Here is a 113,784-nt window from a genome sequence, read left to right on the forward strand (position 1 = left end):
GTTTGCCGAATATTCCGGTCAACAAGGATGGAATGTCTGCTGTAAAATTGCGAGTCGGATAGCTGACGGTAATCAGACCGCGTGTTTCTCCGTTTTCTAGTGTCTCTAGTGGCGTCGCGCTCACGGCTTCACCAAGATACGGGGCTAACTCAGCTTGTTTGGCAAGCGGCAGGTCCGTCCAGGAACCGACAGTCATGCCGACAGCAATGGCTTGCGCTTTCTTGTTCAAGTCTTTTGCTTGTGTGAGATAGGTGACGAGGATACGTTGTTCACTCATGCTACGTCTAATCCTCCTTGTATAAATTAAAAAAGCCTCCCCATTGAGGCGGGGAGGCGGTTGTCGACTATGAAAGCGTCTCGTCTCCTCTCATCTCTCGGGTCAGTAGCCGAGACAAGCCAAAGATGCTCGATCTCGACTCTTATCCGTTGGAATTAGCACCGTTTCGCTATCCAAGGTACGCATCATCAGCGTACGATTTATGGTATAGCGCCGGTTGCCGGGCATCATAGGGCCAGTCCCTCAGCCAGCTCGCGATAAGAGTTATTCGTTTCCCCCATGATATGACGTTCATTGTCAGGAGTCAATCCTTGTTTTTGCAGAGAATGTGCAGCAGGTTATCAGAAAAATGAGACGAAGGTGAAACTTTTTGGCAATTCCTTCGTGGTAAGGGATGAAGGGGTGTGAACGGCTTGGGAAAGTAGGTCTGGAGGATGTGTACCAGCTGCATGTAAACGATATTTACCGCTATCTTTTCCGGCTGACACGAGATGAGAGGCTGGCAGAGGATCTGACACAGGAAACCTTTTGTCGCGCCTTCACTTCCTTGGACGACTACCGTGGGGAAAAAGTACGGCCCTGGCTGTTCAAGGTGGCCTATCACGCTTTCGTGGACGGTTATCGCAAGAAGACGAAACAACAGTTTGCGTTTGTGGCAGCCCTGCCAGAACGACGTGATCATTCGGCGGTTGATCCGGCAGAGCATGTCGTGAACAAGGAGCTGTGGGAAGCGGCCCATGACTATTTGGAGAGACTTCCGGAAAAGCAAAGACAGGTCATTTTGTTGTCTGCCATGCAGTTTTCCTACGCGGAAATGGCAGAGGTACTCGGGACCGAGCTGGCAGATGTCAAACGTTCCTTGTTTCGGGGACGACAAAAGATGCGGCAGTTGTGGAGGGAGGAAAGCTGGGATGAACAAGGATGAGAATAATCGCGAGCAAAGGCTGCTTGCTTATTTGCGGGGGGAAATGGCGGTAGAAGATTCGAAACAATTCGAAGAGGAAATAGCCGCTGACGAGGAATACGCACAGCGGTTGGAGAGGCTTTTGCTGGGGGAAGAAACGGGAGAGGATAACGCGAAAACAAAACAGCCTGAAACGCTGTCGGCTGAAAAACAGCGCGCCATTGTTCGCCGGGGGAAATGGAAAAATCGGTTGTCCAACGCTGGATTCACCATAGGGCTTCCCTTTTTGGCCGGAGTTGTATTGCTGATTCTGAATGGCTGGGTTGGGTCACTGATGCATGAAGATCTGTTCCGCGTTGCGAAGTCGATGGTCAATTTTACGCAGCCAGGTGTCAGTGTAGGCGGGAGTGGCTCGCAGGTGGGATTGCTATACGGCAATATCAGCATGGAGTTGCGTGAGAGGGTTGGAGCGGAAGAAAAGAACGCTGGCCGCTTTGAAAGCACAAATGTGCTGTGGAACGTAAACGCTGGGCCGAAATGGCCGAATGGGGTCAGGGAACAGAAGCTGTATTTCCGTTATCCAACAGAGGGGGCAATGGAGAATACGGACTTTCGCACTTCACCTGCCTGGACAACGATGGAGAAGCTGCCCGAGGGAACGGTTTCGCAGCTTGCGATTTCCTTCGATCACTTCCTGACGTACGAGGAGTACTATGAACTGGTTTCCCGCCATGTTGCCTCTTCGGGACAAGATACGGTTTGGTTTGCAGTAGACACAGGGGTCGAGACCAAAGAGAGTGAAGAGGGACAGTTGATGGTAGGTCCCGGAAAAGTATGGGGTTTTGCAGAAAGGGAGCTGAATTATGGTGGACCTATTCTTGTAAACGGGGAAGGGGATAGGCGGATGGCGACTTATCTGAACGAAATGAAGTACTTGTCCGAGCAAGAAGGTTTGACTCGCGATATCGGCAGATTCTTGTTATTTCGTAGCGATCCGCAAATTACAGAACGATACAACTACATGCAGCAAAACGGAGTTCGTATCTACGGCGCTGTCCTAACCGGACCTACGAAAGAACTGTTAAAGCTCAAGGCCGAAAAGTCGATAACAGCAGCGCTTCTAGGCAAGGTAGACTGGTGGAATTGGGAGCAGCCTGCGGCATCGGGAGCACATTATACTTACTAGTAACAAGGTGCGAATTTTTGCACAAAAGGGTGTTGACATCGTGGAAGCGTTGGTTGTATGATTCAAACTAAATCAAAAACCGAATACGTTTTGGATACCTTATCCAGAGAAGGTGGAGGGACTGGCCCGATGATACCCGGCAACCGACATGACGCCATTCAGACGCGAGTAGCGAATGATTGACAGGCGACATGCACGGTGCTAATTCCTGCAGAAACAAAAGTAGTCTGGAAGATAAGGGGGACATCAACACGGTTCTTACACGTGACGACAGCGACCTCTTTTCTTCGGGAAAAGAGGTCTTTTTTTTGCTCCAGGTACTCAAACAAAACAAGTAGAGATAGAGGAAAAATACGCAGAGGGGAGTTTTGGAATCATGGCATATCGCGCATTGACTGAACAGGAAGCAGTGGAGTACGTAAAAGGAATACCGGGTCTTTTTAGTGAAGGAGCAGAGCTGACCAGCCGCGAAATCGGGGATGGCAACCTTAATCTGGTTTTTGACATTCAGGAGCCAGCATCCGGTAAGAGCGTCATTGTCAAGCAAGCACTGCCTTTTGCCCGTGTCGTGGGAGAATCTTGGCCGCTTACAATTGATCGGGCTCGCATCGAGAGCGAGGCACTCCGCCTTCAGCACAAATACGTTCCAGACTTAGTGCCGCAGGTGTATCATTTCGACGGGGAGCTTGCGTTGACTGTCATGGAAAACGTCGGGGACCACATCATCATTCGCAAAGGTCTGATCGAAGGAAAGCGGTACCCGCTATTCGCGAAGCAAATTGGTCGTTTTCTCGCGCAAACCTTGTTCTTCACATCCGATCTGGGCGCGCATCCGTACGATAAAAAAGCGCTAGTCGGAACATTCATAAATCCAGAATTATGCAAAATCACAGAAGACCTCGTCTTTACCGATCCATATGAAAATGCGCCTACCAACGACTTCAACCCGTTGATTCGCCGGGAAGTCGAGGCGATCTGGAACAACAGGCCGCTGAAGCTGGAAATCGCCAAGCTGAAATACGATTTCCTTACGCGCTCGGAAGCGCTGCTGCATGGTGACCTGCATACTGGAAGTATTTTCATCACGGAAAACAGCTTGAAAGCAATCGATCCAGAGTTCGCTTTCTACGGCCCAATCGGTTTTGACATCGGGGCGGTCATTGCCAATCTATTGCTCAACTACGCAGGACAGCACGGTTTGCAAAAAGATCAAGGAGAACGGGAAGCGTACCGCGAATACTTACTGGAAACGGTCGAGGATGTCTGGAATGAATTCGTTTCGCAATTCGTTCAGCTCTGGCACAAGCACGCCAAAGAGCGCAGCGCCCATGTCGAAGGACTGTGGCAAAGCTACGTGAAGCGCGTGATTCAGGATACAGCAGGCTATGCCGGATGCAAAATCTTGCGCCGTGTCATCGGCTTGGCAGGCGTAGCGGACCTGAATGCCATTGAAGACGACCAGACTCGCGCAGAAGCAGAGCGTCTGGCTCTCTCGATTGGAGAAGCGCTGATTCTCGGTCGCGGCGGCATAGACGAATCGACAGATATCACGGACATCGTACGCACTGTGACCGAACGTTACTATCAGGAGGCTACAACAGTATGACAACCAGCACTCAATTGGCACCTGTTAAATGGGAGAATGATGCATTGGTCTTGCTTGACCAGACGCGTCTGCCCGTAGAAACGATCTATTTGAACTTGACTACCTCCGAGCAAGTATGGGGTTCTATCCGTCGCTTGGAAGTGCGTGGCGCACCGGCGATTGGCATGGCAGCAGCTTACGGGCTCTACCTAGGTATTCGTGGCAGTGAAGCGAGTAACTACGACGAGTTTTGGCAGGAACTGAACCAGCAGGCAGATTACCTGGGCTCTTCCCGTCCGACAGCCGTGAATCTGTTCTGGGCGTTGGATCGCATCAAAGCTCGTGTTGAAAAAGAAAGCGGAGCTTCGATTGCCGAGTTGAAGGCGGCAGTGCTCGATGAAGCACTGGCGATTCAAAAGGAAGACGCTGAGGTATGCCGGACCATCGGAGAGCATTTGCTCACTCTGTTGCATGACGGTATGGGAATTCTCACGCACTGTAATCCAGGGGCATTGGCTACAGCAGCGTACGGTACGGCTACCGCTCCATTTTATTTGGCAAAGGAACGCGGTTGGAATCTGAAGGTGTACGCAGACGAAACCCGTCCTGTCCTGCAAGGCGCTCGTCTTACTGCATTCGAATTGCAGCAAGCAGGGATTGATGTGACGCTGATCTGCGACAACATGGCGGCGATGGTTATGTCGCAAGGGAAAGTAGAGGCTGTCATCGTGGGTACAGACCGCGTAGCAGCGAATGGCGATGTCGCCAACAAAATCGGTACGTATGGGGTAGCGGTATTGGCAAAAGCTCACGGCATTCCTTTTTACGTGGCAGCTCCCTTGTCCTCTGTCGATCTGGAGACACCGACAGGCGCAGATATTCCGATTGAAGAGCGTCCAGCCGAGGAAATTACCCATGGCTTGGGCAAACAGGTAGCTCCAGACGATATCAAGGTGTACAATCCTGCGTTCGATGTAACGCCGGCGAAGTACATTACAGCGATCGTCACGGAGACAGGCATTTTCAAGCCGGAAGAGATCGGCAATAGCAAAAAATAAAAGAATGGTTTATAAGCGTTCGCCCTGTTGTTGCTGGCGGACGCTTTTTGCTCATTTTGGCGTTTTCCAGTAAAATATCCAAAAAAGGGGAGATACGTATGCAACCGATTCAACGGATAGCAATCAATGAAGATACGTACTTGAAACAATTAGAATTAGCCGATGCTGAGGAGTTATTTTTGCTTACGGATTCGAACCGGGAGAATCTTATGGAATGGCTGCCGTGGCTGAATTATACGAAGAAGGAAGAGGATTCGCGCCAATTCATCCAAGCGACGATCCATCAGTACAATGATAATCGCGGCATCAACTACGGTATTTGGTACCAAGGACGTCTGGCTGGTACAGTCGGCGTACATACGGTGGATTGGATCAACAAAAAGACGTCCATTGGCTATTGGCTGGGTGCGCAATTTCAGGGTAAGGGCCTAATGACGGAAGCAGTGGCGACCTACTTGGACGTATTGATCTTCGGGTCATGGGATTTGGAAAAAGTAACGATTCAGGCTGCTACGGAAAACTACAAGAGCAGATCGATTCCGGAACGATTAGGGTTTCAACTGGAGGGGATACTACGCCGGAATGAATTCCTTTACGATCATTACGTGGATCATGCCACTTACAGCTTGCTAAAAGAGGAATGGCTTGACTGGAAAACCGATAAAAAATAGTAGATTGAACTGTATGCTTCGATTGACAATGAAAATTCTGTAAATTACGATGGTGAAGACAGATCAAGAGGGCTGCGTGTGATTCGCAAGCCCTTTTTTAGTCGTGCTGTTAGGTTTAAATAAATAGAGGTGATTTACATGCAGACACTTCGGCAATTATCTTGGTTTTTTCGTGCCTATTGGAAACGGTACGTCATTGGAATCTCTGTGCTGTTTATCATCGATGTCCTCATGCTTTGGCCGCCGAAATTAATTGGGGACACGGTGGATTCGATTCGTAACAGTTCCCTGACGGACGCTGACTTGACGCAAACAGTGGTCATCTTGCTCGTTTTGGGTATTAGCTTGTATGGATTGAGGTTTCTCTGGCGGTACTTGTTAAATGGGGGAGCCTTGATACTGGAGAGGACGTTGCGTGAGCGACTGTTTGCCCATTTGACTAGAATGACCCCGTCGTTTTTTCATCGCAAACGCAGTGGGGATCTGATGGCCGTCGCTACCAACGACATTCCTGCTATTGAACAAACTGCTAGTACAGGGGTGCTTACGCTTGTCGATGCGCTGTTCATGACCTTGTTAACGCTGGGCGTCATGGTGACCGCGATTGATTGGAAGCTGACGCTGGCTGCGCTGATCCCGATGCCGTTTTTGGCTTGGTCAACGGCGTACTATGGAAAGTTGCTGCATGAGCGTTTTTACTTGGCGCAGGAAGCCTTTGGAGAGATGAATGATCATGTCCAACAATCTGTGTCAGGCGTTCGGGTATTGAGAGCATTTGTTCAGGAAAAGGCCGATATCGAGGCATATCGCCAAGTCAGTGAAAAAACGTTGGAGAGAAATGTGAGCGTTTCGCGGATAGACGCCCTGTTCGAGCCGACGATCGCGATTATTATTGGCTTCAGCTTTTTGATCGGGCTCGGCTATGGGACGTATTTGGTGTTCACTAGCGCTATCTCCTTAGGGGATTTGGTTGCGTTCAATTTATACTTGGGACTTTTAATTTGGCCGATGTTCGCCTTTGGTTGGCTGGTCAATGTATTGCAACGCGGTGGTGCTTCTCACAAGCGTTTTACAGAGCTAATGGTGGAGCAGCCAGATGTGACGGAGGCAGCGGATCCGGTCACGAGCCAAATCGCCAATACCGTAGAAGCACGCCATTTTTCCTTTGCGTATCCGGGCACTGACAAGCCGGCACTCACCGATATCTCGTTTCGTTTGGGTGAAGGAGAGACGCTTGGGATTGTCGGAAGGACGGGAAGCGGCAAGTCGACGTTGTGCCGTGCTTTATTGCATCAATATCAGATGAAGGAACAAGTCCTCTTTATCGGGGGCATCCCGATCGAAGGACTTGCTTTCGATGCGCTACGGGAAAAAATCGGCTATGTGCCTCAGGAGCATTTGCTGTTCTCACGGACGATTGCAGAAAATGTTACATTCGGGAAACCACAAGCGACGACCGAGGACGTGATGCATGCGTTGGAGCTTGCGGAGATGAAGAGAGATCTGGAGCAATTCAGAGATGGATTGCAAACCATGGTTGGAGAGAAGGGCGTCACCCTCTCGGGGGGACAAAAACAGCGCATTTCCATTGCACGCGCACTTTTGATGGATGCGGGTATCCTGATTCTCGACGATTCTTTATCGGCTGTGGACGCGCGGACAGAGGAGAGCATCCTTCGTCATCTGAGGCAGGAGCGCGCGGATAAAACGACGATTATTACCGCTCATCGTCTGTCTGCCGTCCAGCATGCACAACTGATTCTCGTGCTGGATGAAGGGCAGATCGTCGAGCGGGGGACACATGACGAGCTGATGCAACACAACGGCTGGTATGCAGAGCAGTACCGTCGTCAGCAAATGGAACAGGATGTGGCTGGTTGAGAGAGGGGGAAAGCGTTTCATGAGCAAAGAAAATGTATGGGGGCGTTTGACCGAGTACGCCAGACCATTTCAGAAGCAAATATTAGGCGCGCTGTTCCTGCTCTTGCTGGGGACGAGTGCAGAGTTGGCGGGTCCTTTTTTAGCCAAGGTCATGATTGATAATCACATCCTGGCGATCCAGAAGCCTTGGTATCAACTGGACGAAGTGCCACCACAAGCAGCGGGGCAAGTCGCCTCGCTGAACAGTACGAACTATATTCGTGAAGATGTTGCAGCAAAGACGGGTCTTGCTTTGGACAGTATCAATCAAAAAGAAGTAACCGTGCTGACAGAAGGCACGACCTATTACTTGGTTTCCGGCAAGGTGAATCCAAACACGCAGAAGCAGTTCACCCCGATTGCGCCAGAAAACGGCAGGGAACGCTTCGAGGTAACAACTAAGGATCAATCAGGTCAAAAGACGACCTCCACAGGCATTCGGCTGACGGCAGAGGAAGTCAAGGCGATGTATCAAGGGGATGTCCTGCCCATTGTCTGGCTGTCTGTAGGTTATGGAGCACTGATCTTGCTCTCAGCTGGTTTCAACTACGTGCAGATTTTGTGGCTGCAAAAGATCGCTCAGCGCATCATTCAGCAAATGCGGATGAAGCTGTTTATCCATTTGCAAAAGCTCCCGGTTGCCTTTTTTGACAAAACGCCAGTAGGTGCGCTCGTCTCCCGTGTGAGCAATGATACAGAAGCCATCCGTGAGCTGTATGTAAGTGTGCTCGCCACATTTGTACAGAACGCTCTTTATTTGATTGGAATCTTGATCGCGCTCTACATCTTGCAGCCTGAGCTCGCCCTCTTCTGCTTTTTGACGGTGCCAGTGCTCGTACTGTTAGTCTACGTGTATCAAAAGTACAGCTCTCGCTACTATGCGGTGATTCGCGCGAAGCTCGGTGATATGAACACAACGATTAATGAAATGATCCAGAACATGACGATCGTGCAAGTTTTTCGTCGGGAGAAGGGCGTACAAAAGGAGTTTGCTGATGTAAACGAAGTCTACTTCAAGGTGCGGATGAAAGAGATCAATCTGGAATCCTTGCTTTTGCGCCCAGCGGTAGACTTGATCTGGAAAGTTTCCTTGACCCTGATCGTCTGGTATTACGGCTCGACTTCCTTCCACAGCGCGATTTCCTTCGGTGCGCTTTTTGCTTTTGTCGATTACATGGGGCGTTTTTTCGAACCGATCAACATGATCATGAATCGGTTGTCACAAATGCAGCAGGCGACCATTTCGGCGGGGCGTGTCTTCGAAATTATGGATGAGACCACGGAGAAGAAAGAAACGGGTGCACAAATCGAGCGCCCGCGTGGTGAGGTTGTTTTTGAGAACGTATCTTTTGCTTATCAAGGTGACGATTACGTCTTGAAAAACGTCTCCTTTACGGCGCAGCCTGGTCAGACGATTGCATTGGTAGGACACACCGGATCGGGAAAAAGCTCTTTGATGAATTTGCTGCTCGGGTTCTATCCGGTGACGAAAGGTAGCATTTTGATCGACAGGAAAGATATGAGAGAAATTGATACGCACTCATTGCGTAGTCATGTTGGACTCGTTTTGCAGGACCCGTTCTTGTTTACAGGAAGTATTGGATTCAATATTCGTATGTACAATGATACGATTACGGATGAAGAAGTGAAGCGGGCTGCAAAAGCTGTACGTGCTGATGAATTCATTTCCAAGCTGCCGGGTGAGTATGACGAGCCAGTCGTCGAGCGAGGCATGACGCTATCCGCAGGCCAACGCCAACTGATCTCTTTTGCTCGGGCATTGGCTGCTGATCCCGCGATGCTGATCTTGGATGAAGCAACGGCAAGCATTGACAGTGAAACAGAGCTAGCTATTCAGGAAGCGTTGCATGTACTATCAAAAGGTAGGACGACATTCATCATTGCACATCGATTGTCGACGATTCAGCACGCCGACCAAATTCTTGTTTTGTCCCGTGGGGAAATCATGGAGCGAGGTACACATGATGAACTCATGGCGCAAAATGGTCTTTATCAAAAAATGTATCAGCTTCAACAGGGGAGTGCTTCCGTAGAGAGTGCTTAGTAGGGAGCTAGGAAGGAGAAACAACACCATGTCACAGTCACGTTACACCTTTTGGGTGTTGATTTTGGTTGTTGGCATTGCGGGGTTAAGCCAAGGCTTGACGATCCCGATGCTGACGGTTTTATTGGAAAAACAAGGTGTTTCATCCGTGATGAACGGACTCAACGCCGCTGCCTTGTATATTGGGATGGTCATGGTCAATCCATTTTTGGAAATCCCACTGCGGCGCATTGGATACCGAGCCACAATATTATGGGGGCTGCTGTTGGTGACGATCGCAACAGCGCTCATCCCGATGTTCAGCCATTTGGCGGTCTGGTTCGTATTACGTTTACTGATGGGTGTGGGCGATAGCGGTTTACATTACGCCAGCCAAATGTGGGTGACTAAGATCGCAGCTCCCGAGAATCGTGGACGCGATCTTTCCATTTACGGGCTGGCATATGGTGTGGGCTTTAGTATTGGTCCATTAGGCTTAAGCGTGCTGCATTTGGGGATTTGGGTACCTTTTGGCGGCTTGCTCGTTCTGTATCTGATTGCCTTTTTATTATTATCCCGAATCAAAAATGAGTTCCCTGCACAAATCGAACAAACGGAAAAGAAGCAAAACAAGTATGCATTTGTTTTGCGACTTGCCTGGCTGGCGCTGATTCCTTCGTTTTTGTTCGGATTCATGGAGACGTCACTCAATGGCAGTTTTCCCGTTTATGCCTTGCGTACCGGCTTGTCCGTTGAATGGGTTTCCTTGATCCTTCCGTCGTTTGTCGTGGGAAGTATTATCTTGCAGATGCCGCTGGGGGCATTGAGTGACCGTATAGGACGCAAGCAGGTCATGCTCGTGTGTGCCCTTGTAGGGGGATTGGCCTTCTTCCTGTTCCCGTTTGCAGGTGAAAACGTATGGCTGATGATGCTGCTGTTGGCCATTGCAGGAGCGGCAGTCGGTTCCTTTTACTCGCTGGGATTGGCTTTTTCGGCAGATATTTTACCAGCATCGATGGTTCCTACCGCAGGAATTATTGCGGGTGTCAATTTTGGTGTCGCCAGTATTTTGGCTCCGAATGTGAATGGCCTGCTGATGGACGTGTGGGAGCCATGGACGATCTTTTGGCTGATGGGATCGCTGCTCATTGTTTTCGCAGCAGCTTGTCTGTTTTTCAAACAAAAAGCAACCCAAGAACAGACATATTCGATGCCGTTGCAAAAACAGGGGTAAAAACAATGATGGATAAGCTTCGCCAAGCTTTTGGCGAGGCTTTTATTTTTTTGCCCAAAAAAGCATAAACGGGCATCAAGGAGGGAAGCGTATGAATAGTAAGTAGAACAGCATGATTGGAAGGGGTTACCCAATGCTGACACCGTGCATTTTCAGAAGAGGCATTGCCTGGATTTTATTTTTCGTGCTCAGTCTGGTAATCATCCCGTTTTTCTCGGATGACGGCCAGACTCCGACACCGTCTGCACCTGCGCCTGCAACTACAAATGTAACGTCGCAGCCATAGCAACTGACAAAGAGGCTACAAAAAAAGACCGGTTGATCTGAAAAAGGTACAGTCACTCACAAAAGATGAGGAGACTGTACCTTTTTCTTTAGAAAAAATGCGATTGATTCGATTCGGATGAATAAATATTAATTTCTTACCTCAGATTTTATCCAATACCGGATAGTCTCATCAAAGTGAAAGTACCCAAACATCTTTCATTATGGTTCAATTGGAGTAAACTTAGGCACTTTCTTTTTGTATTCTTCAGCAGCATCAAACGAAAGCAAGCTAACATTTTCGGGTGCTTTTGTTCGAGATAAATGAATGCCGTGCAGACAAGAATTACACCAGATATCTAAAAATCCTGCTCTGGATTTTAAATCTCCGACATATTGATAATCAATTTCTAATTGATGGCAATTAGGGCATTCAATTTCAGGAACTTCTTGGTCAATCTCAGCGATGATAGTGGTTAGCTTAATCCAATCCTTAAATTGTGAGTTACTCAATTGCTATCTCCTCTTTCGTTTATAATACTCCCACCATGAGTCTTCTGAACCATATGCCCCTTTTTCAAACTCAAGTAACATTTCATGGTCTTGGGGCTTCCCGAAAGTTTTTGTTTGGTAAATATGAATTCTCTCGTGTCCTAATGTTTTAACTAAATTTTCCTTATTGCTAAAAGCATCAGGGTATAATATTATCCTGTTTCCTTTTGGGTCAGCCCACCCATACAAGTCCTTACCAACTAATTCAGCGTCTCGATTTATTTCTATTTTAATTCCTTTTAATCCAATACCTGCATCTTCTGCAACTTTTTCAACGTGCCTTAATTGCATGGGTTCAGACAGGTCTTTGAATTCTCCAGTGTTTGAGGTTCGGCGGTATAAATTTTGTTGAATATTACGCTGTACTTTCTTTCCTTTCCTTGCCGCATCGATTAAATCCTTTATGTTTTTACTTCTCCCCAAGGTAAGTGCTTGCAAGGCAAGTCCACCGATTGCAATTCCATCTGCGATATTGATAGTATCATCCCGCAACGTATCGATGTCCTCTTGCATTGGCTCGATATAGCCTTCCCCTACAAATACTCCAACACCCTTGGGCAAATCCTCTGCCGCCTTTTGCAAACCTTTCGGCAAATAATTTGCGGCTTTCTCCAAAGCGCTTGGCAGCTCAATTGTCGCCTTTTGCATCGCAGCAGGAACGTCTCCCAACTTGGAGATTCCTTTCACGAAGTTATCCCACATTGTTGGCTTTTCCTGTGGCTTCTCGCAAGCAGGTCCTTGTCCAAAACTGGGTTCTGAGGGCATGCTTTGTGCCAGCGACTGAACTCCTATCGTCACACCACTCAAATCCTGCCCATCATCTTCAATCTTGATCAGTCCACAATGGAAGCACATATTGGTTGATTTGTTCAGCAATGCCGGATAGTCTCCGACCACTTTGTCCGCTTTGCCATCGATCCATGGCATTGTCGTCAGAGGTGTGCACGGCATAGGTGTAAGTACACCATTGTTGGCTGCTGTGGCAGAAGCGACTACGGGATTTTTTAAGCTACTGCATTTTCCGAAAGGCATGATGTTTACATTGGGAACAAAATCCATGATGTTCATTTGCGGCTTTCCTTTTACAAAAACACCATGACTGAACGGCATTTTTAACCGACTTACCTTACTGCCGTTGCTACATGATAGAATGGCACCAACAACCACGTAACTCTTGCGCTCCGCATTCGACTTCTGGACGGTGATATCTTCAATATTGGGCATGCAGTCTCCTCCTCTCAGGCAGATTCCTATACAGATGGAAGATGCGTGTGTTGAAAGATGAATGACTGATATCCAATCTATATAAATAAAGGGAATAATGTCCATACATTGAGATATCGGATGTGAAGTGGTCACGAACAATAGATGGAAAGTCTTGAATGTACTATGTATCGATAGGTACTTGGATATAATTTCTGGATGGAACATACAAAAGACGACCCTATCCCCAAAATGTGAGAACAGGGTCGTCTTTTGAATCAGTTACGCAAAACTTAGCGAGTAACAAAATTTTGCGTGAAATACGGTCGGCCGTCTTTCATAACGATACCGACACCGAGTTGCTTGAATTTTGGACTGAGCAAGTTTTGACGATGGCCTGCGGAGTTCATCCAGCTCATGTGGGCTTCGATCCCGTCTAGCTGTCCGTAGGCAATATTTTCACCAGCTGAGCTGTAACGAATGCCGGCTTGCTTCAAACGATCAAACGGACTTCCCGTAGATGGGGAGGTATGGTTGAAAAAGTTATTCTGGCCCATGTCTTGGCTGTGTGCTCTGGCTACTGCTGCAACTTGTTCATCCCAAGTGATAACAGGCAGCTTGGCACGTTGCCTTGCCACGTTGAGCAAGTCCAAATTTTGTTTCTCGTATGCGAGCGTTGCCTGCTTCATCTGTGCGTCTGTCAGTTTCGGCAGTTCCGGTAATTTCGAATAGGAAATGGGATACATTAAGCCAATCGCAATGGTGGCAAAATGCTCAGGAGTAGAAATGCGCACTCCTGCGACCTTATTTCCACCCAGCTGATCGATAGAGAAGGTAATTGCCTGATTGTTTTGGATATAGGTCGGATGAGTAAGGTTATTTTTTTGGATACGCAGACTTGGGATGATCGTCAGCGTGTCTTGCGGTGAACCCCAGCTATTTTGTAGGTCTTTTGTCGTAGAGCCAATCGTGATGCCATTTAGATTCAGTTTGGCTCCATTGGTAAACAATGTCACGACTTTACCGTTTTGCATACCGACTTGAATATAGTTGTTCAAATCTTGATTGTAAATCCACCATTCCACGCCCGTATGACTAGGATCAATGCGGGCAGGCTTGCCTACTGTTTGTTCTACCTGTGCTGTGCTCATTCCTAGCTGAAGGTTATAGACGTTATTCGTTTTAATGGCTGCTGCTTGAGGGACAGCAGATGCAGCTGAAACAGGAAGGACAGGGGCAACGTGGCCGAGCAGAGCCAGCGAAAGGCTCAGGGCGAGGATGCTGGTTACTTTCTGTTTACGCATGTATCTTCCTCCTCGGTTGGGATAGGATCTGCCTTGTTGGTAATGGTATCGGCAGGAAGCGGCTACAAAAATAGGGACCAACGATGCAAAAATAAAACCCCCGCTATAAAGCGGAGGTTATGGTCGACGATCCCGGATGACGTACGTTTTTGCGATCAGATCATGCCAGCCTTGCTTACGTGGGTGCCATGCAACCCATAGATAGCCCAGACCGAATACGAGGGAAGCGACGAATTTGCCGATGACTTCTCGTAATAATACCTGTCCGCCTGACAGATTGCCTCGCGCCTGTCTGGCACTGATGACACGGATGCCTGTGATCAGCTTTCCCAAGGTTTGTCCGGTCCACCAGGTCAGCAAGATCATATAGAGGAGATCAAACAACGCCTCTACCAAATCGATGAAGTGAAAAGAGGCGTAAGGAACGGAAAAAACGCGCCGTAACGGATTGAAAACGAGGTAGCTAATCCCGATCAAGAACATCGAATCAAGGAGCGATGCTACGACACGAATCCAGAAGCCTGCATACGAATGCTGTGGATAGGCTTCTGGATAGGGCTCATGGGATACAGGATCATGCGTTTTTCCATCGTCGGGAAGCTGGTTCATGAGAAGCCACTCCTTTCCTTTTTAACAGGCTAGGGCATGAACTGATACAGTAGACGAGGTGAACTTTGGCGGTCCCATATTCGATTGAGACCAAGCGGATCAGGATTCGACCAGTACTGCTTCATACTGAATAACAGCTTGCTGATGGAGAGCTGGTCTGCATAGCGTATGACCATGGCTTCATTTTCTCCAGACAAAGAGAGAGCGTAACGTGTCGCTTCCTCCAAATCACCGAATTCATCGATTAGCCCCAGGCGTTTTGCTTGCTCACCGGAATAGACACGGCCGTCAGCGATTTCCAGCACGCGTTGACGGGAGAGGTTGCGGCCTTTGACGATGACGTCGACGAAATTGTTGTAGCTTTCGTTGACGAGTGTTTGGAAAATGTGCCGTTCTGGGTCCGTCAGTGGCCGGGATGGACTGCCGATGTCCTTGAAGCGCCCGCTTTTGATCGCGTATTGATGCAAACCCAGCTTGTTCGCAGCTTCACTATAGTTAAACAGGTTGAAAATCACGCCGAGACTGCCGGTCAGTGTGTTGGGATTGGCAAAAATCGCATCGCCTGTTGTGGCCAAGTAATAGCCGCCTGAGGCTGCTGTGGAACCCATGCTGACGACAATGGGAAGATTGCGAACCTGCTTGAGCCGTAGCAAGCGTCTGTGTAATTCATCGGTAGCGACGACCTCTCCACCTGGACTATCAATACGAAGGACCACGGCTTTCACCAGCTCATCCTCTTCAATTCGGCGTAGCTGTTCAGTCAATAGCTCCGTCATCGAAGGCAGCCCAGCGCTATTTTGTTGCCCCGAAATAACGCCGTTCACAAACAGCTGCACAATTTTGCTGTTGCCATAGCCCGATACCACATTTTCTTCCCAAGCAAACCCAGGATGGTCGACGAGATCTGTATAAGTCCCGTAAATACCCTCCACCAAAAGCCCTAAGAGAAAAACGACCAGTACGATTACGAGCGCGACCCATTTTTTTCGATGCATGAAAACCACCTCACACTTAGCATGAGCCGTCGAGGGCAGAGTTACGCATGAGACGAGCACTGGAAAAAATGGGATTGATGTGATCGTTTACGAGGATGACAACCAAAGGCTGAACAGTAAATTCATGCAATCTTTTGACTATTGCGGTAAAATGAAATCACAAGAACGACAAGCTTGTTTTATCGTAATAGGGGGACAGACAAATGATTATACAGGTGTCGGATTTGACGAAGAACTACGGCGATCTGAAAGTGTTGAAGGGCATTACGACTCAGGTAGCAGAAAAGGAAGTAGTCTGTGTCATTGGTCCGTCCGGCTCGGGCAAGAGCACGTTTTTACGTTGCTTGAATCAGCTGGAGGAAATGAGCAGCGGAAAGATTGTCATCAACGGACATGATTTGTCAGACCCCAAGACCGATATGAATAAAGTCAGAGAAGAGGTCGGGATGGTCTTTCAGCGCTTTAATCTCTTTCCGCATAAAACGGTGCTGGAAAACGTCATGCTGGCTCCTGTAAAAGTGAAGAAAATATCCCAGGAAGAAGCCCGCAAGCAAGGCTTGTCTCTCTTGCAGAAAGTAGGGCTCCAGGATAAGGCTGATGTGTATCCCGAGCGGCTGTCAGGCGGGCAGATGCAACGAGTGGCAATCGCAAGGGCGCTCGCCATGAATCCAAAGGTCATGCTGTTTGATGAGCCGACATCCGCCCTAGACCCGGAGCTGGTGGGAGAGGTGCTTGCCGTCATCAAAAATTTGGCCAAAGAAGGCATGACAATGGTGATCGTGACGCACGAAATGAATTTTGCCAAGGAAGTGGGCGACCGAATCATTTTTATGGATCAAGGTATCATCATGGCAGAAGGTCATCCCAGTGAGGTTTTTGGCAATAACGTTAACGATCGCTTGCGTTCGTTCTTGGGCAAGGTATTGGCGTAAAAAAGAAGGGCACCAGTTGCTTCGTTTCGCTTCAGGAAAACGAGGCACTGGTGCCGTATTATTTTGCTGCATCCAACAATTGACTGACCGTGACAAATCGATAGCCCTGCGAACGCAAATCCGTAATGAGCTCCCGGAGTGCAGCGACTGTTTGCCGTTGGTTTAGACCCCCATCATGAAACAGGATGATATCCCCGGAGGAGACATTGCTCTTGACGCTTTTGGCAATGACGTTAGCTGTGCGTGCCAAAGACCAATCACGAGGATCAATCGACCAGTGAATGATGTCGTAGCCACTGGATTGAACCGCATTCATGACGTCATGTGTCAGGATGCCGTAGGGTGGACGGTAGTATTGCGCCAAAATGCCGGTCGTCTTCAAAATGGAGCGTTCTGCATGCTTGATTTCTTCGTACACTTCATGCTCGGTCAGCTTGTTCAGATCAAAATGGTGGTAGCCGTGGTTGCCGATTTCATGCCCAGCCTTGTAAATCCACTGCATGACCTTTGGGTGCTTGTCCACTTGGGAGCCAAGGACAAAAAACGTAGCGCGAACGTTGTACTGATGCAGCACCTCAAGAATTTTGGGCGTATAGATAGCATCCGGCCCATCATCAAAAGTGAGAGCGACGACCTTTTTCTCTGTGTCGATTCTGTGGATCGGCTCATACGAAGGCAGTGTTTGCTGGGCAAAAGCAGGTAGGGTGCCATAGCCAAGAAGGCAGGCGAAAAGCAAGGCGTATCGTATGCATTTGCGCATGAACAATCGCCTCCTTCTTCTGGGATGTGATTAGGTTCACCTCCTGCTAGGGAAAACATGCTACCAAAAGAAAACAGCGGTCAGAGTAGGTGGCGGTTATGTTAAAATGGAAGAACCGTACATAGGAGAGGAGAGAGTTTGGTGGAACTCCGCGGTATTTTGCAAGGACTAACACACGAGTACCATGGAGGGGACAAGCCGGTAGACTACTATTTGAATATCGGTGAAGATCGCCTTCCGCTTAATGAATGGCTGGGCAGTGAATTGACGATTTCGTTTTTAGGCGAAAAAAATTGCATTGCCTGTGGCCGCAAAACAAACAAGACGTTTAACAGCGGGTATTGCTATCCCTGTTTTACCAAACTGCCGGAAAATGACTTGTGCATCGTCAAGCCGCATGAATGTCATTTTGACTTGGGGACTTGCCGGGACGAGAGCTTCGGCGAGAGATATTGCATGATTCCTCATTTTGTCTATCTGGCAGTGTCGAGTGATATAAAGGTAGGATTGACTCGCAAGCATAATGAATTGAGACGTTGGGTGGATCAAGGGGCAATTCGCGCGATTCCGATTGCGGAGCTACCCACTCGTCGGATGGCTGGGGAGCTTGAATTCCACTTGAGTCAGTTTTTGCCAGACAAGACCAACTGGCGCAAAATGCTTAAGGGAGATGTGAAGGAAATCGACTTGCTCGCCATGCGTGACGAAGTGTACGGTCATTTTCCTGAACAGTTTAAAGCATTCCAATATCGTGAGGACGAATGGGTAGATATTGCTTATCCGATCTTGGAGTCGCTGGATAAGATTAATTCCAAAACGCTCGATAAAGAAGAACAGCTCGGCGGGCGATTGATTGGTGTGAAAGCACAGTATTTGATTTTTGAAAATGGTGTATTCCAGACGAGAAAGCACGCTGGCTATCAAGTTGAGATCAAAGCAAAACCATCTGCATAATGACGTGCAAACTCCTCACACTAGGAAAAGTGAAGGAGGATGGGCAGATGGATGAGCACATTGAGTACACCATGCCGTTAACCGGGACACTGGCTGAGGCTGTGGAAGACCAGAATGCCAAGCAACTAGGGGTGCCCTTCTCGCCGCTTTCGCAAATGTGGCAGGTAAATCCTGACCAGTCGAATGAAGAAGATGATGCAAAGAGCGAGCGCACCGAATAACGGATTCCAGATGAGAAGCAAACGTATGACGACAGCCAGAAGAGAGGGACGGCTGTCGTTTTTGTCAGAAACGAAAAAGCGAGGAAATGATTATGACGATGAAAGCCTACCTATACAACAAATGCGATACATGCCGCAAAGCGAAAAAATGGCTCACGGATCAAAATATTGGCTTCGAAGAAATTCCGATTGTGGATGCACCGCCGTCCAAAGAAGAGCTGCGCCAAATTTGGCAGACAAGTGGACTCGATTTACACAAGTTTTTCAATGTGAGCGGTGTTCATTACCGCGAGCTGGGCTTGAAGGACAAGCTTCCTACGATGTCAGAGGATGAAATGCTTGAGCTGTTGGCTTCCAATGGCAAACTGATCAAACGGCCTCTTATCGCAAGCGATCAAACCGTAACCCTTGGTTTCAAAGTAGAAGAGCTGGAGAAGGCTTGGGGAGGGAAGGCATGATGCGCCAACCTTCCAAAAGACTGAACCATCTTTCCGCCGATATTTTTTCAGAGATGGAGGCTCGAAAAAGGGAGGTTGCCAAAACAAGAACGGTATACGACTTGAGCATCGGCAGCCCTGATCAGCAGCCTGACGAGAGGCTACTGCAAACGTTAATCCATGCCATTCAGCAACCAACTGCTTTTCGCTATCCGTTGAGCGATGGAACGGCGGCCTTCCGAGAAGAGGTCGCCCGCTGGTATCAATATCGTTTTGGGGTGGAGCTAGTGCCAGATGGGGAGGTTCATTCCTTGATGGGGTCCCAGGATGGTTTGGCTCACTTTGCTTTGGCATGGACTGATCCTGGAGATATCGTCCTCGTACCTGATCCTGGGTATCCGATCTACGAAGGCAGCGTTCATTTAGCGGGAGCGGTACCTTACCGGATGCCTCTGCGGGCAGAAAATGAATTTTTGCCAAAGCTGTCAGACATTCCAGAGGAGATAGCGGCTCGTGCAACGTTTATGATTCTGAACTATCCGAATAATCCGGTTTCCGCGGTTGCTACCCTTGCCTTTTTTGAAGAGGTTGTGGCTTTTGCCAAGCGTTTTGACATTATCGTGGTTCATGATTTGGCTTATTCGGAGATGGTGTTTGACGGCTACCAAGCGCCGAGCTTTTTGCAAGTGCCAGGAGCGAAGGAAGTGGGAATTGAATGTAATTCGTTTTCCAAGAGCTTTAATATGGCAGGATGCCGGATCGCTTACGTTGTAGGGAATGCAGACATCATCAAGCCGCTTGCGATTGTAAAATCCAATATCGATTACGGTGTCTTTTTGCCTGTACAGCAAATGGCCATTGAGGCTTTGCGAGAGGATCGGGAATCGGGTGGAAAAAACACAGTCGCGCCCGTTTACCAAGAACGGCGTGATGTGCTGCTGGGGGCATTGGCAAAGGCAGGATGGAGCATTCCATCTCCAAAGGCGACCATGTTCGTCTGGGCAGCTGTACCGAACGGCTGGACGTCACGAGAGTTCGCCTTCGCTTTACTGGAGAAAGCCGGGGTCGTGGTCGTTCCGGGAAGTGCCTTCGGCGAAGAAGGAGAAGGGTATATACGAATTGCTCTCGTCCAACCTCCAGAGATCCTGTTAGAGGCTGTGGCTGCCATCGATCAATCCGGGATTCTTCGTACGAAAACAAGTGTGTAGCAGTTGAAGTCAAAAAAGAGGGGATGAGCTTTCATGCGTTTGCGCGAAGAAATGCCTGACTTTTCTGGGATTACGGAGTGGATCAACGGGCAAGTAACCAAAGCTGATTTGGTTGGAAGTCCTGTCTTGGTACATATCTGGTCCGTCAGTTGCTACATGTGCAAGGAATCGATGCCAAGCATAAACGAATGGCGAGATCAATACGCTGCTAACGGTTTGAAGGTCATTGGAATTCATATGCCTCATTCGGAAAAAGATACAGACATCGAGATGATCAAGAAGGCGATTGCAGAACAACATTTGACACACCCTATTGCAATCGATAATGATAGAAAGACAGTCGATGCATTCCAGAATGAATACGTCCCCGCTTTTTATTTGTTTGACGAGGCTCTTCAGTTACGTCACTTTCAGGCAGGAGAGAAGGGTCTCCAACTGGTAAAAAAACGCTTGTTCAGAATTTTGGGGATCGAAGAGGAATCCTAGAATGTTCGTCTAATTAAGTATGTGTAATGGATTGTACCCGATAGGAGGATATGTAAACGATGGAATTCCCGAAAAATCTACGTTACAGTGAAGAGCATGAGTGGGTGCGAGTAGAAGGAAACAAGGCGTACATCGGAATCACTTCTTTTGCTCAAGCAGAGCTGGGTGACATCGTGTTTGTCGAGTTGCCTGAGGTAGGCTCGACAATCCAACAGGATGAGCCGTTTGGCAGCGTGGAATCGGTAAAAACCGTTTCTGAACTGTACGCTCCTGTAACTGGTAAAGTAGTAGAAGTAAATGGCGAACTGGAAGACGCACCTGAACTGGTTAACTCTTCGCCATACGAGCAAGCATGGATGATCGTCGTCGAATTGTCTGATACAGCTGAGTTGGACAAGCTGATGGATGCAGACAAATACGAAGCGATGGTAAAAGAATAGGAAACAAAAAAAGCCGGGGCGTTTGTGCTCCGGCTTTTCTTTATTTATGGACGGACTACTCCAACTTGAATGTTCGTACTGCATCATTGAGCTCTTCTGCCATTTTAGCTAGCATCGTTGCAGCCGAAGAGATTTCCTCCATCGAAGCGGTTTGTTCTTCCGCTGCTGCCGCAACCGTTTGAGAGTTGCCGGCTGATTGTTCTGCGATTTGTGTAATATGCGTAATAGCGGATACAATCGTCTGCATTTGCTGACTGATCTTGCTCATTTCTGTTGTCACTTCATTCATGCGGACGAGCAGCCCCGACGTGGAGCCAGTAATTTGCTCAAATGCATTTCCTGTTGAGCGAACGAGAGTCATGCCTTCTCCCAAAATAGAAGAGCCATGATTCATTGCCGCGATCGCTGAGCCTGTATCCTGCTGAATCACCGTGACGATGTGACTGACCTGCTCGGCGGCAGAGCTGGATTGTTCGGCCAGCTTGCGCACCTCGTCCGCTACAACGGCAAAGCCTCGTCCTTGTTCTCCGGCCCGAGCTGCTTCGATAGCGGCGTTCAGAGCGAGCAGGTTGGTTTGATTGGCGATCGTCGTGATGAGAGAGATCATTTCTCCAATCTCTTGGGAGCGTTGGCCTAGTGTATTGACAATCGTAGAGGTCTTGGCCATCTGGCTATGGATCACATCCATGTGCTCGACCGTTTTGGCTGCCATCTGATTGCCATCTGTGGCTTGGCGGTTCGCTTCTTGTGTAGAGAGGTTGACATCCTCAATGCCTTTTTCCATCGCTTCGATGTGTACGGCAATCTCGTTGATGACTTCATAGCCTTGAACAGTCGCATCCACTTGCTGCTCAGTACCGTAGGCAATTTCTTGAACGGATTGAGCGATCTGCTCTGTTGCTTTGCTCGTCTGTTCCGCACTTGCCATCAATTGCTCAGACGTAGCAGCAACCTGTTGAGCGTTAAAGCTGACTTGACCCAGCGTTTCGCACAAGGTTGCCGTCATGGAGTTGAAGCGATTTGCCATAACCCCCATCTCATCGGCTGTCTGAATATCCATGGAAGCGGTAAAATCGCCATTGGAGAGTGCATGCGCCAGCAGGTTGGCGCGATCGATTTGTTTGGTCAAGTATTTGCTGAAGTAATAAATGACAGCAACCATGATCAACAGACCGATCAGACTCACCATACAAAGCTCAAAGAACAATTCATAGAGCGGATCGGCAATTTCTTTTTCTGGCATGACGAGAGCGATTGTCCAGTTTGTATCTCCGAGCTCTTGAAAATAAACACGATTGATTCCGTTTTCATCGTTAAACGTCTTCATTCCTGACTTCTCTTCTAGAAGAGAAGGACCTATTGCTGCCAAGGAAGCATTATCGTCAGATTGAACGGAATGATTCATCAGCTTGTCTGCTTGAGGATGAGCGAGATATCTCCCTTTTTGATCCACCAAAAAGGCCCAGCCTGTTTCGCCTACTTTTGTACTGGAGACGAGCTTTTCCACGTCAGTGAGTGTAATATCGTCTGTGGCTATACCCAGAAGCTTTTTATCCGGCGTGTAAAAAGGAGCGACTACCGTCACCATGGAGACCTTGGAAACCTCGTCAAAGTACGGCTCGGAATAATCGGTTTCCTTCTTGGTCGAGATACCGACCTTGTACCAGTCTTGATTTGGATAGTTATAGGAGTCGCTGCTGTACTCATCTGTAATGTTCACCTTGCCGTCAGTCTTTGCCCCGTAAGTAGCAACGAGTTTCTTGTTCGGGTCAAAAGCGTAAGGTTCCATGAAAATTCCCATTCCGACCGTCGTATCATTAATGAGAACAGTTTTGGAGAGCAGGGAATTTAACTGCTCTAGCGAATTTGTAACAGGACCCATTTCAATAAAGCGAGCCATACTCAGCGTTACTTTGCTATGGGCTTCCAGTTGCTTTTCCACATTACTGCCGACCATATCTAGTTGAAAATTCATTTTGTCCTCAATTTCCCGATTCAATTGGTCGACAGAGAACCAGAAACCGATGCCCACGACGAGCAAAAGAGTCAAGATAATGACGGGAAGGGTAATGGTCAGTGTTCGAGCACGAAGACTTTTGAAACGAAACATGGAACCGCTCTCCTTTTGAATTTTTGCTAAAATGATTATTATTCCTTATTATCGGATAGATTAAGACTATCTTTTATGATGGATTTAGGCAAATGAGGGGAAATATTCATACTAGTCAGAAAATGTTGCAAGAATCTAAGCAAATCGAGTAAAATGGATAAACCAAATCTTACTTCGATTCATTTATTGGTAGCATTTGCGGGTGGAGTGTTAGTGGGTATATAGGCTACAATGCGGATACAGACAAAGTTTCGACCAAAAAACGGACATGGACGTTTCATTTGGCGAATAGGGAGGGAGACCATATGAGTTTTTGTTGTGGTGCTGGAATGGTAGGTTCCGTTGGCTCAGTCCGTCATTATAAAACGCTTGTACACAATGTCCCGATCATGTTTTGTCCTGTATGTGACAGAATTGAGGTTCATCCCGGTATTGAGGGAGAATACGAAATTTTAGTAGAATATGCTCAGGGAGATCAGGCTCCAGAAGTGGATTTTGCTGACTTTGTGAGTGTTGACAATACATCCGAGTTGTTTGAGAATTGTACCATGACGGATGAAGCTGCCAGCTTCGCCGAAGTATTAAAGCAGCAGATCGATATTTCACTTGATCTGCTCGGGATCGCCAAGGAGTTACAGGATGACGATTGGCGGGAAGCATTGATGATTCGTTTAAGACGGTTAAGCGAGCGATTGAAGCAGTACAATAAAAGAAAAGCTAATGTCGCACAAGAGCGCATGACCTGAGTTGACGTGGGAGGCAGTGTGAATGTTTCATTTGAAAGCCGTTCACCACATCGCATTGAATTGTAGTGATGTTGTGAAGGTAGCTCGTTTTTTTAAGGACATTTTGGAAGTCCCTATCCCGGAAGAGAATATGACGGAAGGAGCACCTGTCTACTTTCAAATTGGCACATACACACGGATCGGTCTTCATCCTCATGGCGGGGAAGCTGGGAAAGGCGGCGTAGGGCAGGTCGATCATCTCGCCTTCTCTGTGCAAAGCCGAGCTGAGCTGGACTATCTGGTCGATAAGCTGGAGGCAGAGAATATTTGCTATCGTGGCCCAATTACACAGCCTACTAGCTATAATTTGTATTTTGAGACACCCGATGGTCACCACCTTGAGGTGCGACTCGATAAAGACGAGTTCGATGAGTAGTGTTTCCGAAAAGCATCTGCGTAAAGCGGATGCTTTTTTGTTTTTTGTTGTGGATGATCTTCTTTACGGTTTAGAAGGTACCGATGAACCAACAAAGCTGCTGAGAAGAAAAAGCACAGGACTCGCAGACCTTGACAAAGCCTCCCCAGTCGGAACTTAAAAAAGAGGACCACGCTTGTCGAACACTTCTTCCTTGAGAAACGTCCGCCCGTAGGGTGGGCTTTGGCTCGACGGTCCCCTTTTTTAAGTGGAGACGACCAGTGAATCCCCTTGTGGGCGTGTCAGAGTCGAAGAGAACTGTGCTTTTTCTTCTCCTCCACTATGCTGACTCAAAAGCCTTCTCTAAAGGTCTTTCTTACAATGTCGAGAAAAAGATGGCTCCCCTGACAACAGCCGACAGTGACTCTCATACCTCGCCAAAGGATTCGACCTGACAGGCCACGAACCCAATTGGGAAGAGAGGGGTGGCATGTAGATGATCGGAATGGGCAGACTGCTTTTTGAACTGGGCGAGCGACTGCAAGGAAAAGCACACTTGCGATTCATAACAGCAGGATGGGAGCGCAAGATCGGAATTGTAGTAGATGATATACCGTCACAATGGCAACTGACGATAGCAAAAGGCGTTGCATCCTGGGATGTATGGACAGAAGAGCAGCCTGCCGATCTGATTATCAAGGGAGAGGAGAAACAAATGCAGATGCTGTTTGGCGGCGATGAGCTCGTCTATGTTCTAGCCAAAGAAAAGGTGCAAATAGCAGGGCCATTGCGCGACCAATTGAAGCTCGATGCCATTTTGCGACTGACCTGTCGGTGAACGGTCCATTGGGCATTGTGATATAATAGGAAGAAACGGTTTTGGAGGAGGCGCTTTGATGTCTACTGTTATGTCGTTGCAACAGACGGTTGCCGCACGTAAAGATGCTATTGCCGAAACATTCCGTCATCTGCATGAGAATCCGGAGATAAGCTGGAAGGAAGTAGAAACAACTCGTTATTTGGCAGAGCGCATGCGTGCCTTGGGACTGCGTGTTACGACTTTTGACGATTGTACAGGATTAGTAGCAGAATGGGGCGAAGGAAAGCCAGTTGTTGGCTTGCGCACAGACATCGATGCACTTTGGCAAGAAGTCAACGGTGAATGGCGCGCGAATCATTCCTGCGGTCATGACGCCCATATGACATTGATCGTGGAAACGGTAGAAGCATTGGTTGCCGCTGGATATCAACCGCCGGGAACGTTAAAAATCTTGTTCCAACCAGCCGAAGAAAAAGGAACGGGAGCATTGAAGTTGGTGGAGAAGGGTGTCGTCGATGACATCGATTATTTGTACGGTGTTCACCTAAGACCGATTCAGGAGATGGCAAATGGAACGGCGGGACCCGCTATCTACAACGGAGCAGCCATGTTTCTCTACGGGGAAATCACAGGAGTCGCTGCGCACGGAGCGAGACCGCATCTCGGGATCAATGCGATTGAAGTAGCGGGAGCGATTATTTCTGGACTCGGACATATACATATCAATCCGATGGTGCCAGCCACCGTCAAAATGACCATGCTGCAAGCCGGGGGAGAGAGCTACAACATTATCCCGGATAAGGCGCGTTTTGCTCTCGATCTGCGAGCGCAGACGAATCAGGCGATGGATGACCTGGTGAATCGAGTTCGCCAAATGATCGACGGAGTTGCGGAGTCTTTTCAGGCACGCATAGAGGTAGAGGCCGGGTCGCGCATGGTAGCGGCAGAGGTCGATGATCAAGCGAAGGCATTTATGGAGCAGGCGATCGTAGATGTGCTCGGTCAAGAGAATTTGAGAGCGGCGCCTGTCAGTCCGGGAGCGGAGGATTTCCACTACTATACGGTGGAGCGCCCTCATATCAAGGCGACGATGCTGGCTCTTGGATGTGATTTGGTACCAGGGCTGCATCATCCACTGATGCATTTTGAACGCTCTGCGTTGGAAAAAGGTGTGGCGATTTTGTGTCAAACAGTCGTAAAAACGTTTGAAAATACGTAAATCTTTATGCCTTGTGAGAGCAACACTAAGAGAGTAAACTCTTGGTGTTGCTCTTTTTGTGAGGAAAATGTCTCTGTGTACTTCCCGACTAGTCGATAGACTGATTGGTTTGTGGACAAAATACTGCTGTTGGGGAATAATACGCATGAGGAGGGTTATTCACACATTCTCCATAAGAGATTATAAAATTATGTAGCTTATTTAGCTAAATGTGATATACTAATTACAAATCGAGCGACAATTAGAAAGTCACAATAAATGGTACACATTTTGGGAAGGAGATCGTTCACACATGGAAACCAATACGGTTCAAAAGCTTACTGACATTCTTGGAGCTACGAAAGTGTATCATAACTTGCCTGTAGCTAATCTTGTTGAGATGGCAGTGAAGCGTGGCGAAGGGATTTTGACCGACAAGGGGGCGCTCAATGCGCTAACAGGGAAGTTTACCGGCCGTTCGCCAAAGGACAAATTTGTGGTGGACGAAGCTTCCGTACACGATAAAATCAACTGGGGTCCGGTTAACCAACCAATCAGTATTGAAAAATTCCAAGCACTTCAACAAGACGTGCTCCAATACTTACAATCAAAAGATGAACTGTTTGTTTTCGATGGCTTTGCGGGTGCAGATACAACCTATCGCCTGCCAATCCGCGTAGTGAACGAATTCGCTTGGCACAACCTGTTTGCACGTCAGTTGTTCATCCGTCCGTCCGATGAAGAACTGGCTGCGCACGAATCAGAATTCACGGTTATCTATGCGCCTAATTTCAAGGCCAATCCTGCGGTACACGGTACGAACTCCGAGACTTTCATCGTATTGAGCTTTGAGCAAAAGACAGTGTTGATCGGTGGCACTGAGTATGCTGGCGAAATGAAAAAGTCGATCTTCAGCGTAATGAACATGCTGCTTCCAGAGCGCAACGTACTCTCGATGCACTGCTCTGCAAACGTAGGTAAAGACGGTGACGTTGCCCTGTTCTTCGGTTTGTCCGGTACAGGAAAAACAACGCTGTCTGCTGATCCAGACCGCTTCTTGATCGGTGACGATGAGCACGGCTGGTCTGACAATGGTGTGTTCAATATCGAAGGCGGATGCTATGCAAAATGCGTCAAGCTGTCTGAAGAAGGCGAACCGCAAATCTGGAAAGCAATCCAGTTCGGTACCGTACTTGAAAACGTAGATGTAAACGAAGCGACTCGTGTAGCAGACTACGATAGCATCAAATATACAGAGAATACACGAGCTGCGTACCCAGTGGAAGCAATTCCGGGTGCTGTAATTCCAGGCGTGGGCGGGCAACCAAATGTCATCGTCTTTTTGACTGCCGATTCGTTCGGTGTATTGCCTCCAATCTCCAAGCTGAATAAAGAGCAAGCCATGTATCACTTCCTGTCTGGCTACACCAGCAAAATGGCAGGTACAGAGCGTGGTGTAACTGCTCCGCAAACAGAGTTTTCTACTTGCTTCGGTTCTCCATTCTTGCCATTGCATCCGGTAGTATATGCAGAAATGCTCGGTAAGAAGATTGACGAGCGCAAGGTTCAAGTATACCTGGTGAACACTGGTTGGACTGGTGGCCCAGTAGGTGTTGGGCAACGTATGAAGCTGTCCTACACGCGTGCGATGGTAACAGCAGCATTGAACGGTGAGCTGGAAAAAGTAGACTATGTAGCTGACGAGATTTTCGGGGTACAAGTACCGACTTCTTGCCCGAACGTTCCTGCTGAAGTTCTGCAACCACGCAATACATGGGCAAACAAGGAAGATTACGACAAGCAAGCGGCTGATCTGGCTGCACGCTTCATTGAGAACTTCGAGAAGAAATTCCCGAATGCAGCAGATATTGCGAATGCGGGTCCAAAAGTAAAATAATCGAACAGGAAAGAAACGGGTAGACGATAAGGTCTATCCGTTTTTTCTTCGTGAAAACGTAAAAAAACCGTCAGCCTGTGACCGACGGTTTTTAGCTCATCAGTTACTTGCTACCATCGAATACTTTCGAGGTATTGACTGGGACAACTTTTCCATTTGACTGACGGAAAAGAGTCAGGTAAGCTTCCCAAGGGAGCCCTTCAATAGTGTGATAGCGATACATAACGAGAAACTCCTGATCACTCATTCCTGTCAGATTGACATAACCTTTGGAAACGACCTCTTTCTCTGGACCGCAAAAGTACAAGCTGCCTTTTACATCGGAAGGGTCACAAGGAAGCGGCAAGGTGTCTTTTGCCTGCTGGACAATTGCTTCTGGAATGCTACTGCCACCGGTGCTTCCGCCAGCGCCTGAAAAACGGACAGCAGGAGTTTTATTGTCCCATTCCTGCTTAATGCCGAGTGCATTGGCAACAGTCGCTACAGGTGCATAAACGTTTCCATTATATATGAATGGTTCTGCTTTCGTTTTGACGACCTGGTCATTGACTATCAATTTAATGTTGGAGAAACGAGCAGATATTTTCTCTGTGCCCGTTTTTGCGAAGACTGTGGTGCCACCTACGAGTAGTAAGACAGTAGCGAGTCCAATTGCGAGTTTCTTGTTACTCTCTTTCAAAATGCTCCATCCCTTTCAAGATATCCAGTGGTGTTTTTTACAAAAAGTACCTGGAGTTTAGACGGAAATGTATGTCCAAAAGTCACAAAGGGAAAAATGCTGCGGAGGCAACAATATTTAGGAAGGATTCATGCGCAAAAACAGACTTTCTAAATATAATGATATAAAAAATACAGATATGTTTCATTCCTTGATTTATAATTATTCTTATTATAAGATAGTTATTGAGAATGGATTGAGAATTTACCAACTCACTTTTGACGTGTATGGAGGGAATTCAGATGACAGCAGTACCGCATTTGCAAATAAAAAACCTTCGCGCCAAGATCGAGGACAAAGAGATCCTCAAAGGCCTGAATTTGGAGATCAAGGGCGGCGAAGTGCACGCGATCATGGGACCAAATGGTACCGGTAAATCGACATTGGCATCCACATTGATGGGTCACCCAAAATATGAGGTAACCGATGGCGAAGTGCTAATCAATGACGAAGACTTGTTGGAAATGGCAGTAGACGAGCGCGCACGTGCAGGTCTGTTCCTGGCGATGCAATACCCGTCCGAAATCAGCGGTGTAACCAACTCTGACTTCCTGCGTTCTGCGATCAACGCGCGCCGTGGCGAAGGAAACGAAATCTCCCTGATGAAATTCATCCGTGAGATGGACAAAAAGATGAACACGCTGGAAATGGATGAGTCTTTCTCCCACCGTTACCTGAACGAAGGTTTCTCCGGTGGTGAGAAAAAGCGTAACGAGATTCTGCAAATGATGCTCTTGGAGCCAGCTATCTGTATTTTGGATGAAATCGACTCCGGTTTGGACATCGACGCATTGAAAATCGTTGCAGCTGGTGTAAACGAAATGCGCTCCGCAGACCGCGGATTCTTGATTATTACGCACTACCAGCGTTTGCTGAACTATGTAAAGCCTGACTTCGTACACGTCATGATGCAAGGTCGTATCGTGAAGTCCGGTGGTCCTGAGCTGGCTGAACGCCTGGAGGCAGAAGGCTACGACTGGATCAAGGAAGAGCTCGGCATCGAGGACGAAACCGTAAACGCCAACGTGTAGGATGAAGGAGGCAGCAGTGAAATGAGTGTGGATGTACAGCTACGCTTCGATTCCGAGGCGATCACCCAGTACTCCAAAGCTAATCAGGAGCCTGCCTGGTTCCTGGAAAAGCGCCTCGCTGGACTGAAGGCGGCGGGAGAGCTGGCGCTCCCTGCCTTGGAGAAAACGAAAATTGATAAATGGAATACCGTTGATTTCGATCCGTTCAAAACCACTGCGAAGGTGGCAGCGGCGAATGAACTCAGCGATTTGGTAAAAGCACAAATCGATGTCGACAGCGTGAAAAACCTGTTGGTACAAAAAAATGCTTCTACCGTTTTTCAAGCAGTATCCGATGAGTTGAAGGCACAAGGCGTGATCTTCACGACTTTTGCTGATGCTCTGCAATCACATGGCGATCTCGTGCAAAAATATTTGCTGAACGTTATCGCACTTGATGAGCACAAGCTGACTGCGCTGCATACTGCAGTAGTGAATGGTGGCGTATTCCTCTACGTTCCGAAAAACGTGGAAGTAGATGTTCCCCTGCAAGCAGTGTATGAAATTGCAGGCGACAATGCTCTGTTGGCTCCACATGTTTTGATCGTGGCAGAAGCGAACAGCAAAGTAACCTACGTGGATACATATGTATCTGGCGAAGGCAAAAGCATGGTTGCGAACAGCGTTGTTGAAGTATATGTAGGCGCGGGCGCATCTGTGCAAGTAGCTTCTGTACGTTCTCTGTCTGTAGACGTTCACGACTACAGCTTCCGTCGTGCAACCGTTGATCGCGATGGAAAAATGGAATGGATTTTGGGTGAGATGAATGATGGCAATACCGTTGCCAACAACACCACCATCCTCAAGGGAACTGCTTCGATCGCAGAGACCAAATCCATTTCTGTAGGTACTGGTTCCCAACGTCAAAACCTCACTTCCCAAGTTCAGCATATCGGCACGCACACGGAGTCTGACATGGTGAGCAAGGCTGTTATGACGGATGAAGCAGTGAGTATCCTAAACGGTATCACGAAAATCGAAAAAGGCGCTGAAAAGGCAAACGGCGTACAGGCGGAAAACATCCTGATGCTGAGCGATAAATCTCGCGGTGATGCCAACCCGATCCTGTTGATCGACGAGGATGACGTTAAAGCGGGTCACGCAGCTTCGGTAGGACGTTTTAGTGAAGAGTCTATCTTCTACTTGATGTCTCGTGGTATTTCCCGTCAAGGCGCAGAACGTCTGATCATTCTCGGCTTCCTGGAGCCAGTTGTCGCTGAGATTCCAGTAGAAGAAGTGAAAAACAGACTCCGTCAGGCGCTTGAAAGGAAGTTAGGCTAATGAACGCCAAGGAGCTTCGGAAATATTTTCCCATCCTACACCAAGAAGTAAACGGACATCCGCTCGTTTATTTGGATAATGGTGCAACCTCTCAAAAACCGATTCAGGTTATCGAGGCGATGGATAAATACTACAGGGAGTATAACTCCAATGTGCACCGTGGCGTGCACACCTTGGGTAACATAGCGACAGATGGGTACGAGGGCGCGCGTGAAAAAGTTCGCGCCTTCATCAACGCTCGTGAAGCCGCGGAAATCGTCTTTACACGTGGTACAACATCTGCTTGTAATACGGTAGCTTATGGCTATGCTCGCAAGTACCTGGGGCCTGGAGATGAAATCGTGACCACTTTGGTGGAGCATCACGCCAATTTCATTCCATGGCAGCAGGCAGCCAAGGCGACCGGAGCGACTTTCAAGTTCATTCCGCTGGCAGAGGACGGTACCGTTACTCTGGAGGCAGTCAAGGAAACAATTACGGACAATACCAAACTCGTTGCGATTCACCATGTTTCCAATGTATTGGGGGATACTACCCCAATCAAGGAAATTGCCCAAATCGCTCATCAGCATGGCGCACTTTTGTTTGTTGATGGAGCGCAGGGTGCTCCACACAAGAAAATCGACGTCCAGGATTTGGATTGCGATTTTTATACGTTTTCAGCGCACAAGATGGCAGGCCCGACAGGCGTAGGTGTTCTGTACGGCAAGCGTGAGGTGCTGGAGCGTGTGGAGCCGATGGAGTTCGGCGGAGAAATGATCGACTATGTGGATATGTACGATTCCACGTGGAAGGAGCTTCCTTGGAAATTTGAAGGAGGAACGCCGATCATCGCAGGAGCTATCGGATTGGGAGCAGCGATTGACTTTTTGGAAGAGATCGGAATGGACAATATCGAGCGCCATGAAAAACATCTCGTCAAGTACGCGATGGAACAAATGCGCGAGATAGAAGGATTGAAGATTTACGGCCCACAGCAGGACCGCAGCTGTTTAATTACATTCAACCTGGATACTGTACATCCGCATGACCTGGCGACGGTGCTGGACAGTTACGGAATCGCAGTTCGTGCCGGTCATCACTGCGCACAACCGCTGATGCGTTGGCTGAATGTGACGGCTACCGCTCGGGCAAGCTTCTACCTGTACAACACAGAAGAAGAAGTAGATGTGCTGATCGCGGGCTTGAAGAAGACGAAGGAGTATTTCGGCAATGTCTTCTCTTGATGATTTATACCGCCGCGTCATTATGGATCACTACCAGAAACCGCGTAACCGCGGCAAGCTGGAAGAATCCGACGGACTCATTGTGAATTTGAATAACCCGACCTGTGGCGACAGCATCTCGCTCTCCTTGAAAGTGGAGGACGGCAAGGTGGTGGACGCGAAGTTCCTTGGCGAAGGCTGTTCGATCAGCATGTCGTCTGCATCCATGATGACAGATGCTGTTAAAGGCAAGCCAGTAGCAGAAGCACTGGAGCTGTCGCAAAAATTCTCCGATATGATGCAAGGCAAAGAAATCGATGACTCGATTGATCTTGGTGATATCGAAGCCCTGTCTGGCGTAGCCAAGTTCCCAGCGCGAATCAAGTGCGCGACATTGGCTTGGAAAGCATTGGAGCAAGGTGTCAAACAGGCGGAGCAAGAATAGTGATGGGTAAGGGACATGAACACGAAGGAGTGAGCAACGATGGCTGTTAAAGGCCCAGAAATACAGGAGTATCAGTACGGCTTCCACGATAAGGACGTTTCTGTATTCCGTACCAAAAAGGGTTTGACCCGCGAGATCGTCGAAGAAATTTCGAAGATCAAGGATGAGCCAGCATGGATGCTGGAATTCCGTCTAAAAGCATTGGACATCTTCAACAGCATGCCGATGCCAAAATGGGGCGGCGATCTGGATGACCTCGATTTTGACAGCATCACCTACTATGTAAAGCCTTCTGAAAAGCAAGGCCGTAGCTGGGATGAGGTGCCAGAAGAAATCAAGGCAACCTTTGACAAGCTGGGTATTCCAGAAGCAGAGCAAAAGTTCCTCGCAGGTGTATCTGCTCAGTATGAATCTGAGGTTGTATACCACAACATGCAGGAAGACCTGGAAAAACTGGGCGTTCTCTTCTGCGACATGGATTCCGCAGTAAAACTGCACCCAGAAATCGTAAAAGAATACTTCGCGACAGTGATTCCTCCAGCAGACAACAAGTTTTCTGCATTGAACTCGGCAGTATGGTCCGGTGGTTCCTTCATTTACGTACCAAAAGGCGTAAAAGTAGAAACTCCACTGCAAGCCTACTTCCGTATTAACTCGGAGAACATGGGTCAATTCGAGCGTACGCTGATCATCGCCGATGAAGATTCCTTCGTTCACTATGTAGAGGGCTGTACAGCTCCAATCTACAGCACGGATTCCTTGCACTCCGCTGTCGTAGAAATCATTGTAAAAGAACGCGCTCGTTGCCGTTACACCACGATCCAAAACTGGTCCAACAACGTATACAACCTCGTTACTAAACGTGCGGTTGCTTACGCGGATGCGAACATGGAATGGATCGATGGAAACATCGGTTCCAAGCTGACTATGAAATACCCAGCTGTTATCATGAAAGGACCTCGCGCAAAAGGTACCGTTCTTTCCATTGCAGTAGCAGGAAAAGGACAACACCAAGACGCAGGTGCGAAAATGATTCACCTGGCGCCAGATTGCACATCGACGATCATTTCCAAGTCGATTTCCCGTGATGGCGGAAAAGTAACCTACCGTGGTCTGTCCCAGTTTGGACGCAAGTCGGAAGGCTCCAAGTCCAATATCAAGTGCGATACGCTGATTCTGGATAAACTGTCCACGTCCGACACGATCCCGTACAACGAGATCATGAACGACAGCATCACGCTTGAGCACGAAGCGACTGTATCCAAGGTATCCGAGGATCAACTCTTCTACCTGATGAGCCGCGGTTTGTCAGAAGCAGAAGCGACTGAGATGATCGTAATGGGCTTCATCGAGCCATTCACAAAAGAATTGCCGATGGAGTATGCGGTAGAGATGAATCGTCTCATTAAGTTTGAGATGGAAGGCTCTATTGGATAATCGTTTCGATAACGTGAAAATACGTGTCTGATTCGTTCAGACACGTATTTTTTATATGCCCATGCTTTATTAGGGGAAACGCATAAGCCCTCTGGCGGTAGTTCGCCGGAGGGCTGTTTTTACGAGGCCATACTGAATTTCCATAATATGATCATAAATACCGCCATCGGAATGACCCAAAGTAAAGGAATGGCGTTGAGTGCGTAACTCGTTTTGAATTTCAACTTGTGATAGTAGTACCAACTGCCCATCGCTGAGGCAAGCAGTACAAACGGATACGATAGGATCGTATAGAACACCTCCGGCGCTCCAGTATCATATTCATCTTCAGGTAGAAGCACAATGGTAAAAAAAACAGAAATTACCCAAGCCAATAAGAAAATGGCATATACGCTTTGACTAATAGAAAGGACGAGACAAGCTGTCTTGTTTTTCATAAGTGCTTGATTCCTCCCAAAAAGTGGAATTTCAAATAACAAGACGAAAGGAGATGGAGAAAGGTAACAATAAACTAATCGTAAAGCCAAAGAGTGAAATTTATCTTAAATTTGAAACTTTTTACATTTTTGTGCGTCTAAAGTTTTAGATTGTTTGCGAGATGGCTAGACGTTTCTTTTCTAGCTTTCTCGTGACAATAACAAAGAGCCGATTTCCAGATAGGGCATTGACGGGCACTACCGGAAACCGACTCTTCACGCGCTCTTTCCTTTGCGACTACAAAGCAAACAGCTAGATTTTATTATAGTAGAGGATCAAGCTAGGTAGCAAACGATAGAGTAGCTCACGTAAAAGGGGGGAGTTTTTTTAGAGGCAGTATCCATCTCAAATGACGCTTAGGAGGTATAACGATGTCAACAATACTGATTCAAGGCGCGCATATTTTATCGATGGATTCTCAAATTAGAGAAATTAAAAATGGAGATATTTTGATTAAGAACAACATCATCAAGCAGGTCGGAAAGAACATCGAGCTGACGGAAGATATGGAGGTGATTGACTGTTCCGGGTACATTGTAATGCCGGGCTTCGTGGATACACACCGCCACGTCTATCAGCATTTGTTCAGTCAAGCCTTTACGAACTGGTCGCTGACGGACTACTTTACGCGGTTTCTTGGGGATATCGGACAACGCCTTCGCCCGCAGGACATCTATGTAGGGAGTTATATCGGCTATTTGGAGGCGATTCATTCTGGCGTTACAACCGTACTGCACTGGGCGAATTCGACCAATAGCTATGGGCATGGCCTTGAAATTTTGAGAGCGGATTCAGAAATCGGAATGCGTACCATAGTGGCTATTGCAGATTCAGTGGTAGCCCATGATGAAGATGCGAACTTTAAAAATATGCTGCGGTTGCGGGAGACAAACAGCAACCCGTTGACTCAGATTGCACTTGGTGCGCTCAGCAACGATGTGGAACGATTAAAGCGCAGTATAAAAGAAGCACATGAGCTAAATGTGTTCGCTACCGTCCATGTGGGAGGGGTGCCTGGTGAAGATGGGCTCATCGCTCATTTGCACGAGGAGGGTCTTCCTCTCGATTTCATTAACTTTGCTCACTGCAACCAACTGTCCGAAAAGGACTATGAGCTTTTTGTGAAAGAAAATATGTCTGTCTCCATTACACCGGAGATTGAAATGCTGATGGGACATGGATACCCGCCATTTTATCAGATCCTGAGTAAGGGAGGCAGGCCGTCGATCGGTGTGGACACAACCTCCGTGGTTGGGGCGGATATCATTACACAATTGCGGGTAGCTTTGGCGTACACCCACAGCGTGCATAATGAACTAGTCAACATCAAGGGTGAAGAACCAAGTCTGGGCGTCTTCAATGCCAAGAGTGTGCTGGAAATAGGCACGATTGACGGAGCCCGTGCGTTGAGGATGGAAGATGAAATCGGCAGCCTGACACCAGGCAAGAAGGCGGATCTCATCATGATTGACACCAGGAGGCACCAAACAGCGCCACTCTACGATCCTTACCATTATGTATTGATGAATGTGAATGCTGGTAATATCGCACATGTCATGATCGACGGTAGATGGATGAAGAAGAACGGCAGGGTTGTTCATGATCCTGTTGATATTGACTTATTGAATGACAGCACACGCTTTATGAGAGAGGAATTGGAGAGATATCAAGGTGTGCGAGTCTGATAGAGAGTTGTCGTAATACGTGCCTGCAGTGACTGGTCACTCTTTGGTGATGAAGTCGCTCAGGCACGTTTCTTATTAACTTTAGTTAGACGATCAACTTATAGACATTCTGCTATAATTATTGAATTGTCCTAATTATATGATGGTAGGAAAAAATTAAAGTAGGAGGGAGAATCGATGGTTTCATTCTGTAAAAAAGTGATGATGGTCGTTCTGGGACTGATGATGGTATTTGGCAGCTTGTCAGGCCATGCCCTGTTCGCAGGAAGCACAGCGTATGCTGCAAGTACAGATAATTGGTCACAAGTAAACAACGCGGGAATAGAAGGTGCGCAATATGCGACCCTCTTGAACGCAAATGAAACTCTCTATATCGTCTATGCGGATTCTAACAAAGGCGGAAAGGCTACCGTGAAGAAATACAACGGAGCTGACTGGGAGTCGGTTGGGGACGAAGGTTTTTCCGAAAGTCAAATTCGATATCCGTCTTTAGCTGTTTCTAACGGAGAACCTTATGTAGCATATATACATAATGAGAGTGTCGTGGTGAAGAAATATGAAGGAGGTAGCTGGAAAACAGTAGGGACAGAGACCGATGCATCGAATGAAGTCCTTCCATCCTTGATTAGCATAAGCGGGAAAATATATTTGGCATATGCACGTAAAGTCAATGTAGGGATGGTAAGCGTTAATGCAACGGTTAAAGAATTTCAAGGAAACGACTGGAAACTGGTATTGAACGCTTCCAATTCGGGAAAGGCCATAGCGAATATTACGTTAGCGAATCAAAACGGAAAACTCCACGTAGCGAATGTATGGCCGAATTTTACTCAAGTATTGAGTTTAAATGGGACTGATGGTTCTAATCCATGGTGGAATTTCGAGGAGGATTATTCGATTTCATCACGTAACCCGATAGCTTTTGCTGCTAGTGATTACAATGATTCTACTTATATGGCAATAGTGGATCAGAATGATAAGTCCATCGTGGTGTACCGTGACACACCGGGTAAGAAGAGCTCATCCTTAAGCAGTCCTGGTACATCTGTAAATAATGAAGGGACACATGCATTGTCCATGGCTGTCAAAGAAGATATTCCTTATGTAGCGTATATAGACAGCAATAGCGGAAAAGCAACAGTGAAGAAGTATATTGGCCAATGGGAGACAGTAGGCAGCGAGGCTTTTACTACATCAGGTGTGAATGGTGTTTCTTTAACGATCGTAGGTGGTATTCCCTATGCAGTGGCAACTGATTCTTCAGGGGATTCCACCGTATACAAAATGGTATCTACACCTCCTCCTGTACTTTCCACAACTGCAACGAGTAGTGATGTAGCCAATGCGATCGACATCACTTTCGCAGATGATCTGACATGGCGTCAAAACATTACGGCTGTCAAAGATGAAACGAACAAGGAGCTTACTTACACTGCTTCTCCAGGGAAAATTACGATTCAGGCCAATGAGCTGACAGCTGTCGGGCATACGATCACGGTAAGCGCTACTGGTTATGTAGATACATCTGTAACAATAGTATCCAATAACGTTGATTTGAGCAGCATCAGCTTGAATTCGGGGCCATTGAATGAAACATTTGATTCGGCGAAGACGGACTACACGCAAAATGTTGGTCAAAGCGTTACAAACTTGACTGTTACACCGACTGCTGCTGATTCAAAGTCAACGATAACGGTCAACGGAAGTCCTGTCAGGAGCGGACAAGCAAGCGATGCAATTTCTCTACAGATTGGAAGCAATCCCATTACCATTATCGTAACAGCGCAGACAGGTGCAACGAAGACGTACAACATTCAAGTGAATAAGATTTTGGTGTCGACGAACGCCAATTTAAGCGGTTTAACTGTGAGTAGCGGTTCTTTAAACGAAGCGTTTGATCCAGATACCACAAGCTACACGCATGATGTTGGGAGTGGCACTACTAGTTTGAAAGTAACCCCGACAACGGCTGACTCAAAGTCAACGGTCACAGTGAACGGTACTGCCGTAGCGAGTGGACAAGAAAGTGCTGAGATTTCACTGACTGCAGGAAGCAACATGATTACCATTATAGTGACAGCAGAAGATAGTACAACGAAGACGTACACGATTGAAGTCCAAAGACAATCTGTTACGCCGCCACCGCCATCTTACTATCCAGTAACAGACGTGAGTCTCGACCAAGAGGAGTTGTACTTAACGGAAGGCGGAGAAACGGCTGAATTGCGTGCAACCATTACACCTGCGTATGCATCGAATCAGAGCGTGAAGTGGAGCAGCAGTGATCCAGAAGTAGCATCTGTCGACGACAAAGGTGTAGTTACTCCTCTTGCTGGCGGGAAAGCAACGATTACTGTGACGACCGTTGACCAAGGCAAGACGGCGACGATTCCAGTAAAAGTTGCCCGTGAAGGGGAAAAGAGATTGGTCGGACTGAGCGTATCGGATAAAAACATCCTGTTGAAGCCAGGAAAATCCTCTTCTATCAAGCTGTATGCGATTTACGCCGACGGTACGAAAGAGGACATTACCAAAAACAAAGAAGTCCGATATGAAACGAGCGAAGAAGAAGTAGCGCTTGCCACAAAAGGTGTAATCAAAGCTGGCAAAAACAAAGGGGAAGCAACGATTACGATTTCGTATCAAGACGAAGAAATCACCATTCCTGTCGTGGTCTCGGATGTATATGTAAGCAGACTAAAACTCATCCCAAGTAGTTTGAGCTTGGACGTAGATGAAGAGGAGCAGCTAACACTTGCCGCTACGTTATCCAACCGGAAAACGGAGGATGTCACGGAACAGGCAATTTGGGATAGCAGTGAGCCAGAGGTGGCAACGGTCAATGAGAAGGGAGAAATCATCGGGATTGCCCCGGGTGTGACCGTCATTTCAGCCCAATATGCCGGAAAAACATCCAAGCTGACAGTCTATGTGGGGGGTGCTGAGCTGATCAGTCAACTATACATCAGTAATCGATCTGTCACGATTTCTGAGGGTGAAGAGGAAGAGATCACAGCAACCGTCTACTACCAGGATCGATCGAAAAAAGACATAACAGACGAAGCGATATGGTCCAGTGAAGACGAGGAGATTGCCACAGTAGAAAATGGCGTCATTACAGGACATGCAAAAGGAACAACGAAGCTCAAGGTGAAGTACCAAGGTAAAAGCATGACAGTTTTCGTGAAAGTCACGAAATAAACAAAAACAAGGCCCTCGGAAAAACCGGGGGCTTTTTTGTGCGTGTTGAAACATGTACATTCGCTCCACACAATGATAAAATGTTCGTATATACAAGATAATGCTGTCCAACATCAACGAAGTATGCCTACGAATCCGGGCATGCTTTTTTCGGGCGAGCACGAACCATTTCACAAAGATGCAATTGCTCTTCTATGAGCAGGCAGCCGTAGAGGTTTTCATACTTTTTGGAGCGGGGTTGCACATATGATAGTGGTAAAGCAATTAATGGATCATTGCCACCGCTTTTTTGGGAGTCAAGGCGAGCTGTATCAATCCGAGGATGCGGATATCCTGATTGCCGTCTATCCGGCTACGCGCAAGCGAGGGTGGTGGACGTATGCCACGCTTGAGTTGCACAAGATGGTGGCAACGGAGTACCTCGTCTATTCCTATCAGTTTGAGCAGAGAATGATTACGCATTTGGCAAGAGTAGCGGCCCAGGTGATTCGTCAGTGGGAGAGTCAAACTATCCGTATGGAGTCTGGGAGCATCTTTTCGCTCGGGGATACAATCGTGGAAAAATCGGTTTTAAATCATATGGTACTGACCCCTGCCTATTATGAAGAGGCTGGACTTGAATATTATACAAACGGCAAGGACGTAATCAGGTTCATGATGCTTCATGCAATCGCGGATTCTGAAGCAAAGTTTTTGGAACAATATGGACTTATGGCATTACAGGAATGGTTAGCACACTCCGGTGTCGATTCCCTGAATGTTACGCGTACGCCTGCCATCTGAGAAGGGAGCGAGCGAAATGTCAGCGATTCGCTTGAGAGTCACCGTAGTAGTGGAACACGAAGGGAAAGTCCTCCTCATCCGTGAACAGACACAACGAGGCATCTTTTACAACCTGCCAGGGGGAATCGTAGAATATTTAGAAGCGATTCCAGATGCGGCGAAAAGAGAAGTGATGGAAGAGACCGGACTCCTCGTGGAAATGGAGCGATTGATCTGGATAGACGATCGGATCGATCAGGAAGGAAACGGCAAGCATACAGTCGGAGTGGGAGTTCTGGCGAAGCTCGTCGGTGAAGAGACAAACCCTACACCAGGTGGTATCGTCGATGAAGAAATCGAATGGGCTGGCTGGGTCACGCTAGAAGAGTGGAAACAACTGCCGAACGACCACAAAACACGCCCGGATCAAGTCAAGAAAGTATTATCCGATCCCACTTATCAACCGATGTACTTGGGAAATATGTTGAGCCAAGCAGAATAAATACAAGAGACACCGCCCTTTTCCTAGTGAAGAGGAGCGGTGTTTTTTTACTTACGCTTTTTGCTGAACGGAAGCTTTTCTTCCTTTTGCGACAGCCAACACGACAATGACAGCTGAGAGAACAGCACCGAGTGTCAATGGCTCGGACAGGAGCAGCCAGGCTGCGATGATCGATAAAAAGGGTTGAAGGTATTGAATTTGACTGACCTTGGAGACGCCGCCGATTGCCAGGCCGTGATACCAGGCGAAAAAACCGAGAAACATACTGATTACGCTAATATAGCCAAAACCGATCCAGACAGGCCAAGTGGCTTGTTTTAATTCAGTGAGCAAAGGACCCGCCAGCGGAACGACGAGAAAAGGAAAGGCGAAGATCAATGACCAACTGATGACCTGCCAACCACCCATTGTCTTGGAGAGCTCACCACCAACTGCGTATCCGATCGCCGCACTGATGACCGCCCCGAGCAAGGCGAGACCCGCCCATTGGAGGGCACCAAAGCCAGAACTGATCGCGTAGGCGATAATCGTTACACAAGCGATCGCACTAGAAATCCAATACTTTCGGGTGGGGCGCTCTCCTGAAAAAAATATCGCTGCGCCTGCCGTAGCCAATGGCAATAGGGCAATGATGACTGCGCCGTGGGTAGCAGGCACTCTCTCCATTGCCCACGACGAGAAAAACGGGAAGCCCGCTACTACGCCAGCAGATACGAGCAACAGTTTCTTGGTCTCTTGCCAGGTAGGAAACGGTACGCGTTTGATTAGGAGCACCAAAGCAGCCAGTACTGCTGCGATCAACGCTCGTCCCAACCCTGCCGAGAGGGGAGTGAGCACGGTAACAACCACCTTCGTTACAGGCAAGGTCAAGCTGAAGCTAAGCACCCCGATGAAGCCATACAGCAAGCCCCTTTTCTCTGTATGCAACTGCTCGAGAGTGATCGACTGTTCTTTTTGTACGTCCTGCTTCTCGATAGGAAGCTGTGCACTCATCCGAATCCCATCCTTCATCGAATAAAAGTTTCTGTTGTTCCATCTTAGAGGCGAACGCTCATGAAAGGTAGAGCCAATTGGCAGCAGGAGCAGTAAGCCAATTTGTCGAAAGTGAGGAAAACAGCAAGTGTGGAGGACGGATCAGGATGGAATGGAAGCCGGACAAAGACGCGGGAGCTCCGATCTATATGCAAATCGCCAAAGAGCTGGAACGACAGATTGTGCTGGGAGTGCTGCCCCCGGGTACATCTCTGCCGCCGGAAAGAGTGTTGGCACGGCGCTTTGGCGTCAATCGTGGGACGGTATCAGCAGCGTATGAAGAATTGCGGGCCAAAGGTATTTTACAATCGTGGCAAGGGAGCGGTACTTGGGTCAGTCGTGATCTGTGGGGCGTCAAACAGATGCCAAACTGGTATACCTACACGAATGGGGGAGCTTTTTTGCCAGCCTATCCACTCGCGAAACGAATACAGGATGCATGCTTCGATTCCTCGATCATCAATCTGGCAAAGGCAGAATTGGCAACGACGATGATCCCTTCATTCATCCCAACGACGCCGGGGGAAGAAAACGAGATCAAGCTTGAACTGGGCTACGCGCATCCAAAGGGGGAGCCGCGTCTCCGTGAGGCACTAGCTGTGCATTTGCACGAAAACTACGGCATTCAGGCTTCTCCCGACGAAATTTTGGTGACGTCAGGAGCGCAGCAGGCACTGCATCTCATTACACTATGTCTCTTGAATCCTGGAGACGCAATCGCAATGGAGGGACCCTCTTATTCGTATTCTCTTCCCTTATTCAGTTCAGCTGGCCTGCGTTTATTTCGCTTGCCGATGGATGAGGATGGTATTGTACCCGAGGCTGTCTACGCCTTGCAGCGGGAGCATCGCATTCGCATGGTTTTCGCGAACCCGACCTATCATAATCCAAGCGGGACGATTTTAAGCGAGGCACGACGAGCCCAGTTGCTCGATATTTGCCAGGAGCTACGCTTGCCACTTGTGGAGGACGACGCTTACGGTGCATTGACACTGGCTGGAAACCCTAGACCTCCCAAGCCGATCAAAGCCATCGACAAGACAGGTGCTGTTCTGTATGTCGGGAGCCTTTCGAAAACGATTGCGCCAGGCTTGCGGATTGGCTGGCTGGTAGGACCAAGATCAGTCGTAGAAAGACTAGCCGATGCCAAGCAGCAAATGGACTTTGGAACGAGCAGCGTATCCCAGCAATTCGCCCGGCAATTTGTTGAGCGAGAGAGCTGGAACAATCAGCAGGAGCGAATGTCTCGTTACTTATTGGCCCAGCAACAAACGATGGTACGAGCTATGCACAATCATCTCTCCGATTACGCAGTATGGAATGAGCCTGGTGGCAGCTATCATATTTGGTGTCGGTTGCTTGCTCCCAGGGACGAAAAGGAATTGCTGGATGATGCGATTAGGGAAGGTGTCGTATTTACCCCTGGCAGCGTCTATGGAGCGGAAGCAGGCTGGCTGCGACTGACCTATTCGTGGGAGTGCCCGGCGAATATCGAGGAAGGAATTCGTCGTATTCAAAGAGTCCTTCAGCAGAAAAAGCGATAAGAAAAGGGATTGTTTCCTTATTTATGAAACTAATTCCCATCTCACTCGTATGCACTATAGAGGCAATTTTTGAAAGGGGGGACAGTCGTGGGCGTACTTGAAACCGTCTACATGGTCTGCCTTGTACTTGGTCTAATCTACACGGTCATCTCGCTGGTGTTTGGCGATACGCTCTCGGATTGGCTGGGACATCTGCATCTGCCTTTTGCACAGCCCATTTTGTTGGTCAGCGGCATGACTGCCTTTGGCGGAGCGGGGTATTTGCTATCTCGTTACACTTCGCTTGGTGCGCTTGTCGTGTTGATGCTGGCTGCTGTCATTGGCATCGCTTTGGCTTTCGTCTCGTACTTCCTGTGGGTAAAGCCGATGAGCCATGCGGAAAATTCCACTAGCTATTCCATGAGTCAACTAGGAGGAAAGCTGGGGGAAGTCGGGACGACGATCCCTGCAGAAGGACTGGGAGAAGTGCTGCTGCCAATGATTAGTGGAACCACTTACCATATGGCGGCGAGTCTTGAGGGCGGGATTATCCCGCATGGAACCCGTGTCGTTGTGGTCGAGGTGCGTGACCATGTCCTGTATGTGATCCCCTTTTACACTGAATCTGGCGAAGGAGATGAGAAATGATGTTAGATCCCGGTATTTTGACGATAGTAGGTGTTGTCGTCGCAGTCTTTCTCGTTTTGGGCATTGCCTTTTGGGCCCGTTACAAAACAGTAGGTGCAGATGAAGCCATGATCGTAACGGGGAGCTATCTCGGCTCGAAAAACGTACTCAGTGACGAATCAGGACGTAAGATGAAGATCGTCCGCGGAGGCGGCGCATTTATCCTCCCTATTTTTCAACAAGCAAACTTTCTGAGTCTTCTGTCTCATAAGCTGGACGTATCGACGCCAGAGGTATATACCGAGCAGGGCGTTCCTGTCATGGCAGATGGCGTAGCGATCATCAAGGTAGGCGGTTCAATTGAAGATATCGCGACCGCATCCGAGCAATTTATGGGCAAGAGTGACGAGGCACTGCGCGGAGAAGCACAGGAAGTACTCGAAGGATATTTGCGGGCAATCCTCGGCAGTATGACGGTAGAGGAAATTTACAAGAACCGTGAGCGATTCGCACAAGAGGTGCAAGCGGTAGCAACAAAGGATTTGAAGAAAATGGGGCTGTCCGTTGTCAGCTTCACGATCAAGGATGTACGGGACAAAAACGGCTATTTAGCTGCCCTTGGAATCCCGCAGATCGCTGCAGTGAAGCGCGATGCGACCATCTCGCAGGCTGATGCGGACAAAGAAGCGCGGATCAAGCAGGCACAGGCAGAGGAAGAGGCACGCAAGGCAGAGCTACTGAAGGAAACGAACATTGCCGAAGCAGAAAAGGAAAAAGAGCTGAAAGTAGCGGCGTTTAAGCAAGAACAGGACAAAGCGAAGGCGAGCGCAGACCAAGCTTACAAGCTGCAAGAAGCTGTCGCCAAGCAGCAGGTTACAGAAGAAGAGATGAAGGTCGATCTCGTCCGCAAGCAGAAGGAAATCGAGCTGGAGGAAAAAGAAATTCTTCGCCGCGAAAAGCAATATGATGCGGAAGTGAAGAAAAAGGCCGACGCCGACCGCTACTCTGTGGAACAGGCGGCAGAAGCGGAAAAAGCGAAGAAGCTGAAAGAAGCAGACGCGATCAAGTACCGCATTGAAGCGGAAGCAAAAGCAAATGCTGAGCAGAAACGTCTGGAAGGTTTGGCGATTGCCGAGGCTGAAAAAGCACGTGGTAGCGCTGAGGCAGAAGTCACACGCCTCAAGCTCGAAGCCGAGGCAGAAGGGAAAGAGAAGTTGGCTGAAGCATTTGAAAAATTCGGTCATGCGGCTGTGCTCGATATTATTGCGAAAATGCTCCCTGAGCTGGCTGAGAAAATTGCCGAGCCAATGAAAGCGATCGATAAGGTAACGATCGTGGATGCAGGAGGCGGTCAGGGAGATGGCGTCAACCGTCTGAGCGGGAATGTTACGAAGCTGATGGCCCAACTGCCTGAGATGCTGAAAGACGTGTCCGGTTTGGATATGAATAAGATGATCTCGGACTTTATGCAAAAGGGTGGTACCGTACCCACACAGCAACAGCCTGTACCCGTAAAAGTTCAGGTAGAGACGGACTCTATTTTGGAGAACGAAAACAAATAATCAAATCGATCAGAGGAGAAGTGCCCCTTTATAACGAGGGGCACTTTTTCATGGGAAGAAAATCAAGGATAGTCTACCTGCTTCGCACGTCCATATCCTCTCAACAATTCGCTGACCGTTACGAATTTATACCCTCTATTTTTCAGTTCAGGCAATATTTGTTCGAGAGCTTGAACGGTCTGTCTGCGATTGCCTCCATAATCGTGAAATAGCACGATGTCCCCATTTCGCGCGTTGTTCAAAACCTTGTTGACGATTTTTTTTACACCGGGATCGCTCCAATCACGCGTGTCTTGATGCCACGACCACATGATCACGAGAAAACCGGCTTGCTTGGCTGTATCGACGACTTTCTCGTCATAATACCCTCCCGGAGGACGAAAGAGGGTGGGACGAACCCCTGTTGCCGAATAAATCGTCTCCTGCGTTTTTTGCACCTCTTCTAACAGTCGATTCCCTGACAGCTTTCGAATATCTGGATGACTGTAAGTGTGATTGGCAACCTCATGTTGATCATTCACGAGAGATTTGACGATTTCCGGGTACTGGCTCACACGATTGCCTACGACAAAAAAGGTAGATTTCGCTTGATATTGCTTCAGCAGCGCTGCGATCTGAGGAGTGTATACCTGATCAGGGCCATCATCAAAGGTAAGGGCAATCACCTTGCTCTCTGTCGGCACTTCCCAAACGATATCTCCTCTTGTTTCGTAATACTCACGATTTTTTTCCCGGATGGCATTGGCTGTCTCGCTGAAGGAAGGGGCAAGAATAACAGCTAGCAAAAGTGGGAGAAAGAGGATATGCTTTTTCATTCGTTCACCTCGTCACCAGAGACTTTCCTGCTAGGTAGCTGTACATGATGATGTACTCCCCGTTACTATGCGACAAATCTTGATGATTATTCTTGTGTGTCTTTGTGGAAAAGACACTTGTTCTTTTTGTGTGGATAAATTAAGCTAGTTAAAGCAGAAAATGTGAGAGTTAGATGGAGGAATCAATCATGAAGGTAGCAAAATTTGGGGGAACATCACTGGCAAATGCCGAGCAAATAAAAAAAGTATGCCAAATTGTTTTGGCGGATCGGGACAGACGATTCATTGTTGTATCGGCACCTGGGAAACGGCACAAGGAAGACACGAAGGTTACTGATTTGTTAATCGCCTATGCTGAGCGATTTTTGGCTGGGGAGCCTACAGCGGAAGCGAAACAAGCAATATTCTTGCGCTATCAGGAGATTACGGCAGATCTCGGGCTTTCTGCCGAGATTGGTCAAGCGATTGAAGCGGAGCTCGGGGAGGTTCTCGCAAACAAGGCGGGCTTGTCCAAGGAAAGATTCATGGATGCGGTCAAAGCTGCGGGAGAGGATACATGCGCCAAAGTTGTCGCTCGTTATTTGCAGAGCTTGGGCGAGGTGGCGACTTACATCAATCCAAAGGATGCAGGAATGCTGGTTACAGACGAAGCAAGCCATGCACATATCCTCCCTGAAGCGTATGCCAAATTGGCGACATTGCGAGAGCGGGAGGGAATTGTCATTTTCCCTGGTTTCTTCGGCTATTCACGTTCCGGTGATCTGGTTACTTTTTCGCGCGGTGGCTCGGATATTACGGGATCGATTTTGGCTGCGGCGGTTCAGGCAGAGGTCTACGAGAATTTTACCGATGTCGATTCTGTGTATGTGGTCAATCCGAATCTGATTGCCGATCCGAAAAAGGTGACAGAGATTACGTACCGAGAGATGAGGGAGCTGTCCTATTCCGGTTTTAGTGTGTTCCATGAGGAAGCGTTGATTCCCGCGTATCAAGCAGATATTCCCGTATGCATTAAGAATACGAACAATCCGTCTGCACCTGGTACGATGATTGTGGCCGAGAGAGGATCTGCTACAAACAGAGTGTCGGGGATTGCAAGCGACGGCGGCTTTTGCAGCATTTACGTCAGCAAGTATTTGATGAACCGCGAAATTGGTTTTGGTCGCAAGCTGCTGCAAATTCTGGAGGAGGAAGAGCTTTCGTACGAGCATACTCCATCTGGAATTGATAACATTTCTGTCATTCTGCGAGAGCGCGATCTCACGGAAGAGAAGGAACAGCGGATTGTGGAACGCATCCGCCGAGAGCTGTTCGCTGATGATGTCGCTGTTCAGCATAGTCTTGCACTCGTCATGATTGTCGGGGAGGGTATGCGTCAGTCTGTGGGGACAACAGCGAGAGCCACTGCTGCGTTGGCTGCTGCGAAAATCAATCTGGAAATGATCAATCAGGGGTCATCGGAAGTAAGCATGATGTTCGGGGTAAAAGCCGAAGAGGCAGATCGTGCTGTGATTGCTTTGTATCAAGAGTTTTTTGGAGCCGAAGAACCAGTAGTTTCCTCATCGTCACAAGCCGCTTCTGTCAGTATGTAGTCGCGTGCTTCAAATGAGCCGCTATTTCCATCCTGTACCCATTGATAGACGCACCATTCCGGTTGTGCGGATGCGAGTCCCACAATCCAATAGCTGAGCGTGGGATAATGCCAGCCAGCTATGTCGCGTATAGAAGGGATTGGCGGTGTATGAGGGTGTGTATGCAAGACCCCCAACCATTGAAGATTGTGCTTGCGGATGTGCTGCAAGGCTTGAAGAAACGTTTGCCCATCCCAAGCGAAAACGTGCTTGTCGGGTGAGACAGGCATCGGTACACAGGCCGTAATCGTTGCTCCACGACCTGCGAGCAAAACAGAATACTCATAAGGAAACGCCTCTTGTGCTTCGGCCAGGAGGCGTTTCGCTACTTTTTTCGTCAGGAATATTTTGTTATCCTTAATCGCAAAGGGTTCACCCAACCAAGCGGGATTTTTCATTCGGCTTCCGTCCTTCTTCTCTATTCGGCCATGATTTGGAGGTTAGCAATCGATGACTACGATACAAGTGGGAGTTTGCGGCTGGGGCGATCAGCATGAATTGTACGTACAAGGTGTACGCAATCGAGACAAGCTGTCCGTATATGCCAGCCACTTTCCAATTGTAGAGGTGGATAGTTCTTTTTACGCTATTTTACCACAGCGAAATTACGAATCGTGGGTGAAGGATACACCTGAACGATTTGGTTTTATCGTCAAGCCTCATCAAGGGATGACGGGGCATCAACGGGGGGACGCTTCGGGAAGCAGACGGGAGTTGTTTCGTCAGTTCGAAGAGAGCATTCAGCCGGTCGTGGAGGCTGGCAAGCTCAAAGCGTTGCTGTTTCAGTTTCCTCCGTGGTTCGATTGTACCCGAGAGCATGTCCAGTATGTGACCGCTTGTCGCCAAGCCATGCAGGCGTATCCGTTTGCGGTGGAGTTTCGCCATCAAAGCTGGTTTGAATCACGGTATTCGGAGCGAACGCTGGATTTCTTGCGCAAGATCGAAGCAACACATGTCGTGTGTGATGAACCGCAAGTCGGAAAAGGCTCGGTCCCGATTGTTCCTGCCGTGACGAAGCCGTCCTTGGCGGTTGTCCGTTTTCATGGGCGCAACAAAGCGGGCTGGCGAGATCCCGGAGAGGGACAAAATTGGCGGGATGTCCGTTATTTATATCGATACAGTGAGACAGAGCTTGTAGAGTGGGTTGAACACATCAGACTGCTCGAACGGGAAGCGGATGAAGTCTGCATTTTGTTCAACAATAACTCTGGAGGAGATGCAGCAGCGAATGCGAAGCAGTTTTCGGAGATGCTAGGCCTTGCACCTACTGGTCTAAATCCTCGTCAGATGGACCTGTTCTCCACGTAGCAAGAAAGAAGGGGAGTTCATGCTTGTAGCAATTGCCATCTTGTTTGTCATCATCGGAGTCGTGGCTGGCGTCATTGGCAGCATCGCGGGTCTGGGTGGTGGGATTTTTTTCGTGCCTGCTCTGCTGTATTTTGCGAACTGGTACATGCCTGGATCGATGAACCCGCAAGTAGCAGCGGCGACTTCGCTGATCGTGATCGCGGTAACCGCCCTTTCTTCCTCTCTTTCTTATCTCAAGCAAAACAAAGTAGATAAGCAGAGTGCCCTGCTCTTTTTTATCGGGAGTGCACCAGGTGCTATTGTGGGCGTGTATCTTAATACATTACTAGCAGTGGAGGGCTTTTCGCTGCTGTTTGGCTTGTTTCAGCTCTGCATGTTCATCGTATTGATGGTCAAAGACAAAATCAAACCACGCAGAATTGAGTGGGAAGTCCAACGCCACTTCATCGACAACGAGGGAAATGAATATGTGTACGGGTATAGCAAATGGTCCGTAATTACGATTGCCTTCTTTGTAGGGATTACCTCGTCGCTATTTGGCGTGGGTGGCGGCATCCTGATGGTTCCAGCCATGATGATTCTGTTTCGCTTTCCGCCACACATTGCCACGGCTACGTCCATGCTAGTCATCTTTTTATCAGCGGTGGTTGGATCAATCACGAATATCTTCCACGACAACGTACACTGGCTGTATGCAGCGATGCTCGCACCAGGAGCTTGGGCGGGCGGAAAGGTCGGAGCGATTATTGCCAGTAAAATGAAGGGGCGCACCATCGTGCTGTTCTTGCGTGTTCTGATATTGGGAATTGCCATACAAATGATCGGAGAAGCGATTTTTGGATAATGAGACGAGAGGGAGGGGAAAGTCGTGGCTGACACCTGTACCTTACATATTTTGCACACGAATGATTTGCACAGCCATTTTGATATGATGCCGCGAATTGCAACCTGCCTGAGCATGCACCGAGAAGAGTGGGAGAGCAGGGGAAAGCATGTGCTGACGGTCGATATTGGGGACCATATGGATCGAATGGATATCCGATCAGAAGCGAGTTTTGGGAAAACAAACGTCGAGATCATGAACAGAAGCGGGATTCAATACGCGACGATCGGAAACAACGAAGGCATCACACTCCCAAAAGACAAGCTGGATGAACTGTACACAGATGCGCGCTTCACGATTATTACGGGCAATCTGTTTGAACCGACAACAAATTCTGTCCCGTCTTGGGCTGTACCATACACCATTCATACCGTAGGCGAGCTGCGGCTGGCGATCTTGGGAATGACGATTCCTTTTGGCCCCGCTTATCAAAGTATGGGATGGGAGATCAAGGAACCGATCCCGATTTTGCGTGAGCAGATTGCGGCGCTTCGCTCGTCTGTGGATGTTGTCATTTTGCTGTCGCATCTCGGCTATCAGACAGATTGTGTGCTGGCAAAGGAAGTCGATGGGCTGGATATCATTTTGGGCGGACACTCTCACCGGACGTTGCCTCGTGGAGAACGCTTAGGCGGTACCTTAATCACACAAGCGGGGCGATTTGGCGAGTATGTCGGTCATGTAGAGCTCGTCTGGGATAGGACTCATAATAGCATCAAAGACGTGCGCGCAGAGCTTTTTCACACAGAACAGTATCAGGCAGACGAATCATTGAGCCTGTTCATTGAGAGTGAAAAAGTATGGGCGGAGAATCGTTTGTTTCAGCCGATTGTTCAACTGGAGCAAGACATGCACATAGGCTGGACGGAGGAGACCCCCTATGGTTCCTTCATTGCAGCAAGTATTCGCAAATGGACGGGTGCTGAGATTGGCATGGCCAATGGAGGGCTGTTGCTTGCTGATTTGCCGCGGGGCAGCTTGTCTTTTGCCGATCTATTGCACAGTATACCCCACCCGATCAATGCCTGCGCGGTCACGATTACAGGCGCGCAGCTCACCACTGTTCTGGAGCAAGCCATTCAACCCGAAATGGTTCATCGGGAGCTGCGAGGGTACGGTTTTCGTGGCAAAATAGAAGGCTGGATGTGTGTGGACGGATTGCACATTCGCTACAGTGAAGATGACCAACCGCAAATTATCCAGATTGAAGTCAACGGGCAACCACTTGATCGCGAGCGTCTGTATCGAGTCGGGACGATCGACATGTTTATGTACAATCGCATGTTTCCCGATTTACTGCTCGGTAGTGAGGTTACGTTTTTCTTGCCTGAGATGCTGCGTGAGGTACTCGCTAACACATTAAAGGACCAGCAGATGCTGCAAAATGCGTTTCGTCCACGTTGGGAAAAGATATCGTCAACGTCAAAAAACCAATCGTAGAGACCAGTTTTTCGGGAATGCTATCGAAAAACGGGAGGAGACGAGCGATGCGCTTCATTGATGAAGTATACGAGCTGTACAGAGGACATTTTAATGGCGATGAAGAGGATATTACAGCGGTTGTCGTCGGCATTCTCGCGGAGCAGTCTCGGGATGATTTGCTGGACTTGGTCGAGGAAATGGACGAGGAAGAGCTGTTTCACATGCTCGCGACGTATATGATTGAAGTCATGAAACGAAAAGTCGCGATGGAGGATGAGCACTTTCCGACTAGCGTCATGCATTGATCAAAAACATAACTTTTTGAACTACCTTATGAAGACCTCACATTTTTCTTCTGAGCGTCATAGGATGGTAACGCTAACAGACAGGAGAGAAAAAGGAGGAATCTTGATGGTCGAGGTAGTGCCAATCCACTTTCCAGAGGGGACGGCAATTGCTGTCACCGTTCGTTTGCCCAAGACGACGCTATTGGCTGTAACGACCGATCATGGCTACATCATGTGTGGAGCACTGGATGTGGGGCTCTTAAACGAGAGGTTAGCAGCGAGGGAAATTCTTGCCGGTCGTGCGGTTGGGGTCAAGACCATACAGGAATTGCTGGATGCGCCGCTGGAGTCTGTGACGACGACAGCGGAGGAGAAGGGGATTACTGCTGGCATGATTGGTCGGGATGCTGTCGTGAAAATGCTGTAAACAACAAATGGTTTGCCTATAGAAAAAACCTTTGTCCCATGACAAAGGTTTTTACGTTTTCTCGGGCCTTGTTTACCAACGGGCTGATTGTTCTTCACAGATTCCGATCTTGCTTTGCACCGCAATCGTTTTTCCATCAGGTGTTGAGAGCGTCCCGTCATAACGGCCGATTACTTGATGCAGAGTGGTCCGCACCAACGCAAAATTTTTGTGCTCGGTTCGAGCAAAGAGCGGTGTAAAGGTGAGGCGTACCGCAGAAGATTCTTCACTCGCAAGTGTCCAAGGGAGCATCCGGTTGTCAGGATCGTAGGAAAAACGAATTTGTTCACTCAGCTTGTAGAGGACACCATCGATCATCAAGGCATTTTCCGTCATACCCGTTCCGTCTGTCCAGCCTCTACCAAAGTTAAAGCCTGCGACACCCTCCGTGTGACGGAAAGAGCAGGTCGTCCAGTTCCAACGAGTGTGATACGGCCAAACGCCACGTCCAAAATCCAGACTGGCAAAGGAATTCTGCCGATCAAGCAAATAGGTTTTCCCGTTATAGGCAATGGTGCCGTGCACAGGCCGGGCCGTTTGCTTCGATGTGAACTGAAAGCGCTCCGCACTCCACGGAATCACGACATTTAAGGACTCGGATGGCGGATCAATCACGATGGCGAGCGAGAGAGTTTTATTACCGGGACAAATGGCAGATGCTTCTACGCTCGTTCCGCTGGCTCCTGGTTGAAAGGAGACAGAGAGCTTGCGACTCGCAAAATGGCAAGGCTCATCTACGGTGGCACCCAGTCGAATCCCTGCACCAAAAGGAACCGTTACGGCACTGTCCGCGGTTTCCCCTGTCGCTAGATCAATAAAATGGACAAAGACAATGCCAGCGTAATCCAGATTGACCATCGCAATCGACATCGCACATTCAGGCGCGGTGATAAACCAAAAATTCCATTTTTTCCGGCGAAGCCAATGCCCGCTAAATTGGCAATCATGCAACGGATAACGGGACCAGCCAATCGCTTCCGGAAGCAAGCGGCCATCCTGATCACATAATGAAAGAGGCTGCGTCAATTCTTTTTCGATAAGCGACATACGATCATCTCCCTTACAAACAAGGATTCTTCCAGACAAACTCGTCTCCAGTGTCTTTCCTCGTAGACATAAAAAGAAAATCTAGAAAAAATTTCATGTAGAATCAAGTCGAATCACGCTATAATAGGGATACCCTGAGGAAAGGCGAAGGAAAGGAAATGCGACTGAAATCCATTCAAAAATGCCAGCCGGGTGATAAACTGGCTCGTTCCATCTATACAGAGAATGGAACGATTCTCGTTGGCGCCGGAGTAGAACTAACCCAACGAATGATAACTCGACTTCAAAACAAAAACGTGAACAGTCTCTACATCCAAGACAAGCGCACGGATGATATCATTGTGGAGACAGTCATTTCCGAAAATACTCGCAGACAAGCAATGTCCATGATTTACGATACATTCCAAACCGTTCATCAGGTCCCGGACAAATGGCAGCAGCTTTTTTCGGACAAGGGTTTGGGACGTAAGCTGCGGGATGTCATGCAAACCGTAGCGGATGAATTGAACAACAATAATTCAGCCATGAATTTATTGGCAGATGCTTGCGCCTTCGACAATTACATATTCACGCACTCATTTAACGTTGCCTTGTATAGCACAGCTCTCGCCATAAATACCGGCTGTTCGGAAAAAGATGTGTTGGAGATTAGTATTGGCGGTATGCTCCACGATATTGGAAAAGTACATATCCCAGACAACATTTTGAAAAAACCGGGCCGCCTTACACAAGAAGAATATGAAATCATGAAAAGACATACGGAGATCGGTTTTGAAATGCTGCGTCGGCAAGACGACATCCCTTTGCTTGCAGCCCACTGCGCTTTTCAGCATCACGAGCGCTGGGATGGCTCCGGTTATCCACGGCACTTGAAAAAAGAAGAGATTCATCCGTTTGGTCGCTTGATGGCAGTGGCTGATGTATTCGATGCCCTGACGTCGCATCGGGTATACCGTCGAGGAATGCTCCCTCACGAAGCGATGGAGGTGCTCTACTCCGGTTCAGGCAAACTGTTTGACCATGTGTATGTAGAGGCTTTGCGAAATACGATTGCACTCTATCCTGTTGGTCTGACCGTCAGCCTGAACAATGGTATGTCTGGTGTCGTCGTCGATTCGAACAAAGGAATGCCGAGCCGTCCGATCGTCAGAGTCTTGGTGGATGAAGAAGGTCGGGATATCGAGCATCCCTATGAGTGTGACTTGTCCAAAATGCTGACGCTCATGATCATCGCCTGTGGCGATTTGGTATAATCAGAGCCAGTCCTTCTTTTTGAAAATGATAAACATCGTCGTGCCGATGGTAGCCATACATCCGAGCACGATGTAATAGCCGTAGGGTGAACGCAGCTCGGGCATCACATCAAAGTTCATCCCGTATATACCCGTCACAATCGTCAACGGCATAAAAATCGTCGTCAAGGCGGTAAAAACACGCATAATATCGTTGGCTCTGCCGGCAAGCGCCGCTTGATACGCTTCGCGCAAGTTTCCGATGAGCTCGCGAAAAGCTTCAAAGCTCTCTACAATTTTGCTGGCATCCTCTACAATATCGCCAAAGTACTTCCGCAGATAAGGTTGAATCAGCGGGAGTTCTTTTTTATGTAGGGCGTCAATCAAATCCCGCTGGGGAACGAGCATTTTACGGGCGTACAAGATTTCACTGCGCAGCCCGATAATTTGATCCAGATGGGATTTTTTCGTGTGCATCAAAATTTGTTCTTCCAGATCTTCAAGCAGGTCCTCAATTTTTTCGGTCACATCAAAATAACGATCGACAATTTGATCTACCAAGTAGTACAGAAACGCATCGGGGCGATTGACTTCTTTTTCCCGGATGATCGACAGCATGGTAGTGAATTCGGGCGCCTCCTGCTTCGTTACGGTGATAATGGTGCTACTGCCCAAAAAAATATTGATCTCGCGCAAGAAGATATCATGATTGTGGAAGGTAATGCCATTGATGACCATAAAGTAATGATCATCGTAATTTTGCAGCTTGGGCCGCTGTTCCTCCTCGTCGATGCAGTCCTCGACAGCCAGATGATGCAGTCCGAACAGCGGCTGTAAAATATCCAAATCGAATGGAGCGGCATGAATCCAGTAAAACCCGTTCACAGGTGGAGTAGCAGCCTCTTCGATGTCTTCTATCTCAGTGATGATTCCGTTTTGTACGAGTCTGATCTTCATGATTGATTCTCCTGCAAGTGGATTCGGTTGCGGCGGGTAGACGGGGCCAGATTTGTGTGAGAATCAGTTCATAAGCAGAACGAAGTGCTCGGCGGCTAGGCGGAGCCTGTGATGCACGCTGTTGCTTGGGAATCGTCATGCAAGTTCGCCTCCTCGATGAAAGCCTTCATCCTATATGTATGAACGTCACCTTGTCCTTTTTCCCGCTGCGGCTAGCTGTGGTAATTCTCTTGATTCGTATTCATGCGCACCTGCCAGTCCAAGAGAGGCGATGTGATGCATGGCTCCTGCGACATCGATTGCTGTGACAGGCTTATAGGCGCGTAACGGCCCGATCCAGAGAAACGAAAGTGAGTGTGATAGCTTCGCACCGAGCTCTTCCGACCGACGGTGTTCCTGTCGCGCACCTAGTAAAAGCGAAGGGTGGAACAAATGCAGACTCGGAAGCGCCAACTCGCGCAGTGCTTCCTCCAGCTCACCTTTTACACGATTATAGAAAAAGACGGATCGGCTATTTGCGCCGATTGCTGTGATGATGAGAATCTGGCTGGCTCCTTCTTCTTTTGCCAATCGAGCAATTTCGAGCGGGTACTGATAATCCACTTTGCGAAACGCCTCGCGACTTCCAGCCTTTTTCATGGTTGTCCCCAAGCAGCAATAGATGTCTGCTCCTTCTAAAAACGGTCGGCAATCTTCCAACTGACGAAAGTCAATGACGACTGTCTGCAAGAGAGGATGCGTGAAAGGGAGCTCGTTGCGGACGACAGCGATGACTTTTCCATATGCGTCATCTTCTAAGAGAAGCTGTAGCAATGCACGACCGACGAGTCCAGTCGCTCCAAATAATACCGCACGTTTCATTTCCATAGTGTTCCTCACTTTCTACGATCCCTCTCTCTTATTTTACCGTTTCGGACGGTTTGACCAAAGCCATTTTTTGCATACTACAGATAACCTGAACAGATGAAAAGGGTGGATGTATCGACATGTGGACTAGCAAGAGGGTAGGTATGATCGGCTGTATCGTATGGATGTTGACAGGAGCTGGGTGGGGACAAGCTGCCTTTGCCCTGGAGGTGAGAGAGGTACAGCCGCCTCCGACTGTGTTCGAGGAAATCCAGATCAAACGGCAGGATGTGACAGGCGATGGTCGGCCGGATCTCGTTACGTTGCTAGGAAAGAGATTTGCGGCAGACAGTCCTTACTTCGAACACTTAAAAATCATGGTTCAAGATCCCGTTGCGAAAAAAACAACCTTTTTTACAACACCGTATGGTGCTTATCAGCCGGAGATGTTCTTCTGTGATTTTACCAGAGGGGGTGTGCAACAAATTTTACTTCAGGCACCGACTGGAGGCAGTGCAGGGACGTCTGAGTTTTATTTGTTCGCAGACAAGGACAACAAGCCGGCGATTCTGCCAGTTCCGCAGCCCTTGACGATTTCGGGCTCCTATCAGGATCATTACAAAGTGCCATTGACGATTAAGGAGACGGGGGAGACTGTCGTTCTCGATTTGTCTGATCGCAAAAAAATCTATGAAGAAAATGGTGTATACAAGAACGGGAAGCTGGTTTCTCCAGTAGAGGTCATGCCTAACACGTTCAGCGTACTCATGCCCATCGATGAGAACCGCGATGGCATCTGTGAATTAAAAGGGGAACAGAGAGTCAGTGGTGTTGCCAACGCCGATACGATCGCGTATGTGGAGTCGTACTGGAAATGGGACAAAACAAGTTGGAAGCTGCAACGGGTAGTTGTGAGGAAAGCGGAAATGTAGGCGTAGCTAGGCTCATACAACCGCCCATGGACAAGTTGGGCGGTTTACACCCGTTTGTAAAGGGGTATATAATTGAAAGGATATTCCAGAGATATATGTACTCGGATAAAAGGAGTTCAGGCTATGAGCACATGTCCGTTTTCCACCTTTTTTGGGTTGAAAAGGAAAGGAAAAAGTGAATCTTTTTTTCAGGGGGTGAAGGAAAAGGGGGAAGTGCATATTGTAGGGAAAAGCACCCTCGCAAAGCAACTAGCAATGATCAATTTGACCGAAGAAGAACTGTCCATTGTGAAAGCACTTCAGCCACTTATCATTCAAAATATTGACGCTATTGTCGACTACTTTTATGCCAGTATTGAAAAAGAACCACTTTTAATGAAGATTGTAAACCAAAACAGCACGATTGAACGGTTGAAATTAACGTTGAACCGCCATATCTGCGAAATGTTTAGCGGACGCATCGATAGCGCTTATATTGAACAGCGCAGTAGAATTGCGGTTATTCATATGCGAATTGGCTTGGAACCAAAATGGTACTTGAGTGCATTCCAAAACATGATGGTTTCCATGATTGAGCTCTTGCAAAAAAACATCGCGGACAAGGACGAATTTGTACAAGCCCTCACGGCCGTCACGAAGATTCTCAGCATTGAACAGCAAATTGTGCTGGAGGAATATGAAAACGAGCATGAAAAGGCGCGGCAAGTGGAACAAGACAAAAAGGACGAGCTGCGAATCCTCCTGACCAATTCTGCGCATGAGTTGGCAGCGGTCTCAGAAGAAAACAGCGCGTCTGTTGAGCAATTGACAGAACAGTCGAGAGAAGTGCTTCGTTTTGCTGAAAATGGCACGGGCTTTTCCGCGAAAGCACAAGACCTGTCCCGTGAAGGCAAAGAAAAGCTGGAAAAACAACAGGAACAAATGTGCTTGATTCAGAGCAGCGTCAAGCAAATCTCGGAAGAAATGAACGCGATGGAGGCAAACGCAGAAAAAATCCAAGGGATTGTAGAGGTCGTGACGGCAATTGCTGAGCAGACAAATCTCTTGGCGTTAAATGCTGCGATTGAAGCAGCACGTGCTGGCGAACAGGGACGCGGATTTGCAGTCGTAGCCGATGAGGTACGCAAGCTGGCAGAACAGACCAAAAAGTCGGTTTTCGGTGTGCGTGAGCTGATCGAAAAAACGAACGAACAGACAGTGGTCCTCTCGTCTGTCGTGGTAGAAATTCAAGCGCTGGTCCAATCGAGCACTGCGGTAGTAAACGAGACGAATGCCTTTTTTGAAGGAATCATGAGCGCTGTCTCAGACAGTAAAGAACAGAGCTCACGGATTCAACGGGAGCTGGAAAACTTCTTCAAAGTCATGGAAGATATGAACCAAGCGGTTGCACAGGTAGCCAGCTCTGCAGATGAACTGTCGGAAATAACAGAAAACCTGTAAAAAAACAAAAATCAGTATTCAGTTGTCGGTTCAGAGGGGCAATATTGGCGGCAATTACGCAATGGAGGACTGTAGACGTTTACGGAAACAACCGGACTTTGTCCATTGTTGCGAATGGCGTGAATTTCCCCAGGCTCTACAAAATAGTATTCACCCGAGCTGACATGAGTTGTTTGTGCTCGTTGTACTTCATTTTCATTATTCGTTTGGACATAAATCATATTCGTTAGCGTACCTGAGACTACCAATTCCCATCCAAAAGAGTCACCGTGATTATGCGGAATGGATTCCTGATCTGCCGGCAAATGGATCAAGACAACCTCTACATGTGGCGTGGAGAATAATACTTTGCGTCCATAGGGCAGGTTTAGCGGCTCCGGGATGTATGGACCGAGTTGTTCCATGCAGGGAGACAGAGAAATGAGAGCGTGTCTAAGCTGGGCAGGAGTAGGCGAAACGAGGGACCCAAATGCTTGTTCCAGACGTTCCAGATTCATAAATAACCTCCCAAACGAAAGTCATACTCCCTACACCATATGTTCAAATTTCAAGTGTAGTGATAGCCTGAGCTTGTCCAAAAGGAAATTATTTACCATTATTATTGCATTGTAAATCAACAGGATTACTTGAGTTTAAGGCGCTTTTAGAGAAAAAGCGTCTTTTTTGTGCTATCGACAATCAGCTGACTCAACACCTATTATGGAAGTACGGCAACAAATGCCGTACAGGACGATTTGGGGAAGCGTCCCCCTTCGGAATGGTTCGAGAAACATAGGCTTTTTCTGATTTTCATTCAAGAGGAGGCATGCGCATGTCAACTGCCATAATCAGTGTACGCACCCACTAGAGGGGGGCGTTGATTCAAACCACCTGTCATGATCGGGAGGTTTGGATGTAGATGAATAAGAAATGGTATTTGTATGTCAATGCGTTGTCATCCTTAGGATCACGGATGAATTTGATCGCGTGTAGCGCGTTGATTTTTACATTTGAACATAGTGCTTATTGGATAACCGCTTTTTTTGTTGCAAGACAACTAGGAGGAATGCTGTTTAGTCCCTTGGCAGGCATATTGGCTGATCGAATGGACAGAAGGCGCACCATGATCGCAAGCGACATGGGAGCAGGTCTTGCTATTTTGGTCATCGCTTTTTATCCGACGCCGTATGTATTAATCGCAGCGGCTTTTCTCAATGGAATGCTGTATACGTTGTTTCATATTAGCTTTCAGGCATCCTTGCCACAAATATTTGGGAGTGAGCAACTGGTTCAGGTCAATGGATTAAAGGTCAGGCTGGAGTCATTGGTAGGCATCATGGGCTTCATGCTGGGAGGATGGCTGACTGATCATTATGGTTATACGATTGTGATCGTTTTGGATGCCGCTAGCTTTCTTTTCTCTGCATGGATTCTGACGAGACTTCGTTGGGAGGAGAAGGGGAACAATGCGCTAGCTACGTCAAAAGCAGCGAGTAGCATTCGTGTCACCCTTCGTTACTTGCGGGATACACCCGTGCTTCTGACAATTAGCCTGTTAGCTTTTCTCGTATCGCTGAGTACGTCTGCGTATAATTACGGGTTGCCTTTTTTGGCGGATCAATTGCGTGGTAGTGACGCTACCCTGCACGGATTGATGTGGACGGCGATGAGCGTCGGAGGCTTGATTGGCTCCTATGTGGCAGCTCGTTTGCGGGTGAAGCTGGTGAACGGGATGCTCGTTGCTTATGCTGTTTTTTCCGTGGGGATTGTAGGGGCATTCGCGGCAAACGATGCTGTGTCTGTGCTATTGCTCTTGATTTTCGCGGGTCTATTTTCCGGCGCAGCACAAGTTTATGAGAGCACACTTTTGCAACAAGCCCAAAACGAGCTGCGCGGCAAGGTGATGGGGGTGCAGGGGCTCTTGAGTCGAAGCGGGTACTTCGCTGGTTTTCTCATGGCTCCATTCTTGGCGGGTGTCTTCACTTTGCTTGGGATGCTGGTCTTTGCCCAATTGATGTTCGTCGCAGGACTGATCGGATTTAGCTTGTATCTCGTTTTTTCCCCGAAAAAATAGAAATAGGGCCTCTGGAACACGTAGTCTTTTTTCCACCTTCTAACCATAGGATGTACCAGTTGGGAGGTGTCGGGATTGGCCGTATTTCGACCCCGTCGGCGTTGGAGAAACCCGCTTTCACGTACGAAAGCGTTTTTGATCGCGTTGGTTATCTTTTTTGTCTTGACGATACAGACCCTTGTGTTTTTGCAAAATCGATTGGAGCCTACTCTTGTGATCCTGGCGACGCAAAAAGCCGAGCAATTGGCGAAAGAAGCGATAACAGATGCCGTAACCAAGCGGATTTCGCAACAAGGCGTCGACTTCAATCAGATTGTCAAAATCGAGAAGAACAACGAGGGGCAGATTCAGGCGTATCAGTTCAACTTCAAGGAATATGCGAGAATCGTGGGCGAAACAACAGCGAGAGTCCAGAACAAGCTCCAAGAGTTCGAACAAGAAAAAGTAGACCGCACGATCCCGCTTGGTTTGGCTACAGGGAACTCCTTTTTGGCATCGATGGGGCCGAATTTGCCAGTGACTTTTGTGCCCATTGGCTCGGTCAAGACCAAGCTGGAGACAGAGCTGAAGGAAGCAGGCATCAATATGGTGCTGGCGACGGTATATATTTTCGTGGAGGTCGATCTGCGCATCGTTATCCCTTTTGCGACTGAGGAGCAGACGGTCACGACGAAAATCCCGATCACCCATTCCTTGATTATTGGCGATGTACCGACGTATTTGTACAACAACCCGGAAGGCAAGCCGGATGTGCCGCGGATCCCTGGGGATACACCGAGCAGCACTCCGTAATCGCTGAATAGGAAAAAGCGGCAGCGCGTTGCTGTCGCTTTTTTCATAACGCTTTAGGAAAGAAGGAATAGCGTAATCGTGGACTTGAAAAAACTACACTACTTTATTGCAGTAGCAGAGGAACTGCATTTCAATCGCGCTGCGAGTAAACTGAATATGACGCAACCACCGTTGACTCAACAAATTCAAAGTCTTGAGCAAGAACTTGGTGTGAAGCTGTTGGAGCGGACCAAGAGACAGGTTCGTCTTACGGCAGCAGGCGCGATTTTTTTGGATGAATCCAGAAGAATTGTTTCCCAGTTGGAACGAGCCGTTACGAGAACAAAACAGGCAAGCCAAGGGAAAATTGGACATTTGTCCATTGCATTTGTAGATTCGGCAGTGGGCGGTATGCTGGTTCATGTCATAAAGGGATTTCGTGAGCGGTTTCCCGAGGTGGAGCTGTCTCTATTAGAAATGACATCTGCCGAACAACGGAAAGCTTTACAGGACGGTAAAATTGATGTTGGCTTCCTTCGTGTGGCAGAACCGTCCATCCATATCACTTCTCGCTTGTTTACTAACGAAACACTTGTTGCCGTACTGCCCAAGAATCATCCCCTTGCCTTACAGGCAGTTCTTTCGGTACAGGCATTAGCGGACGAGCTTTTTATTTTGTTTCCGCATCGGATGGGGACTTCGTTTCACGACCTCATTTTAGACTTTTGCAGGCAACATGGATTTTTGCCTCACATCGTGCAGGAAGCTGTTCAAATGTATACCATTGTGAATCTGGTAGCTGCTGGTATTGGTATCTCCATTGTTCCCTCTTCGGTAGCTGTTTTCCAACGCAGTGATGTCGTATTCCGAACTTTTATCGAAGAGCCACCGCAAGTCCCACTCTATGCCGCTTGGAAAACAGATAGAAACGAGCCTGTTCTGGCAAACTTTCTGGATGTGATGGAAGAAACAGCATCTTAGCCTGTTTTCTTGGGGTCAAACTCTGCTACTCCCGCTAACAGGTGATTGATTTGCTTCATGACTTGAGGATCTAGTTTGACTCCTGAAGCTTTGACGTTTTCTTTGATCTGTTCGGGGCTCGAGGCGCCAATAATAGCGGAGGATACATGCTGGTTTTGAAGAACCCATGCAACGGCAAGTTGCGGAAGCGTCAAACCGGCTTCTTGGGCGATCGGCTTGATTCGCTCTATTACCTGAAGAACTTCTTTTTGCAGCCATTGTCCGACTAGTTTATCGAAAAAGGGAGATCCGGCGGTCGAAGCCGCTCGGGAGTCCTCCGGTAGCGGTTTGTCGGGTGCATATTTTCCGGAAAGGATGCCTTGCGCCAGTGGTGACCAGACAATTTGTCCGATTCCTTCACGCTCGCACGCTGGTATGACCTCGGCTTCAATCACACGCCACAGCATGGAATACTGAGGTTGACTGGCTACGAAGGGAACCCGATATTCCTTTGCCAAAGCAGCTCCCAGTTTTATTTGCTCTGCCGTCCATTCACTTACTCCTACATAAAGAACCTTTCCTTGCCGAACCAAATCGGAAAAGGCCAAAAATGTTTCCTCCAGCGATGTAGTCGGGTCAAAACGATGTGCATAGTAGATGTCAATGTAATCCGTTTGCAATCTGCGAAGGGAAGCGTGGCAGGCTTCGATGATGTGTTTACGGGAGAGACCCCGATCGTTTTTTCCGGTACCGGTCGGATGAAAAACCTTCGTGCACAACTCAATACTTTCACGATGAATCCCCTTTAAAGACTCACCCAAAATCGCTTCCGCTCTTGTCTCGGAATACACATCAGCAGTATCGAACGTGGTGATTCCAGCGTCTAATGCAGCATGTACGCAGGCTTGTGCTGTGGTGTCATCTACTTGTGCACCGTGAGTGATCCAGTTTCCCAATGCAATTTCGCTTACGGACAAGCCACTTTTGCCAAGTTTCCGATATTCCATGAAGTCCTTCCTCCTTCCAAATTTAAACAGATTATAACAAGTGTAATTAAATATGGAAAATACATAAAACAGTCATAAATAATATGAAAAACATATTATTTAGACCAGTCTGTATTCATTTACCAAGGTTTGTTAAATATTCACATTCTCTGCAAGCATTTGCCGCTATGATGAGAGTTGGATGTGATACCTATGAAGAAACAAAAGAAAATCCTCTTTCTCATCTTGTTAGTGGCAGGAACTCTGCTCGATTGGTCCAGTAGTCAGCAAAAACAGGACGTCGATCTTTACACGATAGGAATGGTGATTGCCAATGAGGATCGAAAAGATAAAGTAGCGGGATTGAAGGCAGGATTGCAATCGTTAGGTCTCAGTGAAGGAACACGTGTTCAGTATGCGCCTGTTTATTTGAATACGGTTCAGACGCTAGAAGAGGAGAGTTCCCTTGTCCAGGGCTTGATTTCAAAAAAGCCGGATGTAATCGTAACGACAGGGGCGCACGAGACCTTTTTGATTCAACAGGCGTCAACGACGGTTCCCATTGTTTTTATTGGTGTTGCCTCATTGGTTGAGCTACCCCTTGTTGAGACCGAGGGGACGGTTACGTGTGGCATCAGCAACGGCCAAATGAATGTGATTGGGAAAAGATTGGAGCTGACAACTCGTTTGTTGCCTGAGGCCAAGCGCATTCTGATCATTGCCGATTCTCATGCTCCTACGACAGAGCAAGCCATCGTAGAAGCCGAATCAGCTGCTTCCTCGCTTGGCGTTCGTTTGCAGGTGGAGCAGGTTGCTTCCCCAAGAGATTTAGAGCAATTGCTCAGTAGGCTCTCTCCAGGAGAATACGACGCCATGCTTCCTTTACCTAGCTATGTTCTGGAAGACGCGATTACCGATTGCTTGCCTCTTTTGATCGAGAAGCAATTGTTTGTCATGGGCTCTTACCCCGAGCAGGTGAGGGCTGGTTTGTATGCCGCTTACGGCGTTTCTTTTCATGCACAAGGTATGCAAGCTGCTCAGATGGTGGCTCGGGTGTTGGATGGAGTCCCTCCTACCGCTCTGTCAATCGAATGGCCGGATGACGTGCGGTTAGCTGTCAATGCCACTTCGTTGTCCAAGCTTCCCATTACCGTAACCGATCAACAGTGGTCACTGGCACAAGAATGGTATGGAGTGAGGAACAAATGAGGAGGAGCAGACTACCGCGCATCAATCGACTGAAGACAAAAATGCTCCTGTTTGGGCTATGCATGTCCATCATCCCTTTTCTGATTCTTGGTTATATCAATTTGCTTACCAGTAAAGATAAGGTTCGAGAAGAGGTAGACAGAGCCAATCAGATCTACGTGGAAAATACGTTGGCGCAGCTAGACATGCTTTTTTTACATACGTCACAATCCATGCAAGTGGTTCAGCAGCGTTTTCTCAATGAACGCCCTATTGATGAGGATGCTTATTTCTTGCTGAATACGTTATTGAAAACTTCTCCTTACATGGAGGAAGTCGCGCTTTTTAATCAGGATGGAGAGCCGCAGTATTTGCTGAATCGTTGGAAACATCAAAAGCTGGACACGCCCAGAGAGCGAGACAACCAACTTCTTTCCGCGATCCAGTCGGGAAAACCATACATCGGAAGCATTGTCCGATCAGCAGAAGGGAAGCTGCTGGTAACTGTAGCGATCCCTCATGTATCTGCCAACGGTGTAAAAGGCGGCATGTACGCAAAGCTCAATGTAAAACAGTTACTCGAACAGGTCACACTGCGAGCTAGATATGAAAACGAGGCCTATTTGTTCGTCACAGATGGGAAAAGCGATAGGTTTGCCGATCCGTTTATGCTGGGCAAGCCTTCTGATGGCTCTTTGACCTATTATGAACAAGCGGTTCCTCCCTCCTGGACACTACCAGATCAAACTGACAAGCCTGTTATCCGTACGTATCAAGCTTCCAATGGAGATGTCATGGTCAACTATGCCATGCGCTCTTCTGTCACACATTGGGTCATTATGCTGGAACAGTCGAGCCAAACGGCATTTGCTGCCTTTTCAAAATTGGAACAATCTCTGCTCTTTACGACCTTATTCATCGCACTTATCGTTTTGGGGATTAGCATTGTGTTCTCTGTCTCGTTTAGCCGATTAATGGAAAAGATCGAATCAGCTGTGCAAAAAATCGCAGGTGGCGACTTATCCGTACGAATACCAGTGACGACCTCAGATGAAATTGGCAGGCTAGCAGCGTCCTGCAATGAAATGGCACAGAATCTGGAGATGAAGACCAATCAGCTTCTCGAAGAAAAGAAACGGCTTGATCTCGTCGTCAGTGGCATGGGGATGGGGCTGATTCTCGTAGATGAATCTTTTCGCATTCGCTGGATTAACCAAACAGCGTCGGCGTGGTTCCAGGATGCGGCTCATCTTCTGGGGAAAGACTGCCTTCAGACGATTGGTCAGCAATTCAGTTCATGCAGTAGTTGCATGCTCCGAACGAGGCAAATGGTAAACCAAAAGCAGACTGACCTTATTTCCTCCAGAGTCGATCAGGATGGACGTGTCCGTTCTTATCGACATCAGGTTTTCCCTCTGCATCCGGAGAAAGAGTCGTCTGCTTTTCTGGAGGTCATCGAGGACATCACGGAGAAACGAGAGCTAGAAGCCGCTATCGCACAAGCGGACAAGCTCGCTGCTATTGGACTCTTGGCGTCGGGCATCGCTCATGAAATCAATAATCCATTAGGCATTCTGTCGTTGTATGGACAAGACTTGCGAGACCGTCTAGTGGACGAGGATATTCGAGATTTGCAGGACACAGGAGAGCTTGCCCAATACTTGGACACGATGGACAAACAAATTAACCGATGCAAGGAAATCACGACCCGATTGCTGCACTTTTCGGGGAAATCACCAGTTACCGTAGAAAAAGTAGATATTCATCAAGTCCTATCAGACATTCTCATTCTTTTGTCCCATGAAATACGCGTAAAACAGGTAACGGTAAGCCGGTCTCTGTTGGCCTCTGCTCCTTTTCTTCTCGCTACGCCTGGACAACTTCAGCAGATCTTGCTCAATCTGTTAACCAATGCGCTGTACGCGACCCAGGAGCGAGGAAATATTGAGATAGCAACTGATTCTCCATCAAATGATCGACTCCGTCTGTGGGTCAGAGATGATGGATGCGGTATACCCACAGCAGATTTGCCACATGTTTTGGAGCCCTTTTATACAACCAAGCCTCCTGGAAAAGGGACTGGTCTCGGGTTATCGGTCTGCTACGGGATTGTGACGAATTTAGGTGGAGAAATCGAGATCGAAAGTACGCCGAACAAAGGCACGACTGTAACGGTCATCCTGCCGTCGGCAAAGGGGAAATGAACAAAAGATGCAGGCTGACACACGTATACTCATCGTTGATGACGAAGCAGATTTCCGCCATCTATTAACCAGTCGATTAAAGAGAAAAGGATATACCACGCTGGAAGCATCTGACGGAATCAGTGCACAGAAGCTAGTAACCAGCGAAACGATTCATGTCATTCTGCTTGATTTGAAAATGCCCGGGATGGATGGTCTCTCTTTTCTGCAATGGTGCAAGGAAACTTCTCCTGCCATTCAAATCATTGTTGTGACCGGACACGGAACTATCGAAACAGCTATCGAAGCAATGAAACGCGGCGCTTATGATTATTTGACAAAACCTTACAATCTCAATGAATTGGAGGTTTTGATTTCCAAGGCCGTCGAAAAACAGCTGTTGACCGAGGAAAATCAACAGTTGAGAGAAGCTCTATCGACAAACGGGAAAACGACGTTTCAAATCGTTGCGGAAAGCCCGAAGCTAAAAGAGGTCCTAGCTACTGCCAAGAGAGTAGCCAGTACGGATTTTCTCGTTCTTCTGAAAGGGGAAAGTGGAACAGGGAAGGATGTCATCGCGAGACTCATTTATGAATGTAGTGAGCGAGCAACAGGGGCATTCGTACCGATCAATTTGGGGGCGATACCAGAAACGATGCTGGAAAGTGAACTGTTCGGGCACGAAAAGGGAGCCTTTACAGGCGCAACTGCTCAAAAAAAGGGACTTGTAGAGATTGCCCACCTGGGGACGCTCTTTTTGGATGAAGTAGGGGATTTGCCTTTTCCTTTGCAGGTTAAGCTGCTCCGTTTTCTGGAAACCGGCGAATTTCGCCGAATAGGGAGCCCGATTCTGCACAAGGTGGATGTTCGTATCATTGCTGCTACCAATGCCGACCTGGAAAAGAAAGTGGAAGAAGGAACGTTCCGATCCGATCTTTATTTCCGGCTGCATGTCATGGATATAACGATTCCACCTCTCACTCAGAGAAGAGAGGACATTTTGCCACTGTCGGCTTTCTTTTTGAATCGACTCAAGCGTAAGTATCCAGTCAAACCGCTTTCTGTGAAAGCGCAGGCAGCTCTTTTGGCCTACTCATTCCCGGGGAATGTTCGAGAGTTGGCTCATATGATCGAACGTGCTGTCGTTTTGGCAAAAGGAGAGGAAATTGACGACAAGGATCTCTTTCCTCACGAGCAGTCAGTACCTCACACCCCGTCAGATAGGAAGCTCATTTCATCAGCAGAAACTGGGGAGGAAGAGGCATTTTTACTGAAAAATGTAGAGCGAGAACATATCAAGCATGTGCTGGACGTTCTGCAATGGAACAAGACCAAGACAGCTGAGAAGCTGGGGATCAGCGTACGCAACCTGTATCGAAAAATCGAAGAGTACGAGCTGCGACCGTGACATTTTGTCGTGTACTGACCATGACATTTTGGCATGGTCTTTTCTTTTTCTTGCTGCTCGGAAGCGTCAAGCCGTTCATTTTCCTGCTTCTATCGTATGGCACGCCTCTTGCTACTCTCCTATAGTGAATGCACGATCAACATGGAGGAGTGAGACCTATGATCAAAAAAGAGAAGACAGGCTGGAAGAAGCTGTCTATGGTAGTAGTGGCGATGCTGGTCTTTGCAGGCTGCGCTACACAGCCGACCGCTCAACCCACCTCAACAGCGAGTGAGGCCAAAGATAAAACGGCGAGTGGGGCAGCTGGAGCGATCAATCTAGATTCCTACACCCCGCCTAGTATGGACAAGGTGCCAGAAGGGCCATTGGGAGAATCGATTAAGTATGGACATAAGTTAATGAATGAAACGAGCACAGTGATCCCTGAATACACAGGGAATAAGCTCTCCTGCTCTAGCTGTCACGGTAATGCCGGAATGGATGCTACCTCTCCTTTAACGGGTGTCACTGCAGTCTATCCCCAGTACATTCCAAGGTCAGGCAAAGTGCTTACCATCGAGGATCGCATCAATGGTTGTTTTCAACGAAGCATGAATGGTAAGCCATTGCCTTACAACAGCGATGAAATGAGAGCGATGGTCGCCTATCTGACGTATATTTCAACAGATGTACCAGTAGGAATTAAAGAGCGCCCGTGGATAGAGAAAAATGATATGAAGAGCGTACCTCAACCGAATGTGGCAAATGGAGAAGCCCTCTTTCAAAAATCGTGTTTGCAATGCCATGCAGCTGATGGTTCAGGAACAGGACCAAACTCTGGACCAGCGCTATGGGGGGATAACTCCTTCAATATTGGTGCAGGTATGGCCCGAATTTCCAAAGCTGCTGGCTACATTCAGCGCAACATGCCTTTAGGGGAAATGGGCGGTATCAAGCAAGGGTCGTTAACGGATCAAGAAGCAGCGGACCTAGCAGCCTATATTTTGTCCAAGCCGCGTCCAGACTTTGCCAAAAAGGCACAAGACTGGCCAGCTGGAGGCGTTCCAAAGGATGTACCGTATGAAGTAGACAGCGCCAAGAAGAAACAATAGGAACTCAATATCTAACCCCAAAAAGGGGCTGTCCCAAAAGTTATAAAATGACTGAGGGATAGTCCTCTTTTTGATAAAATGGAAGTATCATCCACATGGGTGAACTCTTGAACCAGCATGGCGTATTGTCAAACAAGGAGGCACCAAAATGAGCAGAACCTTTCAAAAAGGCATTATTTTCGATATGGACAACACCTTGCTGCAATCCAGGATCAATTTTACCGAGATGAAGCGGGCCATTTTTCAGCTATGGGTGGATAATGGGATCGTTTCTCCAACACTTGAGTGGGAAAAGTATACCGCATCGCAGCTCATTGAGATCGGACGAAAAGCGGAGCAGATGACGAGAGAGCTGGAGCAAGCGATGTGGGATGCGGTAACCGAAATCGAGAAAGAAGGGATGCATGGCGCTGTGTTGGAGCAGCACGCGGTAGAAGTGCTAGAGGAGCTGAAGAACCGCTATCAGCTGTATATCCTGACCAACAACGCCTATGCCGCCGCAGAGGAGGCGTTGAACGAGACGGGAATCGCCTCCTACTTTGACGAAATCGTCGCCCGCGAGCAGATGACGACCTTGAAGCCATCTCCATCGGGCATCCACTATATCCGCAGCCGCAAGCCAGATTGGCCTGTTTCGGCTTGGACGATGATCGGGGATTCGTGGATCGATGGTAAGGCGGCCTGCGACGGACAAGTTGCTTTTATTGCCTATCAAGGGAACGAGCAGGACATGGAGCAAAATGGTGTTGTGCCAAAGGCATACATAAATGATTTGAAAGAACTCTTGACTGTTCTTGAAAAGTGCGAGCAAGGGTAAAGTGCACTTCTCCAATAAATGATTACAGACAATAGCGAAAAATGTGCTATACTTTGCCTAACTGAATACCAGCCTTCAGGGTAGGGTGCAATTCCCGACCGGCGGTAATGACGAACGCACGTCTGAGCCCGCGACTCGCTATTGTAAGCAGTTGATAGCGACTGACTTGGTGCAAATCCAAGGCCGACGGTACAGTCCGGATGGGAGAAGGTATTTGGAACGGCCTGTTTCGCTGTTTTTTTCAAAAAACGGTAGAAACAAGGCTTCTTTCTGAACGCCCTGAGCATAATATTCATGGGCGTTTTTATTTTTCATAAAACTTCATAGCGACAATCTTCAGGGCAAGGTGAAATTCCTGACCGGCGGTAATGGCGTACGTACGTCTGAGCCCGCGACTCGCTGACCACGCTTGCAGCGACTGATCTGGTGAAAACCCAGAGCCGACGGTACAGTCCGGATGGAAGAAGATTTTTCTGCTTTCTTCATTTGTTTTTTTCTTAAAAACGGATGAGGTAAGGCTTCTTTCCCTATGCCCTGAAACGCTTTGAGGTTTCAAGGGCTTTTTGCGTTGTGCTTGGCTGGAATGATGGAACAGAAAGGAGTGCGGTATGGAACAGGACAGCAAGTACATGGACCTGGCGCTGGAACTGGCACGATCGGCACGAGGCCAAACCAGTCCGAATCCCATGGTCGGAGCTGTGATTGTGAAGGATGGAACCATCGTGGGAATGGGAGCGCATCTGCGGGCAGGAGAGCCCCATGCTGAGGTGCACGCACTGCGGATGGCTGGGGAAAAAGCGCAAGGTGCGACCGTGTACGTGACCTTGGAGCCTTGCAGTCACTACGGGAAAACACCGCCGTGTACAGAGGCGTTGATTGCAGCTGATGTACGTCGTGTCGTTGTAGCGACGCTCGACCCGAATCCACTGGTGGCGGGAAGAGGAATGGAGATGCTGCGGGCAGCAGGGCTGGAAGTGGCGGTGGGCGTGAGAGAAGAGGAAGCGAAGACCCTCAATGAAGCCTTTTTCCATTACATCCAAACCAGACGTCCATTTGTGACGGTAAAGACGGCCAGTACATTGGACGGGAAAATCGCTTCGTTCACGGGACACAGTCGGTGGATTACTGGTGCAGAGGCTCGGGCAGAGGTGCATGAACTTCGCAGGCAGCACGATGCGATCCTCGTTGGGGTTGGGACGATTCTCGCAGATGACCCACTGTTGACGGCACGTCAGGAAGAGCAGCGTTTTGGAAGCCAGCCAGTTCGCGTGATTTTGGACAGCCAATTACGGACGCCGCTGGATGCCCGTGTCGTCCAGAATGCAGATGCGAAGACATGGGTCTTTACGACAAGTGCAGCCCCAAGAGAAAAGCAGGAGCTGCTTGCGGCAAGAGGAGTAAAGGTCATCACAACGGCAGGGCCAATTCGCGTGGAAAAGGTGCTGAATACGTTGGGAGAGCTGGGGATTACCTCGTTGCTTGTGGAAGGCGGGCAGGAAGTCAATGGCTCCTTTTTGCAGGCGAGAGCGATTCAAAAGGTCGTGGGCCATATCGCGCTAAAGCTGATCGGGGGAAGCGGCGCGCCCTCGCCATTCGGTGGTCAAGGCTTTGCGACGATGGGAGAAGCGGTACAGCTGACAAATGTTACTGTCACACCGATCGGGAAAGGTGATGTACAAATCATCGGGTACCCACAATGGGAGGATCAGACGTAGCGAGTGAGGAGGAGAGAGCATGTTCACGGGACTGGTCGAAGAAGTGGGCGTGTTGGAAGCGATTCAAGGGAACGAGCAGGCGAGTCGACTGGTCATCCGCGCACAGCAGGTACTCGAAGGGGTAAAGCTCGGGGACAGTATCTCGGTCAATGGCATTTGCCTTACGGTTACTTCTTATACGAATCGTCAGTTTAGCGTCGATGTGATGCCAGAGACGATGAACAAGACGAGCTTGCGGCAATTACGCAGCGGACAGCAAGTGAATTTGGAGAGAGCGATGCGGCTGGGGGACCGTTTTGGCGGGCATATCGTCTCCGGACATGTAGATGGGACCGGAATGGTTGCTTCACGAGAGGTGAATGCGAATGCTGTCATGTTTCGGATTGGGGCCAAACCGCAGCTGTTGAAGTATGTCATTGCCCGTGGATCGATTTGCATAGACGGCATCAGTCTCACCGTGGTGGACGTAAACGATACCGGTTTTACCGTTTCGATCATTCCGCATACGCTGGCGAATACGAGTCTTGCAGACAGACGACCTGGGGACTTGGTGAATCTCGAAACAGATGTCATTGGCAAATACGTGGAGCGTTTGTTAGGTTATCAAAACCATGGCGGTACAGAGAAATCTGGCGGGCTCAGTCTAGCCTTTTTGCAGGAAAACGGCTTCGCGTGAGAAGGAGGGAGAAAGCATGTTTCATCGCATAGAAGAAGCATTGGAAGATTTGCGTCAGGGCAAGGCGGTCATCGTGGTAGATGATGAGGATCGGGAAAACGAAGGAGATTTTGTCTGCATGGCCGAAGCGGCTACGCCTGAAATGATCAACTTCATGGTTACACATGGGAGAGGACTCGTTTGCGTACCGGTGACAGAAGAGCACGCAACTCGCTTGCAGCTCCATCCGATGGTGAAGTCCAATACAGACAAGCAGGGAACGGCTTTTACCGTGTCCATCGATGAAGGCAGTACACACACAGGGATATCCGCTCATGAGCGCTCTCAGACTGTCTTGGCGATGCTTGATGATCAGAAGACCGCGGAAGATTTCCGCAGACCGGGACATATTTTTCCGTTAATCGCGAAGTCCGGCGGTGTATTGCGCAGAGCGGGACATACGGAGGCGGCAGTTGACTTGGCTCGCTTGGCGGGGGGCATACCGGCGGGAGTCATTTGCGAAATTATGAACGAGGATGGCTCCATGGCACGTCTGCCGCAATTGGTAGAGATCGCACGCCGCTTTGATCTCAAGCTGATTACGATTGCAGACTTGATAGCGTATCGGATGCGGACGGAATCCATGGTGAAAAGGGAAATCGAAGTGCAGCTTCCGACCGCCTACGGTGATTTTCGAATTGCCGCCTACACGAATGAGCTGGATGGCAAAGAGCATGTGGCTCTCATCAAGGGAGAGATCGGACCGGATGAGCCCATTCTTGTCCGCGTGCATTCGGAGTGCTTGACTGGAGATATTTTCGGTTCTCATCGCTGCGACTGCGGTCCACAGCTGCACGCTGCATTGGAACAGATCGAAGCGAACGGACGTGGCATTTTATTGTACATGCGCCAGGAGGGCAGAGGTATTGGCTTGATTAATAAGCTACGTGCCTACAAGCTGCAGGAGGAAGGCTTGGATACGGTTGAGGCTAATGAAAAGCTAGGGTTCGCCGCTGATCTGCGAGATTACGGTATTGGTGCACAGATTTTGCGGGATTTAGGAGTGCAACGCATGCGGCTTTTGACTAATAATCCACGAAAAATCCGAGGGCTTACCGGTTATGGATTAGCAGTAGAAGAACGGGTGCCGCTTCAAATGCCGGAGCATCTGCACAACAAACAGTACCTATCAACAAAACAAGAGAAGCTGGGTCACCTGCTTCATCTGCACGGATAAGGAGAGGGAATGAGCATGAAAACTTTTGAAGGACATTTAGTTGGAACAGGTTTACGTGTAGGGATTGTGGCAGGACGTTTTAACGAATTGATCGTAAGCAAGCTAGTCGGAGGGGCTCTCGATGCCCTGAAGCGTCATGGCGTAGAAGATGAGCAGGTAGACGTGGCTTGGGTACCGGGGGCATTTGAAATTCCGTTGATCGCTAAAAAAATGGCGGAATCCGGTCGCTATGATGCGGTTGTTACATTGGGAGCTGTCATTCGTGGGTCCACTCCGCACTTCGATTACGTCTGCAATGAGACCGCAAAAGGAGTTGCGTCCCTATCTCTATCGACTGGGATACCTGTTATTTTTGGTGTTTTGACGACAGACAACATCGAGCAAGCCATCGAGCGTGCGGGAACAAAAGCAGGCAACAAAGGCTGGGAAGCAGCAACGGCAGCGATCGAAATGGCTAATTTATCCAAGCAGTTCGCCTAAGCAGTTCATATGGAGAACGAGATATTTCAACAGGGGCTTCGGCTCCCGTTTTCTATTTTTTTGGATAAAATCACCACGGACAGGTCAAAGTAAGAAAGATTTTCCTGAATAAAGGGGGGATCTAGCGTGAAGCCGACTGATTGGTGGAGAACGCAAGTAGAGGCCATACAAGCAAAGCGGCGCATCGGTTCGGTTCAAGCGCGGCGAAGCGAACAAATTACACCGGATATGGTAAAACAATGCATGCAAAACGTGGATGACCTCAGCAGCTTGTCATTGAAGATGAATGACGAAGAGGTACACGTTTTTTTTCTCGATACGCTGGTGGATGTGTCCCAGATTTATGAGAATGTCTTTCTTCCGTTGCAACGTTCCGATGGTAAAGATCCGATGCAGGCGCTCCCTTTTTCACAGGAATGTGTTCTCGACGATATGGAGACGTTGATGAGTAACTTGCTACGCGGTCATACCATCTTGTTTTTCCTGGAAAGGGATCTCATTCTGCATGTGAATACTTTTCAGGTCGCGCATCGTTCCATTACAAAATCCGAGACGGAGGCGACCGTCCTTGGACCGCAAGACTCCTTTGTTGAAATGCTGGAGATCAATTTGTCTTTGATTCGGAGAAGGCTCGCAACGCCTCATCTGAAAGTATCGAGCTACACGATTGGCACCGAGGCACAGAACAAGGTAGCTGTGATTTATTTGGACAATATCGCGAACGCGGAAAATGTGGAACGCGTGAAAAAAAGGATCAACAATGTTATTTACCACGGATTTGTCGGGATGCCTATATTGAAGCAAATGCTGGAGGACAAGCCGTACTCTCCGTTCCCGCAGTTTGGCTTGACTGGGCGGCCTGACAATGCAACAGCAGCTTTGTTGGACGGTAGAATTGTGATCATGCTGAATGGCAGCCCGGATGCTGCAATCTGCCCGACTTCCTTTCTGGAGATGTTTAGCAGCCCCGAAGACTTTTACAATCGATGGTCAACGGCAAGCTTGCTGCGGATGATTCGCTTTTTCGGTTTATTTATCACCATTATGCTCACATCCAGTTACGTCTCTGTCTTGACGTATCATCCGGAAATGCTTCCCCCTGCTTTACTGACAATTTTGTCTGAATCACGTAGTCGGGTGCCTTTTCCGCCCGTGATCGAGGTGCTTATTATTGAGCTCGTCATCGAGATCCTGCGGGAAGCGGGGATACGCATGCCGACTAAAATCGGACAGACAATCGGTATCGTTGGCGGTATCGTGATCGGGACAGCCTCAGTACAAGCGGGGTTAGCCAGTAATATCTTGATCGTCCTTGTTTCCGTATCGGCACTGCTTTCTTTTGTGCCACCCAATTTTTTGATGAGTAATGCGATTCGGCTCGTTCGCTACGGTTTCATCTTGATGGCAGGTGTATTGGGCATGTACGGCCAGCTACTGGCGCTGGCGTTCTTATTCGCACACTTGCTCAATCTGACATCACTTGGGACGCCGTACATGGCTCCGGGGGTTCCGCGACAATGGACCGATTTGATGAATAGTCTCGTACGTGCACCATTAAGGTTTATCGTCAATCGCAACCGCATGTCCCGGTCAAAGCAAAAGCATGTCCGGCCAGTTGGGGAGGATTAGGGAGATGGATAGAGGGAGAATTCACAGCCTGAATCCGATCCTGGTAATCGGATTGATTATGAATACGATGGTTGGGGTTAATTTACTTGGACTAGCTCATCATGCAAGCAAAATGGGCTACGATCTGTGGTGGTCTCCGATTTTGCTGGGATGCATCGTCAGCCTAACGCTATTTCCGATGATGGCCTTGTGCCGACGCTATCCAGAGGATAATCTTTTTCGGATTCACGAAAAGCTGTTGGGAAAATGGCTGGGACGCTGTTTCAATATCCTGATCATCGTCTACGCCATTCTGAATGTATCTACCGCGAATGAAGGCTACGTTAGGCTGGTGCAAACCTCCATGCTGAGCAATCAGACTGTCACACTGCCCTTGCTTGGATTGACTTTGGTCATGGTCTACATTACAAACGGCGGCATTAAATTGATCGCGCGTTTTTGCCTGCTAACGTTCTTTTTTACGGGCTGGATGGTTTTTCTTTTGCAGTACGGATTTCAAAAGGGAGGAATGATGCATATTTTTCCTCTTTTTAATACAGATTGGCGCAGTATAGCCGAAACGGTGCACAATTCTTACGCGAGCATGCTTGGGTATGAATTGGTCCTGTTTTTCTACCCATATATCCAAGAGAAGAACAAGGCACACAAGCATGTGCTGATTGGGGTATGGATCGTGGTTTTGTTGTACGTCATGATCCTGATCACAAGCGTAGCTTATTTTTCCGAATGGCAAATGGACAATCTCATTTATCCCATTTTGAATTTGTTTAAGGCTGTAGAGCTGTCTTTTTTGGAACGGATCGAAAATCTCGGGATTGGTCTCTGGGTCTTCCTCATTCTCAGCACGAGTACGGGATACTTGTGGGTTGCGCGTACAGGTCTTGAAGAGATGGCAGAAAAGACGAGGCTGTGGCATCTGCTTTTACCGACAATCGTTTCGTTTCTATTCATTGTGGGGCCATTATCTGTAGAAAAACAACGCTACATTTATGACAAGGTGACTGTTTATATAGCCTATGGATTGATCTTGTGGCCGATTTTTTTGTTATTGCTGCATTCCTTGAGGTTCGGTAGAGGAGAGCGGGTATCATGAAGAGGGCGAGCTGGTTCATTGCTACGGTTATCCTCTTGCTCAGCCTTTGCGGGTGTGGGAGCGAACTCGAACGGCCGGCATTGGAAGACATGGCCATGATTGGGGTTATGGGCTTCGATTATGTGGATCGTGAAAAGATCGATATCACCGTATCGGTACCAGTTCCCTCCAAAAATAAGGAGTCCACACAGGTGTACTCAACTCATGCCTCGATGACGAGCGAGGCGATGCTGAATCTCGCGACAAAAGCAGAGAGAACCGTGTCCCTCTCGCAATTGCGTGTGATTTTGTTCAGTGAAGAATACGCGCGAAAAGTAGGGATCGGAAAAGTCATCCTTGATCTCTATCGCAATCCGATTGTAGGAGAAAATGTATACATTGCCATCGTAAAAGGAAAAGCGAAAGATGTCATCAAAGGAACCTATAACCACAGGCCGGAAATCAACACGTATTTGAACAACCTGCTACGTCCCCGAGTGGAAACGGCCTTTTCGTCTTTTGCGACCATTCACGATTTTGTTTTTATGATGACCAGCAACACGATGGACCCTAATGTTCCTTATCTCATCCACAGTGACGGAGAGATTCAGATCACCAAGGCGGCCCTTTTTCGAGTAGACAGGATGATCGGAATGTACTCACAGCGAGAGGGGAAGCTGGTTCAGGGGTTTCTGGGTAAAGAACGCTTGCCCCGTATGAGCTTCGAGTTCCAGCACGAGACGAAGAGAGGTAAAAAACAAACGGAAAAGGTCGTCTTCGATTTTGTGCGGGCAAAAACGAAAGTAAGAAGCAAAGGCAGCCTGAAAAAGCCTGTCATCAACATCGAGCTTCGGGTAAGAGGGATGCTGGTGGGCTATTCAGGCAGCAAGGATTTGGAGAAGCGGGCTCAATTTCGGACCTTGGTTCAAGAGCTTGAGAAACGGATCAAAAAGGAAAGTATGGAGATGCTGGTTCGTTTTCAAAAGCAAGGGGTTGACCCGGCGCAGCTAGAGGAGAGCATTCGCCAAAAATATTATGGCAAATGGACACGGGAAACGGGTCTCGCCCTTTATAAAAAAGCGAAATTCAACGTCAAGGTTCATGTGGATATCGTCGGCTTTGGCACACTGAAATAAGGAACAGCAGCATTCCAGCGTGGTTAGAACAGACGCTTGAATTCGCGCCAGATCGCTCCCAAAGTCCGGCGATTTACATTTTGGAGCTTGCCGTACAAAAGGTTCGTCAAACCGATAAAGGTGAGCTCCTGATCTTTCGTATACGGATACCAATTGAACTCACGCTTGCGTTTGCCCGGATCATGGATGACAGAGATGCTGTGCGTAAAGGCTTGCAATCCTGAAGGTCCGCGATAACGGCCAATGCCGCTCTGTTTGACCCCGCCAAAAGGAAGATGGGGATTGGCGTAGCTGATAATGACGTCGTTGATGCACACATTACCGCTGTCGAGCTGACGAGCTACGCGATCCGCTTTTGCTTTATCGGCTGACCATACCGAGGCATTCAGCCCGTACGGTGAGCTGTTAGCCAGGCGGACAGCCTCCTCTTCGGTGGCAAAAGTCATAATGGGCAACACCGGACCAAAGGTCTCTTCTTGCAAGATTTTCATGTCACTCGTCACGTTTGTGAGAATGGTCGGCGCGATATACATGCTGTCAGAGGAAGGAAGTCCTCCGGTGACTGCGGTCGCGCCCGCAGCCAGTGCTTCGTTCACATGCTCACGGACAATTCCGATTTGTTGGGAAGACGTCATCGAACCGACCTCGGCCTGATTCGGATAACTTTGGCGCAATGCTTTTGTCTTTTCGGTGACCAGCTTGAGAAATTCAGGGTATACGTTTTCATGGACAAAAAGCCGTTCAACAGACATACATACCTGCCCGGAGTTCGTAAAAGCCCCCCACACCGCGCCATTTGCTGCCCGTTCCAGATGAGCATCTTCAAACACAATCATCGGGTCTTTTCCGCCCAGCTCTAGTTCTACCGGGATTAAATGCTCCGACGCTGCCGCCATAATTTTTTTGCCTGTCGTGACAGAGCCTGTGAAAAAGATTTTATCTGGGCGCGCAGCCACCAGCGCCTGTCCAGCTTCACGTCCCCCATGCAGGACGGCCACGACTCCATCCGGCATAGAAACAGCGGAAAACACCTCTTCAATGAGCAGTCCGGTAGAAGCAGTCACCTCGGAAGGTTTTAAAATAACGGTATTGCCTGATACGAGGGCAGATAATACGGGAATGATGGCGAGCTGAAACGGATAATTCCACGGAGAGATGACGGCGACGACACCCATCGGCTTGTAGTGGATATACGATTTCTTCGGCCACAGCACGATAGAGGTTGGTACCGGCTGATCGGCCAGCATCTGATAGGCATGTTTTTCATAAAAACGGATCGTGTCGACAGTGACAAAAATTTCGGTCATGTACGCTTCCAATGTAACTTTTCCGGTAGCCTCACTAATTTTTCGGGCGATTTCTTCGCCGTGATCGACTAAATAGTGCCGCAACCGTGTCAAATAGTCCAGACGCTCGGCCAACGATGTAGTGGACCAAGCTGGAAAGGCAAGACGCGCACGTGCCATCGCGTCTTCTACTTGTTCTGGAGTCACTTCCTGTAAAGAGCCAAGCAGCTCACCAGTGGCGGGATTTTTCATGGACATGACTGCCATCATGATTCACCTCGATTCAGGAGATTAGGATTCAGAAGAGAAGAGTGTATGCATCAAATGAGCAAAGCTCTGCTCAAAACGGGCAATCGCTTCTTCCGGCTTCTGTAACTCATCAAGCAAAAATTGAAAAAGGAATCCGTCGATTGCAGAGTAAATGAGTGAGATTGCGGAGTCTTCGTCGGTGGTCAATGAGGATTGTTCTTCGCGCTGCAACCGTACGAGCATACGAGAGATGAGCTGATGCAGACGGGACCGAATCACTTTTACCTGTTCACCAAACGCAGGAACGTACATGGCCTGTACCTGCAAGTCATACCAGAGCCGATGCAACTTGCGATCCTCTTGTAGACTTCGGCACAAGACACGGGCTAGAGCTGCTGACCATTCGCCAGATGGAGCTGCGAGCACTTCGCGTTCCAATTCCTCCATAAAGCGTCCTTTGTAGCTAGATATTACAGCGAGCAAAAGCTCTTCTTTGTTTGCGAAGTAATAATGCAGAATGCCGAGTGAGACATCAGATTCTTTGGCAATGTCGCGCAAGGAAACATGTGCATACCCTTTTTCAGCCAGACAAGCAGTCGCTTGCTCAATCAAAAATGCCCGTTTTGCTTCGGCTTTTTTCTGGGTAGTCACATTCTCACCTCTTTTTTTGGACGACTGTCCAGTTTTCTATTTTTATTGTATTTTTACAGATGATGTCTGTCAATGAAAAGAGCTGCCCATAAAAAAGAAGCGGCTTCATTGCCGCTTCTTTTGCCGTTCCCAGCGTCGTAAATACGGATAAGGATCAAATGACCAATCTGCGCCACCTGTTTCCCGGTACATACCGTAGTGCAGATGGGGAGGGAATTTGCCTGAGGTGCCAGGCTTCCCATATCCGGAGCTGCCGATATATCCGATGACTTCTCCTGGCTCCACGATGTCACCCGGCTTCATTCCCTTTTTAAACGAGGACAGATGTGCGAAGTAATGGTACACATTGCCCATGTCACGCATGCCGATTCTCCATCCGCCATACCTGTTCCAGCCGATTACCTCAATGATTCCGTAGGCTGTGCTGAGTACAGGGGTGCCGTGACTCGCAAAAATATCGGTCCCCTCGTGGATACGACGCCCACCCCAGCCGCGCGGAGCACCCCATGTACTACGGTAGCTGTATTCGTACCTCGCGGGGATAGGAAAATGCCGCTCATCTAGGTCCAGATGTTGATACTTTGCATACACCTGCGCGAACTGCCTGATCGTCTTCACGGAACGATCCCGCTGGTAGTACGACCAGAGACCAATTTGCCAATCTTCGTGGGAGAAGCCGTATTGGGATAGGTAGTGAACCAAGGTAGTGAGTGCATCGAGATCGTTGTGACGATCTGCGACACCATCGCCATCTCCATCCATTCCGATCCCTTTAAAAAATTGGATGGATACTGGATTCGTATCCTCTGCATCAGGATTGAATGCACCTGCCCAACGTTCGCTTGGAATGTCCACAGCTGTTAGCCGCGAAACGTTTTCTTGCTCCTGCTTCTTCCTGCGTATTTTCATGGTTCGCTCGTATTGATCAATGGCTGCTAAATAATTCCACGGAATGCCGTACATCGATTCCAAGCGCAAAAAAACTTGCAAGCGCTCTTGAAGAACCGGGTCTTGCTCATTGGCGGACGGAGCAACTCCGGCGACGGATTCTAGTGGTGAAATAGCTGCAACCACGCACAAGCTGATCTGAATGATTAGGCGGAAAACTCGCATGCCGTCTCCCTCCAGCCTCGTAGTCTTTTGTTGTAGTTTCTACCAGTTGGAGTGGATTATCCAAGATACTTTTGGAAAGCTTTTTGGCTGTTGGCGAGGAAAGTTTTGTAAATTTGCAGGAAAGGAGGCAGGAGCACACCGTACAGCCAAAGAATTGAAATCAGGAGGAGTGATTCCTTAAAAATCGACCTGAGGAGGCTGTGTGATGAGCAAAAAAGTGTTGATTGTAACAGGCGACGCTGTAGAGGCACTGGAGGTTTTCTATCCGTATTACCGCTGCTTGGAAGAAGGGTATGAAACGGTCATTGCAGCACCAAGCGTGAAAACCCTGCACACCGTTTGCCATGATTTCGAAGCACACAGTGAGACATACACAGAAAAGCCAGCTTATCAGCTTCCCGCCCATGTTGCATTCTCAGACATTAACCCTGAAGCGTTTGACGCCTTGATTATTCCGGGTGGACGAGCACCTGAGCATATCAGGCTCAATGAGCACCTGAAGCCGATTGTGGCGCACTTTTTCGAGACGAACAAGCCAGTCGCAGCCATCTGCCATGGCTCTCAAGTATTGACCATTGTTCGTGAACACTTAGCTGGACGTGAAATCACAGCTTACCAGGCATGCAGACCCGATGTAGAAGCGTGCGGAGCGATCTACCAAACAGAAACGCTCCATGTCGATGGCAATCTTGTTTCCGGACATGCATGGCCAGACTTGCCAGGCTTCATGCGTGAATTCCTCCATTTGCTCAAGTAAAAACCAAGTCCTCCAAACTTCCGTCATTGCTGGCGGAAGTTTTTTCGTTCTGACAGATGCTTTTCATCCAGCCTTTTCCTCTGTATCATAAAGGGAAAGTATGTTCGTCTGTTTCATGTGAGGAGTGAAATTGATCGTGCTGTCATTTATTCATACAGCGGATGTCCATCTGGATGCGCCGCTTCAAATGTTGGGGGAGCGTTACGAGCTACGTCAGGATGATTTTCGTCAAACGATGAAAAGAATCCGTGACCTCGTTCGGGAAAAGGAAGCAGACTTCTGGCTCATTGCCGGAGATTTGCTGGAATACCACGGGGGAAGACGATCAACCGCGATGTTTTTACGTGATCTTTTTGCCAGCATCGCACCAATCCCTGTCGTGATCGCACCTGGCAATCACGATCCGTGGCGAGCGGATTCGTTTTATCAAACATTGGAATGGCCAGGGAACGTCTACTGGTTTACACCCGAGTGGGGTGTGTATGAATTTCCCGAAAAGTCGTGCGTGATCTACGGCTGGGGCTTCGGGCAGCCGCATGTGTACGAGTCGCCACTCGATGCGTTTCCAGGCAAATTGGAAGGGTATGCCCATCATCTGATGGTTCTGCACGCCAGTGTGCTTTCCAATTCAGGAGACGAAGAGCATCATCCGTATGCGCCTGTTACCTTGCAGCAGCTCGTACAGACGGGCATGGACTATGTTGCGATGGGACACATCCACAAGCCGGAGCAATTCATGCATCCCGTCAAAAAACAACCGTTTGCAGCTTACCCTGGCTCTCCAGAAGGATTGACGAGTAAGGAAGTGGGAGAACGAAATGTTTTGTATGGAGAGCTGGATCATGATGGCAGATTGCAGCTCACTGCGATTCCTGTCCAGTCACGCAAAATTCGAAAGCTGGAAGTCGAAGGGAAAGGAGTCGAAACTACTGAGCAGCTCATTGACCGGATGGAGCAGCAACTCGCAGAGGAAAAGGATTCCGATCTGATGTACATCACGCTGACAGGGGAACGTGCTGCGCATTTTCAGCCTCCCTTGTCCGTCCTTCAACAACGATTTTCCCGTTTTTTTGTGCTGCAGCTGACAGACCGGACCTGGCCTGATGTAGATGAGGACAAGCTGATCGCAGAGGGTGGCGTCTGGGGGAGATGGCTTTCCAAGCTGGCAGAGGCGGAGTCCCGTGCGCAAAATGAGGACGAGCGAGAAATCGTCAGGTTAGCCAAGCAAGAGGCTTTGGCGCGGATTGGAGGGACCATTCGATGAAAATTGAGGAGCTAGTGCTGGGGGGCTTCGGAAAATGGCAGAATGCTACCTTTCGTTTTGCTCCAGGCATTAATCTGTTTTATGCCCCCAATGAGTCAGGAAAATCAACGATCCTACAAGGTATTTTCGCTGCCTTGTATGGAATGAAGCGCGATTACGTCAAATCAGCGAGATACTTGCCAGAATATGAAAAATACCGTCCTTGGCAGAGTAGTGCGTACGAAACGGTCATTACGTACAAATTAGCGGGCAAAACCTATCGTCTGCACCGTCAGTTGACGAAGGAACGGGAAGAGGCGCGCCTCTTTTTGGACCCTGAATGGACGGAAATGACTGAGCTTTATTTGGAAGACAGGCGCAAGGAACGGAATTTTATCGAAAAGCATACGGGCCTTACCCGCAGTCTATTTACGGATTTGACGTGGATCAGGAGGGAACCGCTTCAAGCGGCTGAACATTTGATTCCGTCTTTTACGACTGCGGAAGAAGCCAATCCGGCTGTCCAACAAATTTTGGCGGAGCTGGATCGGGAGGTTGCGATCATCGGCAAAAAAGAACGGGCCGAAAATACACTTTTGGGAAAAGCCGCAACGAAGGTGGCGCAAAAAGAGCAGGAGAAGGAAAACGCAAAGGCAGCGTGGCGAACGATCAGCCAACTGACGCTGCAAATAGCGGAAGCCACAGAAGAATGTCAGCAATTAGAGCAGCAGCGCAGCCGATTGCAGCAGCGTCTAGAGCGCTCAACTGGACAAGCAAAAGCGTTGCAGGAACGCTGGCAACGAAGTCATGCTCCTGTCAGTCAACAAGACTGGGTGTGGTGGGAGCAAACAGCTCGCTCTGAGGCTGAGTTGGCTATTCATGAAGAGGCAAGACGTGGCTTCACTCAGGTAAACATGCCGACAGAAGCCGTACAACAGGGGGATGACCAGCTCATTCCCTTACAACACGATTATGAAAAAGGCGCACAATTGCTCAAACAGCGAGAAGCTTTGCATATTCGTTTGGCGACATTGGCTGTATCGGCCCTTTCTACAAGTCCGCGAAGTACAGCCTCACGCAGCACCCGACAAGGCAATCAGGCGAAAAGAAAGAGGGGAGCTGCACTCATGTGGGGCGGAGCAGGGATACTCTCTATACTCGGGTTAATCGGTTTCGTGAGTGGGCATCCCGTTCTGGGAGGAATTTCTGCGACTGGCGCTTTGTTGCTGTTCGGTTTTGGAGTTTTCTTACTGCGAGTAAAAGGGAGTACGGGCGGACTCAAACAGACAGCAGATCATGATGCGGTACAGGAAAGTCAAAGGGTACAAGAAGAGATCGCTTCGCTCGATGCTGAACTCGCCACATTCGTTCAGAAATGGGGGGCGAGTAATTGGGATACATTTTTGGAAAGACGGGAAGTGCTACTGAAAAGCACACGCAAACAACAATCTGAGCAGCTTTTATCGGAGATGACCAAAACCAAGCAGGAGGCCGATTTGTCTGCAAGTTGGGGGGAGGCACTTCGGAGTTTCCTTGATCAGGAAAAAAATGCGCTTGAGACCGAACAAGGCAAATTGCGCAGCGAGATGGTGGAGATTGAGGAGAGACTGCAGGAGCTGCGGGAAAAAATGGCCAGAGGAAATGGGGAGATGGCGGTTCATGAGAGCCTGTCATTATCTCGCGCGACTGACGAGCTTGAGGAAGCGCAGGCAGCACTTCGTCAGCTGCAAAATAAGCGAGATGCCCTTCAGTTGGCTCGGGAAATGCTACAGGAGGCAGTAGGGGAATGGCGGCGGGATAGCACACCTGCTGTGAACCAGCAGGCTTCGGAGATCATCGAGCATATTACAGGGGGAGCGTATCGGGATGTCAGACTCGATCCCCGTGACGGATTTGCCGTCCGTTTGCTGGAACCCACCAAGCAAATGGTGCTCGAACAGGACCAATGTTCCACTGGGACCATTGATCAGCTATACCTTGCCCAGCGTTTGGCCTTGGTGCATCATGCCAAGCAGTCGGAGCCATTGCCGCTGTTTTTCGATGATCATTTTGTCCATTATGATGAAGAGCGCCTGCGTCGAACACTTGAATATGTAGCGATGCTGGCACAAGAACAGCAAGTGTTTCTTTTCACCTGTCATGAACGAGAGCTGCGCATGCTGGAGCCATTGCTTCGTCAAGGGAACCGCCATGCCGTGCATCGGATCGGGTAATTGTTTCCGGGGGAGGAAAGAGGTTGCCCCTCTGAAATCCAACCTCTATAATGGAGATTGTTATTGTCTTGTACCATGATGTCACATGAGGAGTGAGCCCTATGACGCAACGCAAGCCGGAGTGGCTCAAGATCAACCTTGTTTCAGGATCAGAACTAGCCAGCTTTAAAGAGCTTAAGCAAACCATGCGCACGAAGACGCTACATACCGTTTGTGAAGAAGCAAAATGCCCCAACATTCATGAATGCTGGGCAAGCGGTACAGCAACTTTCATGATTTTGGGTGATATATGTACCCGTGCCTGTCGGTTTTGTGCAGTAAAAACTGGACTACCGACGGAGCTGGATACAGCTGAACCAGAACGTGTAGCAGAAGCAGCAGAACAAATGCGTTTGAAGCATGTCGTTGTTACTTCCGTTGCTCGTGATGATTTGGCAGATGGAGGCGCACAGATTTTTGCCGATACGATTCGTGCGATTCGTCGTAGACTGCCGTTTGCCTCCGTAGAAGTATTGATTCCTGATTTTATGGGGAACTGGGATGCGTTAAAAGTGGTCATGGACGCAAAGCCTGACGTATTAAACCACAACATTGAGGCAGTTCGTCGAATGTCAGATCGCGTACGGGCAAGAGCCAAATACGATCGGACGCTGGAACTGTTGAAAAAGGCGAAGGAATTCCAGCCGAGCATTCCAACGAAGTCCAGTCTGATGATTGGTGTAGGCGAGACGATGGAGGAAATCATCGAAACGATGGATGACCTGCGTTCTGTCGACGTCAACATCATGACGATTGGCCAGTATTTGCAACCAACCAAGAAGCATTTGAAGGTGGAAAAGTTTTACCATCCAGATGAATTCGCTCGCTTGAAGGATGAAGGCATGAAGCGTGGCTTTAGTCATGTGGAGTCAGGGCCATTAGTACGCAGCTCATACCACGCTCACGAGCAGGCAAGCGCCGCGAAGGAAACGATTGCGAAAGAATCCATGCCGAAAGCGCAATAATAAGTAACCCCCTCAACCGCCCAATACGAGCGGAAAAGAGGGGGTTTTTCACTACATGGGGGAGAGGGCTTTAGCGACTGGTTGTAGCTTTGTGAGTTGCCTTCACGTTATGGGATGTTCCACCCATACGCTTGATAAGCGTTTCAATGCTTTTCGCATCTTCTGTACGCGCTGTACTCACGTTGCTGGAGCGACTTGCTACACGAGCGATTTCTTGGATGTCATTCGGATTATCGGTAACATACACTTTGTAATAGCGTGGTGAAACCGATTCGGCGTTCATTTTTGCCTGTTTTTTCGCTGTGTGCGCATCTGCTCCTTGTGTGTGCACACCTACAAAAACTTCTTTATCCGTTACCAAGACCGTAGAACGCTGAACGCCAGGGCAACTGGCAGTGACATTCCCTACAGCTTTTGCCAATGCATCACGGTCTACATAGACGTTTGTTACACTGGCGGTTTTCATATGCTGACGGTCAGTCTGCGCATAGCCCATGCGTGGCATTCCGGTTTGCATGACTCCTGCTCCACCGCGGTTCCAAGCATGCTGTTGATAAATGGAATGGTGTCTTCCAGTAGGAGTATTGTAAACACCTGCTGTACCCATACCAGCTTTATGATCCGTAAAGGCATTGTACGGTCTCATACCGCTTGTGTAGGCGTTGTAGTTGTTTACATTTGCATGTGGATAGGTACCATTTGGATATACACCATAGTTAATCCCAGCATTGTTGGTCAGTCCCATACCATTACGGACGTGGAGTCCATCACGTGTTCCGTCATAGTTGCGGACATGAAGCCCGTCGAAATTAGTGGTGTTTGTACCGTTGTAATTACGAGTGTGATGATACCCGTCGATGTTCGTCGAGCGCATGCCATCGTAGTTACGGACGTGCATTCCATCAAAATTTCGGACGTGCGGAGCAGACTGGTACGACATCGTCTTGTTCGGATGCGTGTAATTAGGCGCAGCATTATTTGCACAACCAGAAGCCAACAGCACAATACCTGCAATTGCAGGATACAACCATGTCTTTTTCAATGGTAACACCCCCTACACGATAGAATGTCCAAAGGCACAGGTCAGTTATCGTGGGAAATTTAGCTCATGTTGCGTGAAATATGATAAGATGGACGTAGTATACATGCGTAAGGAGGAAGCGAGTTTGATTCGCACGCAAGCCGGTACTTATGAAGTCATGGAAGTAAATCGAGACGGCTGGAACCTTGAAGCGTTCAAGGAGCGCTATAGCGACATCCTCGACAAGTACGATTATATTGTAGGGGACTGGGGCTATGGTCAGCTTCGTCTTCGTGGGTTTTATACTGACGCTAATCGCAAAGTACCGTTCGAGCAGCGGATCGCCGCTTTGGATGAGTACCTGCATGAGTTCTGCAATTTTGGTTGTCCGTACTTCGTTTTGCGCAAGGTAAAAGCAAACGTTGGCAACGGGGACGACCAAAGCGGGCAAGACGAAGCTGCCTTTGATGTCATTATTGATATTCGTCAGGACATTCCTCGTGAAGAGGGTGGCTCTTCGCCCTATGTAGAACGAAAAGAACGCAGACGCTATCACCCGCGTCAAAATAAACAGGATCGCCAGAACAATGCTGGCGCGGATCGCAATGGGGCAGGGAGAAACGAACGCGGGGAGAAGCCAAAGTTTCAAAAGGATCGACCCGATAAAAACGGCAAGGACTCCAACTCACGAGAGCGCCGTCCCAATCAATTGAAACCTAATCGCGAACGCGATAAAGTCCCAACAGGACCAAATACACCAAAGCGTGAATCCTAAAAATGAATCAGAATAACCGAAGCATAAAAAAGAGCCCTGTATGTCAGGGCTCTTTTCGTTTTTCGATCTAAAAACCACCGGGTCCACCAAAACCACCAGGTCCACCAAAACCACCGGGTCCACCAAAGCCACCGGGTCCACCAAAACCACCGGGTCCACCGAAGCCACCGGGTCCACCAAAACCACCTGGTGCTCCACCCCAACCAGGCCAGCCCCATGTGGGCCAATAGCCAGGCCAGCATGTATTGCATCCCCACCAAGGATATGGTTGTGGGACGACAACGACCTCAGGACCTCGTCTTCTACGGAAAAAGACTGGATGAGCCTGATCTTCTGGAATGTATTGAAAATCCTGGTCTGCTGAGTAATAAGGTGGCTGGTCATATTGTGCAGGAACAAATTGGTTTTGATCGTATTCGTTTTGATCGTATTGAGTTTGATCGTATTGGTTTTGGTCGTAAGAGCTTTGGTCGTATGGATAAGATTGCATGATGCGATTCGCACTCCTCTCGTTATCTGTCTGTGCATCTGTGCAGTAGCAGTATACGAGGCATACGCCTGTAAGGAGCATTGTCCAGAAGGAATTGGGCGGGGGCTACAAATAAAAAAAGGAAGAGCCTACAATCGCTCTTCCTTTGGTGAATTAAATGGCTGCTTCCAAAAATGATTTCAATTCTTCTGCTTCACGCTCGTTCAAGTTGAACGCGAATTCTAGATAGCCTTCTTCTTCCAGATCATCATGTCCAATAATAGCGGAGCGTCCATTTTGAATGTTGATGACAATCGCCTTCCCATAAAAACGGTTGGTCGTTGTAATCGCGAGGTCAAAACGCGTAGCTTCGCCCGTGAAGCTGACAAAGCGCGTTCGAGTATCCTCAGCTTCGTCGTACAAGTAGAACAAATCATTTGCCATATAGGTGTCCCTCTACTTCCATAAAAGATTTGGTTTGTGTTCGGTATTGTGTACAGCGCGGACAAATCGAATGGTTTTGGTTTTAGCACGCATGACGATTGAATGAGTTTCCACCATATCATCACCGAGATAGCGCACGCCTTGCAACAGCTCTCCATCAGAGACGCCTGTTGCCGCAAAAATGGCGTCATCCCCTTTGACCAAATCGTTCAGCGTCAAGAGCTGCTCCGGATTGTCTAGCCCCATTTTGATGCAGCGCTCGCGCTCGCTGTCGTTTTGCGGCTTGAGCTGGGCTTGCATGTCGCCACCCAAGCACTTGATCGCCGCGGCACTGATCACGCCCTCTGGCGCACCACCGATACCCAAGAACAGGTCAATCCCTGTATGCGGCAGACAAGTAGCAATCGCAGCACCCACATCGCCATCTCCAAAAAGCTTCACTCGCGCACCCTTTTCACGAATGGCGTCAATAATCGCCTGGTGGCGGTCGCGTTCCTGAATAATGACCGTCACATCTTGAACGCGCTTGTTGTTTGCTTTTGCTACAACCTCTATCATTTTATCCACGGGATCGTAAAGGTTGATTAGTCCGGCAGCACGTTTGCCGACGGCCATTTTCATCATGTACATGTCTGGTGCATGCAAAAGTGTTCCACGATCACCGATGGCGATAACAGACATGGCATTGTTGTGACCCTTGGCGACAATCGTCGTTCCTTCTAGCGGATCAACCGCCACATCTACCTCAGGACCGCCTGCTTCCGAGTTACCGAGCTTTTCACCGATATAGAGCATGGGGGCCTCATCCAGTTCACCTTCGCCAATGACGACGGTACCCCTCATGTTGATCGTATCAAACATGGCGCGCATGGCGCTGGTCGCTGCTCCATCTGCTTCATTCTTTTTCCCGCGTCCCATCCAGTGAGAAGAGGCGAGTGCAGCCATTTCCGTTACCCGCACAATTTCCAGAGCCAATTCGCGTTCCACAGTGTGTTCCTCCCCTTATGCTTGCCGGCAAAAATTCACCCCATCATTGTAACATAAAGTAATACGTGATTCGTGACAGGTCGTACAAATTTGGTATACTGAGGGATGAAAAGAGGTGAAACCGGTGAGCAATTCCTATTTGCAGGAAGGGGAATTGGTGCTTCTCGTCCTGGTGCTAACATTTGTGTTTACCGTTTACTACTCAAAACGCAAATCAAAAAAGCGAAAGTAAGGAGAAATATATGTACGACGTGAATACAAAACGAATCGACCAAGTATTGGAACATATGTCTCGTATGCTTGATCTGTTGGACAAGCTCAGCGAACGAGGAGCCGAAGCGGTTTTGGCAGATGAAGTTGCTGTTGCAGCGATGGAGCGAGCCCTGCACTTGTCTATCGAAGGAATAGTGGATGTCGGAAACGCGCTGATCGATGGATTCATTATGCGAGATCCAGGAAGCTACAGCGACATCGTGGAAATTTTACGGGATGAGCAAGTTATCACGGATGAACAGGCTTTGATCCTGACACGTGTAACTGATTTCCGCAAGCACCTGGTCAATGATTATACAACTGTGCCGGTCAATGAGATGTACAGCCTGGTAGAAGAGGCTGCCGGTACGATTCGTCAGTTTGAACCACAGGTTAGAGCCTTCTTGAAAAAAGAACTCTTTTAAAAAGGTGTTTTCAATCCAGCACCAACGTAGCGGATATTTTATACAAAAGACTTTCGTTTGTTTACTAAAACGTCTTCTTCCACTACAATAGGGAGAAAGGACGGTGATACGTATGACAAACGAAGGAACGTCCACTCGTGATCAAATCCTGCACATGCTCAAGGTCAAAGGTTCACTCCCTGTCAGCGACATGGCCGTCGAGCTAGGGATTACTGAAATGGCGGTTCGACGTCATTTGAACACCCTGGAGAGAGATAATTTGATCAAGTCTACGCTTGTTCGCCAAGCGATGGGACGCCCAACGAATGTTTATTCATTGTCGCAGGAAGCAGACGAACTGTTCCCGCGCAATTATTCTCATTTGACATTAGATTTTTTACAAGACATAAAGGAAATCGATGGTTTGTCCAAAATAGAGATGCTATTTAGACGCCGCGAGAATCGCTTGGAGGAGACTTATCGCTCCCACATGCAAGGTGACTTGGAAAATCGTGTAGCCAAGCTGGCCGAGCTGCAAAACGATAAAGGCTACATGGTGGAATGGGAAAAGGACGAAAATGGAGACGGCTATCGGATTCAGGAGTTCAATTGCCCAATCTCGCAAGTAGCTCGTGAATTCAACCAAGCGTGCAGCTGTGAGCTCTCCTTGTTCCGTCGGGTCTTGAATGCCAATGTCGAGCAAACCACATGCATGGCAAAAGGCGGAGACAAATGCATGTTTCACATCAAGGAAGCGAAATAAGCTAGCCATAACGAAAGTCCACTCGAGCTGGGTGGATTTTTTCTTTTGTTTACAAGATTTCCCCGGCACAGGATTCGGTTAGAGTCCTGTGCCTTTTTTTCTATAATCAGGCAGGTATTAAGTACCTTTTTGCTCCATTCTTTCAATCTTAATGTTGTTTTAACGTTTTCTTTATGTTGGACATTTACTATTTATAGTGTAAAAAACAACCAAACACACAGAAAAACAACAGGAAGGCGGAGTGGTATCAGGTTAATACTGGTAAACTGGATAGCCGTCGTGACGAAAAACAGATGAGGAGAGATCCGTAATGAAAAAAATGGTATCAAGTATAGCTGCTTCTGCCATCTTGTTGGGTGGAATCCTGCCAATCGTTGATTCTGTTCATGCAAAAGACAAATTTCCCGAGAAAAAGATGACGATGACATTTGACGTGATCAGTGACATCCAAGGAGACCTCCGAGATTTTGGTCACGTTTTGCAAGACATCAATGAGGAAAATCCAAAATCCAAAGCATTGATCATTAACGGTGATATTACTCCTCGCGGTTACGATTTTGAATATCAAGCCGTGCAAGATGTGCTCGATAAAAATCCTCACCCTGAAAATGTGTGGTCCAGCATTGGCAACCATGAGTTTTATGTGCCGAAGTGGAAGAATCCCCAAACGCTTGCACAAAGTACATGGCCAAACGGCACAACGGAAGAAGAGTTGTTCGATAACTTTTACGAATTCAGTGGAGAAGACAAAGTCTATCACCAAAAAGAAATCGATGGATATCCCTTCCTCTTCCTCGGCACAGAAAAATACATGAAATACCACGATCCAAAATTGTGGGATGAAGTATACATGAGCGACGAGCAACTGGATTGGCTGAAAGATAATCTGAAGCGTTATAGCAAGAAGGACAAGAATAAGCCCATTTTTGTATTTTCCCACCATGTGCTCCCGGACAGTATCTCGGGCTCCAGACAAAATCCATACACGAACGATTACCTGGATGTGGACAAGCTCCTTGACATCTTGAAAGACTATCCGCAAGTTGTTCTCTTCACGAGCCACACCCATTGGGATCTGAACCTGCCGGACTGGGCAGGCAAAAAGAAAGTCAAAGGCGGAGACAAACGCGGCTTTACCGTCGTAAACACGGCCGGCATTGAAACGGGATGGATGTCAGCCGGTCCAGACGGTGGCGAAAAAGTCACGCCGGATGGAGGGGCTTTCAAGCAAGGGCTGCGCTTGCAAGTGTACGGTAATGATGTCGTCATCCAAGCGTATGACTACCAACACGATAAAGTAATTAAGAAGCTCGGCATCCGTAATGGAAAAATCGAGCAGTTGCCGCCGGATGTACAGGCGGATGATGATAATAACGTGCTTGTCAACGCGACGCAATACATGGAGTACGCAGTTGGCAAGCAAAAAAACTGGCGGGATTTTGATCCTGAAAATCCACCGACATTTCCAGGAAACCAGGTCGTGTATGTCCGTCATAAAGGGGAAATGAACCTGGAAGACGGCACGCCAATTATGGTCAAATTCAAGAAATAACGAGATTGAATTGTAAAAAGCAGGAAGCGGTTCAAAGCCGTTTCCTGTTTTTTTGCGATAGAAAGGACGAAGGTTTACACTAAGAGGGGAGAGCTTGTTCAACCGGCTTACGACAATAGATGGGAGATGGAACAACGTGAAACAATACAAAGGCTATTTGCTTGATCTGGATGGGACGATTTATCGGGGAAAAGAAGCGATTCCGGGAGCCGCAGCATTCATCACCCACTTAAAAACTCATCAAATTCCGTATTTGTTCCTGACAAATAATTCTTCAGCCTCTGCACAGCACGTCGCAGAACGACTGGTAGCAATGGGCATAGAAGCACAGGCTCGGGACGTGTATACCACGAGCATGGCGACCGCTACCTATTTACGAGAGCAAGCACCAGCGGGTACACGCGTCTACGTGATTGGAGAGGCGGGCTTGCATGATCAACTGACGGAAGCAGGCTATGTGATTACAGAAGAGGATCCGGCTTATGTCATTGTCGGGATTGATCGTGCTTTTACGTATGAAAAGCTGGCGATCGCCGCACGCGCTATCCGTGCAGGAGCAACTTTTATCGCTACAAATGCAGATGCAGCCCTGCCGACGGATGCTGGTCTGTTCCCCGGCAATGGTTCACTGGTGGCAGCCGTTTCCGTTGCCTCCGCGACCAAACCTATCGTGATTGGCAAACCGGAGTCCATCATCGTCCGTTACGCTCTGGATCAGCTTGGTACTGCTGCGGCTGACACATTGATCGTCGGGGACAATTTATATACGGATATTGAGGCAGGTGCTAACAGCGGCTTGGACAGCTTGCTCGTTTTGACAGGCTATTCCACGCGCGAAGAAGCAGACAAGCATCATGCTGCGCCTACCCATATTGCTGAAGACTTGCCTGAATGGCAGCAACGAATCTCCCTATGATTCTGCGCATTCCTCCTGCTGCTTCTGGCGATGGGCAATACGGCTGGAGGCGGCTGCTGCGACCGCACCGACGAGATCGTCCAAAAAAGTATGGACACCAAAACGCTTGTCGTTGAGATCGGCTAGTTTGCCGTGCTTCAGCTTGTCTACATAACCGAAGTTGGTGAATCCGATGCTCCCGTACAGGTTGACGATGGCGAGGGCGAGTACCTCGTCTATGCCATACAAAGGCTCGTCTGATTCAATAATCGCCTGGAGCGGAGGCAGCAGCTGCTTTTGTTCGGCGAGGATGTCGAGTTGAATCCCGGTCAGCAACGCATTTTGGACCTCACGTTTTTTCAAGACGGCAGCAACACTATCCAGACACATGTCCAAGGTGATGTCCGGGATGTATTTTGACTGCAGGAACATGACAATTTCAGCAATGTCGTTCATACTGACTCCTCGTTTTTCCAAAAGCTCAATAACGAAGTCCAGACAACTCTCGCTATTTAGTGGATGCTCATTCATGCTTGTGGTTCCTCCTTTTTAACGTGCGTGTTCCAAAATCCGACTTTTCAGCACCCAGAAAGTCGGCATGAATGCATCTAGTATCTGCATACAGATAGGCACCTATCCCGATCTAATGACATACAATGCCAGAAGAGCAGTATGCAAGGAGGGTGAACGACTGTATGGAAGAAAAATATCTTCTTCAGGAGAAGTACGGTTTTGAACTCCAGGGATATCGCACGACGGGGGCAAGCAAGGTACTGGAAACGGATCGAGGCCTTTACTACATGTTCGAGGCGCCAGCCGGATATAAATACAAAAGCAAGTTTATTGAGAAAGTAAAACAGCATTTGAGTCAACAGCAAAACATTCGCTTGTTAAAGCTGGTGAACACAACAAGCGGGCAGGCTCACATCGTCGATGATGAGCAGCTTTACTATTTATACAGAGGCGTGCGAGAGGCTGTTCCCGACAATCCACATTATTCCAGTGGTCAGTCACTCGCACAGTTCCATCTGGCCACGAGTGATTTTTCATCAGATAAGATGTTTATCCCCTTTAGCTCTCTTGGCAACTGGCCGAGCACGTGGCGCAAAAAGCTACGGAATTATAATGATTATCGGGATGAGATGGATGAAGAAAATGTAGAGCTCGCGCCAATGGATGAATATTTGTTGACCTGCTTCACGTACGTTACTCAACTCGGTGAATTGTCCGTTCAATACTTGTTAGATGCTGGATACGATAAAGTTGTGAAGGAAACAGCTGGTCTCGGGAAAGTAGCCTACCAAAATTTTGATCAAGGGTATATGCTATGGAAAGAGAAGGATGTACGTCTAATGGCAGGTGAATGGAACTGGGTTCTTGATATGCGTACTCGTGATGTGGGGCAGTGGATCAAAGCCGAGACAAAGCGAAACGGCTGGAATGAAGAGGCTGTGACCAGCTTTCTCGACGGCTACAACAGCGTCTCTGCTCTGCAGCCAGATGAATATGCTGTGATTTTTGCGCTTATGCTCTACCCAGGCAGGTTTTTGAAGCTCGTGGAGACCTATATGGAGTTGCCGGTAGAAGAGCGCCAGGAAGTCAACATCCAAGCATGGCAAACGCAGTTGGAAGACGAGCTAACGAAAATAGAAGATGGACTTCGTAAGTACCCCCTATTCATTGCACAGCGTTATGACGTATCCATTCCACAAATTGATTGGTTGTGGAGGAAAAAAGATGATCAAGCAACAAGTTTTCGTTACAAGGAAACTCAATCCTGAAGTGATCGCGATGCTTGAAAAAGTAGCCCAGGTCGAGCAATGGACAAAAAATACGCCGATTCCGCGTGAGCTGTTGCTGGAAAAGATTGAGCATGTAGATGCCGTCTTGACCATGCTGACAGAACGAGTGGACGAGGAATTTTTGGCGTTTACAAAACGACTCCGAATCGTGGCGAACATGGCGGTCGGTTACGACAATATTGATTTGGAAGCGTGCAGACGACACGAGGTCATCGTAACCAACACGCCCGATGTGCTGACAGAGTCTACAGCCGATTTGGCTTTCGCTTTATTGATGGCAACAGGCCGCCGATTGACGGAAGCCAATCGATTTTTATTGCAGGGGGAATGGACATCGTGGAGTCCGACCCTCATGGCTGGACAAAATGTATATGGTTCGACTCTGGGGATTATTGGGATGGGGCGAATTGGGGAAGCGGTGGCGAGACGCGCCAAAGGATTTGGCATGCGGATCTTGTATCACAACCGGAATCGCAAACCGCAGGCTGAGCAAGAGACAGGAGCACGGTATGCTGATTTGGCGGAGCTTCTGCAAGAGTCCGATTACGTCGTTCTGCTTACCCCGCTGACAGAAGACACACGCATGTTGATGGGGGAAAAACAATTTTCGCTCATGAAAGAAACCGCTGTGTTTATCAATGTTTCTCGTGGTGGGACAGTCGATGAATCCGCACTGTACCAAGCGTTGGTAGATAAAAAAATTTGGGCGGCAGGCCTGGACGTTTTTGCGGTCGAGCCTGTCCCGATGGATAACCCGCTCTTGCAACTGCCGAATGTAGTCGCATTGCCACATATCGGTAGTGCAACTGTGCAAACGAGGGCGGAGATGGCGAGGCTGGCTGCTGCTAACATCGTAGCGGTGCTAAGTGGAAGGGGACCACTGACTGCCGTATGAACACGTTCTTTGTTTTGATTTCAGGCCTCTTCGTGCTTCTCTTGATTGCAGCAGTAGCCGTTTCGTTTCACGTAACCTGGCGCTTGACGCATCCTGTACGAAAACCGATTCATATGGAGCCTCGAGATTTTGGAATCGAACAGGCGGAGTCCGTTGTTTTTTCGAGCAGGGAAACAAAGATTTCGTTGGCTGGATGGTACCTGTCGGCAGAAAAAAATGGGCGGGTTTCGAATGGGAAAACGCTGGTCTTTGCTCACGGATATAGTCAAAACAGATTAGAGCCACATCTGCCAGCGTTGTCTCTGGCTGCAAGACTGGTTCAGGTCGGCTTTGATGTATTGATGTTCGACTTTCGCAATGCAGGGGAGTCCAGCAAAGCACTGACTACGATTGGTCTTCGAGAACAGCAAGACCTGCTTGGGGCCATCGATTTCGCAGCAGCGAAGAAGCCGGAGCACAGACTCGGTCTCGTCGGATTTTCCATGGGGGCGGCAACCTCCTTGATGGTTGGCGGAGTGGATGAACGCATCACAGCGATTGTGGCAGATTCACCGTTCTATTCCTTGCGTGAATACTTGGCTGAGAACTTGCCGCAGTGGACGGGCCTGCCCCGAGTTCCATTCAACTGGCTCATTCTTACCTTGTGTCCTGTTTTGCTAGGAGCCAACCCGCGAGACGTCAATCCGTATCAGGCAGTCCAGCAAGCGAACAAACCGATTCTTTTTATACACGGGACAGGCGATACGACGATCCCACTGGTAAACAGCGAACGCCTCTTTGAGCTGACCCAAGACGAAGATTCCGAGATTTGGATCGTACCGCGAGCGGGTCACGTCCGCAGCTATGCGTTAGTTCCTGATGAATACGGGAAGCGCGTCATTGCCTTTTTGGAAAAAGGAAGGGAAAAAGGGAAATGAAAAAAGCAGCTACGCGTTTGCTGTAGCTGCTTTCATGTCGATGTGACTGGATTAGAATACTTGTTGAACTTCTTTGATGCCTGGGATTTCTTCCACCAGTGCACGCTCGATTCCTGCTTTCAGGGTGATGGTAGAGGAAGGGCAGCTACCGCAAGCACCCATCAGGCGCAGCTTCACGATGCCATCTTCTACATCAACGAGTTGTACGTCTCCGCCGTCACGTTGCAGGTAAGGACGCAGTTTATCGAGAACTTCTTGTACTTGATCCATGATATCCATGTTACATTCACTCCTTTCCAACCTCTCCTTTATTATAATCATACCATGGTGAGAAATCCATGGCTTACATGCCCTGTTGACACTTTGAAGTTCTGCTGACACACCGAAGTTTAGTAGCATGGACTTTTTGTAATCTTTGCATGTTATAATGAAAAAGAAAGAAGCAAGTACTTCAATATAAGGAGTCAGATCTTCGTGAACGTATTTCGCAATGTGAAGGAACTGATTGGTAATACGCCGATCGTCGAAATTACACAATTTGAGCTCCCTGAAGGTGTCCGCTTGTTCGCCAAGCTGGAGTATTTTAACCCAGGAGGCAGCGTAAAAGACAGACTCGGCATGGAGTTGATTCGTGCCGCAGAGGAGAACGGCCAATTGGCCCCAGGTGGTACCATTATCGAACCGACAGCAGGAAATACAGGAATTGGTGTAGCGCTGGCCGCTGTAGGAACTGGTTATAAAGTCATCTTCTGCGTACCAGCGAAGTTTTCTGAGGAAAAGCAAGAGCTGATGCGTGCCCTCGGAGCAGAAGTCGTCAATACACCGACAGAGTTGGGGATTAAGGGTGCAATCGCCAAGGCAAAAGAACTCGCAGAATCCATTCCAGGTGCTTTTGTTCCACAGCAATTTGCTAACCCGGCGAATCCAGACGCACACTACAAAACAACAGGTCCGGAAATTTGGAGTCAAATGGACGGCCAAGTAAACGTATTTGTGGCAGGCGCGGGTTCTGGCGGTACTTTCATGGGTGCAGCTCGCTACTTGAAGGAACAAAACCCAAACGTAAAAACGGTAATTGTCGAGCCAGAAGGTTCCATCTTGAATGGGGGAGAATCCGGCCCGCATAAAACAGAAGGGATCGGCATGGAGTTTTTGCCTCCGTTCATGGATACGAGCTACTTCAACGCCATTCACACGATTCTCGATGTGGAAGCATTCGATCTGGTCAAGCAGCTGGCAGCCAAGGAAGGCTTGCTCGTAGGCAGCTCCTCAGGTGCAGCCATGGCAGCGGCACTGCGCGAAGCAAGAGAAGCAGCTCCAGGGACTAATATCGTTACACTGTTTGCCGACGGCAGCGAACGTTATCTAAGCAAGAAAATTTACCAGGGGGGAATTTAAGATGCGTATCAAAACTCGTCTGATCCACGGCGGAATCGATGGAGATCCACATACAGGAGCCGTATCCGTTCCAATTTACCAGGTAAGTACTTATAAACAGGAAGCCATTGGTGTTCACAAGGGCTTTGAATACTCCCGTACCGGGAACCCGACCCGTCACGCATTGGAAACATACATCGCAGAAATCGAAGGCGGCGCTCGCGGCTTTGCATTTGGTTCTGGTATGGCGGCACTGTCTACCATCCTCTCCATGTTCAACAAAGGCGACCATCTCGTGGTAGGTGACGATGTATACGGTGGTACTTACCGCGTCGTTACACGTGTATTCTCCCGTATGGGTCTGGAAGCAACCTATGTAGATACGAGTGATCTGGCAGCAGTAGAGGCGGCAATTCGCCCGGAAACCAAAGCAATCATTATGGAAACACCGACAAACCCGCTGTTGAAAGTAAGCGACATCAGCGCTTTGGCAGGCATCGCGAAAGCAAAAGGCGTGCTGCTCGTGGTAGACAACACGTTCATGACACCTTACTGGCAAAATCCGCTGGATCTCGGAGCTGACATCGTGTTCCACAGCGCAACAAAATATTTGGGCGGACACAGCGACGTAGTAGCAGGTCTGGTTGTAGCAAAAGATGCGCAAGTGGGCGAAGACCTCCATTTTGTGCAAAATGCAATTGGCGGTGTGCTTGGACCACAAGACTCTTGGCTCTTGCTGCGCGGTATGAAAACGTTGGGAATTCGGATGGAAGAGCATGAGCACAATGCTCGCACGCTGGCAAAATGGCTGTCTGAGCGCAGCGACATCAAACGCGTCATTTATCCTGGTTTGTCCAGCCATTCCGGTCATGAGCTGATTCAAAAGCAAGCGCGTGGCTTCGGTGGTATGATTTCCTTCGACGTAGGCAGCGCAGAGCGTGCTGACGAAGTGTTGGCAAAGGTAAAATACTACACGCTGGCAGAATCGCTGGGTGCAGTGGAGAGCTTGATCAGCGTACCTGCACGCATGACACATGCTTCTATCCCGGCAGAGCGCCGTGCTGAGCTGGGCATTACGGATGGCTTGGTGCGCATCTCTGTTGGTATTGAAGATGTTCAGGACTTGATCGAGGACCTGGACCAAGCATTGTCCTAAGCTAGCTGACCCGGGGGAGGGCGGATATAGTGACTGTCGATATCAAGGTTTTTGGGACAGAGCAATTGTGCGCAAGCTGCGTCAATTTGCCATCTGCAAAGGAAACAGCCGAGTGGCTGGAGGCGGCACTCTCTCGCAAATATGGGAGTGACAGCATCCGCATCGTTTATAGCGACTTTCAACAGCCGCAGACAGACGATGACAAAAGCTGGGCGAATCGCATTATCGAGGAAGATTTATGGTATCCGCTTGTCGTAATTTCCGGGGAAATTGTCGGTGAGGGAAATCCGAAGTTAAAAGATATCTATGAAAAGCTGGAGAGCATGGGCGTACAGCCGATTGCTTCTTTGGCAGAATAAGATCACTCAAGAAACGACCAGATGATCTATATCTGGTCGTTTTTCTTTTTAGAGTAACAGTCTGAGCGCAACTTCGAAGGCCAAGAAGCGTTTAACTAGCATCAAAAGAAAAAGGGTGATTTTTCTATGTTTGGAAAAAAGATGGTGTTTAGCATTCTAGCATGCTCCCTTTGTTTATCCACCATACTTGTTACCCCATATGCTACAAATATTGCAGAAGCAAACACAGCGAGCTACAGAATTACATATAAACTTCCGCCCAATCCGGAAAAATACTTGTTTTTGAATGTACAGATGGTTTCTATTACTAATCCGCATCCATTGCCATTGCAACTGCGCCCTTATTCATCCGATGACTATATGATCGACATGGAAACGGAAGAATCGTATCACAAAATGAATTTCTCTTATCGCGTGAAATTCTTATCCTCGAAAAAAGGATTTCTCTGGAATCTGTATCACTTTATCGGTAATCTACCTCCAGCATATCCGGCTGACATGAATCTGGATGAGCTAGACCAAGGCATTAAGAATACGGACGCTTATTCAAAAGAGGGGAGAGCTCTACGAGAAACCAGAGCCCAAATCAATATGAATGCCCGCCTGCAGCCTCTTGTTCAAGCCGGTTACGTCATGCCAAATGAGATCGACGATGGGATCGCAACGAAGGAGTTCGTCGCGACCGTTCTGTATCGGATGTTCGGAACCGTTCGACCTTACCACGGAGGAATTGATCTGAAGGATTCGGAGAATGTTGCTGTGCGCTGGGCAGTTGAGGTAGGCTTGCCGGGTTATGTAGTAGATAGCGAAGGCTATATTTATCCTGATTCACCGCTTAGCATGGAATCCGGTCCGGAAAAATACGCGCAGGAGCATGCGTATGATCGTCTGCAGCATTTTATGAAACTCATTCTTCCCGGGAAAAAGACCGAATCAGGTTGGGAGTACTATCAGGTGAAATTAGCACCGGGCATGGTGCCGACACAACCGCGAGATCTCATTTCAGTCAATGGAAAGCCCTATAATGATGATCCTGTTTACTCTATTACTGAGACCCAAGAATACCAAAATGCTAGTAGAAAAATCGGCCAGTACTTTATTCCGAAGTTTCCCCAAATGCTCGATCAAGCACGTAAGGATGCCCTAAAGCCTCGGGCATGGGACTGGAGCCGCGATCTAATCCACCATCCTAATTTTTCCAAGGAGATTGCCGCTTATCGTAAAAACAAAAGCAGCAAAAATCTGAATGCCGTCTATCAAGCTGTAAGAAAGCACTACAACCTGAGTATCCGTCAAGACTCGGCTGCCATCATCAAAAGTGTGCTGGATAACGTCAAGTAACGTGCTGTTTACTATTTGTATATCATTCGTAAACCTTTTGTAACGAAATAGAATGGGCTTCGTCCTATAGTAGTAAATGTAACCAATAACTTACCATCTAGTGGAGGCCATAACGATGAATAAAAAATGGATGAAGCCTGTTACATATTTGCTGCTTGCAGGAGTTGTAGGAGTAGCTGGATTTACTGCAATGACTACACAAGTAGCTCACGCAGACTCTGAAAAAGGAAAGTCGTTTTCTGCCGCAGCTGAATTGAAGCTCGCGAAAAACACCTATGTGATCGATCAAAAAACAGCTGACGTGAATGGCGATAAGAAGGATGACGTCGTATACCTGATTGGCGAAAAAGAAAAAGCGGATGACATCTATTCCTCCAATATGAACATCGTAGTGAAAGACGGAAAATCCGGTGCTTATAGCCAAACGGATATCAAAGAGCTGGGCGGCTATGAAGGCGAGCTGACTCTCGTAGACTTCACGGGTGATCATGTTGCGGATGCCTTCGTGAAAACAGCGACTGGCGGAAGCGGCGGTGTTTACAGCCACGTAATCGCTACCTTTGAAAACAACAAACCAGCCGTGATTTTTGGTGAAAAGGAAAACGAAGGAATCCGTTACGAGGGGAAATTCGTAGATGGCTTTAAAGTAGAGGGCAAAGGCTCCCACCTGGATAAGCCGCTGACGCTTGACGTAAGTGCCAACCAGGATGTATACGTAGCTGCCAAGCTGTATGACAAAGCAGGCAAAGTACAGCCAACAGAAGATGCTGTTTCTGTATTTTCTTATCCATTTGGTTCTTTGACTCCAGTCGATATGGATGCGAACGGTACATTTGAGCTGGTAGGGGAGCAACGACTTGTAGGTATGAACAACACAGATACCGTTTCCCGCATCAACTCCGTATGGGGCTACCAAGGTGACGGCAAATGGAATCCATGGGAAGTAGAGTATTCTACTTTCTTGAAAAAACACCCAGGTGAAGCGATCAACACGATGATTGAAAAGTAATAATTGTAGAGCTTGATCCGCAGCCTCCTTTTCATGACGGAAATGAAAAAGGAGGCTGTTTTTCGTTGCCAGCGAATGGTTCTACCAACCGACTTTTTCTCATATGGATTTTGGGTACAGGGGTAACCAAAGGAGGAAGAGCGGATGGACCAACCGATTGCTCGCTACTACGAGTTGAAGGAAATTCAAAAGCAGGTAGAGGAAGAGTTGAACGAGCTGCGGAGTAAACTAATTGAAGCTTACAGCGAAGCAGGCAGCGCAGAGGAAGGCGAATACAAGCTGCTGATCTCCTACCAGGAGCGTCGAGAATACAACGATGACCGTCTTTACAACGCCTTGCCAGATCCTTCGCTTTGGCGTCTCATGTCAAAGGCGGATACAGGGAAAATCTCCAGTCTGCTCAAGCTGAATGTCATTCAAGAGAAGGTACTGGCAGACACCTTTGAACCGAAAAAAGTACCTGTTTTACGTGTCCAAAAGCGATAAACCAGCAAAATGAGGAAACCGTCAGGATTAATCTTGACGGTTTTTTTGCATTGGGAGAATTATTTTGTATAATGGAATGATATTGAAAAATTCCTGTTTTTTCCTTATTTTTTCTCTAGCAAATCTTCCTATAGAAAGAGGTATCTCCCCATGAAAATAGGCTTGGCTCAGACGAGGTTTCCCCAATCAGCGGCGGAGGGGCTCGCGATTATCAAGCAGCAGATGATCAACGCTGCGCAAAATAATTGCGATCTGATTTGCTTTCCTGAATCGGTGATTCCAGGGCTGCGCGGTGTAGGCTATGAAGTGGAAGCATACGATCATGAGGTACAACACAGAGCTTTGGAAGAGATTCGTGCTCTGGCGAAGGAACGCCAGCTCGCCGTCATTTTACCGATGGAATGGAAGGATGAGCGCGGCTATCATCTAGTCGCCTTTGTTGTGGGGAAACAGGGAGAAGATCTTGGGCTACAAATCAAAAATCAGATCGATCCAGATGAGGATCAGTTTGACTATGTCCCTGGCGAAGGGCGCCATTTGTTTACGATAGAGGATGTGTCGTTTGGCATTGTCATCTGCCATGAAGGATGGCGATATCCAGAGACGGTACGGTGGGCGGCACGCCGCGGGGCGAGCATCGTTTTCCATCCGATGTTTACAGGGGAAGTCAGCAATCCCGACTTTTACAACGGGGCAATGGTTTGCCGAAGCTTGGAAAACAACATCTACTTCGCCAGCGTGAACTACGCGATTCCGAATCAACAAGTGACGACGGCTTTGATTTCGCCTACGGGGGAACGGCTGTGTGTCGCCGCTTCAGGGGGCGAGGAGTTGCTTGTGTACGAGATTGATCCTGTGAGAGCCACGCGATTATTAGCCCAGCGCTTCCAGCCTGAATTGGTTGAATAGGAAGGAAAAAAGCTGACGCCCATACCATCCCGACGTTAGCTTTTTTGCCAGTTTATATCTCCTTATCCACATAACGTCCATACTTGGGGACAGCTACTTGATCAAACTCCGCAGCCAATTGGACCAATCCGTCGGCCAACTCCTCGCCATACATAGGTGGACCGTGACCAGTGATTGCATACGCAGGGGCGAGATTGGCAAGCTTTTCGACGGATTGCCGAGCTGCCTGCCAATTGGTTGTAAGATAAGCAGGAGGACCGGTCAATTGCTTTTGCTGGGTAACGACTTGATACAACGAGTCCTGCTTCACCGTAACAAAAGCGTCACCTGCGAGGAGAATTCTGTCTTCATCACGAAAGAAGGAAATGTGCCCAGGCGAATGGCCAGGTGTATGTATCCAGCGCCAGCCAGGCATTCCGGGAACGCTCCCATCTTCGGGCAAAGGAAGAACATGGCTGCCCAAATCGATTGGCTCATTTGGAAACAACGGCGACAGCTTCGCAAGTAGCCCGCCCTCAACAGTTCCATCTGGCTCCGAATAGCATTTTTGGCCTGTCAAATAAGGGATTTCTAGCGGATGGGCATAGACGGGAACCTTCCACGCTTTTACGAGCTCGATGACTGCCCCGACATGATCGAAATGACCGTGAGTAAGCAAGATGGCTCTCGGCTTGGCTTCCTCACCAAAGCGCTCCCGGGCAATCTCGATGATTTGTTCCGCCGATTGTGGCATCCCCGCATCTACCAGAACCCATGATTTTGAATCCCCGACCAGCGCGATGTTCACAATTTGAATGGTGTAGCATTCTACATCTGGTCTGACTGTTTCTTCGACTCCGCTTCGAAAGGAAGTCATTGGCATGTAATTGTCAGCCAGCGTATCTCTCATATCCTTATATGTGTTTGGTTCCACTAAAAAACCTCCAAGCTGGTTTCTTCGGTCTACGATATTATGCCGATTCAGCTTGGAGATTATATACAAAAAGAAAACCTGTTAGACCATCCGGTCAACAGGCTTGTGCACTATCCCATATGCTTTTTGTACATCCATAGCTGACCGCTCTTGATGACACGAGCCATCTGACCGACCAGAGACATTTTTCCCATGCTGGCAAAGCCTTCCTTTTTGCCGAGAGAACCGAGGAATCCTTTGTGCTTGAGAGCAGGTAATGAAGCTGGATACTCTTCGCCTTTGATGTCTTTTTTCAACATCAAGGCCACTTGCTCGCCTTGGATCTCAGCGGTTTGTGCGCTAGGCGCGATGATGGTGCTTGCACAGTCACCTACCACATACACGTTCGTATGGGATGGGATTTGATGATACTGATTTAATTTGGCGCGTCCGATGTTGTCTGTTTCGATCGGCAGAGAGCGCACGATTTTGTTCGCTTGAATACCTGCTGTCCATACAATAACATCACTTTCAACAGGCTGGTTGTGGTTGTACACGATCCCTTGCTCGATGCTAGTGACATTCGCCATGGAAACAAGCTGTACATCGTGCTCAATGAACCATTGAGAAGCATATTCCTGAAGCTTTTTCGGGAATGGGCTCAAAATGTTTTGACCGCGGTCGATGATGCGTACATTCAGGTCGGGACGGCTCTCGCGCAGCTCAGCAGCCATTTCCACTCCGGAAAGACCACCGCCCACAACGCTAACCGTGCCGTATGGGTTCACATTATTGATTGCCATGTATGTGTTGCGAGTAGCTCCCATGGTTTGAATTGAACATGTAAATTGATCAGCACCAGGGATATCATGGTAACGATCCTCACAACCCAATCCAATTACAAGCCAATCGTAGGAGAGGGTGTCCCCGTTAGCAAAATTGACGACCTGCTCGTCCAATTCCACGCCAGCAATTTCACCGTATTTGACGGTCAGGCGTGGATCGTTTGGAAAATTAACACGCAGGTGAGATTCCGGTGTAGTACCTGCCGCCAGAGCGTAATACTCTGTTTTCAAGCCATGAAACGGCATACGGTCTACGAGGGTTATAAACACGTCATCTGGTAAATCAGGGGACAGGACTCGCTCAATAATACGAAGACCCCCGTATCCTCCTCCAAGGATCACAAGTCGTTTCATAGAAGGTCTAGTCCTTTCTTCTGTCCGTTTTTTACAGCACCCACTCTATTTTTAGTCTCTTTCACTAAAAATGCAAGCAGAATCTTTTTCCCGTTTTCTCCGCTGGATTTTTATCAAAGTCGAGGTACAATAAAGTACGTGATGATGTCGAAATAATCGGTAGGTGACAATAGATGAAACCACTAGTAGAATTTTGCGCGAGCAATGTTTCCTCCTATACGCAATCCGTCGTGGATGCATTGGAAAATGATCCTGATCTGGATGTGGACGTACTCGAGTACGGCTGTCTGGGGTATTGCGGAGAATGCTACATGGAGCCATTCGCGCTCGTAAACGGCACATTGGTACAAGCTCCAACAGCCGATGAATTACTGGTGAAAATCAAGAATAAATTACGGGAGGAAGAAGAGCTGCTGGATGCAGACTTTCCTCTGTAGGTTGTTCTCTTAGGATGTTCATTGGGGAGCATGATCAACCGTGCACGTATCAAAATAGTAAAGCTGATGCCCAAGTGATTTGGAGCATCAGCTTTTTTTATGGATTAATGTTCTTTGATCACGTTGTAGAAGGTATCGCGTTCCAGCGCGCGTTTTCCTGCGCCTTTGATCAACCAAACCAACTCATCTACAGTCAGAGCTTGCTGGGTAAGTGCACCGGCTGAGTGGCTGATGCGCTCCTCGATCAAGGTTCCGTGAGCATCGGAAATTCCCATTTGCAGAGAAAGTTGTGTGAGCTGGGTACCGATGTTGATGAAGTATGCTTTGACATGCTGGAAGTTATCGAGCATCAGACGGCTGATCGCCATTGTTTTCAAATCATCAATGGCAGAGTTGCGGCGTTTGATGCCAGCTGTTGCTTGGATCGGTTGAACTGCCAATGGAATGAATACCATGAAGCCGTTTGTGTCATCTTGCAGCTCGCGCAGGCGGAGCATGTGGATCACGCGCTCTTCCAATGTCTCGATGGAGCCGTACAGCATGGTGGTATGTGTTTTCAACCCCAACTCATGAGCCGTACGGTGTACTTGCAGGTACATGTCAGTACTTGCTTTTTCCGGGCTCATTTTCATACGATAGCGCTCAGTCAAAATCTCAGCGCCACCGCCAGTGAGGCTTTGGAGACCAGCTTTCATCAGCTCTTGCAAAACCTCGCGGATGGATAGACCGGAAATGCGGGAGAAGAACTCAATCTCCGCACCTGTGTACGATTTAATCGTCACATCCGGGTACGCTTTTCTCAAGGTACGAAGGGTGTCGAGGTAGTATTCAAATGGCTTGTGCTGGTTATGTCCGCCAACGATATGAAATTCACGGATACCCGGATGGAAGCGAGTTTCTACATAATGAAGCAACTCTTCCATGCTCATCGTGTAGGCACCTTCATCCCCTTCATCGCGACGGAAGCCACAGAATCTGCAATGAGCTTCACATACGTTCGTTGGGTTGATGTACAGATTTTGCAAAAAGTAAACGTTATCCTGATTCTTGCGATAGTTAACAACGTTAGCCAATTGTCCAATCGTCAAAAGATCGTTGGAATTAAAAAGGGTGACACCGTCTTCCAAGGTAAGTCTTTCGCCATGCATGACTTTTTCTGCGATTCCGGCGAGAGATTTGTCTTGTATGGCAATCGTTTCAAGCGCCATTCCAAACACTTCCTTTCAAAGTCAATGGTTCTTAGATGAAAGAGCTTTAATCCAGTCGTACCCAATCGATATTCGTTCCATGGGAGTGGAAAGGCTCTTAGGAATAGAGTAAATCTCGGGCAACAAGAGCACCTATATTATAAACCTCTTGGTAAGTACGAACAATATCATAAGTTCTCCAACTCTACACTTGGCTCCTCTTCGTCAGATTTTCCTCTCTCACGGTGATAAAAAGCTGTTATTTCTATGTGCGAAATATTGTAAAATACTAACAATTATCGGCATTTTCTGGGCGTTAATTGGGGAAAGTGGGAATTTTTGTTTGCGAAATTCTAGCTGTTCTTGTAAAATATAGTAAGAAAGCCTGATCTATTACTAGGAGGAGCTTCAAATGCGGGACGTTTTGCTCGAGAAAATCGAACTCCTTCGACAGCGTATGGTAAATATGGGGTTAGAGTTTGGGTTAGATCATCCAGATGTCCTAGAATACAGTATACAAATTGATCAACTACACAACGAACTGAACCAGATCGATCATAGTCTGTCTAAGGCAGGGAACCGGAAGAAAGCTTATAGATTTTATCTAATGGAAAATAATGCACATTTTGCATAGGAAGGGGAAACCCTTCTTTTTTATTTGTAAAGAGAGAATGAGCGCGTAAAGTGCAGGGGAACCTTGTGGGAAGAAGCGTTTCTTAGTAAACTGAATATACTGGTTGTAACAAGTGCAGGAATAAAGAGCCTGTGAAGGAGGGAAAGAAGCATGATTACATTGACAGAGCGCGCCAGTCTGAAAGTAAAAGAAATGCTGGCAGCAGAAGGTAAGCCCGATGTGTTTTTGCGGGTAGGTGTCAGAACAGGTGGTTGCAGCGGCTTTACCTACGGGATGGGCTGGGACGAAGAGATGAAAGAAGGCGACGAGACCTTCGAGCAAAACGGTGTGAAAATTGTTGTCGATAAGGACAGCTACCCATACATTAAAGGTACAGAGATCGACTTCAAGGAATCGATGATGGGCGGAGGCTTCTCTATCGAGAATCCGAATGCAGTCGCTTCTTGTGGGTGTGGCTCTTCGTTTAAGACGGCACTCGCTGAAGGCAAAGCGGAGAAATGTGACGACTAAGGCCTTTGCTAGTATTTGGTGAATAAGACTAATAGAGACCTCTTTGACTTGTGCGGAAATTTCGCATGAGTGGAAGAGGTTTTTTTGTTGGGAGTATTCGGATGAAAATTTCTAAATCGTGTCACAAAATGACGCCTTTGTTTGTTATACGTGCGAATCGGAGGTGAGAGGGCTTGGATCATAACGAAATGGAGCAAGCGCTAAAGGAGGTCAAAGCGGGGGATATCGACCAATTTGGTTTGATCATCGATGCGATGCAAAAGCCGTTGTTCGTGTACTGCTATCACATGCTAGGACACCGACAGGAAGCGGAGGATGCAGTTCAGGAGGTTTTCTTGAAAGCATTCGAGCAGCTGTATAGCTATCGGCACACCGTTTCTTTTTCGGCATGCCTTGAATCCTGCTCTGACGAAAAAAGAGTTACTGATGATTGCCGGATTGCCGAAAATTTAAAATAGATCCGCCTGACCAAAAATGTAACATTTATCCAAACATACACGTACTTACGAGAGCAGCTCCTTTTTGGAGACTGCTCTTAGCTCACTTTTAGGCAAAAGCATGAGTAAGGAGTGAAGAAGTTGGCTGATGTTACGCAAGAACAAAAAGGCTTACAGTGGCTTTTGCTGGGGGCATTTGGGATCGGCTTACTGTTTGACTGGATGTTTTACGGTAAAGGCTTGGGCATCTCTTATCTGTTGTTCGTAATCGGCTTGTACGGTCTTTTTATTTGGCAGGCTAGGCAGCGCATTCATATACGCTTTTCTCGAAAGCAAGTATTCGACTGGATATGGACGCTTCCGATTTTTCTTTTGGCCTTTACCTTTTTTCTATTTTCCAATCCGCATTTTCACCTGTTCAACCTGTTACTGATCCCGTTTCTATTCGTGATCCAAACGATCCTGATTACCAAGCGCCATCAAGCGAAATGGTTCGAGGCAGGCTTTTTCATGGAGATGATGGAGACACTGCTCCTTTACACCCCGAAGTATACGCGCCTGCCATTTAGGCTGACAAAGGAATGGATCAAGGGTAGGTTGAATCAGGAGAAGTATGGGGTGATGAAGAAGGTCTTCATAGGAATCGGCATCTCGGTGCCTCTATTGGTGATTGTACTCTCCTTGCTCTCGAATGCGGATAGTGTGTTTGGCCATTTTCTGGGTCAAATACCGCGAAGGGTGATTGATGTCGATTCACTTGAAGCAATCTTTCGAATGATGCTAATCGGGCTCATTACGATCCTTGTGTTTGCTTACATGTATTCTCTTTTCGGGAAACGAGAAGAAGTAGTGGAATTGCCTGTACCCGGAGATGACAAAAAGATCGTCTGGGACGGAGTTATCCTTGTAACGATTCTGGCGATCATCAATATGGTGTACACAGCGTTTACATACATTCAGATATCGTATTTGTTCAGCGGGGCGAAGCGAGTTTTACCAGATGAACTGACGTACGCCGAGTATGCTAGAAATGGCTTCAATGAGCTGGTGACGGTCACCGTCATTAATTTCTTGATTCTCCTATGCACGATGCACTTTGCATCACGGGCAAAACCAATACTCTACCGGATCATTCAAGTTCTGCTGAGTATGCTGACGATTTGTACGGGTTTCATGCTCGTGTCTGCCTATTTTCGCCTCTCGCTGTATGAGGATGCTTACGGGTATACGCATACGCGGCTGTTAGCTCACGTTTTCATGATATTTCTGTTTGTGCTGTTTATCATTGCTCTCTTGAAAATTTGGCGCGACCGTTTCTCCCTGATCAAGTATTACACGATTGTGACACTAGTGAGTTACGTCATTCTGAATTACATCAATATGGACGTCATCATTGCCAAAAACAATGTACAGCGCTATCATGCGACTGGACACATCGACATCGAGTATTTGAGCGAGCTGTCTTATGACGCCATACCAGTGGTTATGGAGCTTGTGCGGGATAAAAAGGTAGAAGAGAGGTTTATGGAGATGCTTCAGGAGCGGAAAGAGATTTTGTATGAGGACAATAGCTGGCAGTCCTTTAATCTCTCGGAGTATCGGGCGAAAGCTTATCTTCCATGAAATTAGAGGACGGAGACGAGGTGATCTATCGTCTCCGTTTTGTTTGGAACAAGAAAAGATAGAACAAGATTCCCACAGAGATGATGACCACGGTCCCTGTAAATAGATAATCGTTCCATACTAGATTGGCGGAACTGATAGGCATGGCACCAGGACCTAACGCTTGCAAGTCCTCTCCAGCAGCTGACTTGATGGCTGTTCGTGTACAGATGTTGGTCTCTAGCTCATTTAGCTCCCAATAAGACGCATAGACAAGATATTCTTGACCTGGTTGAAAAGGGATGCCGCATGCACCTCCAAGACCGCTGGTGACGATCTGAACTTGTGTCTGATCCACTCCTTTCCACGTGGACTGCACCTCGAAAATAACGTCAAAGCCCCCTCGCTCTGGTTTATCCCAAAAGGGAAGCCAACGAAGCCAATCTGTTCGCTCATTTACCTGAAGCACCTTGCCTGTAAATACAGCAGCAGACTGATCCTTTGCTGTTAAAGGGTCAGGAGGTGTGGCACAACTACAGGCCGACGCAGGAAAAGGCTGGATGAAAAAGGTGAAAAGAATTACTAACGAGAAAAATGTAAGAATACCTTGAGCGTTCCTAAAAATCATCACTGATCCACTCCTCTAAACCATAAGACGGGGAAAAGAGAGGATTGTTCCAAAAATGATGACAACGATTATTTTGTGTATCCTGGTGGGAATAATCTTTCTTGCCTACCATACGACTTATGTCAAAACATCGACAGTGAAGCTGACGATCCCTTCAGTACCGCCACTTACATTCGTTCATCTTTCCGATCCTCATGGACGAACACGGTTTTGGAATGGAGAGTTGCACAAACTGGTGAATGTTCACGATCCGGATTTGGTGATGGTGACGGGAGATTTGACACAGCACAGCGGGCAGTTGACACGTGTGTTGAATGAGCTTGTGAAAATAAAGAGCGAGGATGGGATATTCTTCGTTCCTGGCAATTACGAGAGAGAAGCGGGAAGATTTCGCAAAAAGGTCTATTCCGCTGCTGTTTCCCGTTCTCAAAAAGAGGCTTGGCAACAGGTCATGACAGTGTTGGAAAACGAGAGTACCGTGATCGAAAAGGACGGCAGTCGCATTTGGATATACGGTTTCGATAATTCGATTTACGGAAATGAACGGCGTCCTAGGAAAGAGCCCCAGCAGGCGAACTTGACGATATTTTTGGCTCACTCTCCCAATATTATCTCGATGATTCACAACGAGGGTTTGAAAGCTGACCTTCTCTTGACCGGACACACACACGGGGGACAAGTTCGCTTGTTCAATCGTACTGTTGGTGCCTACAAGCATTTTCATGTCGGGCAAAAAGAGGATCAATTCGTTGGCGTATTTGGCATCAGTCGCGGGCTTGGTACTTCCAGGCTGCCAATCCGGCTGAATTGCTTTCCAGAGATTACGGTATACGCGATCAATCAATCATGAACGCTCGTGTTCATCAATCGTTCCCCAATTCGTCACTGTTCGTTCACACGATCCCAGATTTTGGATTGATTTCATCGAGTAAGATGGAAGTGTAGAAAAAGAAGAAAGAAGGGGTCATTGTGAACAAGAAGTGGGGTATGTTGGTTTCTTCAGTTGCATTGTCTGCAATGTTGATTACAGCATGCGGCGGAGGAAAGGATCAAGCTGCTAGCACGGATGCAGCGGCTCCGGCAGCAACTACTGGCACACAAGTGAATATCGAAGCTAGTAACTGGAAATTCAATCAAGAAACCTTTGAAGTAAAAGCTGGCGAAGAGTTCACGCTCAACTTTAAGTCGACAGAAGGCTTTCACGGTATTGGTATCCAAGGGCTGGATGTAGACCTCCAAAAAGATGGCAGCAAAACGATGAAAATCGATACAGCTGGTGAGTACACCATCTTTTGCAACGTGATTTGTGGACCGGACCATGGCAAAATGGTAGCAAAATTAGTCGT

115 protein-coding genes, 1 pseudogene and 4 riboswitches (2 of these 120 cut by a window edge) are annotated in these 113,784 nt (G+C 48.2%); of the genes and pseudogenes, 83 read left to right on the forward strand and 33 right to left on the reverse strand.

What is annotated here, in order from left to right; translation table 11 throughout:
* Positions 1-277: the 5' portion of a 2,3-diketo-5-methylthiopentyl-1-phosphate enolase gene (locus tag ACM6JA_RS21860; protein ID WP_414854021.1), read on the reverse strand. Its footprint begins 938 nt before the window's first position; the window shows 277 of its 1,215 coding nt (coding positions 1-277); its start codon is at positions 275-277; the stop codon falls past the left edge of the window.
* 87 nt (positions 278-364) lie between these two features.
* Positions 365-541: riboswitch (SAM riboswitch) on the reverse strand.
* Between the two features lie 172 nt (positions 542-713).
* Here ACM6JA_RS21860 and ACM6JA_RS21865 point away from each other — a divergent pair.
* The 8 genes from ACM6JA_RS21865 (at position 714) to ACM6JA_RS21900 (ending at position 10,879) form a co-directional block, all read left to right on the forward strand.
* Positions 714-1,202, forward strand: coding sequence for a sigma-70 family RNA polymerase sigma factor (locus ACM6JA_RS21865; RefSeq protein WP_414854022.1), 489 nt, complete (start codon positions 714-716; stop codon positions 1,200-1,202).
* Positions 1,189-2,367, forward strand: coding sequence for an anti-sigma factor (locus ACM6JA_RS21870; protein WP_414854023.1), 1,179 nt, complete (start codon positions 1,189-1,191; stop codon positions 2,365-2,367). Before ACM6JA_RS21865 ends, ACM6JA_RS21870 begins: the two co-directional genes overlap by 14 nt.
* A gap of 96 nt (positions 2,368-2,463) precedes the next feature.
* Positions 2,464-2,608, forward strand: a riboswitch (SAM riboswitch).
* Between the two features lie 135 nt (positions 2,609-2,743).
* Complete coding sequence (gene mtnK, locus ACM6JA_RS21875; RefSeq protein ID WP_414854024.1) at positions 2,744-3,973, forward strand: S-methyl-5-thioribose kinase; 1,230 nt, start codon at positions 2,744-2,746, stop codon at positions 3,971-3,973.
* Positions 3,970-5,010: an S-methyl-5-thioribose-1-phosphate isomerase gene (mtnA, locus tag ACM6JA_RS21880; RefSeq protein WP_106656262.1), complete on the forward strand. Its 1,041-nt coding sequence runs from the start codon at positions 3,970-3,972 to the stop codon at positions 5,008-5,010. Before mtnK ends, mtnA begins: the two co-directional genes overlap by 4 nt.
* Positions 5,011-5,108: 98 nt before the next feature.
* Positions 5,109-5,681, forward strand: a complete 573-nt coding sequence (locus tag ACM6JA_RS21885; protein WP_007726331.1) for a GNAT family N-acetyltransferase — start codon at positions 5,109-5,111, stop codon at positions 5,679-5,681.
* Between the two features lie 138 nt (positions 5,682-5,819).
* On the forward strand, positions 5,820-7,562 hold the full coding sequence (locus ACM6JA_RS21890) for an ABC transporter ATP-binding protein (protein WP_414854025.1): 1,743 nt from the start codon (positions 5,820-5,822) through the stop codon (positions 7,560-7,562).
* Between the two features lie 19 nt (positions 7,563-7,581).
* On the forward strand, positions 7,582-9,666 hold the full coding sequence (locus ACM6JA_RS21895) for an ABC transporter ATP-binding protein (protein WP_414854026.1): 2,085 nt from the start codon (positions 7,582-7,584) through the stop codon (positions 9,664-9,666).
* A gap of 28 nt (positions 9,667-9,694) precedes the next feature.
* Positions 9,695-10,879 carry an MFS transporter gene (locus ACM6JA_RS21900; protein WP_414854027.1) on the forward strand — a complete coding sequence of 395 codons (1,185 nt, stop codon included), beginning with the start codon at positions 9,695-9,697 and terminating at the stop codon, positions 10,877-10,879.
* A gap of 126 nt (positions 10,880-11,005) precedes the next feature.
* Here ACM6JA_RS21900 and ACM6JA_RS21905 read toward each other — a convergent pair whose 3' ends face one another.
* The 6 genes and pseudogenes from ACM6JA_RS21905 to sppA form a co-directional block, all read right to left on the reverse strand.
* Positions 11,006-11,221, reverse strand: coding sequence for a hypothetical protein (locus ACM6JA_RS21905; protein WP_414854028.1), 216 nt, complete (start codon positions 11,219-11,221; stop codon positions 11,006-11,008).
* Positions 11,222-11,365: 144 nt separating this feature from the next.
* Positions 11,366-11,656 carry a hypothetical protein gene (locus ACM6JA_RS21910; protein WP_414854029.1) on the reverse strand — a complete coding sequence of 97 codons (291 nt, stop codon included), beginning with the start codon at positions 11,654-11,656 and terminating at the stop codon, positions 11,366-11,368.
* 846 nt (positions 11,657-12,502) lie between these two features.
* Positions 12,503-12,919: pseudogene (locus ACM6JA_RS21915) on the reverse strand (DUF4280 domain-containing protein); the annotation flags it as partial.
* Between the two features lie 272 nt (positions 12,920-13,191).
* A complete protein-coding gene (locus tag ACM6JA_RS21920; RefSeq protein WP_414854030.1) occupies positions 13,192-14,202 on the reverse strand; it encodes a CAP-associated domain-containing protein in 1,011 nt (336 codons plus the stop codon).
* Positions 14,203-14,319: 117 nt separating this feature from the next.
* Positions 14,320-14,811 (reverse strand): RDD family protein, encoded by a 492-nt coding sequence (locus ACM6JA_RS21925; RefSeq protein WP_414854031.1) that lies wholly within the window; start codon positions 14,809-14,811, stop codon positions 14,320-14,322.
* Positions 14,812-14,840: 29 nt separating this feature from the next.
* Positions 14,841-15,806: a signal peptide peptidase SppA gene (gene sppA / locus ACM6JA_RS21930; RefSeq protein ID WP_414854032.1), complete on the reverse strand. Its 966-nt coding sequence runs from the start codon at positions 15,804-15,806 to the stop codon at positions 14,841-14,843.
* 203 nt (positions 15,807-16,009) lie between these two features.
* On the opposite strand from sppA, the gene ACM6JA_RS21935 reads away from it, so the two are divergent.
* Positions 16,010-16,738: an amino acid ABC transporter ATP-binding protein gene (locus ACM6JA_RS21935; RefSeq protein ID WP_414854033.1), complete on the forward strand. Its 729-nt coding sequence runs from the start codon at positions 16,010-16,012 to the stop codon at positions 16,736-16,738.
* 58 nt (positions 16,739-16,796) lie between these two features.
* Here the strand turns inward: ACM6JA_RS21935 and ACM6JA_RS21940 are convergent, their stop codons facing one another.
* A complete protein-coding gene (locus ACM6JA_RS21940; protein ID WP_007726352.1) occupies positions 16,797-17,498 on the reverse strand; it encodes a polysaccharide deacetylase family protein in 702 nt (233 codons plus the stop codon).
* A 141-nt stretch (positions 17,499-17,639) separates the two neighbouring features.
* Between ACM6JA_RS21940 and ACM6JA_RS21945 the strand changes: the two genes are divergently transcribed.
* The 6 genes from ACM6JA_RS21945 (at position 17,640) to gcvH (ending at position 21,244) form a co-directional block, all read left to right on the forward strand.
* Positions 17,640-18,452, forward strand: a complete 813-nt coding sequence (locus ACM6JA_RS21945) for a DUF2797 domain-containing protein (RefSeq protein ID WP_007726354.1) — start codon at positions 17,640-17,642, stop codon at positions 18,450-18,452.
* A gap of 47 nt (positions 18,453-18,499) precedes the next feature.
* Positions 18,500-18,673 (forward strand): hypothetical protein, encoded by a 174-nt coding sequence (locus tag ACM6JA_RS21950; protein WP_414854034.1) that lies wholly within the window; start codon positions 18,500-18,502, stop codon positions 18,671-18,673.
* Positions 18,674-18,765: 92 nt separating this feature from the next.
* The gene (locus tag ACM6JA_RS21955; protein ID WP_414854035.1) at positions 18,766-19,131 is read left to right on the forward strand and encodes an arsenate reductase family protein; all 366 of its coding nucleotides are present in this window, start codon (positions 18,766-18,768) and stop codon (positions 19,129-19,131) included.
* Positions 19,128-20,318, forward strand: a complete 1,191-nt coding sequence (locus ACM6JA_RS21960; RefSeq protein ID WP_414854036.1) for an aminotransferase class I/II-fold pyridoxal phosphate-dependent enzyme — start codon at positions 19,128-19,130, stop codon at positions 20,316-20,318. The genes ACM6JA_RS21955 and ACM6JA_RS21960 overlap by 4 nt, the downstream gene beginning before the upstream one ends.
* Before the next feature lie 33 nt (positions 20,319-20,351).
* Positions 20,352-20,804 carry a redoxin domain-containing protein gene (locus ACM6JA_RS21965; protein WP_007726362.1) on the forward strand — a complete coding sequence of 151 codons (453 nt, stop codon included), beginning with the start codon at positions 20,352-20,354 and terminating at the stop codon, positions 20,802-20,804.
* Positions 20,805-20,863: 59 nt separating this feature from the next.
* Positions 20,864-21,244, forward strand: a complete 381-nt coding sequence (gcvH, locus tag ACM6JA_RS21970) for a glycine cleavage system protein GcvH (protein WP_414854037.1) — start codon at positions 20,864-20,866, stop codon at positions 21,242-21,244.
* A 55-nt stretch (positions 21,245-21,299) separates the two neighbouring features.
* Here gcvH and ACM6JA_RS21975 read toward each other — a convergent pair whose 3' ends face one another.
* Positions 21,300-23,354 carry a methyl-accepting chemotaxis protein gene (locus ACM6JA_RS21975; RefSeq protein ID WP_414854038.1) on the reverse strand — a complete coding sequence of 685 codons (2,055 nt, stop codon included), beginning with the start codon at positions 23,352-23,354 and terminating at the stop codon, positions 21,300-21,302.
* A 305-nt stretch (positions 23,355-23,659) separates the two neighbouring features.
* Between ACM6JA_RS21975 and ACM6JA_RS21980 the strand changes: the two genes are divergently transcribed.
* The 6 genes from ACM6JA_RS21980 (at position 23,660) to pckA (ending at position 28,409) form a co-directional block, all read left to right on the forward strand.
* The gene (locus ACM6JA_RS21980; RefSeq protein ID WP_007726368.1) at positions 23,660-24,100 is read left to right on the forward strand and encodes a hypothetical protein; all 441 of its coding nucleotides are present in this window, start codon (positions 23,660-23,662) and stop codon (positions 24,098-24,100) included.
* 22 nt (positions 24,101-24,122) lie between these two features.
* The gene (locus tag ACM6JA_RS21985; protein ID WP_007726371.1) at positions 24,123-24,515 is read left to right on the forward strand and encodes a VOC family protein; all 393 of its coding nucleotides are present in this window, start codon (positions 24,123-24,125) and stop codon (positions 24,513-24,515) included.
* Complete coding sequence (locus ACM6JA_RS21990; protein WP_414854039.1) at positions 24,508-24,675, forward strand: hypothetical protein; 168 nt, start codon at positions 24,508-24,510, stop codon at positions 24,673-24,675. The genes ACM6JA_RS21985 and ACM6JA_RS21990 overlap by 8 nt, the downstream gene beginning before the upstream one ends.
* Before the next feature lie 315 nt (positions 24,676-24,990).
* Positions 24,991-25,332, forward strand: a complete 342-nt coding sequence (locus ACM6JA_RS21995) for an SCP-2 sterol transfer family protein (protein ID WP_414854040.1) — start codon at positions 24,991-24,993, stop codon at positions 25,330-25,332.
* A gap of 58 nt (positions 25,333-25,390) precedes the next feature.
* Positions 25,391-26,533 carry a M20 peptidase aminoacylase family protein gene (locus tag ACM6JA_RS22000; RefSeq protein ID WP_087343446.1) on the forward strand — a complete coding sequence of 381 codons (1,143 nt, stop codon included), beginning with the start codon at positions 25,391-25,393 and terminating at the stop codon, positions 26,531-26,533.
* A gap of 292 nt (positions 26,534-26,825) precedes the next feature.
* On the forward strand, positions 26,826-28,409 hold the full coding sequence (gene pckA / locus ACM6JA_RS22005) for a phosphoenolpyruvate carboxykinase (ATP) (RefSeq protein WP_414854041.1): 1,584 nt from the start codon (positions 26,826-26,828) through the stop codon (positions 28,407-28,409).
* Between the two features lie 103 nt (positions 28,410-28,512).
* On the opposite strand, the gene ACM6JA_RS22010 is transcribed toward pckA, so the two are convergent.
* A complete protein-coding gene (locus ACM6JA_RS22010; protein ID WP_188065965.1) occupies positions 28,513-29,088 on the reverse strand; it encodes a stalk domain-containing protein in 576 nt (191 codons plus the stop codon).
* Positions 29,089-29,369: 281 nt separating this feature from the next.
* Between ACM6JA_RS22010 and sufC the strand changes: the two genes are divergently transcribed.
* Genes sufC through sufB form a run of 5 tightly spaced genes read left to right on the forward strand, consistent with a single transcriptional unit; the run spans position 29,370 to position 34,565 of the window.
* Complete coding sequence (sufC, locus tag ACM6JA_RS22015; RefSeq protein WP_017251436.1) at positions 29,370-30,158, forward strand: Fe-S cluster assembly ATPase SufC; 789 nt, start codon at positions 29,370-29,372, stop codon at positions 30,156-30,158.
* A gap of 21 nt (positions 30,159-30,179) precedes the next feature.
* A complete protein-coding gene (sufD, locus tag ACM6JA_RS22020; protein ID WP_414854042.1) occupies positions 30,180-31,478 on the forward strand; it encodes a Fe-S cluster assembly protein SufD in 1,299 nt (432 codons plus the stop codon).
* On the forward strand, positions 31,478-32,704 hold the full coding sequence (locus tag ACM6JA_RS22025) for a cysteine desulfurase (protein WP_007726378.1): 1,227 nt from the start codon (positions 31,478-31,480) through the stop codon (positions 32,702-32,704). Before sufD ends, ACM6JA_RS22025 begins: the two co-directional genes overlap by 1 nt.
* Positions 32,691-33,128, forward strand: a complete 438-nt coding sequence (sufU, locus tag ACM6JA_RS22030) for a Fe-S cluster assembly sulfur transfer protein SufU (protein ID WP_007726380.1) — start codon at positions 32,691-32,693, stop codon at positions 33,126-33,128. The genes ACM6JA_RS22025 and sufU overlap by 14 nt, the downstream gene beginning before the upstream one ends.
* 39 nt (positions 33,129-33,167) lie before the next feature.
* A complete protein-coding gene (sufB, locus tag ACM6JA_RS22035) occupies positions 33,168-34,565 on the forward strand; it encodes a Fe-S cluster assembly protein SufB (protein WP_015893091.1) in 1,398 nt (465 codons plus the stop codon).
* Between the two features lie 119 nt (positions 34,566-34,684).
* Here the strand turns inward: sufB and ACM6JA_RS22040 are convergent, their stop codons facing one another.
* Entirely contained in the window at positions 34,685-35,002 is a 318-nt protein-coding gene (locus ACM6JA_RS22040; protein ID WP_414854043.1) for a hypothetical protein, read from the reverse strand.
* A 411-nt stretch (positions 35,003-35,413) separates the two neighbouring features.
* Between ACM6JA_RS22040 and ACM6JA_RS22045 the strand changes: the two genes are divergently transcribed.
* The 4 genes from ACM6JA_RS22045 (at position 35,414) to ACM6JA_RS22060 (ending at position 41,192) form a co-directional block, all read left to right on the forward strand.
* Positions 35,414-36,727: an amidohydrolase family protein gene (locus tag ACM6JA_RS22045; protein ID WP_414854044.1), complete on the forward strand. Its 1,314-nt coding sequence runs from the start codon at positions 35,414-35,416 to the stop codon at positions 36,725-36,727.
* Between the two features lie 177 nt (positions 36,728-36,904).
* Positions 36,905-39,928, forward strand: a complete 3,024-nt coding sequence (locus ACM6JA_RS22050; protein ID WP_414854045.1) for an Ig-like domain-containing protein — start codon at positions 36,905-36,907, stop codon at positions 39,926-39,928.
* 246 nt (positions 39,929-40,174) lie between these two features.
* Positions 40,175-40,711: a suppressor of fused domain protein gene (locus tag ACM6JA_RS22055; RefSeq protein ID WP_414854046.1), complete on the forward strand. Its 537-nt coding sequence runs from the start codon at positions 40,175-40,177 to the stop codon at positions 40,709-40,711.
* Positions 40,712-40,727: 16 nt separating this feature from the next.
* Positions 40,728-41,192, forward strand: a complete 465-nt coding sequence (locus tag ACM6JA_RS22060) for an NUDIX domain-containing protein (RefSeq protein ID WP_414854047.1) — start codon at positions 40,728-40,730, stop codon at positions 41,190-41,192.
* A gap of 51 nt (positions 41,193-41,243) precedes the next feature.
* Here ACM6JA_RS22060 and ACM6JA_RS22065 read toward each other — a convergent pair whose 3' ends face one another.
* On the reverse strand, positions 41,244-42,185 hold the full coding sequence (locus ACM6JA_RS22065) for a DMT family transporter (protein WP_414854048.1): 942 nt from the start codon (positions 42,183-42,185) through the stop codon (positions 41,244-41,246).
* Positions 42,186-42,331: 146 nt separating this feature from the next.
* Here ACM6JA_RS22065 and ACM6JA_RS22070 point away from each other — a divergent pair, with 146 nt between their 5' ends.
* The 3 genes from ACM6JA_RS22070 (at position 42,332) to ACM6JA_RS22080 (ending at position 45,936) form a co-directional block, all read left to right on the forward strand.
* Positions 42,332-43,768 (forward strand): PLP-dependent aminotransferase family protein, encoded by a 1,437-nt coding sequence (locus tag ACM6JA_RS22070; RefSeq protein ID WP_414854049.1) that lies wholly within the window; start codon positions 42,332-42,334, stop codon positions 43,766-43,768.
* Between the two features lie 87 nt (positions 43,769-43,855).
* A complete protein-coding gene (locus ACM6JA_RS22075; protein WP_414854050.1) occupies positions 43,856-44,395 on the forward strand; it encodes a serine protease in 540 nt (179 codons plus the stop codon).
* Complete coding sequence (locus ACM6JA_RS22080) at positions 44,395-45,936, forward strand: SPFH domain-containing protein (RefSeq protein ID WP_414854051.1); 1,542 nt, start codon at positions 44,395-44,397, stop codon at positions 45,934-45,936. Before ACM6JA_RS22075 ends, ACM6JA_RS22080 begins: the two co-directional genes overlap by 1 nt.
* A gap of 62 nt (positions 45,937-45,998) precedes the next feature.
* Here the strand turns inward: ACM6JA_RS22080 and ACM6JA_RS22085 are convergent, their stop codons facing one another.
* The gene (locus tag ACM6JA_RS22085) at positions 45,999-46,751 is read right to left on the reverse strand and encodes a polysaccharide deacetylase family protein (RefSeq protein WP_414854052.1); all 753 of its coding nucleotides are present in this window, start codon (positions 46,749-46,751) and stop codon (positions 45,999-46,001) included.
* Positions 46,752-46,939: 188 nt separating this feature from the next.
* On the opposite strand from ACM6JA_RS22085, the gene ACM6JA_RS22090 reads away from it, so the two are divergent.
* The gene (locus ACM6JA_RS22090; RefSeq protein WP_414854053.1) at positions 46,940-48,343 is read left to right on the forward strand and encodes an aspartate kinase; all 1,404 of its coding nucleotides are present in this window, start codon (positions 46,940-46,942) and stop codon (positions 48,341-48,343) included.
* Here ACM6JA_RS22090 and ACM6JA_RS22095 read toward each other — a convergent pair.
* Positions 48,274-48,780, reverse strand: a complete 507-nt coding sequence (locus ACM6JA_RS22095) for a M67 family metallopeptidase (RefSeq protein ID WP_414854054.1) — start codon at positions 48,778-48,780, stop codon at positions 48,274-48,276. The genes ACM6JA_RS22090 and ACM6JA_RS22095 overlap by 70 nt on opposite strands.
* Before the next feature lie 52 nt (positions 48,781-48,832).
* Here ACM6JA_RS22095 and ACM6JA_RS22100 point away from each other — a divergent pair, with 52 nt between their 5' ends.
* From ACM6JA_RS22100 to ACM6JA_RS22120, 5 genes are all read left to right on the forward strand, one after another.
* Positions 48,833-49,690, forward strand: a complete 858-nt coding sequence (locus ACM6JA_RS22100; protein ID WP_414854055.1) for a DUF72 domain-containing protein — start codon at positions 48,833-48,835, stop codon at positions 49,688-49,690.
* Positions 49,691-49,709: 19 nt separating this feature from the next.
* On the forward strand, positions 49,710-50,534 hold the full coding sequence (locus ACM6JA_RS22105; protein ID WP_414854056.1) for a sulfite exporter TauE/SafE family protein: 825 nt from the start codon (positions 49,710-49,712) through the stop codon (positions 50,532-50,534).
* Between the two features lie 24 nt (positions 50,535-50,558).
* The gene (locus tag ACM6JA_RS22110; protein ID WP_414854057.1) at positions 50,559-52,013 is read left to right on the forward strand and encodes a bifunctional metallophosphatase/5'-nucleotidase; all 1,455 of its coding nucleotides are present in this window, start codon (positions 50,559-50,561) and stop codon (positions 52,011-52,013) included.
* Positions 52,014-52,060: 47 nt separating this feature from the next.
* On the forward strand, positions 52,061-52,300 hold the full coding sequence (locus tag ACM6JA_RS22115; protein ID WP_007715645.1) for a DUF6154 family protein: 240 nt from the start codon (positions 52,061-52,063) through the stop codon (positions 52,298-52,300).
* A 106-nt stretch (positions 52,301-52,406) separates the two neighbouring features.
* Positions 52,407-52,709: a YunC family protein gene (locus tag ACM6JA_RS22120; RefSeq protein ID WP_007715663.1), complete on the forward strand. Its 303-nt coding sequence runs from the start codon at positions 52,407-52,409 to the stop codon at positions 52,707-52,709.
* 72 nt (positions 52,710-52,781) lie between these two features.
* Here the strand turns inward: ACM6JA_RS22120 and ACM6JA_RS22125 are convergent, their stop codons facing one another.
* A complete protein-coding gene (locus tag ACM6JA_RS22125; protein WP_414854058.1) occupies positions 52,782-53,795 on the reverse strand; it encodes a DUF2804 domain-containing protein in 1,014 nt (337 codons plus the stop codon).
* 158 nt (positions 53,796-53,953) lie between these two features.
* Between ACM6JA_RS22125 and ACM6JA_RS22130 the strand changes: the two genes are divergently transcribed.
* Positions 53,954-55,048: an HD-GYP domain-containing protein gene (locus ACM6JA_RS22130; protein WP_414854059.1), complete on the forward strand. Its 1,095-nt coding sequence runs from the start codon at positions 53,954-53,956 to the stop codon at positions 55,046-55,048.
* Here the strand turns inward: ACM6JA_RS22130 and corA are convergent, their stop codons facing one another.
* The 3 genes from corA to ACM6JA_RS22145 are packed head-to-tail and all read right to left on the reverse strand — an operon-like array spanning position 55,049 to position 56,845.
* Entirely contained in the window at positions 55,049-55,984 is a 936-nt protein-coding gene (corA, locus tag ACM6JA_RS22135; protein ID WP_414854060.1) for a magnesium/cobalt transporter CorA, read from the reverse strand.
* A complete protein-coding gene (locus tag ACM6JA_RS22140) occupies positions 55,947-56,123 on the reverse strand; it encodes a hypothetical protein (RefSeq protein WP_007715675.1) in 177 nt (58 codons plus the stop codon). Before ACM6JA_RS22140 ends, corA begins: the two co-directional genes overlap by 38 nt.
* A gap of 47 nt (positions 56,124-56,170) precedes the next feature.
* Positions 56,171-56,845, reverse strand: coding sequence for an NAD(P)H-binding protein (locus ACM6JA_RS22145; protein ID WP_414854061.1), 675 nt, complete (start codon positions 56,843-56,845; stop codon positions 56,171-56,173).
* A 125-nt stretch (positions 56,846-56,970) separates the two neighbouring features.
* Between ACM6JA_RS22145 and ACM6JA_RS22150 the strand changes: the two genes are divergently transcribed.
* Together ACM6JA_RS22150 and ACM6JA_RS22155 are read left to right on the forward strand one after the other, a co-directional pair.
* Entirely contained in the window at positions 56,971-57,762 is a 792-nt protein-coding gene (locus tag ACM6JA_RS22150) for a hypothetical protein (protein ID WP_414854062.1), read from the forward strand.
* Between the two features lie 123 nt (positions 57,763-57,885).
* Positions 57,886-59,202 (forward strand): globin-coupled sensor protein, encoded by a 1,317-nt coding sequence (locus ACM6JA_RS22155; RefSeq protein WP_414854063.1) that lies wholly within the window; start codon positions 57,886-57,888, stop codon positions 59,200-59,202.
* Between the two features lie 11 nt (positions 59,203-59,213).
* On the opposite strand, the gene ACM6JA_RS22160 is transcribed toward ACM6JA_RS22155, so the two are convergent.
* Positions 59,214-59,699: a cysteine dioxygenase gene (locus ACM6JA_RS22160; protein ID WP_414854064.1), complete on the reverse strand. Its 486-nt coding sequence runs from the start codon at positions 59,697-59,699 to the stop codon at positions 59,214-59,216.
* Between the two features lie 401 nt (positions 59,700-60,100).
* Here ACM6JA_RS22160 and ACM6JA_RS22165 point away from each other — a divergent pair, with 401 nt between their 5' ends.
* The 3 genes from ACM6JA_RS22165 to ACM6JA_RS22175 all read left to right on the forward strand — a co-directional run bounded on the left by ACM6JA_RS22165 (position 60,101) and on the right by ACM6JA_RS22175 (position 63,007).
* On the forward strand, positions 60,101-61,255 hold the full coding sequence (locus ACM6JA_RS22165; protein ID WP_414854065.1) for an MFS transporter: 1,155 nt from the start codon (positions 60,101-60,103) through the stop codon (positions 61,253-61,255).
* Positions 61,256-61,321: 66 nt separating this feature from the next.
* Positions 61,322-62,047: a sporulation protein YunB gene (yunB, locus tag ACM6JA_RS22170; protein WP_414854066.1), complete on the forward strand. Its 726-nt coding sequence runs from the start codon at positions 61,322-61,324 to the stop codon at positions 62,045-62,047.
* 78 nt (positions 62,048-62,125) lie between these two features.
* Positions 62,126-63,007, forward strand: a complete 882-nt coding sequence (locus ACM6JA_RS22175; protein ID WP_414854067.1) for a LysR substrate-binding domain-containing protein — start codon at positions 62,126-62,128, stop codon at positions 63,005-63,007.
* On the opposite strand, the gene ACM6JA_RS22180 is transcribed toward ACM6JA_RS22175, so the two are convergent.
* A complete protein-coding gene (locus ACM6JA_RS22180; protein WP_414854068.1) occupies positions 63,004-63,993 on the reverse strand; it encodes an aldo/keto reductase family protein in 990 nt (329 codons plus the stop codon). The two genes, ACM6JA_RS22175 and ACM6JA_RS22180, sit on opposite strands and share 4 nt — an antisense overlap.
* 192 nt (positions 63,994-64,185) lie before the next feature.
* On the opposite strand from ACM6JA_RS22180, the gene ACM6JA_RS22185 reads away from it, so the two are divergent.
* The 12 genes from ACM6JA_RS22185 to ACM6JA_RS22240 all read left to right on the forward strand — a co-directional run bounded on the left by ACM6JA_RS22185 (position 64,186) and on the right by ACM6JA_RS22240 (position 78,583).
* Positions 64,186-65,181 (forward strand): ABC transporter substrate-binding protein, encoded by a 996-nt coding sequence (locus tag ACM6JA_RS22185; protein ID WP_414854069.1) that lies wholly within the window; start codon positions 64,186-64,188, stop codon positions 65,179-65,181.
* Positions 65,178-67,364, forward strand: coding sequence for an ATP-binding protein (locus ACM6JA_RS22190; RefSeq protein WP_414854070.1), 2,187 nt, complete (start codon positions 65,178-65,180; stop codon positions 67,362-67,364). Before ACM6JA_RS22185 ends, ACM6JA_RS22190 begins: the two co-directional genes overlap by 4 nt.
* 7 nt (positions 67,365-67,371) lie before the next feature.
* Positions 67,372-68,751, forward strand: coding sequence for a sigma-54-dependent transcriptional regulator (locus ACM6JA_RS22195; RefSeq protein ID WP_414854071.1), 1,380 nt, complete (start codon positions 67,372-67,374; stop codon positions 68,749-68,751).
* A gap of 158 nt (positions 68,752-68,909) precedes the next feature.
* Positions 68,910-69,842, forward strand: a complete 933-nt coding sequence (locus tag ACM6JA_RS22200) for a c-type cytochrome (protein WP_414854072.1) — start codon at positions 68,910-68,912, stop codon at positions 69,840-69,842.
* 148 nt (positions 69,843-69,990) lie between these two features.
* Entirely contained in the window at positions 69,991-70,659 is a 669-nt protein-coding gene (locus ACM6JA_RS22205; protein WP_414854073.1) for an HAD family hydrolase, read from the forward strand.
* 67 nt (positions 70,660-70,726) lie between these two features.
* Positions 70,727-70,875, forward strand: a riboswitch (FMN riboswitch).
* Positions 70,876-70,987: 112 nt separating this feature from the next.
* Positions 70,988-71,132, forward strand: a riboswitch (FMN riboswitch).
* 135 nt (positions 71,133-71,267) lie between these two features.
* The gene (ribD, locus tag ACM6JA_RS22210) at positions 71,268-72,374 is read left to right on the forward strand and encodes a bifunctional diaminohydroxyphosphoribosylaminopyrimidine deaminase/5-amino-6-(5-phosphoribosylamino)uracil reductase RibD (RefSeq protein ID WP_414854074.1); all 1,107 of its coding nucleotides are present in this window, start codon (positions 71,268-71,270) and stop codon (positions 72,372-72,374) included.
* Between the two features lie 19 nt (positions 72,375-72,393).
* Entirely contained in the window at positions 72,394-73,050 is a 657-nt protein-coding gene (locus ACM6JA_RS22215) for a riboflavin synthase (RefSeq protein ID WP_414854075.1), read from the forward strand.
* A 16-nt stretch (positions 73,051-73,066) separates the two neighbouring features.
* Positions 73,067-74,266: a bifunctional 3,4-dihydroxy-2-butanone-4-phosphate synthase/GTP cyclohydrolase II gene (locus ACM6JA_RS22220; protein WP_414854076.1), complete on the forward strand. Its 1,200-nt coding sequence runs from the start codon at positions 73,067-73,069 to the stop codon at positions 74,264-74,266.
* Between the two features lie 15 nt (positions 74,267-74,281).
* Positions 74,282-74,746 carry a 6,7-dimethyl-8-ribityllumazine synthase gene (gene ribE, locus ACM6JA_RS22225; RefSeq protein WP_039959874.1) on the forward strand — a complete coding sequence of 155 codons (465 nt, stop codon included), beginning with the start codon at positions 74,282-74,284 and terminating at the stop codon, positions 74,744-74,746.
* 126 nt (positions 74,747-74,872) lie between these two features.
* Positions 74,873-76,375, forward strand: a complete 1,503-nt coding sequence (locus ACM6JA_RS22230; protein ID WP_414854077.1) for a spore germination protein — start codon at positions 74,873-74,875, stop codon at positions 76,373-76,375.
* Between the two features lie 4 nt (positions 76,376-76,379).
* Positions 76,380-77,468, forward strand: coding sequence for a GerAB/ArcD/ProY family transporter (locus tag ACM6JA_RS22235; protein ID WP_414854078.1), 1,089 nt, complete (start codon positions 76,380-76,382; stop codon positions 77,466-77,468).
* Positions 77,465-78,583, forward strand: a complete 1,119-nt coding sequence (locus ACM6JA_RS22240; protein WP_414854079.1) for a Ger(x)C family spore germination protein — start codon at positions 77,465-77,467, stop codon at positions 78,581-78,583. Before ACM6JA_RS22235 ends, ACM6JA_RS22240 begins: the two co-directional genes overlap by 4 nt.
* A gap of 23 nt (positions 78,584-78,606) precedes the next feature.
* Here the strand turns inward: ACM6JA_RS22240 and ACM6JA_RS22245 are convergent, their stop codons facing one another.
* The 3 genes from ACM6JA_RS22245 to ACM6JA_RS22255 form a co-directional block, all read right to left on the reverse strand.
* Positions 78,607-80,139: an aldehyde dehydrogenase family protein gene (locus ACM6JA_RS22245; RefSeq protein ID WP_414854080.1), complete on the reverse strand. Its 1,533-nt coding sequence runs from the start codon at positions 80,137-80,139 to the stop codon at positions 78,607-78,609.
* Positions 80,140-80,160: 21 nt separating this feature from the next.
* Positions 80,161-80,769 (reverse strand): TetR/AcrR family transcriptional regulator, encoded by a 609-nt coding sequence (locus ACM6JA_RS22250; protein WP_414854081.1) that lies wholly within the window; start codon positions 80,767-80,769, stop codon positions 80,161-80,163.
* 105 nt (positions 80,770-80,874) lie between these two features.
* A complete protein-coding gene (locus tag ACM6JA_RS22255) occupies positions 80,875-81,882 on the reverse strand; it encodes a M23 family metallopeptidase (RefSeq protein WP_414854082.1) in 1,008 nt (335 codons plus the stop codon).
* A 205-nt stretch (positions 81,883-82,087) separates the two neighbouring features.
* Here ACM6JA_RS22255 and ACM6JA_RS22260 point away from each other — a divergent pair, with 205 nt between their 5' ends.
* The 4 genes from ACM6JA_RS22260 to lipA all read left to right on the forward strand — a co-directional run bounded on the left by ACM6JA_RS22260 (position 82,088) and on the right by lipA (position 87,099).
* Positions 82,088-82,639, forward strand: a complete 552-nt coding sequence (locus ACM6JA_RS22260; protein ID WP_015893041.1) for a DJ-1/PfpI family protein — start codon at positions 82,088-82,090, stop codon at positions 82,637-82,639.
* A 136-nt stretch (positions 82,640-82,775) separates the two neighbouring features.
* The gene (locus ACM6JA_RS22265) at positions 82,776-83,903 is read left to right on the forward strand and encodes a metallophosphoesterase family protein (protein WP_414854083.1); all 1,128 of its coding nucleotides are present in this window, start codon (positions 82,776-82,778) and stop codon (positions 83,901-83,903) included.
* Positions 83,900-86,095 carry an ATP-binding protein gene (locus ACM6JA_RS22270; protein WP_414854084.1) on the forward strand — a complete coding sequence of 732 codons (2,196 nt, stop codon included), beginning with the start codon at positions 83,900-83,902 and terminating at the stop codon, positions 86,093-86,095. Before ACM6JA_RS22265 ends, ACM6JA_RS22270 begins: the two co-directional genes overlap by 4 nt.
* Before the next feature lie 101 nt (positions 86,096-86,196).
* On the forward strand, positions 86,197-87,099 hold the full coding sequence (gene lipA, locus ACM6JA_RS22275) for a lipoyl synthase (protein WP_047073014.1): 903 nt from the start codon (positions 86,197-86,199) through the stop codon (positions 87,097-87,099).
* A 70-nt stretch (positions 87,100-87,169) separates the two neighbouring features.
* On the opposite strand, the gene ACM6JA_RS22280 is transcribed toward lipA, so the two are convergent.
* On the reverse strand, positions 87,170-88,150 hold the full coding sequence (locus ACM6JA_RS22280; RefSeq protein WP_414854085.1) for a YhcN/YlaJ family sporulation lipoprotein: 981 nt from the start codon (positions 88,148-88,150) through the stop codon (positions 87,170-87,172).
* A 79-nt stretch (positions 88,151-88,229) separates the two neighbouring features.
* Here ACM6JA_RS22280 and ACM6JA_RS22285 point away from each other — a divergent pair, with 79 nt between their 5' ends.
* Entirely contained in the window at positions 88,230-88,895 is a 666-nt protein-coding gene (locus ACM6JA_RS22285) for a YutD family protein (protein WP_052006400.1), read from the forward strand.
* 67 nt (positions 88,896-88,962) lie between these two features.
* Here ACM6JA_RS22285 and ACM6JA_RS22290 read toward each other — a convergent pair whose 3' ends face one another.
* From ACM6JA_RS22290 to glpX, 3 genes are all read right to left on the reverse strand, one after another.
* Positions 88,963-89,385, reverse strand: a complete 423-nt coding sequence (locus ACM6JA_RS22290) for a hypothetical protein (protein ID WP_414854086.1) — start codon at positions 89,383-89,385, stop codon at positions 88,963-88,965.
* A gap of 153 nt (positions 89,386-89,538) precedes the next feature.
* Positions 89,539-89,808, reverse strand: a complete 270-nt coding sequence (locus ACM6JA_RS22295; RefSeq protein ID WP_414854087.1) for a DUF3055 domain-containing protein — start codon at positions 89,806-89,808, stop codon at positions 89,539-89,541.
* Between the two features lie 12 nt (positions 89,809-89,820).
* Positions 89,821-90,795: a class II fructose-bisphosphatase gene (gene glpX, locus ACM6JA_RS22300; protein WP_414854088.1), complete on the reverse strand. Its 975-nt coding sequence runs from the start codon at positions 90,793-90,795 to the stop codon at positions 89,821-89,823.
* Between the two features lie 242 nt (positions 90,796-91,037).
* On the opposite strand from glpX, the gene ACM6JA_RS22305 reads away from it, so the two are divergent.
* The 4 genes from ACM6JA_RS22305 to ACM6JA_RS22320 all read left to right on the forward strand — a co-directional run bounded on the left by ACM6JA_RS22305 (position 91,038) and on the right by ACM6JA_RS22320 (position 94,682).
* On the forward strand, positions 91,038-91,472 hold the full coding sequence (locus tag ACM6JA_RS22305; RefSeq protein WP_173616495.1) for a DUF86 domain-containing protein: 435 nt from the start codon (positions 91,038-91,040) through the stop codon (positions 91,470-91,472).
* A 112-nt stretch (positions 91,473-91,584) separates the two neighbouring features.
* Complete coding sequence (locus ACM6JA_RS22310; protein WP_414854172.1) at positions 91,585-92,214, forward strand: helix-turn-helix transcriptional regulator; 630 nt, start codon at positions 91,585-91,587, stop codon at positions 92,212-92,214.
* Between the two features lie 310 nt (positions 92,215-92,524).
* On the forward strand, positions 92,525-93,766 hold the full coding sequence (locus ACM6JA_RS22315) for a DUF4073 domain-containing protein (RefSeq protein WP_414854089.1): 1,242 nt from the start codon (positions 92,525-92,527) through the stop codon (positions 93,764-93,766).
* 136 nt (positions 93,767-93,902) lie between these two features.
* Positions 93,903-94,682, forward strand: coding sequence for a TIGR01457 family HAD-type hydrolase (locus tag ACM6JA_RS22320; protein ID WP_414854090.1), 780 nt, complete (start codon positions 93,903-93,905; stop codon positions 94,680-94,682).
* Here ACM6JA_RS22320 and ACM6JA_RS22325 read toward each other — a convergent pair.
* Positions 94,677-95,192 (reverse strand): phosphatidylglycerophosphatase A, encoded by a 516-nt coding sequence (locus ACM6JA_RS22325; protein ID WP_414854091.1) that lies wholly within the window; start codon positions 95,190-95,192, stop codon positions 94,677-94,679. The two genes, ACM6JA_RS22320 and ACM6JA_RS22325, sit on opposite strands and share 6 nt — an antisense overlap.
* Positions 95,193-95,356: 164 nt before the next feature.
* Here ACM6JA_RS22325 and ACM6JA_RS22330 point away from each other — a divergent pair, with 164 nt between their 5' ends.
* The 3 genes from ACM6JA_RS22330 to ACM6JA_RS22340 are packed head-to-tail and all read left to right on the forward strand — an operon-like array spanning position 95,357 to position 98,275.
* Positions 95,357-96,442: a hypothetical protein gene (locus tag ACM6JA_RS22330; RefSeq protein ID WP_414854092.1), complete on the forward strand. Its 1,086-nt coding sequence runs from the start codon at positions 95,357-95,359 to the stop codon at positions 96,440-96,442.
* Entirely contained in the window at positions 96,399-97,358 is a 960-nt protein-coding gene (locus tag ACM6JA_RS22335) for a 2-hydroxyacid dehydrogenase (protein ID WP_414854093.1), read from the forward strand. The genes ACM6JA_RS22330 and ACM6JA_RS22335 overlap by 44 nt, the downstream gene beginning before the upstream one ends.
* On the forward strand, positions 97,355-98,275 hold the full coding sequence (locus tag ACM6JA_RS22340; protein WP_414854094.1) for an alpha/beta hydrolase: 921 nt from the start codon (positions 97,355-97,357) through the stop codon (positions 98,273-98,275). Before ACM6JA_RS22335 ends, ACM6JA_RS22340 begins: the two co-directional genes overlap by 4 nt.
* A gap of 51 nt (positions 98,276-98,326) precedes the next feature.
* Here ACM6JA_RS22340 and ACM6JA_RS22345 read toward each other — a convergent pair whose 3' ends face one another.
* Positions 98,327-98,554, reverse strand: a complete 228-nt coding sequence (locus ACM6JA_RS22345) for a NifU family protein (protein WP_007715787.1) — start codon at positions 98,552-98,554, stop codon at positions 98,327-98,329.
* Between the two features lie 195 nt (positions 98,555-98,749).
* On the opposite strand from ACM6JA_RS22345, the gene cysK reads away from it, so the two are divergent.
* From cysK to ACM6JA_RS22380, 7 genes are all read left to right on the forward strand, one after another.
* Positions 98,750-99,673: a cysteine synthase A gene (gene cysK / locus ACM6JA_RS22350; protein ID WP_007715789.1), complete on the forward strand. Its 924-nt coding sequence runs from the start codon at positions 98,750-98,752 to the stop codon at positions 99,671-99,673.
* Position 99,674: 1 nt separating this feature from the next.
* The gene (locus ACM6JA_RS22355; protein WP_015893022.1) at positions 99,675-100,808 is read left to right on the forward strand and encodes a bifunctional cystathionine gamma-lyase/homocysteine desulfhydrase; all 1,134 of its coding nucleotides are present in this window, start codon (positions 99,675-99,677) and stop codon (positions 100,806-100,808) included.
* Positions 100,809-100,837: 29 nt separating this feature from the next.
* Complete coding sequence (locus ACM6JA_RS22360) at positions 100,838-101,167, forward strand: YuzD family protein (RefSeq protein ID WP_007715795.1); 330 nt, start codon at positions 100,838-100,840, stop codon at positions 101,165-101,167.
* Positions 101,168-101,308: 141 nt separating this feature from the next.
* Positions 101,309-102,508: a hypothetical protein gene (locus ACM6JA_RS22365; RefSeq protein WP_414854173.1), complete on the forward strand. Its 1,200-nt coding sequence runs from the start codon at positions 101,309-101,311 to the stop codon at positions 102,506-102,508.
* Between the two features lie 115 nt (positions 102,509-102,623).
* A complete protein-coding gene (locus ACM6JA_RS22370; RefSeq protein ID WP_414854095.1) occupies positions 102,624-103,517 on the forward strand; it encodes a hypothetical protein in 894 nt (297 codons plus the stop codon).
* A 144-nt stretch (positions 103,518-103,661) separates the two neighbouring features.
* Positions 103,662-104,003 (forward strand): hypothetical protein, encoded by a 342-nt coding sequence (locus tag ACM6JA_RS22375; protein WP_007716784.1) that lies wholly within the window; start codon positions 103,662-103,664, stop codon positions 104,001-104,003.
* A gap of 150 nt (positions 104,004-104,153) precedes the next feature.
* Entirely contained in the window at positions 104,154-104,912 is a 759-nt protein-coding gene (locus ACM6JA_RS22380; RefSeq protein WP_414854096.1) for a carbon-nitrogen hydrolase family protein, read from the forward strand.
* A gap of 52 nt (positions 104,913-104,964) precedes the next feature.
* Here ACM6JA_RS22380 and ACM6JA_RS22385 read toward each other — a convergent pair whose 3' ends face one another.
* Both ACM6JA_RS22385 and ACM6JA_RS22390 read right to left on the reverse strand, forming a co-directional pair.
* A complete protein-coding gene (locus ACM6JA_RS22385) occupies positions 104,965-105,825 on the reverse strand; it encodes an MBL fold metallo-hydrolase (RefSeq protein ID WP_414854097.1) in 861 nt (286 codons plus the stop codon).
* A gap of 110 nt (positions 105,826-105,935) precedes the next feature.
* Complete coding sequence (locus tag ACM6JA_RS22390) at positions 105,936-107,003, reverse strand: NAD(P)/FAD-dependent oxidoreductase (RefSeq protein ID WP_007716776.1); 1,068 nt, start codon at positions 107,001-107,003, stop codon at positions 105,936-105,938.
* Positions 107,004-107,176: 173 nt separating this feature from the next.
* On the opposite strand from ACM6JA_RS22390, the gene ACM6JA_RS22395 reads away from it, so the two are divergent.
* A complete protein-coding gene (locus ACM6JA_RS22395; RefSeq protein ID WP_047072975.1) occupies positions 107,177-107,440 on the forward strand; it encodes a DUF1450 domain-containing protein in 264 nt (87 codons plus the stop codon).
* 104 nt (positions 107,441-107,544) lie between these two features.
* Here ACM6JA_RS22395 and mqnE read toward each other — a convergent pair whose 3' ends face one another.
* Complete coding sequence (gene mqnE, locus ACM6JA_RS22400) at positions 107,545-108,648, reverse strand: aminofutalosine synthase MqnE (protein ID WP_007716767.1); 1,104 nt, start codon at positions 108,646-108,648, stop codon at positions 107,545-107,547.
* Positions 108,649-109,039: 391 nt separating this feature from the next.
* Between mqnE and ACM6JA_RS22405 the strand changes: the two genes are divergently transcribed.
* From ACM6JA_RS22405 to ACM6JA_RS22420, 4 genes are all read left to right on the forward strand, one after another.
* Positions 109,040-109,261 carry an aspartyl-phosphate phosphatase Spo0E family protein gene (locus ACM6JA_RS22405; RefSeq protein WP_048034523.1) on the forward strand — a complete coding sequence of 74 codons (222 nt, stop codon included), beginning with the start codon at positions 109,040-109,042 and terminating at the stop codon, positions 109,259-109,261.
* Between the two features lie 150 nt (positions 109,262-109,411).
* Positions 109,412-109,771 (forward strand): iron-sulfur cluster insertion protein ErpA, encoded by a 360-nt coding sequence (gene erpA / locus ACM6JA_RS22410; RefSeq protein ID WP_007716763.1) that lies wholly within the window; start codon positions 109,412-109,414, stop codon positions 109,769-109,771.
* Between the two features lie 173 nt (positions 109,772-109,944).
* Positions 109,945-110,229 carry a sigma factor gene (locus ACM6JA_RS22415; protein WP_414854098.1) on the forward strand — a complete coding sequence of 95 codons (285 nt, stop codon included), beginning with the start codon at positions 109,945-109,947 and terminating at the stop codon, positions 110,227-110,229.
* Positions 110,230-110,340: 111 nt separating this feature from the next.
* The gene (locus ACM6JA_RS22420) at positions 110,341-111,831 is read left to right on the forward strand and encodes a DUF4153 domain-containing protein (RefSeq protein WP_414854099.1); all 1,491 of its coding nucleotides are present in this window, start codon (positions 110,341-110,343) and stop codon (positions 111,829-111,831) included.
* A gap of 25 nt (positions 111,832-111,856) precedes the next feature.
* On the opposite strand, the gene ACM6JA_RS22425 is transcribed toward ACM6JA_RS22420, so the two are convergent.
* The gene (locus ACM6JA_RS22425; RefSeq protein WP_414854100.1) at positions 111,857-112,438 is read right to left on the reverse strand and encodes a hypothetical protein; all 582 of its coding nucleotides are present in this window, start codon (positions 112,436-112,438) and stop codon (positions 111,857-111,859) included.
* 55 nt (positions 112,439-112,493) lie between these two features.
* Here ACM6JA_RS22425 and ACM6JA_RS22430 point away from each other — a divergent pair, with 55 nt between their 5' ends.
* Positions 112,494-113,288 (forward strand): metallophosphoesterase, encoded by a 795-nt coding sequence (locus tag ACM6JA_RS22430; RefSeq protein WP_414854101.1) that lies wholly within the window; start codon positions 112,494-112,496, stop codon positions 113,286-113,288.
* A 119-nt stretch (positions 113,289-113,407) separates the two neighbouring features.
* A protein-coding gene (locus ACM6JA_RS22435) for a cupredoxin domain-containing protein (RefSeq protein ID WP_173616481.1) crosses the window boundary here: on the forward strand, positions 113,408-113,784 show its 5' portion. Its footprint extends 7 nt past the window's final position; the window shows 377 of its 384 coding nt (coding positions 1-377); it begins with the start codon at positions 113,408-113,410; the stop codon falls past the right edge of the window.

Origin of the sequence: Brevibacillus sp. IT-7CA2 (assembly GCF_949767855.1) — a bacterium.
GTDB lineage: Bacteria > Bacillota > Bacilli > Brevibacillales > Brevibacillaceae > Brevibacillus.

What these genes read in the sequence shown, in the direction of transcription:
- ACM6JA_RS22065 (WP_414854048.1), bottom strand. Translation starts at nt 42,185, where the DNA reads ATGAGTGCACAGCTTCCTATCGAGAAGCAGGACGTACAAAAAGAACAG.
- ACM6JA_RS21985 (WP_007726371.1), top strand. Translation starts at nt 24,123, where the DNA reads ATGTTTCATTTGAAAGCCGTTCACCACATCGCATTGAATTGTAGTGAT.
- ribE (WP_039959874.1), top strand. Translation starts at nt 74,282, where the DNA reads ATGAAAACTTTTGAAGGACATTTAGTTGGAACAGGTTTACGTGTAGGG.
- ACM6JA_RS21975 (WP_414854038.1), bottom strand. Translation starts at nt 23,354, where the DNA reads ATGTTTCGTTTCAAAAGTCTTCGTGCTCGAACACTGACCATTACCCTT.
- ACM6JA_RS22165 (WP_414854065.1), top strand. Translation starts at nt 60,101, where the DNA reads ATGAATAAGAAATGGTATTTGTATGTCAATGCGTTGTCATCCTTAGGA.
- ACM6JA_RS22355 (WP_015893022.1), top strand. Translation starts at nt 99,675, where the DNA reads ATGCGTATCAAAACTCGTCTGATCCACGGCGGAATCGATGGAGATCCA.
- ACM6JA_RS22375 (WP_007716784.1), top strand. Translation starts at nt 103,662, where the DNA reads ATGGACCAACCGATTGCTCGCTACTACGAGTTGAAGGAAATTCAAAAG.
- ACM6JA_RS22125 (WP_414854058.1), bottom strand. Translation starts at nt 53,795, where the DNA reads ATGTCGCTTATCGAAAAAGAATTGACGCAGCCTCTTTCATTATGTGAT.
- mqnE (WP_007716767.1), bottom strand. Translation starts at nt 108,648, where the DNA reads ATGGCGCTTGAAACGATTGCCATACAAGACAAATCTCTCGCCGGAATC.
- sufD (WP_414854042.1), top strand. Translation starts at nt 30,180, where the DNA reads ATGAGTGTGGATGTACAGCTACGCTTCGATTCCGAGGCGATCACCCAG.
- ACM6JA_RS22150 (WP_414854062.1), top strand. Translation starts at nt 56,971, where the DNA reads ATGTGGACTAGCAAGAGGGTAGGTATGATCGGCTGTATCGTATGGATG.
- ACM6JA_RS22245 (WP_414854080.1), bottom strand. Translation starts at nt 80,139, where the DNA reads ATGATGGCAGTCATGTCCATGAAAAATCCCGCCACTGGTGAGCTGCTT.
- ribD (WP_414854074.1), top strand. Translation starts at nt 71,268, where the DNA reads ATGGAACAGGACAGCAAGTACATGGACCTGGCGCTGGAACTGGCACGA.
- ACM6JA_RS22285 (WP_052006400.1), top strand. Translation starts at nt 88,230, where the DNA reads ATGGACGTAGTATACATGCGTAAGGAGGAAGCGAGTTTGATTCGCACG.
- sppA (WP_414854032.1), bottom strand. Translation starts at nt 15,806, where the DNA reads ATGCATCGAAAAAAATGGGTCGCGCTCGTAATCGTACTGGTCGTTTTT.
- ACM6JA_RS22180 (WP_414854068.1), bottom strand. Translation starts at nt 63,993, where the DNA reads ATGGAATATCGGAAACTTGGCAAAAGTGGCTTGTCCGTAAGCGAAATT.
- ACM6JA_RS21955 (WP_414854035.1), top strand. Translation starts at nt 18,766, where the DNA reads ATGACGATGAAAGCCTACCTATACAACAAATGCGATACATGCCGCAAA.
- ACM6JA_RS21920 (WP_414854030.1), bottom strand. Translation starts at nt 14,202, where the DNA reads ATGCGTAAACAGAAAGTAACCAGCATCCTCGCCCTGAGCCTTTCGCTG.
- ACM6JA_RS22255 (WP_414854082.1), bottom strand. Translation starts at nt 81,882, where the DNA reads ATGCGAGTTTTCCGCCTAATCATTCAGATCAGCTTGTGCGTGGTTGCA.
- ACM6JA_RS22145 (WP_414854061.1), bottom strand. Translation starts at nt 56,845, where the DNA reads ATGAAACGTGCGGTATTATTTGGAGCGACTGGACTCGTCGGTCGTGCA.
- ACM6JA_RS21995 (WP_414854040.1), top strand. Translation starts at nt 24,991, where the DNA reads ATGATCGGAATGGGCAGACTGCTTTTTGAACTGGGCGAGCGACTGCAA.
- lipA (WP_047073014.1), top strand. Translation starts at nt 86,197, where the DNA reads ATGACGCAACGCAAGCCGGAGTGGCTCAAGATCAACCTTGTTTCAGGA.
- ACM6JA_RS21900 (WP_414854027.1), top strand. Translation starts at nt 9,695, where the DNA reads ATGTCACAGTCACGTTACACCTTTTGGGTGTTGATTTTGGTTGTTGGC.
- ACM6JA_RS22160 (WP_414854064.1), bottom strand. Translation starts at nt 59,699, where the DNA reads ATGAATCTGGAACGTCTGGAACAAGCATTTGGGTCCCTCGTTTCGCCT.
- ACM6JA_RS22295 (WP_414854087.1), bottom strand. Translation starts at nt 89,808, where the DNA reads ATGGCAAATGATTTGTTCTACTTGTACGACGAAGCTGAGGATACTCGA.
- ACM6JA_RS22000 (WP_087343446.1), top strand. Translation starts at nt 25,391, where the DNA reads ATGTCTACTGTTATGTCGTTGCAACAGACGGTTGCCGCACGTAAAGAT.
- ACM6JA_RS22335 (WP_414854093.1), top strand. Translation starts at nt 96,399, where the DNA reads ATGATCAAGCAACAAGTTTTCGTTACAAGGAAACTCAATCCTGAAGTG.
- ACM6JA_RS22040 (WP_414854043.1), bottom strand. Translation starts at nt 35,002, where the DNA reads ATGAAAAACAAGACAGCTTGTCTCGTCCTTTCTATTAGTCAAAGCGTA.
- ACM6JA_RS22330 (WP_414854092.1), top strand. Translation starts at nt 95,357, where the DNA reads ATGGAAGAAAAATATCTTCTTCAGGAGAAGTACGGTTTTGAACTCCAG.
- ACM6JA_RS22290 (WP_414854086.1), bottom strand. Translation starts at nt 89,385, where the DNA reads ATGCAATCTTATCCATACGACCAAAGCTCTTACGACCAAAACCAATAC.
- ACM6JA_RS22100 (WP_414854055.1), top strand. Translation starts at nt 48,833, where the DNA reads ATGACTACGATACAAGTGGGAGTTTGCGGCTGGGGCGATCAGCATGAA.
- ACM6JA_RS22345 (WP_007715787.1), bottom strand. Translation starts at nt 98,554, where the DNA reads ATGGATATCATGGATCAAGTACAAGAAGTTCTCGATAAACTGCGTCCT.
- ACM6JA_RS22405 (WP_048034523.1), top strand. Translation starts at nt 109,040, where the DNA reads ATGCGGGACGTTTTGCTCGAGAAAATCGAACTCCTTCGACAGCGTATG.
- ACM6JA_RS22140 (WP_007715675.1), bottom strand. Translation starts at nt 56,123, where the DNA reads ATGACGATTCCCAAGCAACAGCGTGCATCACAGGCTCCGCCTAGCCGC.
- ACM6JA_RS22105 (WP_414854056.1), top strand. Translation starts at nt 49,710, where the DNA reads ATGCTTGTAGCAATTGCCATCTTGTTTGTCATCATCGGAGTCGTGGCT.
- ACM6JA_RS22090 (WP_414854053.1), top strand. Translation starts at nt 46,940, where the DNA reads ATGAAGGTAGCAAAATTTGGGGGAACATCACTGGCAAATGCCGAGCAA.
- sufU (WP_007726380.1), top strand. Translation starts at nt 32,691, where the DNA reads ATGTCTTCTCTTGATGATTTATACCGCCGCGTCATTATGGATCACTAC.
- ACM6JA_RS22190 (WP_414854070.1), top strand. Translation starts at nt 65,178, where the DNA reads ATGAGGAGGAGCAGACTACCGCGCATCAATCGACTGAAGACAAAAATG.
- ACM6JA_RS22185 (WP_414854069.1), top strand. Translation starts at nt 64,186, where the DNA reads ATGAAGAAACAAAAGAAAATCCTCTTTCTCATCTTGTTAGTGGCAGGA.
- ACM6JA_RS21950 (WP_414854034.1), top strand. Translation starts at nt 18,500, where the DNA reads ATGGATGAGCACATTGAGTACACCATGCCGTTAACCGGGACACTGGCT.
- ACM6JA_RS22240 (WP_414854079.1), top strand. Translation starts at nt 77,465, where the DNA reads ATGAAGAGGGCGAGCTGGTTCATTGCTACGGTTATCCTCTTGCTCAGC.
- ACM6JA_RS22370 (WP_414854095.1), top strand. Translation starts at nt 102,624, where the DNA reads ATGAATAAAAAATGGATGAAGCCTGTTACATATTTGCTGCTTGCAGGA.
- ACM6JA_RS22310 (WP_414854172.1), top strand. Translation starts at nt 91,585, where the DNA reads ATGACAAACGAAGGAACGTCCACTCGTGATCAAATCCTGCACATGCTC.
- ACM6JA_RS21925 (WP_414854031.1), bottom strand. Translation starts at nt 14,811, where the DNA reads ATGAACCAGCTTCCCGACGATGGAAAAACGCATGATCCTGTATCCCAT.
- ACM6JA_RS21890 (WP_414854025.1), top strand. Translation starts at nt 5,820, where the DNA reads ATGCAGACACTTCGGCAATTATCTTGGTTTTTTCGTGCCTATTGGAAA.
- ACM6JA_RS22095 (WP_414854054.1), bottom strand. Translation starts at nt 48,780, where the DNA reads ATGAAAAATCCCGCTTGGTTGGGTGAACCCTTTGCGATTAAGGATAAC.
- ACM6JA_RS21895 (WP_414854026.1), top strand. Translation starts at nt 7,582, where the DNA reads ATGAGCAAAGAAAATGTATGGGGGCGTTTGACCGAGTACGCCAGACCA.
- ACM6JA_RS22060 (WP_414854047.1), top strand. Translation starts at nt 40,728, where the DNA reads ATGTCAGCGATTCGCTTGAGAGTCACCGTAGTAGTGGAACACGAAGGG.
- ACM6JA_RS21965 (WP_007726362.1), top strand. Translation starts at nt 20,352, where the DNA reads ATGCGTTTGCGCGAAGAAATGCCTGACTTTTCTGGGATTACGGAGTGG.
- ACM6JA_RS22395 (WP_047072975.1), top strand. Translation starts at nt 107,177, where the DNA reads ATGAAACCACTAGTAGAATTTTGCGCGAGCAATGTTTCCTCCTATACG.
- ACM6JA_RS22425 (WP_414854100.1), bottom strand. Translation starts at nt 112,438, where the DNA reads ATGATTTTTAGGAACGCTCAAGGTATTCTTACATTTTTCTCGTTAGTA.
- ACM6JA_RS21940 (WP_007726352.1), bottom strand. Translation starts at nt 17,498, where the DNA reads ATGCGCAAATGCATACGATACGCCTTGCTTTTCGCCTGCCTTCTTGGC.
- ACM6JA_RS22080 (WP_414854051.1), top strand. Translation starts at nt 44,395, where the DNA reads ATGTTAGATCCCGGTATTTTGACGATAGTAGGTGTTGTCGTCGCAGTC.
- ACM6JA_RS22315 (WP_414854089.1), top strand. Translation starts at nt 92,525, where the DNA reads ATGAAAAAAATGGTATCAAGTATAGCTGCTTCTGCCATCTTGTTGGGT.
- mtnA (WP_106656262.1), top strand. Translation starts at nt 3,970, where the DNA reads ATGACAACCAGCACTCAATTGGCACCTGTTAAATGGGAGAATGATGCA.
- ACM6JA_RS22025 (WP_007726378.1), top strand. Translation starts at nt 31,478, where the DNA reads ATGAACGCCAAGGAGCTTCGGAAATATTTTCCCATCCTACACCAAGAA.
- ACM6JA_RS22215 (WP_414854075.1), top strand. Translation starts at nt 72,394, where the DNA reads ATGTTCACGGGACTGGTCGAAGAAGTGGGCGTGTTGGAAGCGATTCAA.
- ACM6JA_RS22305 (WP_173616495.1), top strand. Translation starts at nt 91,038, where the DNA reads ATGTACGACGTGAATACAAAACGAATCGACCAAGTATTGGAACATATG.
- ACM6JA_RS22235 (WP_414854078.1), top strand. Translation starts at nt 76,380, where the DNA reads ATGGATAGAGGGAGAATTCACAGCCTGAATCCGATCCTGGTAATCGGA.
- ACM6JA_RS22270 (WP_414854084.1), top strand. Translation starts at nt 83,900, where the DNA reads ATGAAAATTGAGGAGCTAGTGCTGGGGGGCTTCGGAAAATGGCAGAAT.
- ACM6JA_RS21990 (WP_414854039.1), top strand. Translation starts at nt 24,508, where the DNA reads ATGAGTAGTGTTTCCGAAAAGCATCTGCGTAAAGCGGATGCTTTTTTG.
- ACM6JA_RS22325 (WP_414854091.1), bottom strand. Translation starts at nt 95,192, where the DNA reads ATGAATGAGCATCCACTAAATAGCGAGAGTTGTCTGGACTTCGTTATT.
- ACM6JA_RS21870 (WP_414854023.1), top strand. Translation starts at nt 1,189, where the DNA reads ATGAACAAGGATGAGAATAATCGCGAGCAAAGGCTGCTTGCTTATTTG.
- ACM6JA_RS22070 (WP_414854049.1), top strand. Translation starts at nt 42,332, where the DNA reads ATGGAATGGAAGCCGGACAAAGACGCGGGAGCTCCGATCTATATGCAA.
- ACM6JA_RS22115 (WP_007715645.1), top strand. Translation starts at nt 52,061, where the DNA reads ATGCGCTTCATTGATGAAGTATACGAGCTGTACAGAGGACATTTTAAT.
- ACM6JA_RS21935 (WP_414854033.1), top strand. Translation starts at nt 16,010, where the DNA reads ATGATTATACAGGTGTCGGATTTGACGAAGAACTACGGCGATCTGAAA.
- corA (WP_414854060.1), bottom strand. Translation starts at nt 55,984, where the DNA reads ATGAAGATCAGACTCGTACAAAACGGAATCATCACTGAGATAGAAGAC.
- ACM6JA_RS22050 (WP_414854045.1), top strand. Translation starts at nt 36,905, where the DNA reads ATGGTTTCATTCTGTAAAAAAGTGATGATGGTCGTTCTGGGACTGATG.
- ACM6JA_RS22045 (WP_414854044.1), top strand. Translation starts at nt 35,414, where the DNA reads ATGTCAACAATACTGATTCAAGGCGCGCATATTTTATCGATGGATTCT.
- ACM6JA_RS21980 (WP_007726368.1), top strand. Translation starts at nt 23,660, where the DNA reads ATGAGTTTTTGTTGTGGTGCTGGAATGGTAGGTTCCGTTGGCTCAGTC.
- ACM6JA_RS22365 (WP_414854173.1), top strand. Translation starts at nt 101,309, where the DNA reads ATGGTGTTTAGCATTCTAGCATGCTCCCTTTGTTTATCCACCATACTT.
- ACM6JA_RS22155 (WP_414854063.1), top strand. Translation starts at nt 57,886, where the DNA reads ATGAGCACATGTCCGTTTTCCACCTTTTTTGGGTTGAAAAGGAAAGGA.
- ACM6JA_RS22390 (WP_007716776.1), bottom strand. Translation starts at nt 107,003, where the DNA reads ATGAAACGACTTGTGATCCTTGGAGGAGGATACGGGGGTCTTCGTATT.
- pckA (WP_414854041.1), top strand. Translation starts at nt 26,826, where the DNA reads ATGGAAACCAATACGGTTCAAAAGCTTACTGACATTCTTGGAGCTACG.
- ACM6JA_RS22195 (WP_414854071.1), top strand. Translation starts at nt 67,372, where the DNA reads ATGCAGGCTGACACACGTATACTCATCGTTGATGACGAAGCAGATTTC.
- ACM6JA_RS22220 (WP_414854076.1), top strand. Translation starts at nt 73,067, where the DNA reads ATGTTTCATCGCATAGAAGAAGCATTGGAAGATTTGCGTCAGGGCAAG.
- ACM6JA_RS21885 (WP_007726331.1), top strand. Translation starts at nt 5,109, where the DNA reads ATGCAACCGATTCAACGGATAGCAATCAATGAAGATACGTACTTGAAA.
- ACM6JA_RS22120 (WP_007715663.1), top strand. Translation starts at nt 52,407, where the DNA reads ATGGTCGAGGTAGTGCCAATCCACTTTCCAGAGGGGACGGCAATTGCT.
- mtnK (WP_414854024.1), top strand. Translation starts at nt 2,744, where the DNA reads ATGGCATATCGCGCATTGACTGAACAGGAAGCAGTGGAGTACGTAAAA.
- gcvH (WP_414854037.1), top strand. Translation starts at nt 20,864, where the DNA reads ATGGAATTCCCGAAAAATCTACGTTACAGTGAAGAGCATGAGTGGGTG.
- ACM6JA_RS22260 (WP_015893041.1), top strand. Translation starts at nt 82,088, where the DNA reads ATGAGCAAAAAAGTGTTGATTGTAACAGGCGACGCTGTAGAGGCACTG.
- ACM6JA_RS21960 (WP_414854036.1), top strand. Translation starts at nt 19,128, where the DNA reads ATGATGCGCCAACCTTCCAAAAGACTGAACCATCTTTCCGCCGATATT.
- erpA (WP_007716763.1), top strand. Translation starts at nt 109,412, where the DNA reads ATGATTACATTGACAGAGCGCGCCAGTCTGAAAGTAAAAGAAATGCTG.
- sufC (WP_017251436.1), top strand. Translation starts at nt 29,370, where the DNA reads ATGACAGCAGTACCGCATTTGCAAATAAAAAACCTTCGCGCCAAGATC.
- ACM6JA_RS22430 (WP_414854101.1), top strand. Translation starts at nt 112,494, where the DNA reads ATGATGACAACGATTATTTTGTGTATCCTGGTGGGAATAATCTTTCTT.
- ACM6JA_RS22055 (WP_414854046.1), top strand. Translation starts at nt 40,175, where the DNA reads ATGATAGTGGTAAAGCAATTAATGGATCATTGCCACCGCTTTTTTGGG.
- ACM6JA_RS22340 (WP_414854094.1), top strand. Translation starts at nt 97,355, where the DNA reads ATGAACACGTTCTTTGTTTTGATTTCAGGCCTCTTCGTGCTTCTCTTG.
- sufB (WP_015893091.1), top strand. Translation starts at nt 33,168, where the DNA reads ATGGCTGTTAAAGGCCCAGAAATACAGGAGTATCAGTACGGCTTCCAC.
- ACM6JA_RS22130 (WP_414854059.1), top strand. Translation starts at nt 53,954, where the DNA reads ATGCGACTGAAATCCATTCAAAAATGCCAGCCGGGTGATAAACTGGCT.
- ACM6JA_RS22200 (WP_414854072.1), top strand. Translation starts at nt 68,910, where the DNA reads ATGATCAAAAAAGAGAAGACAGGCTGGAAGAAGCTGTCTATGGTAGTA.
- ACM6JA_RS22205 (WP_414854073.1), top strand. Translation starts at nt 69,991, where the DNA reads ATGAGCAGAACCTTTCAAAAAGGCATTATTTTCGATATGGACAACACC.
- ACM6JA_RS22085 (WP_414854052.1), bottom strand. Translation starts at nt 46,751, where the DNA reads ATGAAAAAGCATATCCTCTTTCTCCCACTTTTGCTAGCTGTTATTCTT.
- ACM6JA_RS22380 (WP_414854096.1), top strand. Translation starts at nt 104,154, where the DNA reads ATGAAAATAGGCTTGGCTCAGACGAGGTTTCCCCAATCAGCGGCGGAG.